Source organism: Paenibacillus sp. 01T442 (assembly GCF_056398345.1).
The window spans coordinates 1-89,002 of sequence record NZ_JBFTPF010000022.1; the positions used below are offsets into that span (position 1 = coordinate 1).

General features: G+C 43.9%; 49 protein-coding genes and 9 pseudogenes. 49 read left to right on the forward strand and 9 right to left on the reverse strand.

Annotation, left to right across the window (positions count from 1 at the left end; translation table 11 throughout):
• The first annotated feature begins 285 nt into the window (after window positions 1-285).
• From AC1DLM_RS18160 to AC1DLM_RS18315, 32 genes and pseudogenes are all read left to right on the forward strand, one after another.
• Window positions 286-618 (forward strand): hypothetical protein, encoded by a 333-nt coding sequence (locus AC1DLM_RS18160; protein WP_477570749.1) that lies wholly within the window; start codon window positions 286-288, stop codon window positions 616-618.
• Between the two features lie 19 nt (window positions 619-637).
• Window positions 638-1,582, forward strand: a complete 945-nt coding sequence (locus AC1DLM_RS18165; protein ID WP_441989129.1) for an SGNH/GDSL hydrolase family protein — start codon at window positions 638-640, stop codon at window positions 1,580-1,582.
• A gap of 91 nt (window positions 1,583-1,673) precedes the next feature.
• A complete protein-coding gene (locus AC1DLM_RS18170; RefSeq protein ID WP_477570750.1) occupies window positions 1,674-2,969 on the forward strand; it encodes a Gfo/Idh/MocA family protein in 1,296 nt (431 codons plus the stop codon).
• A gap of 169 nt (window positions 2,970-3,138) precedes the next feature.
• Window positions 3,139-4,914, forward strand: coding sequence for a sensor histidine kinase (locus AC1DLM_RS18175; RefSeq protein WP_477570751.1), 1,776 nt, complete (start codon window positions 3,139-3,141; stop codon window positions 4,912-4,914).
• The gene (locus AC1DLM_RS18180) at window positions 4,908-6,584 is read left to right on the forward strand and encodes a response regulator (RefSeq protein ID WP_441989132.1); all 1,677 of its coding nucleotides are present in this window, start codon (window positions 4,908-4,910) and stop codon (window positions 6,582-6,584) included. The genes AC1DLM_RS18175 and AC1DLM_RS18180 overlap by 7 nt, the downstream gene beginning before the upstream one ends.
• A 202-nt stretch (window positions 6,585-6,786) precedes the next feature.
• Window positions 6,787-7,683, forward strand: a complete 897-nt coding sequence (locus tag AC1DLM_RS18185; protein WP_441989133.1) for an ABC transporter permease — start codon at window positions 6,787-6,789, stop codon at window positions 7,681-7,683.
• A gap of 17 nt (window positions 7,684-7,700) precedes the next feature.
• Entirely contained in the window at window positions 7,701-8,591 is an 891-nt protein-coding gene (locus AC1DLM_RS18190; protein WP_441989134.1) for a carbohydrate ABC transporter permease, read from the forward strand.
• Between the two features lie 47 nt (window positions 8,592-8,638).
• Entirely contained in the window at window positions 8,639-10,336 is a 1,698-nt protein-coding gene (locus AC1DLM_RS18195; RefSeq protein ID WP_441989135.1) for an extracellular solute-binding protein, read from the forward strand.
• A 78-nt stretch (window positions 10,337-10,414) separates the two neighbouring features.
• Window positions 10,415-13,636 carry a golvesin C-terminal-like domain-containing protein gene (locus AC1DLM_RS18200; RefSeq protein WP_477570752.1) on the forward strand — a complete coding sequence of 1,074 codons (3,222 nt, stop codon included), beginning with the start codon at window positions 10,415-10,417 and terminating at the stop codon, window positions 13,634-13,636.
• Window positions 13,637-13,711: 75 nt separating this feature from the next.
• On the forward strand, window positions 13,712-14,959 hold the full coding sequence (locus AC1DLM_RS18205; RefSeq protein WP_477570753.1) for a carbon-nitrogen hydrolase family protein: 1,248 nt from the start codon (window positions 13,712-13,714) through the stop codon (window positions 14,957-14,959).
• Window positions 14,960-14,985: 26 nt separating this feature from the next.
• A complete protein-coding gene (locus tag AC1DLM_RS18210) occupies window positions 14,986-15,909 on the forward strand; it encodes a dienelactone hydrolase family protein (RefSeq protein ID WP_441989286.1) in 924 nt (307 codons plus the stop codon).
• A gap of 22 nt (window positions 15,910-15,931) precedes the next feature.
• The gene (locus tag AC1DLM_RS18215; RefSeq protein ID WP_441989138.1) at window positions 15,932-17,521 is read left to right on the forward strand and encodes a glycoside hydrolase family 3 protein; all 1,590 of its coding nucleotides are present in this window, start codon (window positions 15,932-15,934) and stop codon (window positions 17,519-17,521) included.
• A gap of 199 nt (window positions 17,522-17,720) precedes the next feature.
• Window positions 17,721-18,242: pseudogene (sigK, locus tag AC1DLM_RS18220) on the forward strand (RNA polymerase sporulation sigma factor SigK); the annotation flags it as partial.
• Between the two features lie 76 nt (window positions 18,243-18,318).
• A complete protein-coding gene (locus tag AC1DLM_RS18225) occupies window positions 18,319-18,993 on the forward strand; it encodes an ABC transporter ATP-binding protein (protein ID WP_477570754.1) in 675 nt (224 codons plus the stop codon).
• Between the two features lie 946 nt (window positions 18,994-19,939).
• Entirely contained in the window at window positions 19,940-21,658 is a 1,719-nt protein-coding gene (locus AC1DLM_RS18230) for a sensor histidine kinase (RefSeq protein WP_477570755.1), read from the forward strand.
• Between the two features lie 13 nt (window positions 21,659-21,671).
• On the forward strand, window positions 21,672-23,216 hold the full coding sequence (locus AC1DLM_RS18235) for a response regulator transcription factor (RefSeq protein WP_477570756.1): 1,545 nt from the start codon (window positions 21,672-21,674) through the stop codon (window positions 23,214-23,216).
• Between the two features lie 257 nt (window positions 23,217-23,473).
• Window positions 23,474-24,343 (forward strand): ABC transporter permease, encoded by an 870-nt coding sequence (locus AC1DLM_RS18240; protein WP_477570778.1) that lies wholly within the window; start codon window positions 23,474-23,476, stop codon window positions 24,341-24,343.
• A gap of 14 nt (window positions 24,344-24,357) precedes the next feature.
• Entirely contained in the window at window positions 24,358-25,236 is an 879-nt protein-coding gene (locus AC1DLM_RS18245) for a carbohydrate ABC transporter permease (RefSeq protein ID WP_477570757.1), read from the forward strand.
• Between the two features lie 56 nt (window positions 25,237-25,292).
• A complete protein-coding gene (locus tag AC1DLM_RS18250; protein WP_477570758.1) occupies window positions 25,293-26,810 on the forward strand; it encodes an ABC transporter substrate-binding protein in 1,518 nt (505 codons plus the stop codon).
• Window positions 26,811-26,893: 83 nt separating this feature from the next.
• Entirely contained in the window at window positions 26,894-29,179 is a 2,286-nt protein-coding gene (locus AC1DLM_RS18255; RefSeq protein WP_477570759.1) for a glycoside hydrolase family 2 protein, read from the forward strand.
• A 27-nt stretch (window positions 29,180-29,206) separates the two neighbouring features.
• Window positions 29,207-31,012 carry a beta-glucuronidase gene (gene uidA / locus AC1DLM_RS18260; RefSeq protein WP_477570760.1) on the forward strand — a complete coding sequence of 602 codons (1,806 nt, stop codon included), beginning with the start codon at window positions 29,207-29,209 and terminating at the stop codon, window positions 31,010-31,012.
• Window positions 31,013-31,544: 532 nt separating this feature from the next.
• Window positions 31,545-32,126 (forward strand): RNA polymerase sporulation sigma factor SigK, encoded by a 582-nt coding sequence (sigK, locus tag AC1DLM_RS18265; protein WP_477570779.1) that lies wholly within the window; start codon window positions 31,545-31,547, stop codon window positions 32,124-32,126.
• A gap of 112 nt (window positions 32,127-32,238) precedes the next feature.
• Window positions 32,239-32,913 (forward strand): annotated as a pseudogene (locus tag AC1DLM_RS18270) (ABC transporter ATP-binding protein).
• A gap of 389 nt (window positions 32,914-33,302) precedes the next feature.
• A pseudogene (locus AC1DLM_RS18275) lies at window positions 33,303-33,656 on the forward strand (IS6 family transposase); the annotation flags it as partial.
• 512 nt (window positions 33,657-34,168) lie between these two features.
• A complete protein-coding gene (locus AC1DLM_RS18280) occupies window positions 34,169-45,271 on the forward strand; it encodes an S-layer homology domain-containing protein (RefSeq protein WP_477570761.1) in 11,103 nt (3,700 codons plus the stop codon).
• Between the two features lie 535 nt (window positions 45,272-45,806).
• Entirely contained in the window at window positions 45,807-50,120 is a 4,314-nt protein-coding gene (locus AC1DLM_RS18285) for an S-layer homology domain-containing protein (protein WP_477570762.1), read from the forward strand.
• 393 nt (window positions 50,121-50,513) lie between these two features.
• Window positions 50,514-51,557, forward strand: a complete 1,044-nt coding sequence (locus AC1DLM_RS18290; RefSeq protein WP_441989149.1) for a Bug family tripartite tricarboxylate transporter substrate binding protein — start codon at window positions 50,514-50,516, stop codon at window positions 51,555-51,557.
• 27 nt (window positions 51,558-51,584) lie between these two features.
• Window positions 51,585-52,088, forward strand: coding sequence for a tripartite tricarboxylate transporter TctB family protein (locus tag AC1DLM_RS18295; protein WP_477570763.1), 504 nt, complete (start codon window positions 51,585-51,587; stop codon window positions 52,086-52,088).
• Window positions 52,089-52,106: 18 nt separating this feature from the next.
• The gene (locus AC1DLM_RS18300; protein WP_441989151.1) at window positions 52,107-53,621 is read left to right on the forward strand and encodes a tripartite tricarboxylate transporter permease; all 1,515 of its coding nucleotides are present in this window, start codon (window positions 52,107-52,109) and stop codon (window positions 53,619-53,621) included.
• A gap of 79 nt (window positions 53,622-53,700) precedes the next feature.
• Window positions 53,701-54,774, forward strand: a complete 1,074-nt coding sequence (locus tag AC1DLM_RS18305; protein WP_477570764.1) for a Gfo/Idh/MocA family protein — start codon at window positions 53,701-53,703, stop codon at window positions 54,772-54,774.
• Between the two features lie 195 nt (window positions 54,775-54,969).
• Window positions 54,970-56,661, forward strand: coding sequence for a methyl-accepting chemotaxis protein (locus tag AC1DLM_RS18310; RefSeq protein WP_477570780.1), 1,692 nt, complete (start codon window positions 54,970-54,972; stop codon window positions 56,659-56,661).
• Window positions 56,662-56,973: 312 nt separating this feature from the next.
• Complete coding sequence (locus AC1DLM_RS18315) at window positions 56,974-58,017, forward strand: LacI family DNA-binding transcriptional regulator (protein ID WP_477570765.1); 1,044 nt, start codon at window positions 56,974-56,976, stop codon at window positions 58,015-58,017.
• A gap of 152 nt (window positions 58,018-58,169) precedes the next feature.
• Here AC1DLM_RS18315 and AC1DLM_RS18320 read toward each other — a convergent pair.
• A pseudogene (locus AC1DLM_RS18320) lies at window positions 58,170-58,483 on the reverse strand (IS5/IS1182 family transposase); the annotation flags it as partial.
• A gap of 13 nt (window positions 58,484-58,496) precedes the next feature.
• On the opposite strand from AC1DLM_RS18320, the pseudogene AC1DLM_RS18325 reads away from it, so the two are divergent.
• From AC1DLM_RS18325 to AC1DLM_RS18335, 3 genes and pseudogenes are all read left to right on the forward strand, one after another.
• Window positions 58,497-58,676, forward strand: a pseudogene (locus AC1DLM_RS18325) (DDE-type integrase/transposase/recombinase); the annotation flags it as partial.
• Between the two features lie 303 nt (window positions 58,677-58,979).
• Window positions 58,980-59,558 carry an RNA polymerase sporulation sigma factor SigK gene (gene sigK / locus AC1DLM_RS18330; protein ID WP_441989154.1) on the forward strand — a complete coding sequence of 193 codons (579 nt, stop codon included), beginning with the start codon at window positions 58,980-58,982 and terminating at the stop codon, window positions 59,556-59,558.
• 86 nt (window positions 59,559-59,644) lie between these two features.
• The gene (locus tag AC1DLM_RS18335) at window positions 59,645-60,316 is read left to right on the forward strand and encodes an ABC transporter ATP-binding protein (protein ID WP_477570766.1); all 672 of its coding nucleotides are present in this window, start codon (window positions 59,645-59,647) and stop codon (window positions 60,314-60,316) included.
• A gap of 143 nt (window positions 60,317-60,459) precedes the next feature.
• On the opposite strand, the gene AC1DLM_RS18340 is transcribed toward AC1DLM_RS18335, so the two are convergent.
• From AC1DLM_RS18340 to AC1DLM_RS18350, 3 genes and pseudogenes are all read right to left on the reverse strand, one after another.
• Window positions 60,460-60,651 carry a hypothetical protein gene (locus AC1DLM_RS18340; RefSeq protein WP_441989156.1) on the reverse strand — a complete coding sequence of 64 codons (192 nt, stop codon included), beginning with the start codon at window positions 60,649-60,651 and terminating at the stop codon, window positions 60,460-60,462.
• Window positions 60,652-60,841: 190 nt separating this feature from the next.
• A pseudogene (locus tag AC1DLM_RS18345) lies at window positions 60,842-61,018 on the reverse strand (metalloregulator ArsR/SmtB family transcription factor); the annotation flags it as partial.
• A gap of 238 nt (window positions 61,019-61,256) precedes the next feature.
• The gene (locus tag AC1DLM_RS18350; protein ID WP_477570767.1) at window positions 61,257-63,629 is read right to left on the reverse strand and encodes a helix-turn-helix domain-containing protein; all 2,373 of its coding nucleotides are present in this window, start codon (window positions 63,627-63,629) and stop codon (window positions 61,257-61,259) included.
• 435 nt (window positions 63,630-64,064) lie between these two features.
• On the opposite strand from AC1DLM_RS18350, the gene AC1DLM_RS18355 reads away from it, so the two are divergent.
• The 9 genes from AC1DLM_RS18355 to AC1DLM_RS18395 all read left to right on the forward strand — a co-directional run bounded on the left by AC1DLM_RS18355 (window position 64,065) and on the right by AC1DLM_RS18395 (window position 80,144).
• Window positions 64,065-65,750 (forward strand): extracellular solute-binding protein, encoded by a 1,686-nt coding sequence (locus tag AC1DLM_RS18355; RefSeq protein WP_477570768.1) that lies wholly within the window; start codon window positions 64,065-64,067, stop codon window positions 65,748-65,750.
• A gap of 72 nt (window positions 65,751-65,822) precedes the next feature.
• A complete protein-coding gene (locus tag AC1DLM_RS18360) occupies window positions 65,823-66,764 on the forward strand; it encodes an ABC transporter permease (RefSeq protein ID WP_441989289.1) in 942 nt (313 codons plus the stop codon).
• A 12-nt stretch (window positions 66,765-66,776) separates the two neighbouring features.
• Entirely contained in the window at window positions 66,777-67,658 is an 882-nt protein-coding gene (locus tag AC1DLM_RS18365; RefSeq protein WP_477570769.1) for a carbohydrate ABC transporter permease, read from the forward strand.
• Between the two features lie 343 nt (window positions 67,659-68,001).
• A complete protein-coding gene (locus tag AC1DLM_RS18370) occupies window positions 68,002-68,913 on the forward strand; it encodes an ABC transporter permease (RefSeq protein ID WP_477570770.1) in 912 nt (303 codons plus the stop codon).
• Between the two features lie 13 nt (window positions 68,914-68,926).
• Window positions 68,927-69,814 (forward strand): carbohydrate ABC transporter permease, encoded by an 888-nt coding sequence (locus AC1DLM_RS18375; protein WP_477570771.1) that lies wholly within the window; start codon window positions 68,927-68,929, stop codon window positions 69,812-69,814.
• Between the two features lie 60 nt (window positions 69,815-69,874).
• Entirely contained in the window at window positions 69,875-71,440 is a 1,566-nt protein-coding gene (locus AC1DLM_RS18380; RefSeq protein WP_441989162.1) for an extracellular solute-binding protein, read from the forward strand.
• Between the two features lie 85 nt (window positions 71,441-71,525).
• The gene (locus tag AC1DLM_RS18385; RefSeq protein WP_441989163.1) at window positions 71,526-72,569 is read left to right on the forward strand and encodes a glycoside hydrolase family 130 protein; all 1,044 of its coding nucleotides are present in this window, start codon (window positions 71,526-71,528) and stop codon (window positions 72,567-72,569) included.
• 85 nt (window positions 72,570-72,654) lie between these two features.
• Complete coding sequence (locus AC1DLM_RS18390; RefSeq protein ID WP_441989164.1) at window positions 72,655-74,904, forward strand: AraC family transcriptional regulator; 2,250 nt, start codon at window positions 72,655-72,657, stop codon at window positions 74,902-74,904.
• 251 nt (window positions 74,905-75,155) lie between these two features.
• Window positions 75,156-80,144 (forward strand): polysaccharide lyase family 8 super-sandwich domain-containing protein, encoded by a 4,989-nt coding sequence (locus tag AC1DLM_RS18395; protein WP_477570772.1) that lies wholly within the window; start codon window positions 75,156-75,158, stop codon window positions 80,142-80,144.
• A gap of 264 nt (window positions 80,145-80,408) precedes the next feature.
• Here AC1DLM_RS18395 and AC1DLM_RS18400 read toward each other — a convergent pair whose 3' ends face one another.
• Window positions 80,409-81,227, reverse strand: a complete 819-nt coding sequence (locus AC1DLM_RS18400) for a helix-turn-helix transcriptional regulator (RefSeq protein WP_477570773.1) — start codon at window positions 81,225-81,227, stop codon at window positions 80,409-80,411.
• Window positions 81,228-81,345: 118 nt separating this feature from the next.
• On the opposite strand from AC1DLM_RS18400, the gene AC1DLM_RS18405 reads away from it, so the two are divergent.
• Window positions 81,346-83,535, forward strand: coding sequence for a glycoside hydrolase family 88/105 protein (locus AC1DLM_RS18405; protein ID WP_477570774.1), 2,190 nt, complete (start codon window positions 81,346-81,348; stop codon window positions 83,533-83,535).
• A gap of 106 nt (window positions 83,536-83,641) precedes the next feature.
• Here AC1DLM_RS18405 and AC1DLM_RS18410 read toward each other — a convergent pair.
• Both AC1DLM_RS18410 and AC1DLM_RS18415 read right to left on the reverse strand, forming a co-directional pair.
• Window positions 83,642-83,749: pseudogene (locus tag AC1DLM_RS18410) on the reverse strand (AraC family transcriptional regulator); the annotation flags it as partial.
• 653 nt (window positions 83,750-84,402) lie between these two features.
• Window positions 84,403-84,831, reverse strand: a complete 429-nt coding sequence (locus AC1DLM_RS18415; protein ID WP_477570775.1) for an IS110 family transposase — start codon at window positions 84,829-84,831, stop codon at window positions 84,403-84,405.
• Between the two features lie 15 nt (window positions 84,832-84,846).
• On the opposite strand from AC1DLM_RS18415, the gene AC1DLM_RS18420 reads away from it, so the two are divergent.
• Window positions 84,847-85,131, forward strand: coding sequence for a TetR-like C-terminal domain-containing protein (locus AC1DLM_RS18420; RefSeq protein WP_441989168.1), 285 nt, complete (start codon window positions 84,847-84,849; stop codon window positions 85,129-85,131).
• A 130-nt stretch (window positions 85,132-85,261) separates the two neighbouring features.
• Here AC1DLM_RS18420 and AC1DLM_RS18425 read toward each other — a convergent pair whose 3' ends face one another.
• On the reverse strand, window positions 85,262-85,639 hold the full coding sequence (locus AC1DLM_RS18425; RefSeq protein ID WP_477570781.1) for an SDR family NAD(P)-dependent oxidoreductase: 378 nt from the start codon (window positions 85,637-85,639) through the stop codon (window positions 85,262-85,264).
• A gap of 17 nt (window positions 85,640-85,656) precedes the next feature.
• Window positions 85,657-86,577 (reverse strand): hypothetical protein, encoded by a 921-nt coding sequence (locus AC1DLM_RS18430; protein ID WP_477570776.1) that lies wholly within the window; start codon window positions 86,575-86,577, stop codon window positions 85,657-85,659.
• Between the two features lie 241 nt (window positions 86,578-86,818).
• Here AC1DLM_RS18430 and AC1DLM_RS18435 point away from each other — a divergent pair.
• The 3 genes and pseudogenes from AC1DLM_RS18435 to AC1DLM_RS18445 all read left to right on the forward strand — a co-directional run.
• A pseudogene (locus AC1DLM_RS18435) lies at window positions 86,819-86,986 on the forward strand (macrolide ABC transporter ATP-binding protein); the annotation flags it as partial.
• Window positions 86,987-87,295: 309 nt separating this feature from the next.
• Window positions 87,296-88,738 (forward strand): cache domain-containing sensor histidine kinase, encoded by a 1,443-nt coding sequence (locus AC1DLM_RS18440; RefSeq protein ID WP_477570777.1) that lies wholly within the window; start codon window positions 87,296-87,298, stop codon window positions 88,736-88,738.
• A gap of 85 nt (window positions 88,739-88,823) precedes the next feature.
• Window positions 88,824-89,002: pseudogene (locus AC1DLM_RS18445) on the forward strand (amidohydrolase family protein); the annotation flags it as partial.

Consider the following 89,002-nt stretch of genomic DNA (forward strand, 5'->3'; position numbering starts at 1 on the left):
TTCAGGGTGAAAGTAAACTTTCTTTTCAGGAATGATTCGGTTTTTTGGTAATGGCATAGAGCAAGACCTCCGTCAAATTAGCTATTAACTAATTCGACAGAGGATTTGGAATTACCTGTTAGTCAATTGGTCAGTCGTAGTTTTTTTTTAGAAAATGATCGATCTGCTCGCAAAAAGGACAAGAGAAGATAAGAATGTTTATAGAATCTCGTAGATTTGCATGACCGCATATTTTACTCTTAAGAGAAGCAGAGCAAAAAGTAATTTTAAGGAGAGTGATAGATAATGGACGATCACGCTAGCATACACCCAGCACCGCCGGAGTCGTTTGTTTATTTAMCGACGGGTTCGACGCTAATCAGCAATCCCATGGATTTAAAAGGGTACTCTAGATGCAGAATCTATGTGCAGGCAAACGTTGCAGGCAGTATTGATGTTACGATAAGCGGCGCGCCGAATGAAAACGGAATGTATACGAATGAATTAAGCGTCAATGCGGTGAAGATCGGAATTAACGGGACAACTTCTTATGTCATGGATGACGTTTCACGATTTGTAAAGGTAACTTGTGCGAATCTAACTGGCAAATGGACAATCTGGGTAGTACCAATTTGGTGATGAGAGGGAGGCTGCTGTGATGGCGAGGATGAAGATTCAGGATATGGCTTTGAGCTACTCGGGCACATGGACACATGTCTTTACAACGAATGCAAGCATGGATAGCAGGCATGAATCAGATGGGACTGCTACAGCTAATGCGTCGGCAACATGGAATGCCTATTGTACAAGCATAGAAATTTATGCCATGAAGGCGCCAACCTTCGGTAAAGCGGACATTTATATTGATGGGTTTCTTCATGGTGAAGCGGATTATTATGCTCCCACAGCGCAGTACGGAACTTTAATCTATCCGGTAATTGAACTGCCAGCGGGTTTCCATACCCTAGAAATTCGTAAGAAAGATACGAGAAATCCCAGCTCGACAGGCAACTGCATTTCAATTGATTATTTGTATTCCGAAATGGTGCAACCGCAGCAATCTCAGTATAAAAGTATCGTTTGCATCGGTGATTCCATTACTTTCGGAGCTAATGTCATTACAAGACCAGACAACTTATACGGTAGAAAGCTGCAGCAGATGCTGTGTCGTCCTGTTAGTATCCATGGTTTATCCGGAGCGGATGTCAGCACTATTACCAATGTGATAGAGTCTGTTGTAGCATCTAGAAACCCGGACTTGGTCTTATGGCTAACAGGCATGAATAATCTGAATCCGCAGGCTTCCTTAGAAATTGGTTTAGATAAAATGAAAGCTTACCTCCCTAATGCCGATATCATCATGGCCACGATTCAATATAATACCTACTACACAGCGGCACAAAACATCGTCAAAGTAAATGAAGTGAAAGCGGCATGCGCGGTGAAAAGGGTTCCGTGTGTGGACATGTATAGCCCAACGCTAGGAATCACTTCATTTAATAAGGAAGAGAATACCGTACACCCAAGCGATGCAGGACAAGGTGTACTCGCTGCCTTGTTTTATCAGGAAATTATTAAGAAGTTCATCGTCCCAAGTATCTGATGATTGGTTGATATAAGCAGCTCAGAAGCGATGTCTAAAATCAGAAAGGTAAGATGACAAGAATATGGATATGAAATGGGGTCCATCCMGTATGTCGGAAGATCAGCCTATAAAGGCTGTTATTATCGGCGCAGGCAACCGAAGTTTGATTTATGCTTCTTATGCCTTAGAGCATCCAGATGAATTGCAAATCGTTGGTGTTGTTGAGCCTAACCTGGAACGCCGGCAATTAACGGCAGAATGTTTCGGTATTTCTCCGGACAATTGCTTTGCATCCATTGAGGAACTTGTTGTTCATCCCCAAATAGCGGATGCCGCTATTAATGGGACGATGGATCAACTCCATCTTCAAACAACGCTGCCACTTTTAAAGGCGGGGTACGATGTTCTGTTAGAGAAGCCGATCGGCGTAAGTGAAAAGGAAGTACTTGAATTGTACGAAGCAGCGAACTCCTCTAATCGGTCCGTGATGATTTGTCATGTATTGCGTTATGCTCCTTTTTATTTGGAAATTCGCAAGCAAATCGAAAGCGGAATCATCGGGGATATCATCGCCATTCAGACAGAAGAAAATGTCAGCTACCACCACATGGCGACTTCTTTCGTACGAGGGAAATGGAATAGTAAAGCGAGTTGCGATTCCTCCATGTTATTAGCCAAATGCTGCCATGACTTAGATATCATTACTTGGATGAAAGGCAGCATACGACCGAAGAAGGTGAGTAGCTTCGGAGGATTATTCCAGTTTCGAACGGACAAAGCCCCGGAAGGCGCTGGCACAAGGTGTCTTGTTGATTGTCCAATTGAAGCCACATGTACATATTCCGCGAATAAAATGTATATCGAACAAGATTTATGGGGCATTTATGCTTGGGACAATCGATATGTCAGCAGTAATCCAACCCACGAAGAAAAAATTAAATCGCTACGAATGTCCAACCCATACGGGCGGTGCGTATGGCGCTGTGATAATGATGTTGTCGATCATCAGACAGTCATCATCGAATTCGAAGACGGAAGTACTGCATCGCATAATCTAACAGGCGCCACCTCCAAGTCATGTAGGACGATTCATATCACGGGGACGAAAGGTGAAATTTCCGGTACGATGGAGGATGGTTACTTCTTGGTTAGGCAACCAGATACAAGGCCTGGTCATTTATACAAGGAAGAACGGATCGAGACGAATGTCACATCCGACATGCATGGTGGCGGCGATTTGCGGCTGGTTGCTGATTTTGTTCGTACTTTACGGGGAGATAAACCTTCTCTGTCTTCGACATCTCTGGAGAAATCGATTTATGGCCACCAAATCGGCTTTGCGGCAGAACGCTCAAGATCTGAGAATACGATTGTGGAAATTAGCTCTTTAGTCGGCAATGCATAAACGAAATAGATAGAACTAAAACGTCTGCTCGAGCAATTCGAAATGCTCGAGCGGATTTTTTTGACATTTTGACGCAAGAGGAAATTGTGAGTTTCTGTCGAATAGTTCTGTCAACTATACTGGAAATAATTAGTAGGGAATATTGAGCACGATTGGGGGTTATTCCAACATGATGCAATTAAACTGGCAGAATTGGTGGTTTTCCATTTTTACAAAGCTGTTGGCCTTATTCTTCATTATGATATTACCTGTGTATGCGATGGCCATTCATAGCAATGAGTCCGGGTCACACCTTGTCAGCAATGAAATTTCTTCCTCGCTCCAAGCACAAATCAGCTTCTACCATAATTCCCTTAACAAAGAAATCGATCGGATGATTCAACTTCAACGTCAATATGTGGTTGATGATGACTTGTTAAACCTCAGTGTAATTGGAGAAGGTCTACCTGACTACGACCGTTCACTGATGATGCGACAACTTCAACTTAAGTTGAATCTTATTAAGAGCTCCGGCATCTACGCAACTGTTGCTAAAGCTTATATCCCGTCACTTCAACGAATCATAAGCACTGATGATCTCACAACAACGCTCCCCTTAGGTCAAATTGAACAATTAAAAAAAGAAAGAGAGCTGTTTACGAACGGTACGCCTATATATGCTAGAGATGGCAAGCTGTTTATACGGGAATTTTACCCCACCAAAGCAGTAACGCCTGAACGTGATCCCGTATTTGTTCTGGAGACTGAGATTTCCGTGAATGAACTACGAAATTTCCTCCTGCAAATTTCTAGCTTCAAAAAGAGCGGATCGGCTCTCGTCAGTGATGCATGGAGGATTTCGAGCGATGAGAACAATGAAGCTATGACGCCAATTATTGAGCGTGTTCAAAGTCAGGTGGMTAAGCAATCAGTAAACGGGAGATGGATCGAAAACATCCGGGTGAACAATCAAAACTATATTACGGCCTTTGAGTACGCTTCAGATTCGAACACAACACTGCTTGTGTTCGTGCCGGAGTCAGATATACTTGGGCCGCTGCAGAAATATAAGAAGTTCATTCTTCTTATGTCCATCGCAACCATTGTACTGATTGTGCTCGTTTCTTATTGGATCTATCAGGTCATTCATAAGCCGCTTTCTAAAATGGTACGTGCCTTCCGCCATATGGAGTCAGGCAATCTGAACCTTGTCCTGCATCACAAGAGTAGGGATGAATTCAACTATCTCTATAGGCAATTCAATCAGATGGCAGACAGACTAAGAACCCTGATTTACGAGGTATATGAAAAACAGCTGCAAAAGCAGCAGGCAGAATTAAATCAGCTGCAGTCGCAGATTAAGCCCCATTTTCTCTATAACAGCTTGTACTTGTTGTATCGCATCACGAAAGATGAAGACTATGAGAACAGTTTGAGGCTTACCAAATATTTAGGTGATTATTTTCGCTATATTACGAAGAAAGCTGGGGAAGATGTACCGCTCTCCGAAGAATGGCATCACGTGAGCATGTATATGGAGATCCAGAATGTTAGATTTTCCAATCGCTTAAAAGTATCCATTGCTGAGCTGCCCGAGGATAAGCATCATCTACTCGTGCCACGATTAATTATGCAGCCGCTGGTCGAGAACGCTTACAACTATGGACTCGAGCATACTTTGGCAAATGGGGAGCTAACCATTACGGTAGAGGCGGGCGAAAAAGTTTTAAAAATCCTAATCGAAGACAACGGTATTGGCATGACGGTGGAAGACATGGCGATATGGAATCATCGGTTCACCAATCCAACTGGAAATATCGATGTCAGCGGGATGATGAATGTGAACCGGCGGTTGCAATTAAAATTCGGTGATGAATCGGGTATTCAAGTAAGACCGAAGTCAGGTGGAGGTTTATGCGTAATCTTGACGATCCGAATTGACAAGGAGGAGGGGAAACCATGCTAAATTTAATGATTGTGGACGACGAATCTGTGGCAGTCAATTTATTATCAAATGCGCTTGAAGAGTGGGGCAAGTACGAATTAACGATTAATAAAGCCTATTCAGGCAATGAAGCTTTGGAGCGGATACGAGAACGCCGACTAGATATCTTGCTAACGGATATCCGCATGCCTGGCATGAACGGTCTTGAGTTGGCAGACCATGTGCTGGATTTATGGCCTCGGTGCAAGATCATCTTTCTGTCCGGATACAATGATTTCGAGTACATTCAGAAAGCGATCCGCAAGGGGGGAATGGACTATATCCTGAAGGCAGAAGACGATGAACTCATCTTTCAAGCGATTGAAAAAGCGGCGGAGGAGATCAAAACCGAACTGCATGAGGGGAGTATTTTGAAGAAGGCCAAAGAGCTAATGCAGCAAGCAATTCCAGCCATGCGGCGCGATTACTTCATGGAAATGCTAGGCGGGGAAATGGGTTCTGAGGCTGCAAGAGTGAAACGGTTCACGGAATTAGGCATTCATTTGGATCCCATGCATGACGTTTACCTCGTAGTAGGGAGGGTCGACGACTGGGGAAAGAATCTGTCAACGTCAGATAGAACGTTGTTATCATACTCCATTCAAAACATTGCAGAGGAGTATCTGGCAGACAAGTTTCGGTTTGTATTTCTGTTGTACGATCGGTTTCGATTCGTCTGGTTCATTCAACCCAAGCTATTCCCACTCCCTCAAGGGGAAGAAGCTGAGATGGCCTGGGAGCGTGTACGGCAATTCGTAAAAGGAACATCTGAATCCATTCAAGCGACCTGCAGCCAGCTGCTAAAATTGCCGATCTCTCTCATGCTAAGTTCAACTCCAAGTTCGTGGGAGAAGGCGGCAGGTCAATTCGATTCGCTCAAGCTTAATCTTAGCAGCGGACTGATTCGAAGCGAGGAAAAGCTGGTAGTGGAGCCTAGTTCAGACGCAGCGGGGCTAGAACGTTCCAGTAAAACTTTTTTCGCAGAGATGGCGGTACGGAACCATATGCGGAAACTAGACTTGTTGGAGGCTCATTTGGATAGCGGAGATAAAGCTCAGTTCGTTCAACAATTCCATGAGTTTACTCTGCTGAGCAACATGGAATTGTCCGAGACAAAGCTGAACTATTTAACCATGGAAATGTTCGCAAATCTATCCTCCTTCTTTCTCTCCTATATGAGTCGTCGAAATCTCATTGACGAGCTTGGCGCTCCAATGAAGTTGGATAAATTTGTGCAATTCGATAACCACAGTTCTTGGGAGGCTGCATTAGCCTATTTTCGACAGCTAGGGGTCATGGCGGCTGACTACAACGGTAGACTGCAGCAAGAAAGAACCCATGAAATGATCCGTATTTTACATCAATATGTGCATGATTTTATGAGGGAGGATTTGACACTTACGCGATTGGCCGAGGTCGTCTATCTCAGTCCGCCGTATTTGTCTCGGTTGTATAAGCAGCTTACCGGCAATAACCTGACGGATTATGTTACCGAACAACGAATGGTGCGTGCAAAGCAGCTGCTCAAAAACACAACAATGAAAATCCACGAAATTGCCTGCGAGGTTGGTTTTGAATCGGCGCCTTATTTTACCCGAGTATTTAAGAAACTGATTAGTTCAACGCCAATTGAATATCGCGAAATGAATTAAATGCAGCGTGAATGAACTGCCGCCGGACATGCGAGCCCTCTCGTTGATGTTGATTCGGCGGTATTTTTGCGTGGAGGCATAGAGATTTCATTAAGTTCAAGAGAGAAGATAAGGAAGTAGGAAATGTCTCGTATTTTTACATCCCTATACCTTTTATTATAAAAGATAAGCAGGGCATAACGAAGGGGGTGAGAGAAAAGTAATGAATAATCGATGGGCTTCCAAGGCTTCCTTACATCTTATGGTATTGCCAGGCATTATCACAGTCCTGATTTTCAGCTATATTCCGTTGTTCGGTTTGGTGATGGCTTTTGAAAAGTATGTGCCCTCTAAGGGAATATTGGGTTCGAATTGGGTAGGACTTGATAATTTTCGCTATGTCATACATTTACCCGACTTTTTCCAAGTAACTCTAAATACCATCATCATCGCCGTTATGAAAATTATAGCGGGGCTCCTGGTGCCCATAGTCATTTCGCTGCTCTTAAATGAAATGCGCATTACGTTCGTCAAGAGAAGTATCCAGACACTAGTTTATTTACCGCATTTTTTGTCCTGGGTACTCTTGGGAGGCATCTTAGTGGATGTCTTGTCCCCATCGGCAGGGATTGTGAACCAGTTGCTTCAAGCGATTGGCATCGATCCGATATTTTTTCTTGGCGATAATAAGTGGTTTCCTTTTACACTGGTGTTGTCCAATGAATGGAAGGAATTTGGTTTCAGTACGATTGTCTATCTGGCCGCTATTTCGGGTATTAATCCGTCGCTCTACGAGTCGGCTGTTATCGATGGCGCGAATCGCTGGAAATGTGCGCTTCATATCACACTGCCGGGTATTGCGCCGATCATTGTCCTGATGGCTACGTTAAGCATCGGCAGCATATTGAATGCCGGCTTTGAGCAAGTGTTTAATCTCTACAGTCCAGTAGTCTATCAAAGTGGTGACATTATTGATACTTTTGTTTACCGGATTGGCTTGATCGACGCACAATACAGTGTGGCAACAGCAGTTGGCATGATGAAGTCGGTAGTCTCGCTAGTACTCATTTCCGTGTCCTACTATCTTGCCTACCGGATTGCGAACTATAGAATCTTTTAGAGAGAAGGAAGTTGAACTTGGTAGATCGTTATTCTTGGTCGAGATGGCTGTTCGTTGTGCTCAATTATACGTTTCTGATCCTGCTGGCGGTTTTATGTATCCTTCCGCTGATTCATATACTCGCGATTTCACTTAGCTCCAATCTTGCGGTTTCTGCAGGATTTGTTAAGCTCTGGCCAAAAGATTTTACATTCATATCGTACGAATTCATTCTTCGAAAGTCAGAATTTCTCTTGTCGTTGCTTGTAACCCTGAAGCGGGTTCTGCTCGGGGTGACAGTGAATATGGTACTAACTGTTTTGGCAGCGTATCCTTTGTCTAAGGAATCGTCTGAGTTTAAAGGTCGGACTGTGTATGTCTGGATATTGGTATTTACGATGCTTTTCTCGGGTGGTCTTATTCCTTTGTATATGACAGTTAAGATGCTAGGCATGCTTGATTCCATTTGGTCGCTAATTCTTCCACATGCCCTTCCGGTCTTTAATGTCGTGCTGCTCCTGAACTTTTTTAGAGGAATTCCTAAAGAGTTAGAGGAAGCCGCTTTCATCGACGGGGCAGGATATATGAGGATCTTATGGAAAGTATACGTTCCGTTATCCATGCCATCCATCGCGACTTTAACGCTATTTGCTACCGTAGGTCATTGGAACGCCTGGTTCGATGGACTTATTTTCATGAACTCACCATCAAATTATCCGCTTCAGAGCTATCTGTACACCATCGTCAATAAAGTTGATACCATAATGGGGAGCATGGATTTGGTTAATATGAAGTTATTTGAGGATGTTTCAAGTCGGACGGCAAAGTCAGCACAAATCTTTTTAGGTGCGCTTCCCATTTTGCTCTTATATCCATTTCTTCAGCGTTTCTTTATCAAAGGAATTGTTGTAGGCAGTGTAAAAGGTTAAGTTCAATGAAATCGGTAGGTAACATATTATTCCCAGGGGGATTGAAAATGAAAGTTAAACATGTCAACGTGCTGAATATGGTTCTGATTTCTGCTCTTATGACGCTTTCCGCATGCAGCAGTGATACGAATGAAAAGGGGAGTCCAAGTCCATCAGAACCATCGAAAGAAGCCAATTCGCAGTCCGCAACGCCAACCAATGGTAAGTACAATCCGCCTATTGAAGTATCGACGGTACGATTTACTGATGCCGGGTTTAAATTTAAAGACGGAGAGTCGCTGGATAAGAATATTTGGAACGGTATTTTTGAAGATGAACTTGGCATAAAAGTGAAAAATATGTGGGTTGTGGACAAGTCGCAATACAACCAGAAATTAAATGTAACGATTGCTTCGGGCAGTTTGCCTGACTTCTTTGAAGTCGACAAGGTGACCATGCAGCGACTCGTAGACGAAGGAGCGCTTGAAGACTTGACTGCTGTCTACGAAAAGTATGGGAGTCCCTTTGCGAAGAAAACGCTCACAGTCGATGGTGGGGCTGCGATCAAAGCCTCGACCGTGAACGGTAAATTGATGGCAATTCCGCATACAGCCTCAAACGGGGGCGTTGCTTCGACTGAAATGATCTGGCTTAGAACCGATTGGCTGAAAAAAGTGAACCTTTCACCGCCTAAGACGATGGATGATGTGATGAAAATTGCAGAAGCGTTTAGCAAGATGGATCCGGATGGGGACGGAAAAAACGACACATACGGTCTGGCCATTAACAAAGAGATGCTGCAGAATTTTGGTTCGGTCAGGGGCTTTTTTAACGGGTACCATGCTTATCCAGACTATTGGGTAAAAGACGCATCGGGTAAAATTGTATTCGGTTCGGTGCAGCCAGAAATGAAAGTCGCGTTGCAGAAGCTTCAGGATTTGTATAAAAACGGCGTCCTAGACAAAGAATTTTCCGTCAAGGACACGAACAAGATTCTGGAAGATGTGAATGCGGAGAAAATCGGCTTAATATACGGGCATCTGTGGGATCCACCAGGCAAAACGTATGACATTAATTATGAGAAAAACAAGGATGCCGCTTATCCGCTTTGGCAGACGTATCCAATCGTCTCCGTAGACTCAGCCCCGGCGAAGGTACAAGCGAATCCAACGGCAGAAACATTTATCGTTGTAAGAAAAGGTGTGAAGAACCCGGAAGCTGTTATCAAGCTGCTGAACACGTATTTGAAAAAATATATTGAAACCGATTATTCCGGGTCAGTTAATCCTTTTATTGCGAAAGACGGGATTTTCCCTGCCAAATTTGCGCCGGTTCAACTAGAGTCACCTAATCTTAATCTAGAAGCTTGGTATAAAGTTGTCGACGCGCTCAAGACAGGGGATGGCAGCAAACTTGATTTCCCTGCCTCTGTTCACTTTGACCGCATTACCAAGTTTAGAAATGGTGATTACAAGATGTGGTATTCAGATCGGACGTTTGGGCCAGAGGGTGCCTTTAAAGTCATTGATCAGTATGATAAGCAGAAAACATTTGTTTTTGACGAATTTATCTATTCGCCGACACCAACGATGGTCGATAAACTTGCAACGCTAACGAAAATGCAAATGGAAGTTTTTACCAAAATTATTATGAACGCAGCACCGATCTCTGATTTTGATAAGTTTGTTGAGCAATGGAAACTGTCAGGTGGAAGCAAGATCGAACAGGAGGCTAACGAGGCGTACAAAAAAAATCAAGGTAACTAACAAAATTTGCTGGAGGGCAGAATCGTTCTGTCCTCCAATCAAACAACATTCCCTTATTAAAAAGGAGGAAATGAAATAATGAGATGTAATGGATGGCTTGTAAAAAGGGTGAGAATGACCTTTATGTTGGTGGCTTTCGCGATTACGGCTATGTTTGGGGCATCTTCTGCATATGCATCTGGCTCAACAGTAACCATAGATACATCTTCTATTGTTAACAATGATTTCCTCGGATTCGGTGGCGAGTTTGATCCTACGCAGTTCATGAGCGAAGCTGTAGCCAATGGTTTCAATGATGACTGGTGGGAAGTGGAGAAACAGCGGGTAGCCAAGTTGCATCCGAGCCTTGTTCGCGTGTGGTATCAGACCGATTGGATGGAGCCTGCGAACGATAACAATGACCCTGACGTCACGAACTGGTCGAATATGCAGACGAACAGTGCTAAAATGCAGTCTGTCTACAAAGTACTTGATTTCCTAAAGTCAGAACAAATCGATGTCATGCTCGTCGCCGGTTGGAAGATGGATGCTGCCGTACAGAGTTGGCTCGCATTCAGCGGATTACCGAGTCCAGTCAATAGCGCCCCGAACGATCTGGATGAGTGGGCCGAATGGGTTTCGGCATCGCTGCACCAACTGATTACGGTAAAGGGATATGATAACATTAAGTATGTGATGTCCTACAATGAACCAAGTGGTGGTGATTTCGAGACACCAGCAGGCATTGATCCAAAGGACTATTACAAGGACATGTACCAAGCTATTCACGATCGGTTAATTGCAGACGGCATGCGCTCCGCGATAAAGTTAGTCGGGCCTGATGAATCCGGTTCGAGTTCAGAATGGACAGCGTATGCAGCGACGTATATGAATGATGTTCTCGATATTTATGATGGTCATGCTTATAACATGGATTACAGCACATTGCCGATTTGGCTTTCAACTCGCAATAGTTATATCGCGCCTACGGGGAAACCACACATTTTGACCGAATTTGCAGCTCGTGGGACCAATGAAGACCGTAGTACCTTTCAGTATGGTTTTAATCTTGCAGATTTAATGGTATCCGGAATGCGAAATGGCGTATCCAGTATGCTATATTGGCGCCTTGCCGATCAACAGCTGGTCGATCCGCTGAATTTTATCGATACTACTTTTGGAGCTTGGCCATGGCTACCGGAATCAACGATGCCTCGGTATTCGTATTATTCGCTTGGCTTGTTCTCTACTTTTACAGGTTCGCATGCGCAGGTGCTATCGACAACGTCGGATGATCCTGACTTGCATGTAACGTCAGTGAGAAGAGCCGATGGTGAGTACACGGTATATGTTGTTAACAGCAGTTCTTCAGCGAGCAAAAGTGTAGACATTCAGTTTAATTCGAGTATAAACAAAACTGTTAGTCGGCATTTGTATACCAGTACGTTGGTGCCTACACCAGGAGCTATAACGATACCTAGCGATGCCTCTTGGACGAGTGTTGGAAGCCTTTTTAGTGATACGAATCTGCCTGCTAATAGTGTAGCCGTATACACGACGGTTGGGGAACCGGAGCAGATTGAGATTACGCCTGGAGAAATTTCTGCTGTGTTTGGAAGTACAGCTACTTTCAATGATACAGTCATTGGCAGCACGTACGGAACGACATGGTCTGTGCTTGGCAATGTATCGCAAGGAGCGATCTCGACCAGCGGGACATTTACTGCGCCGAACGCCATGCCTCCTATGCCCCAGACCATTATTAAGGCAACGAGAGTCGGCGATCCAAGTGTATATGGATTAGCTGTGATTCAGTTCAAAGTGCTTGGACTCAAAGCAGTTGGCGATTATCCGAATGTGAATTTAAGTTGGCGGCCTTCCCAAGGGGCATCTAGTTATAACGTTAAACGAAGTACGACTCCAGGCGGACCTTACACGGTGATTGCTTCAAGTGTGACGGCAACTACTTATGTAGACTCTGATATATCGAATGATACGCTCTATTACTATGTCGTCTCTGCCGAAGGTGCCTACGGAGAAAACGGAAATTCGAGTGAAGTCACACCGAGCAATTATTTTATTGATAATTTTAACGGCACGGCAATTGATTTAACAAAATGGAGAGTCATCGACAAGGGATTTCGGTCGACAGCTGTGACTGGCATTGGTGCCAGCCAATCCAGTGGATTTTTGACATTTTCCGGTACGACCAGTGTAAATTACTGGGGTGGCAAAGGGGTGCAATCCATTCCATTTTTTCAGGCGACGGCAAGTTCTCCATTAACCGTGAAAGTAGATCGGGTCTCTGCGAATGGCACGGGGTCGGGGTATCGCAGCGGAATTAAGCTGTGGCGTACCTATACAGAGAATATTCATTTTAGTCAAAATAGCGATACAGGGGTATGGGCCTATAATTTAAATGACGGCAGTGATGTTACCGTGTATACGAATTCGGATCATGGTGACCATGAAATTAAGCTTGTTCATGACGGCAGCAACGTTCATTTCTTAGTTGACGATGTGGAGTATGCAAGTGTTCCGGTTACCTGGAATAATGATTTCAGCATCATGCTGACAGGTGAAGCAAGACAAAATGGGGATTCTGTCACCGCTGTATTCGATAATTTCTTTGCGTACTCTTCAACGCAGGTTGTGCCTGCGCCATCAGGTTTATTGGAGGTTGCAGGAGATTCACAAGTGAGTTTAAGTTGGGGAAGTGTACCTGGGGCCACCAGCTATGCGGTTAAGAGGCGTACTGTCGCTGGCGGGCCATATGCCCAGATCGCAGCCAATCTGGTGTCTCCCGCTTATACGGACACAGGTTTATCTAATGGAACTGCTTATGATTACGTTGTCACGGCTACAAGCAGCACGTTGACGAGTGTGCACTCCACCAGAGCGCTGGCAACGCCTACGGACGGCAGTATTATCATTGATAACCCCCAAGCTGAGAAGACAGGTAGCTGGAACTCGTCGGCCTCGCTCCCTAATTATTATGGTTCGGAATATGCGGTCAATGCAACAGGAACTGGAGCGGATTCCATTCGCTGGAGACCAACCATTACGGAGGCGGGCAATTACAAAGTGTATTATCGGTTGCCGAATGGGAATGGTGATCGGGCTTCCAATGCACCATTCACCGTGTACTACAATGGCGGCTCCCAAACGATTTTAGTCAACGAGCAGACATCACCTGGAGGTAATTGGATTTTACTTGGCATTTATGACTTTGCGTTAGGGACTACAKGGTATGTTGAGCTTACTGACAATGCGAACAGTAACTATGTGATTGCCGATGCAGTGAAGTTCACCAAAAATTAAGTTCTTAAAAGGGGGGACTGAAAAGTCCCCCTTTCGAATGCGACCATAAATAAGATTAGGAGGGAGCTTATCCCGATGCGAACAATCATGAGTATGGAAGATGGGGAATGGCAATTCTGGGCACCCCGAGAAGAAGTATCGCCTTCCTATGCGCGAATTGCGTTGGATGAAGAACTACAACTGGAGATGAGCGGTGCAGGGAAAAAAGGATGTTATGGAAGTTGGCATAGCCGAAACATCCCTATTAATGAAACGCAGAATTATACCATTCAATCGGAGTATCAGGTGAGTGATGTTCTCCATGAGCATGTGAGCGTCTATATGATTGCAACATGGATGGACRATGAAGGTACTTTACTGCAGCGGGACTATCTCGAGCTCGTTGAAGAAAGCGATGATGCGTGGAGAACTTTGCGACGGACATTGGATGCGCCTTTGCATGCCGCGCAATTGCGTCTGGAGCTTACGTTTCGTTGGAGCGCTGACGGAAGCGTCGTGTGGCGGAACGTACAAGTTAAAGCGTGCAAAAACCCGCTCAAAAAAACTGTGCGCGTCGTCACTACGTATGCCAGACCGACTGAAGACATGGATACAAATCTGAAATTAATGCTGGGCTTACTGAATAAAGCGGGGGGGCATCATCCGGATATCATTATGCTGACAGAGACCTTCTATGAAGGTTTCGTGCAGCTTCCTTTGGTTCAAAGATGTCAACACGTACCGGGTCCGCTTACTGAGATCCTATCGGAGCAAGCGAGGGCACTTAGCAGCTACATTCTCTTTACAATGTATGAACGTGACGAAGCACATATTTACAATACGGCAGTACTGCTGGACCGTGAAGGCAAGATTGCAGGGAAGTATCGAAAAATTCATCTGCCATTGTACGAGGCGGAAATGGGTGTCATGCCTGGCGATGAGCATGTCGTCATAGACACTGATTTTGGTCGAATGGGGATTTTAATTTGCCATGACCAGGAGTTTCCCGAGTCAGCGCGGGTCTTGGCGCTGCAAGGTGCGGAAGTCATTTTTATCCCAACGATAGGAAATGGCTTATTGCAGACAAGAGCCAGGGCACGGGATAATGGACTATATGTCGTCGTGGCTGGTTGCGGGTGCGGAGCTAACGCCAGTCGAGTGATTGCTCCTAACGGTGAACTGATCGGATATGTACAGGACGAGGAGATGGGTGTTTTTGCTGCAGATCTTGACTTGGATCAACGGTTGTATAAGTACTGGCTGTCGGTAGGCCCAGGAAATGGGGAAGCGCGTAGCCTTTTCAGAAAAGAAAGAAGACCTGATACTTACGCGGATATAATCTAAATCGCACTACGKGGAGGCTGTGAATGATGAGTGTCGTTGGTCGCAGAGAAGAATTGATGGGACTGCTGGGCAAGCCGCCGTCTCGAACGAAGCCGATTCAAGCGCATCTGTTGCAAGAACAAGAGAACAGTTCGTATATATTAGAGAAACTCGTATTGGAATTGAATGATCGCGAGCCAGTTCCTGCCTATTTTTTACGCGCCAAGCATGCAGGCCCGCGTTCTCCGGTTATGCTCTATAACCACTCGCATGGCGGGCGATACAAGGTTGGCAAAGAGGAGTTGCTCTCGCCAGCTCCTTATATGAACGAAGTATCCTACGGCGAGAGTCTCACACAATTGGGGATTTCTGTTTTATGTATTGACGCTTGGGCATTTGGGGAACGAAGTATGCGCAGCGAAGCGACCATTTTTAAGGAGCTGCTCTGGCAAGGGCGGACGATGTGGGGAATGATGGTTTTTGACAGCCTGCGCGCTGTAGATTATCTCGTATCTCGTTCTGATGTGGATCCTGCACGGATAGGTACGCTAGGGATGTCGATGGGGAGTACGATGGCATGGTGGCTCGCAGCGTTGGATCCGCGTATTCAAGTGACAGTTGACATCTGCTGCCTGACTGATTTTGAGGCGCTCTTGGAGGAGGGCGGGCTCGACCGACATGGCTTATATTACTATGTATCCGATTTATTGAATCATTTTACAACGGCTCAAATTAATGCTTTGATTGCCCCGCGACCCCATTTGAGCTTGGCAGGCAGTCTGGATCCCTTAACCCCGGTCAAGGGCTTAGATAAAATAGATCGCGAATTAAGAAGCGTCTATGAAGCATTAGGAGCTTCCGAGTCATGGAAGTTATCCAGGTATGACGTTGCCCATCTGGAGACGAAGGCGATGCGGGAGGAAGTTATTGCTTACTTACAAGCGTGGTTAAACAAATCAATGAACGTATGAATTTGAGTGGGGAGCTGACTAAGTGGGGAAATATCGAGTCACTGTCACGGAAGAAATACAAGCGAAGGTGCAATCGCTTAGCCATAAACAATTGTTGAAGCAAGTCTGCTGTCCGACTTTAGGACGAATCGGGGAAGAGTGTCTAGAGGAGTTCGGCGCAATGTTTTTTCATCCCATGGAGCGCAGCCGGCTGGAGGGGGTAATTGCAGAGTTCAAGAAAACCTGTACAATTCCGCCATTTATCGTCAGCGATCTGGAATGCGGACCGGGTAATATGATTTTAGGAGCTACCAAGTTTCCCTATATGATGGGCTTAAGCCAAACAAATTCGGAGACGTTGGCGTATGAGACCGGACGTATAGCAGCACAAGAAGCTGAAGTGCTTGGGTTCAATTGGACGTTTTCACCTGTAGCAGATCTGGCAGTTGATCCCGACAGCCCAGTTGTCAGTATGAGGAGTCCAGGTGTCACCCCGGAACATGTTGTGAAAATAGCCGGCGCATACATGAAGGGGTTACAAGAACATGGCATGATGGCAACAATTAAACATTTTCCAGGAGACGGATTTACTAGTTTGGATCATCATTTGACGACACCGGTCATTTCATTATCTCAGGAAAAATGGTGGCATGGGCCAGGACGAGTCTTTCAGGAATTAATTGACCGAGGTGCAATGGCCGTGATGCCGGGACATATCGCGCTGCCATGCCTAGACGAGCCAGATGAACGTGGTCTGTATCCGCCGGCGACAATTTCTCCTAATTTACTGCAGGGGGTGCTACGCAAGCGGATGGGTTTTGAAGGATTAATCGTGTCTGATGCGCTTGAAATGGGTGGTGCCGTCGGGTTTAGAAATTATTACGATGTTTGTGCTGACGCGCTGGAGAGTGGTTGTGACATGCTGCTCTTTCCCCGTATAAATGAGCGATTTTACTCAGAGATGGAGCAGCGGCTTGCATGCGGGAAGCTTTCGATCGAAACGCTACGCGATCGGGCTAGCCGCATTGTAGCCGTCAAAACGCAGATGGGGCTATTCAATCAAGAAGCAGTGGTGGCGGGAAGTACACAGTTCGATCGGGAAGCACACCAGCGAACCGCCAAGCAGGTGGCGCAGGCTTGCATTACCGTCGTACGCGATCGCGCCGAATTAATTCCTTTCCCCATTGAGCCACAGACCAGAGTACTCCATGTGGTCATAATGAACAATCATGATCAATTGATGGAACTGCATGCTCGTATGAAGCAGGAGATCAGTAAGTTCTCCGATCATGTGACGCAATGGTTGGATCCAGGACCAGATGCGCTTTTTGAAGCAGCTTCGGAGAAAGCTGCCGACCTGATTATTTGTTCAATTGGCTGTAAGCTTAGTTATGGGATAAACGTAGTTCGTCTACATGATGAAGTGGCTAGAAATATGATGGGAGGGTGGACGAAGTTACGAACGCCGATCATTTTCGTATCTCATTTCCATCCGTTCGTTCACCGAGAGTATGAAGCCTCTATTGATTCTATAATTAATATGTATGGTGATATTGAATGCTCGGCCGAGTTATTGCTGCAAGCGATGACCGGCAAAATTCCAATCAATCGAGAGTTGTTCGCTCACCAATAAAGCAACAGAAGGCTATACCGGAATAAAAAGAATTAACTATAATGGGCTAACATACATAACAAAAACTAGACTCAGTACCTACCAGGTATTGGGTTTAGTTTTATGTTCACTTGGAAGAAAAAGTAAGTAACTTCAACATAGTTGGTCATTAATCAACACGTCAGTTTGAATTAGAAATACTGTAAAGTAATTTACCTTGCTTCGTGTTCATATCGTCAAAAAATTCGACAACACCGGAGAAGATTTGGAAGACCTGATCTCCATCGGGACGATTGGACTGATCAAAGCTATCGAGTCCTTCTCCCCGAACAAAGGGACAAAACTGGCGACTTTTGCTGCGCGTTGTATTGAGAATGAGATCTTGATGCATCTGCGTTCATTGAAGAAGACACGTAAAGATGTATCTCTGCATGACCCGATCGGAACGGATAAAGAGGGGAATGAAATTACGCTGATTGACATCCTTGGCAGTGAGGCAGATGACGTAGTCGATGCTGTCCAGCTCAAGATTGAGAAGTCGAAGATTTATAAAAATTTAGAGATTTTGGATGACCGAGAAAAGGAAGTTGTTGTCGGTCGATTTGGTTTGGAGCTTGGCGGCGAAGAGCGGACGCAGCGGGAAATCGCGAAAAAGCTGGGAATTAGTCGTTCCTACGTTTCACGGATTGAAAAGCGGGCTCTGATGAAGCTGTATCACGAGTTTTATAAGGCGAAGAGGTAAAAGAACAGCATTGTTATCAGGTTGGAACATCGTATTCTTCATTTATTTGGCTTCAAATAATGGGGGGGCGAAGACAATGACAGCCTTAATACAGATTGAGCATGTGAGTAAATTTTACTATATTGGCGGGGAGATAATCCGCGCCCTAGATGACATTTCGCTAGACATTGTACAAGGCGAATTTGTCGCTATTATGGGACCTTCGGGGTCTGGGAAGTCCACGCTGATGAATATCATCGGTTGTTTGGACGTTTCGGATGAAGGCCTGTATGTGCTGGATGGGAAGCAGATTCATTCGCTGAAGGATTCACAATTGGCTGAGATTCGGAATCGGAAGATCGGGTTTGTTTTCCAGAACTTTAACTTACTGCCGAGATTAAATGCCTATGAAAATGTGGAGTTGCCGCTGATATATCGCGGCTTATTGAGGAAGCAGCGGGAGCCGCTGGTTCTCAAAGCGCTGGAAGCTGTTGATTTGTTGGATCGCAGGCGGCACTTTCCATCGGAGCTGTCTGGTGGACAGCAGCAACGTGTTGCGATTGCGCGCACGTTGGCGGGAGATCCGCCGATCATCTTGGCGGATGAGCCTACGGGGGCGCTGGATTCAAAGACAGGCGCGKAGATCATGGATATTTTCAGGCGCTTGAATGAGCAGCAGGGACGGACGATTATTGTGATTACGCATGATCGGCAGGTTGCGGAGCAGGCAAAGCGGATTGTAAGGTTTCGGGATGGCAGGTTATTTAATTGAAACGAACAATATTACTCACAAAGATCGGCCCTACGATAAAATCGTAGGGCTTTTGAGCTTTTAATAATGGTGAATGCTGCTTTGATGACCTTGAGGAACGCTTGTTTATTGAAGTGAATTCAAATGATTGTAAAAGTGAAATTTCATGAGCATAATTCATTAGGGATCTACTATATCAAAAATGGGGTGGAGGCAAGTTGAGTTGGTGGTTGGTGATCAAGTGAAATAAAGATCGTTAGTGGTAAATAGATTTCGTTAGTGAATATTTACTATTATGAACATTCACTTTTTAATTTCTAAGGGTTTGTTGATTAGTGTTGAATATATCGGGTGGATCTAGGACAGCAAGGGTACCGCTGTCCMTCTGCTTCGATTTGTATTTGATTTGCGAATATCCGAAAACACTATTTTATTCGAACAAATCTCGCTTACAGATCAATATAATCGACTTCAAAATATCCTTGATATCCAGGCATCTGCAAAGGTAAACATCATTAAGAAGAACATTGGACAAATCCAGACCTCACTTTGAGTATTAAATTAATAATCAATGTTTAAGACAAGGGACTGGATATTAGACAAGACTGATTTATCAAATAAAGAGTTATGTTGATTGACACTTCCAGCAGGGAACAGAGGATTGTGCTTCGATTAGAGCTATCCGTGAACCGAACTTATAAAACGTGGTCTAACCGCTTACTAAAAACAGTTCCTGATGATTGTACTTACCTAATTTTGGTTTCACATGACAGATATTCTTTGTAGGACCGATACATATGACTATATTTAAATACTTATGGAATAACTTGCGTTTTTTTTCTAGCCGTAGCAACATCACATATTTTACAGATACCCTTATATCAATTTAGTAGTATATAATGGACCGAGAAAATATTTCAAATTAATTGGAATCTTATCTACTACAATGTTAAAGGAGACTTCTAACATGCTGTCGTTAAATTTTAATACGATTCGGTTTAAGTTAATCTTCGGTTTATTCGTTATCATGCTGCCGATTATTACATTTCTTGTTTATAACAGCTATTATTCAATTAGCGTAGTTCGCAATCAGGTGGCACAATCTAGCAATAATTTGCTTCACTTATATACGGGATTGATCGATAAGGATTTAAATAATATTGACACTTATCTCCTTCAATTTGCTGCGCAGAATGCAGGATTATCTTATTTGGATCGTCCAGCTGAGCAGGACCTAGATACCTATAATCTCTCTAAATATCAACTATTTCGGGAATTGTATGAGAAAAGCAACTCGTATAACGCGCTGGATTTTTTCTTTGCCTATTCCGTTGTGAACCAAGATCTAATACTTGCTCCCCGAAGTACTGTTTCAGAGAGTCCAGATCTTCATGTATTTAAAAATACACTTAAGGAGGTAGCTCAAGATTCTCAGAAACTATCCCATTATAGTATGAATCGCTGGACTACAATTACAATTAATGGAACTCCTTATCTTATTCATCTATTTCAATATGGGAATGTGTATATTGGGGCACTGGTAAATTCCAAAGAAATCATGGTGCCTCTTGACCTGTTGGACCTAGGGGAAGAGGGAAGATCACTGATTGTTGATGCTGGTAATCAACCGCTAATGGACATTGATTTTTACAACTCACAGAAAATTCAACTGAACTATGAACGGGGCACTTATTTACTAACTGGCGCGAATCAAAAGTATCTAGTGATTGGTGAGCAATCAACTAAAGGAGATTTCAGTTTGCTTGCCGTAATACCGGATCGTAATATTATCGAGCAGCTTCCTTATACACAGCGTATTATATTGATAATTACAATTGGGGCGGTCYTTGTTTTAATCGGAGCTTTATATTTCTTGAGAAGGACCGTACTTCTGCCGATTAACCGCATTATTGTAGCGATGCGCAAGATCAAGGACGGCAACTTGGAGGCTCGGATTGTTAATACGCCGATATCTCAAGAATTCCGAATGATGAATGAAACCTTTAACGATATGATGGCTCAAATACAGGAGCTCAAAATCAATGTCTATGAAGAGCGTTTAAACAACCAAAAGGCGGAGTTAAAGCATCTGCAATTGCAGGTCAACCCTCATTTTTATTTGAACTCCTTAAATATTGTATACTACTTAGCAGAGGATCAAAATTTTCAATTACTAAAGGAGTTATCTTTGTCTTTAATTGGATATTTCCGTTTCATGTTTCGTAGTCATATGGATTTCGTGCTGCTTAAGGATGAAATCAAGCATGTTCAAAATTATTTGCGTATTCAAGAGTTTCGTTTTCCTGAAAACCTGACTACTCATTTTTTCATAGCGGAATCTCTAATGAACTATAAAATCCCTCCTTTAATGGTACAAACATTTATTGAAAATGTGATCAAGCATGCCGTGTCTTTAGATGAGCCAATTCATATTCGGATTGATATCGAKCAAAGTTTAGACCAATTGATTATTCGTATTGAAGATACCGGCAAAGGATTTGAACCAGGGGTTTTGCAGAAATTGGAGCAAGGTATAGCCCTCATGAACAATGACTCGGGAGAACATATCGGAATATGGAACGTGCAGCGAAGAATATGGTTGCTTTATCAAGATCAAGCGAACATCACCTTCTACAATAATCCTGGGGCGGTTGTTAAAATTGTTCTTCCACTTCAGTCAGAATAAGGAGATTATTACTATGTACACATTATTGATTGTAGATGACGAAGTATACATTGCCAACAAGGTGAAAGCTACCGTTGATTGGGAACAGCTTGGAATAACAAAAGTATTTGTTGCATATAATATCCGCCAGGCTAAAGAGTTATTCGAAAATCATTCAATTGATGTGATGATTTGTGATATTGAAATGCCACAAGGTAATGGTCTGGATCTCTTGACGTGGGTAAGAGAAAAATATTTGAAAACAGAATCCATTTTTTTAACTTGTCATGCTGATTTTGAATATTCCAAGCAAGCGCTGCGATTGGGAAGCCTAGACTATTTACTGAAGCCAGTACCGCAACAAGAATTAAAGGAAGCCGTACAGAAGGCTATATTAAAAATAAAGACGGAAAGGCCGTTAGTAATCGAACGTTTTTGGCTGGACTTACTTCAACAAAACATACCTTCACACCCGGAAGTAATAAAGAGAGTGCTCTCTGAAAAAAGTATCCMTTATTCAGAAATGGCAAGCTTTCTGCCCATACTGATAGGCGTTCAACTTTGGGAGAAAAGGCTTTCCGTGCGTGAGGAAAATATTATGGAGTATGCTCTTCGAAAGACAGCGGAAGAGCTAATCCTACAACAAGGGAATAAAKGTCAAATTATTCAGATTAAAACCGGTCTTATCTTAATTATCCTTGAATTGAGGAAAGATTCCTTTCCAACCGAAGAAATGCTGACAGATTTGTGTAGGTCTTTTATTGAAGCTAGTCATCAACATTTTTATTGCCAGCTTTCCTGTTATATGGGCGAAGTGACTCAAATTCAAAACGTACTTGTCATGTATGATAAACTAATGTATCTGCACCTTAACAATGTTTCTCAAAGTAAACAGGTAATCGCTTTCCGAGAAAAAAGCGTTAAGACAGAAGAGGTATCTTGGCCTCAAATGAACATATGGGCTGAAATGATGAAGCAGGGGGATAAAAAGAAGCTGCAAGCGGAAATCGTAAATTCACTTAACTCATGGAAGCAAATAGAAGGACTGGATGCGAAAGGTCTGAAGCTATTTTACCAGAGTTTTTTGCAAATGCTATTGTATTCTCTGCAGCAAAACGGTCTTAAAGCGGATCAAATTTTCACAGATCACTTATCTCCTGATCGAGCACTTACTGTTACGAAGTCCATCAATGATCTTCAAAACTGGGTGATGGAGGTTCTAGATATCACTTTTCTTCAAATGGAAGATGAAGGGGGAAATGAATCTTTTGTGGATCGAATTAAACAGTATATTACTTCCCATATTGATCAGCCGTTATCACGTCAATACATTGCTGACTATATCGGACTAAGTCCGGATTATCTTGTGAAATTGTTTAAGAAGGAAACAGGGATATCCATCTCGGATTACATTGTACAAGAAAGGATTCATATTGCTAAAGAGCTTCTCGCACATTCCGATTTACCCGTGAGCAGCATTGCCCAGGCTGTTGGGTATTCCAACTTTGCTTATTTCTCAACCACTTTTAAGAAAGAGATGACGATGACACCTCAGGACTATAGAAAAACGGTTCGTTAATTTTAGATAAACATCCCGATTCGGGATGTTTATTTTATTAGGACGGAAATTCAAAAATGGGAGTGCGGAATTATGGTAGTTGCTTGAAATCGTTTCGCTTAATATAAGGTTCATAAGAACTGAAGAATTTGAATAAGGKGGAGATGACATTGAACACAAGGGCATATGAAGCATCACGATCAGAAGTACAGCCCCAACAAGTTACAGCCACGAGAGCTTTATTAAAAAAGGTGGTTAAGTACCGGGCATTACTCTTAATGACGCTTCCAGGAGTTTTGTATCTGTTGATTAATAATTATTTGCCTATGTTTGGGGTAGTCATTGCATTCAAAAACATCAATTTTGCGAAAGGAATCTGGGGAAGCGACTGGGTAGGGTTCAAAAACTTTGAATATTTGTTTAAGACATCAGATGCCTATATCATCACCAGAAATACAATTCTGTATAACATTGTATTTATAATTCTAACCACAGTGTTTGCCATCGGTTTAGCAATCATGTTGAATGAAATAAAGAATCGATTTTTGTCACGGATGTTTCAAAGCTTTATCTTACTACCTTATTTAATTTCCACGGTTATTGTGGGCTACCTGGTATTATCATTTTTGGATGTTGAAAGTGGATTTATCAATACATCGATTCTTCCTATGTTGGGGATGAATTCAATCGAATGGTATGCAGAAACGAAATATTGGCCTTATATATTAACGATTGTGCACACATGGAAGGACGCAGGATATTTATGTGTGATTTATTTAGCAGCAATTATTGGGATTGATCAAGAATACTATGAGGCCGCAACGATAGATGGGGCCAACCGGTGGCAGCAGATGTGGAGTGTTACCCTACCGCTGATTACTCCTGTCATTACGATAATGTCACTATTAGCCATCGGACGTATTTTCTATTCTGACTTTGGGCTATTCTATCAAGTGCCCTTGAATACAGGGGCCTTGATGCCGGTTACCAATACCATTGATACCTATGTATACCGAGCACTTATGAATTTAGGTGATTTCGGAATGGCGTCTGCTGCTGGGCTGTACCAGTCTCTTGTCGGATTCATCCTCGTTATGATATCCAATTTTATTGTTAAAAAAGTAAACAGCGAGAATGCACTGTTTTAAGGAAGGTGACCCCCATGCTAACAAATAAAGGATATCAGTTATTTTTGAATATTATTATGTTGCTCTTTGCCATCTGCAGTGTATTTCCTTTTCTTCTTTTGGTTTCGGCATCCTTTACGGACGATATGGAGCTGATTCGTAGCGGATACTCGCTAATTCCTGAGACAATTAGTTTTGCAGCATACGAGTATCTCTGGAATGACGCTGCGACAATCATGCGAGCGTATGGGATCACGATACTAGTAACCGTTGTAGGGACACTAATAGGACTAACATTTATTTCTTTGCTTGCTTATCCGTTATCCAGGAAAGAGATGCCATTTCGCAAGTTTCTGGCTTTCTACGTTTTCTTTACCATGTTGTTTCATGGTGGACTTGTCCCTACGTATTTGGTCTATACCAATTTACTTGATTTGAAGAATACGATTTGGGCCCTAATTATTCCTGGATTACTGGTGAATGCGTTCTATGTGATTCTCATGCGTACCTTCTTCTCAACCTCCATACCGCCATCGATTATTGAGTCGGCTTATATTGATGGAGCGAAGGAGTCAAGAATTTTTATAAGTATCGTCGTCCCATTATCAACACCAGTAATTGCCACCGTTGGTCTATTCCAAACCATTCGATATTGGAACGACTGGTTCAATGGGCTAATCTATATTACCGATAGCAAATATTACAGCCTCCAAAATTTATTGAATCGCATTTTGCTGGATATCCAATTTATGCAGAACAGTGATGGACAAACGATGGAAGCGGCGGCTCATTTACCTTTGGAATCGATGCGAATGGCTATTGCTGTTATAGGGGTCCTTCCGATCATTGCTGCGTATCCATTCTTTCAAAAATTCTTTATTAAAGGGATTACTGTAGGCGCTGTAAAAGGATAATAGCTATAACTGGCCTATGCCAGTTTAGTATAAAATTACAAAAAGGGGAGTTTTGTATGGTAGCACTGAAGAAATTGAGTATAAAACTTGGTTTATTAGGGCTTGGAACGAGTGTCTTACTGGCGGGCTGCAGCTCAAATCGCAGTGAAACGCCCCAGAAAGTACAGGAGAGCGGGGCTCAGTCAAAGCCGTATGAAATTGTCATGGTGTTTCCCATCAATAACCAACCGAAAGAATTGCAGTTGGTTACGGAGGAAATCAATAAAATCACGAGAGAAAAAATTAATGCTACCGTAAAACTTGTGCCGATCAGCTTTGGAACTTGGTCACAGCAAACAACTGTTATGCTGGCGGGTAAGGAGAAAATTGATCTCATGTATAGCAGTGTACGCGGGTCATATACGCAAACTGTAGCTCAGGGACATTTCCTGCCACTGGATGAGCTTATTGCTAAACGCGGTCAAAATGCTAAGAAGGCTCTGGATGAACAAAATCCTGCCATTATAAATGCAACGAAAGTAAACGGGAAAATATATGGCTTGCCAAATATTAAAGATCTGGCGTCCGATTACGGAATCACGATGCGCAAGGACCTAGTTGAAAAATATAAGATTGATGTAAATAGCATCAAAACACTTGATGATTTGGATGCGGTGTTTAAATTAATCAAAGATAATGAGCCCGGTGTAACGCCAGCCGTAAAATATGCCTCTTCCATTATTGATTCTTACGTGGCGGCTCTTATGGACTCACTTGGAAACGGCTTCGGTGTTCTCCCTAAGCATGACAATGGGTTAAAGGTCGTGAACTGGTTTGAAACCAAGGAATACGAGAATTTGCTCAAACTTGTTAGAAGGTGGTACCTAGCGGGTTATATTGCAAAGGATGCCGCTACGGATACGGAAACGAAATATAATCTCGTCAAGGCAGGAAGAGGCTTCTCATGGTTATCCCAAATGAAGCCTGGCATTGAGCARCAGGAATCTCGAAGCACGGGCAAGGAAATGGTTTCCGTTCGTCTATCTCAGCCGATCACGACAACAGATAAAATTACAGGCAGCGCTTGGAGCATTACGCAGAGCTCGGAAAACCCGGAACGCGCAATGATGTTGTTGGACTTATTGTACACGAACAAAGACCTTCAAAATCTGTTCAGTTGGGGAGTAGAAGGAAAGCATTACGTGAAAAAAGGAGATGTTATCGATTTCCCTGCAGGGGTCGATGCATCAAACTCTGGTTACAATCTACAACAAGGCTATATGTTCGGTAACCAGTTCTTATCCTATATCTGGAACGGCGACGAGCCGCAGCTTTGGGATAAAATGTCCAAGTTCAATAAAAGTGCGGTAGTATCGAAAGCTCTCGGCTTTAGCTTTGATGCAGAGCCTGTGAAAACAGAAATTGCTGCGGTTACGAATGTACAAAATCAATTTAAAATTGCTTTAGAAACGGGTATGGTGGACCCTGAAACGAAGCTGCCTGAATTTAATAAACAGTTAAAGGCCGCGGGGCTGGATAAAATCATTGCTGAAAAGCAGAAGCAGTTGGATGAGTGGGCTAAGAGCAATAAATAAAATTTGCGGTAGATCCCTTGCATTATGCGAGCGGGTCTACCGCAATTATTTTCCAATATTGAATCATAAGTGAGGTTAGCAGGATGATACAAACCATTGAGATGAATGATGGATGGATTTTTACTAAAAACAATAGTGTTACCTATTCATTGGATGATATTCAAGGAGGGGAGGAAGTCACTCTCCCACACTGCTGGAATCACATGGATGGGCAAGAAGGAAGTCAGTACTATCGAGGACAGTGCTGGTATCAAAAAAGACTGATTCTCTCTAGCGAGGATAAAGCAAAACAATTATTCCTGGAAATCGGAGCAGCAGGGATGCTTGGTTCGGTTTATATTAACGGGCAAAGTGTCGGCGAGAGCCGGTGCGGATATTCCATGTTCAGAGTCCATCTGAATCCTTACCTTATTCTAGGAGAAAACCTTATAGCTATCATGGTGGATAATAGCTTGCACAAGGATGTATTCCCCCTAATGGCTGACTTTACGTTTTACGGAGGTTTATATAGGGATGTAAAGCTCCTGGTCATGGAGGATATACATTTTGACCTACTGGATCAAGGACGAGACGGTGTGTATTTAAATCAAAAAAAAATTGGGAGTAACACCTTTGAATTAGAAGTTTTCGGAAAAGTAATTAATCAATCTATTATTCCCACAATGGGGACTCTTATCGTCCAAGTTAGCGATCAAGAGAACAAGACAGTTCTGGAAGAAAGCCTGGAATTATCACTAATCTCTGAAACTGCCTTTAATATGAAAAGTAAGATCCATAATCCTATTCTATGGGAAGGTATTGAAAATCCATATTTATACACCGTCAATGTTTCCATAAATATAGAAGGAAAGACTTATGACCTGCGATCAATGAAGTATGGATTTAGAACGGTAGAAGTAACAGCAGAAAGAGGCTTTCTACTGAACGGTAAACCTATAAAGCTTAATGGGGTTAGTCGTCATCAAGACTATGCTGGTGTAGGTAATGCCATTACTAAGGCTCACATGGATGAAGATATGGCTTTAATTCGAGATATTGGTGCGAATAGCATTCGTCTCTCTCATTATCAGCATGACGATTACTTTTATAACCTGTGTGATCAATACGGGATGCTAGTTTGGGCAGAAATCCCTTTTATTAGTATTCCCTCTACCCTAGACCCTGAAAATCAGAATGCATTAGACCAGCTTGAAAGATTGATTATGCAAGCTTATAATCATTGCTCCATCTATTGTTGGGGAGTGCAGAATGAAATCACAATAGCTGTTGAAAATGAGAAAACATATGAAAGTGTAAACCGCCTAAAGGATCTGGCCAAACACTTGAATCCTGATCGGCTAACGGCACAGGCTAATATATATTCGGTTGAAGACGATAGCCAACTTAACACCTTTACCGATCTTGTCGGCTATAATTTGTATTATGGGTGGTACTATGGGGAAATGAAAAACTTGGGAGAAAGACTGGACCAATTCCATCGTGTACAGCCCAGTGTACCTGTCCTTGTAGCCGAGTACGGCGTAGATACGAACACTAAATTTCATTCTTACTCCCCTCAAGTGAAAGATTATACCGAGGAGTATCAGCTGCTCTTCCATCAAAATGCGTTACAGACAATCAACGATAGGCCATATGTCTTGGGCGGCTATGTATGGAATATGTTCGACTTCGGCAGTGCGAATAGAAACGAAGGCGGCGAGTCTGGTAAGAACTTGAAAGGGCTCGTAACGATTGACCGGAAAATAAAGAAAGATGCCTATTATCTATGTAAAGCCTTTTGGTCTAAGACTCCTTTTGTTCACATTGCCGGGCGTCGATTTGCTAATAGGCATAGGGAGTTGAATGATATTGTTATTCTTTCCAATATTTCTAGTATCAAAGTTTATAAAGATCAACTCCTGCTCAAAGAAATAAATAGTGAAAAACCAGTAAAGTTGGTGCAGGATCTTTCGCTAACCGCAGGGGAGAATCATCTGAAGGTTGTGGGCGTGGATGAACATGGTACCATCTATACCGATGAGATTGTGCTTCATTATACGATGGAATTAGATAACAGCTATGTTTATATAAAGAAGGAAGAGGCTAGGCTTGTTGTGAACTGGTTCGAAAAGTTCGATTTAACCGACGTTAAAGAGATTGAACTGAAAGAGGGCTGTTATTCGACTTTTGACACGATAGAAGATCTATATACGAATGAGAAAGCTAAAGAAGTGTTTCTTAAATATTTTGAGCATACAACTCACAATCCTAGGTTTGAATTGACCAAAGGAGTCATGTCCATTGAGAAAATGACGAAGCTCTCATTCTTCAATATTCCTAAAGAACTGCTTACTGTGATTAACAAAGAACTAAATGTGATTAAAAAATAAGCTTCAGGATAAGGGTGATTTTTCGAAATGTTATATCCTCAAAGCAACACGAAAAGAGAATTAATAGAGTTAAATGGAATCTGGAGCTTCAAGTTGGATGATGGAACAGGGGTAGCTAATCGAATATATGAACAAAAGCTGCAGGGGACAATCCCTATGCCTGTGCCGGCCAGCTATAACGATTTGGCGGAAGACGCTCGAGTTAGGGACCATGTAGGTGACGTATGGTATGAAAGAGAGTTTTATGTACCCGAAGCTTGGAGAGGGAAGAGGATCATTCTCCGATTCGGCAGCGTTACACATTACGGCAAAGTGTGGATTAATGGACAAGAGGTAATGGAGCATCACGGAGGTTACACGCCATTTGAAGCAGACATTGCACCTTTCGTATTTTTCGATCGAAAAAATCGKGTTACAGTTCTCGTAAATAATGTGCTCGACTACACTACAGTCCCCATCGGTGAGGTGAATGTCAGACGTGATGCTGCGGGGAATGAGATTAGAAAGCAGGACTATTTCCATGATTTCTTCAATTACAGCGGTATTCACAGACCTGTTCGGATATATACAACGGCACAACAGTATGTCAATGACATTACTATTCGCACAGACCTTCGCGGCCAAACAGGCGTAGTTTATTATGAAGTGGAAACCGAAGGGTCCACCAATGTTAAGGTAACGATTCTGGATGAACAGGAGAATGTTGTTGCTGAATCATCAGGTTTGCATGGAGATATGAAAATCGAGAATCCGACGCTTTGGGAGCCTGGAGCTGCCTATTTGTATACGCTAAGAGTAGAAGTTATTAGCAACGATGGCAGTGTTGTGGACACATATCACGAACTCTTTGGTATTCGTACGGTTAAAGTGGAAGGAAAAGAGTTTCTGATTAATGGCAAGCCCTTTTACTTTAAAGGATTTGGTAAGCACGAGGATGCGGAAGTCCATGGCAAAGGTTTGGATGAAGCGTTGAATATCAAGGATTTTAGCTTAATGAAGTGGATTGGGGCTAATTCATTCCGTACTTCCCACTATCCGTATTCAGAAGAAATCATGCGATTGGCTGATCGTGAAGGAATAGTTGTTGTTGACGAGGTTGCTGCGGTAGGGCTTCATCTCTCATTAGGAGCTTACGCTTCATCTAATAAACGTAATACCTGGCAAACCATTCAATGCCAAGAGAGCCATCAACTTGCTATTAAAGAGTTAATAAAGAGAGATAAGAATCACGCATGTGTTGTAATGTGGGCTATTGCTAACGAACCTGCCGGTGAGGAAGAAGGAGCATATGAATATTTTAAACCACTTGCGGATTTGACCAGGAAGCTTGATCCTACAAGACCCATTACTATTGTGAATTATTTTGCCGCCTCACCAACTACCTGCAAAATTCATTCGTTAAGTGATGTGCTGTGCTTAAACCGATACGTAGGCTGGTATGCGTTTGGCAATGACTTGGAGATGGCTGGCAGAGTACTACATCAGGAACTGTTAGCATGGTGGAATCTTACTGCTAAACCTGTCTTTCTAACGGAGTTTGGTGCGGATACCATCCAAGGGCTGACTTCAACGGTGCCTCTCATGTGGTCGGAAGAGTATCAATGTGACTTTCTACAAACATATCATCAAGTTATGGACAAACTCGACTTCGTGGTTGGTGAGCATGTCTGGAATTTTGCGGATTTTGCTACAAAGCAAGGCATTGTAAGGGTGGATGGAAACAAGAAGGGCGTATTCACCAGAGACCGACGGCCCAAGAAAGCCGCGCACTTCCTGCGGGAACGTTATCGAAATATCAAGGATTACTACTATAAGACTGAAGAAAATAAATAAAACAATGACAATTTGGAAGTCTTGAAATGTTAGAGCATTTTCAAATTGGAGGCATAAGCTTGCCTTAGCATTGGATGAGKGAGGGGTTGTTGAGAGACAAATAAGTTTTAAAGCGACAAATTAAGCTTTGAAATTAAAAAGGCGCCACTCCTAGAGTGAACGCCTATTTAATTTATTGTATGGAGATAATTCTTATTCGTATGGAAGTAAACAAATCAGTCAACTCGAGATGGCGATTGAACTAAATGAGCAGATATGATTAAATTTAAGCTACATTTGGARCAAAGAGGCGTTTCTTGAACTGAAAGAATTGCTTCGAGGGTCACAGCGATTCAGCTACAAAGGAATGTAACTGTGATTTAGACGCAGTCCCTTACGGATACTCTAGGATTTCTTCTTAATAAGCGCTTTCCTTGTTGCTTAAAGCATCAGAGGATTTGTATGTTGATCTGCTTGGTAAAATAAAATGCGGGCTTCACCTATTAATTGGAAAAAAAGTACTGAGTGAGAAAGTGTTGAAACTCGCGTGCAACTGAAACTGAATGGATCCAATGGTGTTCTCTCTCTGGAGCTGAACGCCTATTTTACGTTGCTTCGTGTCCACAACCTCAAAAAATTCGACAATACAGGAGAAGATTTGGAAGATTTGATCTCCATTGGAACGATCGGGCTGATCAAAGCTATCGAGTCGTTCTCGCCGAATAAGGGCACGAAACTGGCTACATTTGCGGCGCGTTGTATTGAGAATGAGATCCTGATGCATCTTCGCTCATTGAAGAAAACGCGGAAAGATGTGTCCTTGCATGATCCMATTGGGACGGACAAAGAGGGGAACGAAATTACGCTCATTGACATCCTGGGTAGCGAGGCTGACGATGTGGTGGATGCGGTGCAGCTGAAGATTGAGAAGAGCAAGATTTATCGCAATCTGGAGATATTGGATGACCGCGAGAAGGAAGTAGTGGTTGGTCGGTTCGGATTGGAGCTTGGCGGCGAAGAGCGGACGCAGCGGGAGATCGCGAAGGAGCTGGGGATTAGCCGCTCCTATGTATCACGGATTGAAAAGCGGGCGCTGATGAAGCTGTATCATGAGTTTTATAAGGCGAAGAGGTAGAACAGGGTAACGCCTGATAAGGCAAAGCAGTACAAAGACGGGTAACAGATTTAGAATGAATCGCATTCTTCATTGTTAGGGATCGTGGGATCGCAAAATGGAGGCGAAGGATATGAGCTTGATTCAAATCGATCATGTCTGTAAGCAATATGTGATGGGCGGGGAAACTGTTCATGCCTTGGATGATGTATCCTTGGTGATTGAAGAAGGCGAATTTGTCGCCATTATGGGTCCATCATGATCGGGTAAGTCTACGCTAATGAATATCATCGGGTGTTTGGATGTGTCTGACACTGGAACGTATGTTCTAGATGGGAGATCTATTAACCAAATGAAAGATTCGCAACTAGCGGAGATTCGAAATCGGAAGATCGGATTCGTGTTCCAGAACTTTAATTTGCTTCCGAGATTAAGCGCGTACGAGAATGTTGAGCTACCATTGATTTATCGAGGATTGACGAGGAAAGAACGAGAGCCGCATGTCATGAAGGCGCTAGAAGCGGTGGATTTAATAGATCGAAGGAAACATATGCCCTCGGAACTATCCGGCGGCAAGCAGCAGCGTGTGGCAATCGCACGGACTTTTGCTGGAGATCCGTCGATCATTTTGGCGGATGAGCCCACGGGAGCGCTGGACTCGAAGACGGGTGCGGAGATCATGGATATTTTCGCAAGGTTGAATGACCAGGGCAGGACGATCATTCTCATCACACATGATCATGCGATTGCGCAGCAGGCGAAGCGAGTTGTGAGGTTTCGGGATGGTCGGTTGTTGGAGAGTCTTTAGTTGAGGAATGATGAGGCCGGAACTCCATGGGAAATAAGGGGGTTCTTGTTTCTTTTTCGTTGGATACATAGGCTTCATTTTTCTCTAGTTAGTGTAGGAGAAATATTCCAATAGTGTGAAGGGAATGGCGTTATCGTCCAACAGGAGACGATTGTGACAGCTAACATTGGATTAGCTGGTTGGATAGAAGGGGATTCCACTGGCTGACGAACTTATAAAAAAGCCGATAAATCGATGTATATTACAAAGAAATCGGGGGAAAATCGAGTGATTTCATACTCTATTTGATTAAGGAAAATAAAGATCATCTGATCATGGGAAATAAAGATTGTATTGGGAAATAAAGGGTTTTGGTGCAAAGGATCCAAAGCGTGATAACATAGGGGGAAATGAAATCATGGGATGGGCCGAATCAGTATGGAATCAAAGATAATGTATTCAAATGGAAACCTTACGAAACTGATATGATCCTATTAACCGTTAGATGGTATTTAAAATATTGTTTGAGTTATAAAAATGTCGCAGAAATGATGAAAGAGCAAGGATTGAATATTCCTCATACTACGATCATGAGATGGGTTCATGAGTTCGAACCTGAAATAGTCAAACGAATTCGCCCCTACTTGAAACCGACTATCGATTCATATAGGGTCGATGAAACCTACATCAAAGTCAAAGGGAAGTGGAAGTATTTATATCGGGCAGTCGATTCTGAGGGAAGCTCGATAGATTTCATGTTGTCCTAAAATCGTGATATTCATGCGGCGAAGTGCTTATCATTGCAAATTATTGGTTGGTTACCCTCGTCGCATTAAACGAAAACAAAGCAGGCCAAGTACAGGTCTGCTTTTCGATCATGTAAAGTCTATTCGTCACCTGACTTGACTTGCAACTGGGAGATTAAAAGCCTTCTGATTCTTTGACTTTGGTATTATTGACTTTATGGATAAAGATGCTATAATTTCAAGTAAACGTTTACATAATACGTTTTTCAGATTATTTGGTTTGGAGGTAATGAAATGGGGAAATGTTAATGAAGGTTGCAGTGAGAACACCAATTAAAAAGAAAGAGAATAAACAATTCAAACCCAATGTATTATGTGTAATTGTATATGTTAAATAATTTATCTAAACGTTTACTTGTTTTGCGTATTTCCTCAAGCACATACATAAGTCTTTTCATATCGGCCGTGCAGCATTATTACTTTTTATCCATATGTAAACGTTTACCTATTAGCTTGTAAGGAGTGAGATCATGAATAAACAAGTACATCGCGTGCTGAGTATTATATTAGCAGTCCTTATCATAGTAAACTCATTTCAATTTACTATGGGTTCAAAGGTTCAGGCTGCCGGCGTTGACACCTTTGATTCGGTGACAGGTACGCTGACGCTAAACAGCTCATTTGTCGCAGGTGGATTAAAGGCTCGGATTGATGCCGTTATTACCCCCTTAAGTAAAACTTACGCTGATATTAAAGTTTTAATTGTGACTGCTGGCATAGTCGGCGTTGGCAAAATAGCTGATGGCGGTAGTGATATAGCTACAGGAGGCATCATTCAGTCGCTATCAGGTCTTATAGATTTCCAACTAATTGGTACGTCTACCGTACAAAGCTCATCAACCGCACCTAGCGATAACATTATTGCGAAAAACTTTTTTGTCCCTGCTCAAAATCCTCTGCTCAAATCGGTTACATTCCTCAACGCAACGACAATCAATGCACAAGCTTTCCAAAATATGAGTAGTCTGACAACACTCACGATTCCTAAAATAGCAACGATATCAAGTACAAACGCCTTTTCGGGCTGTACAGGTCTTTCGTCTATTACCTTTGGAACAACCACGCCAACCTTAACATCCGGCACCATAACTACGATTTATAATGCCTTAGCTCCGGGTGCTACTTTCTATGTCCCAGCTGCTAGTCTAGCCGCATACCAGAGTACATGGAGCGCTATTTCAACCCATATCAGTGCCATCTCAACCGGTGGCGGAACTGGCGGAGGCGATGCAGGCACATTTGATGCGAACACAGGCACAATGACACTGACGGGTACTTTTGCCGTGAGTACGTTAAAAGCTCAAATTGATGCCGTTATGCCTACTGGCAAAACGTATACAGATATCAAAGTCTTAAAGATTACTTCAGGCATAGTCGGAGCTGACGATACAAGTAATATCATCCCGCTATTAACGAATCTTCAGGATTTCCAACTGACAGGCACAGCTAACACACAGAGTACGGCGAGCAGCAGCGATGTTGGTATGGTCCAATCAAACTTTTTTACAGCGGCAAATTCTCAACTCATCTCTGTGACGCTTCAAAACGCAACGACGATCAATGCGCAGGCGTTCCAAAATATGAGCAGTATTTCGACACTTGTCGTTCCCAGTCTAACAACCGTCGTAGATGCAAGCGCTTTCGTGGGCATGACACATCTCGCCTCCATAACGCTTGGTGCTACGATTCCGACGGGCGGCCCAACTGTGTTCCCAGCAAGTACGATATTCTTTGTTCCAACGGGAAGCGTCGCTGGATATAAGGCGGCATGGAGCAGTGTAGCAAGCCGCATAAAAGCGATTGGTGAAACATTAGATTACATCCAGGGCTTTAACACAACCACAGGGACGTTAACGTTAACAGGTGCATTTGGCGTGAATACGCTAATGGCTGAAATTGACGCTATTATGAGCCCTCTAGCGAAAGCTTATACGGATATTAAAGTCTTAATTATCACCAATGGAATCGTTGGCCCTACGGATGCCACAAGCACAATTCCGCTATTAACCAATCTGCAGGATTTACAAATTGTGGGGAATGCCACAACCCAAAGTAGTAGCAACAGCAGCACGAAGAACATCACGCCCAAAAACCTTGCTAGCGGAACAGCCAACACCAAATTAACATCAATTACACTGAACAATGTAACAACATTAGGTACGACCACGTTTAGCGCGTTGGATAGTTTAACAAATTTAACTATTCCTGCAGTGGGAACCGTATCCGATGCTAAAGTTTTTCAAAATGTCACTAATCTTACATCGATTACGTTAGGCACTACGCCGCCAAGTTCCGGAGTTGGATTCTTCCCTGTAAACACGACATTTTTCGTTCCAGCTGACAAAGTCGCGACATATAAAGCGGATCCTGTTTGGGGCATAATAGACAACCCCATAAAGGCGATTGGTCAAGCGCTAGACTACACCCAAGGCTTTGACGCAACGACAGGAACGCTGACATTGACGCGGATATTTGCTGTTAACACGTTAAAAGCTGAAATTGATGCGATTATTAACCCTCTTAACAAAACTTATGCTGATATTAAGGCTTTAAGGATCACTGCAGGAATTGTTGGCGCCACGGATGCAGGAAGCACTGGCATCATAGCGCAGTTAACGAATCTGGAGGATGTTCAACTCATCGGCAGCGCTACAACACAGAGCAGCTCCAACAGTGCTACGGTGGGTACCACGCCGAAGAACCTGGTTAGCTCAGCAAACGCTAAATTAAAATCAGTCACGCTTAGTAATGTTACGACGATAGGTACAAGTACATTCAGCGGTTCAGGCAGCTTGACAGCATTAGTCATTCCCAGTGTGACTACTGTTGCAAATGCAGACGCTTTTACTGACTGTACCAATCTAACATCGATCACATTCGGCGCAGCACTGCCGCCAGCCGCAGCGGGTCCAATTTTGTTCCCTGCGAATGCGATATTCTACGTACCAGCGGACAAAGTCGCGATCTATAAGGCGGATGACGTTTGGAGCAGCGTGGCACTTCGTATCAAAGCCATCGGCGATACGTCGGGCGACGGAGCGGGATCAACGGATGACATCACCTTATCACTGAAGCCTGCTCATCCGAACATTGTGAGTGTCAATGAGAGTGTGCGTTCCATACAGGTTATCGAGAAAACAAGCCTCGAACAGCTTGATGCGCAGACCACGAACGGTGCCGGTACGATATTGAGGATTTTGGATGCAAAAGGCATTCCCAAAAGTGAAATAACGGAGCTCGTCGCCGACGACAAGTTTGTCGTTATTTCGGGGGAAATAAAAAAGGAATACACGATTCAAGTGATTCATTATACGCTGGAAAATCTGGCATTGAATCCGAATGCAAACAACATTAAGGTCAGCTCTTTTAGAAGCGGCAATGATCCTACGAATGCTTTTAACGGCGCTTCTACCGGCAACGCTGGCAGCGGATATCAGGTTGACGGCTCACAAAGCACTGCAGCTAACATTAGTGTAGGGAAAAATACGTTCTGGCTTGCCCTAGACTTAGGCCAAATGAAGAAAATCGACCAGTTTAGCGTGGCATGGGGCACGACCGTGGGTGATTTAACAACGAGGCTAAAAAACTCGACGTATTATGTTGAATACACCAATGACCCTGCGAAATGGGCCTCACTTTCGAACGCAACCGTTGCGGGTTCCAGCGGCATTGCGACTGGCTATAGTAAACCATCTGGCTGGGACGTAGCCTATGCGCAAGATGTGACGCAATTGCCGGATGCGAACGGAAACAAGGTGTTCATGAGCAATCTTGCGTCACCTATCAATGCCAGGTATGTGATGGTGACAGGCGAGCTTGCAAGCAATTGGATTGAAATTTATAATTTCTATGTTTTTCAAAAAGAAGTTACCAATGTTGTGCCAACGCAACCTGCGTACGCTACAGGAGATTTGGCAAGAATCATGCCCGATTATGAGGGAATGAGCCTAACCATCGGCCGGCCTGCTATTGTAAAGAAAGATACAGCGGTTCCGAAATTCGATATCACGGCGACAACTGACATTACAGTCACCGGTGTATTAAAGGATCCAACTGGAACCGTCGTTTATACCCTTCCAAGTCAGAATATAGCAAGCGGCGCAACAAGTGTCATCACGCCTAATGTAACAGCTTCTAAGCTTGGAACGTATATCTTTGAGTACACGATTGCAGGAAGCAAAACGATCTATGATAAGGTATATTTTACGGCTGTAGATGATGATATTACCAAATATAGCTATACCAAGCCGTATCCTGCGCTTTCTGTCAGCGCCGGTAAACTTGTCTATGTGCCAGATTATCGCGGCAATACCGTGATGGATTACTCCAATGTCGGCTATAAGGGCGGCGGGGTTGAAATTCCAAATATTCCTGTGAAAATTATCCTTGAACCATCGGGAGACAACAACTCTGACGATACCGAGCGGATTCAAAACGCAATCAACATGCTTGGACGTATTGACCCGGATTCGAATGGATTTAGAGGCTCAATCTTGTTAAAGGCAGGTACGTATAGGGTAAGCAGCAGCATTAGAATTGCTACTAGTGGAATCGTCATAAAGGGTGAGGGTGATGATCACGAAGGCATTGAGACGCATAATACGCCTCTTAGCCCCACCAACTGGAAGGATTATACGCACTCTGAGGCACCGCAGCCCAACGTGACAAAGGTTGTTGCGACATGGATCGCCAGTTCATACGACAAAAATACCGCTATATTTAACTTTGCCGGCGCAGCAACGTCCACAAGCGGAAGCGCAATCAAAGTTGTCGATCAGTATGTCCCAGCAGGTGGACATAAGATAAGACTTGAGAGCGTTAGCGGGCTTAATGTTGGAGACACGGTGAATGTTCGCAAAGCTGTTAACGCGGCTTGGGCGCAGGATCTTAGAATGGATGCCATTACAGATGCGCCTGGCATACCTTCGGCCAATCAATGGGCGGTAAATGGCGTAGTAGACAGCGGTTATGTTACGACGGACGAAGAGCGGACGATTCAATCCATCAATCCTCTCACAAATGAGATTACGCTTGTAGAGCCATTGGCGGATGCACTGGATATGAAGTATGGCGTTTCAACGGTTACCAAGTATAACCCTACTGGCAGAATTAGCAATGTTGGTATCGAGAATATGCTGATTATGTCGAGGTTTGATTCCTCGACGACAGCCATTAATACCGCATTTGGTGTGGACTATCAGTCCTTTGACGACGAGCTTCATGCTGAGTTGGCCATTCGCTTCGGCAATGCGCAAAATGCATGGGCAAGAACGATAACCACCTACCACATCGATAGTGCGGTGGCGATTGCAACAGGTGTTAGTAAGATTACAATTCAAGATGTCAACTGCCTTGAACCTGTCAGCGGAACAGGGGGAGAGCGCCGATACAATTTTTCAAACGCTGGCGGCACGTTAGTGCTCAATCAACGAAACTACTCGCGATACACCCGTCATGGATTCATTGTGATGGGCAATGTTGTCGGACAAAACGTATTTTACAACGACAGGACGGATTATCAATTTGACGCGAATGAGCCCCATTTGCGGTGGTCCACCGGCGGATTGTATGACAATATCAACGGACGAATTTATCTGCAAGACAGATGGAACAACGGAACGGCACATGGTTGGTCGGGAGCAAACTATACGCTCTATAACAACACCGGTTCCTATATCATTAGTCAGAACCAGCTTGCTGCCAACTATCTGTTCGGCCAGTCAGGAGACCGATTGCCGTTTGTCATGGATGCGGTTGATCCAGGAAATGTTCCGAATTTCCGCGCCTATGAGTACAGCAATGGAAGCAGAATGACACCTGCCAGCTTATTTATTCAACAGTTGAAGGATCGGATGGGGCAAGGGGCGGTCGATACGACTAATAGCAGTGTGATTCCTGCTTATATGGATCAATCTGGCGATTTTGCATCCCAGTTTGCCGTTCTCACAGGAATCTTCGTTGACGGCGCACCGATAGCAAACTTCAACAATGAAGTCCTTTCGTACACGGTACCTGTCCCATTAGACTATACGGCGCTGCCTGTCATTACTTACACAGCAGGTATTGGAGTAACTGTCACACCATCTGTAGGCGGTAATAATGCGGTTGTCCTTACAGCTACCATGCCAGGCAAAAAGGATAGCGTTTATACCGTTAATTATGGGATTATCAACAAGAGCGTTCCTGTCACTTCAAGTGTAGGCGGGTCAAACGTTAATAATCTGATTGATGGCCTTTTATCGACCTCTTGGTCGGCGTCAGGTACCCCTTGGGTTCAGTTCTACCTTGGTGATAAACCAACGTTTATTAGTAGTGTATCACTTGGATATTCGAGAGATACCCAAATCAGAAGGTCGTATTACTTTGAGTTTCAGGTTTCGAACGATGGTTATACGTGGACGAAAGTGATGGCGAGTAACTGGCAGCAGGATAACCTCGGTAACGGGCATATCATGGGTAAGGAAGTTGCGCCAGGTTCAGACGGCGATTCGGCGTCCGATTATGAAACGTTTACTTTCCCAGCGGATATTTCCGGAAGATTGCTACGCGTAGCTATGTTTGGAGCGAGAGCAGGCTCGGGTACAGGCACATCCAACTCTAATAAGTATTGGGCCATTGATGTCGGAGCAGTAGTCAGCGGCGGGCCGCTCACTGTCTCCAAACAGCCCCAAAACGTAGCAAAACGAGCAGGCTTTACGGCGTCTTATACGGTAACGATGTCCGGTGGAACAAGGCCATACAACTATCAGTGGCAAATGTCAAAGGACGGTGCGTCATGGAATAACGTCACGAATGGGACCGGCGCGAATACCGCAATTTATACGACAGGCGCAATAACGGCAGATATGGATGGAACTCAATTTAGATCCAAAGTAACCGATGCGGATACGAGCAGCCCTCAAACGGCCTACTCAAATGTTGCTACGCTCACCGTCAAGCAGGATACGGGCATCATTGTAACACCGGTCGATACAAGTGTTTCTGTTTTTGACAATGTCATTTACAGCAGAACGGCTACCATTAGGAACACCTCCTTTGTATACGGCTTATTAGGGTATCTCGATATTAAACCGGCGGGGTCTACGGTATTTATTATTCCTTCAAATATATCACCCAAGACGGAGTCGGTGGCTGCATTTACTGATGCTATGGCAACATTCTGGCCACCGGATGATGATAGTTTAAGAGACAGTAATAAAAGCTATATCCGAAAATCCGGCGAACAAATCAGAGATGGCGATCATCTGCTCATCATTAACCCAGCTGGGACTGGTGTTGAGCGATACATCATCAACTATGCCAAAATGGATGACACAACCGTGGTGAGCGCGGATAAGTCTGTCCTTACGTTTGACAAGATCAAAGGTCAAAATACAGCACCGGATGCAATCATTGGGAATCTAAATTTGCCTACGACTTCAAACTACGGCTCAACAATCAGTTGGAAGGTCGACAATAATACAAACTTATCAGCAACTGGAGTCGTGAAAAGACCGCTTTTTGTGGCTGGAGATGCGAGTGTAACATTAACAGCAACCTTAACAAGTGGAACCGTCATCGACACAGTCGTATTTAACCTCATTATCTTAAAAAAAAATGCAGAGGAACTCCCAAGTAACCTCGCAACCGTCACGGCAAAAGGAAGCACGGAGACGGGCTATCTTTGGGGACTGGCGGTCGATAATTCCTTGAAGACGATCATAGGATTGGCGGCTTCGACCAGTGTTGATGTGTTTAAAAATGGACTTATTCTTGCTCCGTCTGCGAGCTGGAAAGTAGTCACAAGTGCGGTTGYAAGCACTGTAACGGCGGCTACATTTGCGAGCGCAATCGAAACTACGAAAAACGTAGCAAACGGCAATGTACTAATCGTTCTGGCGGAGGATGGTGCAACGTTAAATAAATACCCAATAACGTTAAAACCGACTGCAGCAACGCCATCAGCCGTAGCCGTGCCCGGCAAAAAGTTCAATACAACAAAACTAACAGGATTAGTGGCCGGTACAACGTATGAGTATGTGATTAGAACTACTGTAGGTATGCCTTCGGGGTCTACTTGGGCATCTTCCTCCGTGCAGTTTACAACAGGCGCAGGTGAAACGGAAAGAGATAATCTGTTTGTTACTCAAGGCAGCTATTTGTATATTCGGGCAGCGGAAACAGCAACGATGTCTGCCTCAAGTCCCATGTATATACTTATAGATATTAGTCAAATCAACAAGACAGTGGATGCCTCAGCCCCAACTGTAACGCTTCAACCGGGTTCAAATCACTTAACAACCAAGCTAACAGGCTTGCTTCCAGGAACAGCATATGAGTATATCGTTAACACAAGCGCACAAGAACTCGTAAACTGGGATGCCGCATTACTGTTCACAACAGCCTCCAGTGACACGACGAAGGACAATATACCGGTACTAACTGGGCAATATCTTCATATCAGATTTTCAGTTACTGACATCAAAGAAGCTTCCTCTGAAAAAAATATCTATGTAACGGCAGATCTGGTAAAAGTAAAGCCTGCGAATGCAACGCCACAGTCCAGTGCGCTGCCAGGCACACTAGGAGGAACAACCAAGCTGACAGGTTTATTGCCGAACACAACGTATCTGTATATTATCAACACGAATACTGACAACCCAGCGACAGATGCGTGGGATCATAAAGGGCAATCGATTACAACAGGGAATGGCCAAACCGTGTATGACAATATTGTTTCGTCCCCTGAGCTTTACATGCACGTAATGGCGGTTGAAAATAGCAGCAATGCCAATTCGCTTCCACAGAATTATTTAGTAGGAGCGGGAGGCGTCAAAAGCTTGCCGCAGGGCGTTATTCCAACCGCATCAGCCGAGCCTGGAACAGTTGGCGGTACGATGAAATTGACAGGTTTACTTCCTGAAACCGCGTATGAATTCGTGGTTACGGATGCCCTCTCTTCGCCTAAAAACACCACTTGGGGCGAGGGTATCGTTATAAGAACAAAGACAAGCGTAGGTGAAACGACGATCGACAATATTGAAGTGCCCGCTGACCTTGGAAACATACACGTCAGAACTGGCGGAACTACAACCAATTCGCCGTCCGAGGCGCAAAACTTTATTATTCTGGGTTCGTATGTGAATAACGCAGCTGGAGCACTCAGCAATAATGCCTATGTAACAGCCGCAACCAGTGGTCCCGGCTACATTCCTGGCATCATCGTAAGCGGCAAGGCGCCGAACTTCACTATACGCAATGTGCCAGCAGGCACGACAAAGGAGGCGCTGAAAGCAACGCTTCTAAAAAACAGCAAGGCTGGTTGGAAAGTCGTCGCAAACGCTTCTGTGTCTGCAACTGTAAAAGACGCGGCATCGTTTAATAGTGCAAGGGAGATTTCTACAAACGTATCCATTGACAATGTCCTTACTGTGCTTGCCGAAGACGGAAAGACGGTTCAGCGTTATACAATAACAAACAACGTGACAACCATCAGTCTAACTGGCATTACGGTAAAAACGCCGCCTACGAAAGCAAGCTACACAGTCGGCGATGCGCTTGATCTCACTGGCTTAGAGATTGAAGCTGCCTACAGCGATAGCACGAAAGCCAACGTGATCGGCTATATGGTTACGCCAGCGAGTGGTACGCCGCTTAACACACCGGGTATTACTATGGTTACCATCAGCTATACAGAGGACAGCGTAACCAAGACGACGAACTTTACCGTCTCTGTTAACAGCGTTACGGTCACCCTGACTGGCATTATAGTAAAAACACCTCCTACCAAAACAAGCTACACTGTCGGCGACGCGCTTGACTTCACTGGTTTGGAGATTGAAGCAGCCTACAGCGATAGCACGAAAGCTAAAGTGAGTAGCTACACGGTTACGCCGGTGAATGGAACGTTGCTTAACACAACGGGGACCAGTACAATTACCGTCAGTTATACGGAGAACGGTGTAACCAAGACGACGAACTTTGTCGTTTCTGCTCATGTAGCAGCGGTCACGCTAACTGGCATTGCGATAAAACCGCAGCCTACGAAAACAAGCTACACAGTCGGCGATGCGCTTGATTTCACTGGTATGGAGATTGAAGCAGCCTATAGCGATAGCACGAAAGCCAATGTGAGCGGCTACACGGTTACGCCGGCGAATGGAACGTTGCTTCACACAAGTGGTACGACTATGGTTGCCGTCAGCTATTCAGAGGGCAGCGTGACCAAGACGACGAACTTTGTTGTCATTGTAAATGCGGCAAGCTCGAACGCGAAACTGAGCGGCATTAGTTTATCAACAGGCGCGTTGAACGAGACGTTTACTACCGTAAAGACGAGCTATACGCAGAATGTAGCGAATACCGTTGTAAGTCTGACGCTTATACCGACGGCAGAGGATGCACCAGCGAGTGTGAAGGTAAACGGAACGACCGTTATTTCTGGACAGCCGAGCGAAAAGATTGCGCTTAACGTAGGGGAGAACATCATTACTGTTGATGTAACAGCAGCGGATGGCTCACCCAAAACCTATACGGTTACAGTAACTCGTGCATCTGCACCTTTAACGCAGCCTAGCAATGGCGACGGCGGAGGAGGAGACACAAGTGACACAGTGATGTCAACGAATGGGAATTTAACACTGCCAAAAGGTAAAATAGGTGAGGTTAGTTTGGGTGATGTAGTCAAGATCTCAATTCCTGCTGATGCCTCAGGTAAAGAACTGAAATTATCGATAGAAAAAGTGTTAGACACGCAAGGGCTTCTCACAGAAAAAGAAGTTCTAGCCAGTCCAATCTATGAGATTTTGAAAAACTTCTCGGAGAACTTTAGCAAAACTGTAACACTGAGCTTTGCTTTCGATTTGGCAAGCTTGAAGAGCAATCAGAAAGCAGCAGTCTTTTACTACGATGAAGTGAAGAAGGAATGGGTGGAAGTGGCTGGAAGTAAAGTGAACGGTAATCATATTACGGTAGAGGTCAATCATTTTACCAAATATGCCGTATTTGCCATTGATCATGTTGTGGAGAAACCAACAACAGAGAACCCTACAGATACTATACCGCATATTCAATTTAGCGATATTACTGGACACTGGGCAGAAGTTAGCATCAAGCAAGCGGTGAGCAAAGGAATCGTCAGTGGATATCTGAACAGCACATTTAAGCCGAATGCTACGGTAACACGTGCGGAATTTGCTGTGATGCTGATGAATACGATGAAGCCGCAGGGAGAAGGAGCGGCACTGACTTTCACAGATACAGCTAAGATTGGAAGCTGGGCGTTGAAGGCTGTCGCACAGGCAGTTCAAGCTGGTATTATTCAAGGCTATGAGGACGGTAGCTTCCGTCCAGACGCGGAAATTACACGCGCAGAAATGGCAGTGATGCTCGCCAATGCTATGGGTCTGGCCGTTGATGTCGAAACGGCAACCGGCTTCACTGACGACAAGGATGTTCCGGTATGGTCCAAGGGAGCAGTAACAGCGATGAAGAAACAAGGATTGATAGAAGGCAAAGGCAACAACGAGTTCGGTCCTACAGCTCGAACAACGAGAGCTGAGGCTGTCACAGTTCTTCTGAGGATGCTCGCTTAATAGAACTAATAACGTAAACAATTTTCTCAAAATTAGGTTATTCCTCAGGTAGTCGAACAGACTGCTTGATGGATAACCTTTTTTCATTGGCGAATTTTCTGTAAATAATTAATTCTCAGACCAAGAGAAGTTCTTGACTTTATGGACAAAGATGATATAGTCATAAAGTGAGCGTAAACGTTTACCTATACTATTTCAGAATATCCTCATGATGAATCACGCAACAAGAAATAGTCGGATTTACTGAGTATTTTTTATTTCCATTCTATATGTAAACGTATACTCAAACTTTTGTTCAACTATCAGCATAAAGCTGTTCTTTGCTTTCTCAAAAGCAAAACTGTTGAACTTTGGTATTTAATTTCCAAGTAAACGTTTACCTATATTTGGAATAAGCATGGAACTGTTTTCTCGCTCTCAACACTGAAATTTAGGAGAGACCAATTGAAAACAGTGTGCAACCGTTTACATAAGGGTGGTTGTACAAAATGCTTGACATCTTGTAAGTGAAATTATTTTTAGGAGGAGTGAGAACGTGGTTAGAAAAATGAATAAAGGAAAAACGAATAAAGTGTTGAGCCTTATTCTAGCAATTCTGATGATATTTACATCAGTTCAATTCACCATGGGCACAAAGGCTGAGGCCGCCGCCCCCGATAGCTTTGACACGGCGACAGGTACGTTGACATTAAATGGTACTTTTGTCGCAGGTGTGTTAAAGACTCAAATTGACAACCTTTTTAACACTCTAACACCTAAGCCTGCATATTCCGACATTAAAGTCTTAATTATCACGGCAGGCGTCGTCGGTGTTGGGAAATCAGCTGATGGCAATGACACAACGGCACCGGGAATCATTCCAAGTTTGACAGGTCTTGTGGATTTTCAACTTATTGGTACTGCAACAACTCAAAGTGGTCAAAATGTCAACACGAAGAATACCACACCAACTAACCTTTTTACCTCAGTCAACAACAATTTAAAATCTGTTAAGCTTGATAACGTAACGACGTTAAGCTCAAGTACTTTCACAGGTATTGCCAGCTTAACAACATTAGTCATTCCTAAAGTTACATCCCTGAGTCCCTCAGCGTATCCGAATTGTCCCAATCTTACATCTATTACATCAGGCGTCGTGGTAGCACCACCTCCAACTGGCGATGCTGTCATCACATTTGATGGTACGAACAACAGTAAGGCTCTTCTGGATCTTTTGGCCGAAGCTGGATATGACTCCACGGATCCCGCTAAGGCTGCTCTTCTGAAGACACTTGTAATAAAATCAAGCAGCGGCGCAAAGAAAGTGTTTGCAAATAGCGACTTTAACCCTACTACGGGTAAATCTTTCAGCAATTATAAGAACCTTACTTCGTTCACAATAGAAAAACCCATTGATCCTACTTTCCTAACATGGAGCGGCAACAAATTACCGAATAACGCCTTTAAAGGGCTTACAAGCCTAAAGACAGTGAAAATAGGCATTGATACTTCCTACATCGGTTCATCCGCGTTTCAGGGTGATATCTTACTTGAAACAGCCGAGTTTGGCTTGACTCGCACGCTGGGTCCGCTAGCTTTTAGTGGCGATATCAGCCTTAAATCCATCACTTTTAATAAAACTTATCTTCCGATTGGGCTTGATGATCTTGTTGGTCCACCACCTGCACCGGGCGACTGGTTTTATGGGGTCGATACCGACCATCTCATCATTCGTGTGCCCACTGTTTCCGTAGACCTTTTTATTAACGATGGAGACTGGAGCGGTATTGGTGACAATGGTGTAATCGTGATGTCAAATGGCGACGATGCTGAGCAGGATGCTGGCAGCGGACCAGCCGCAACCCAAACAGTTACCATAAATACGTACTTTGCTCCTAAATCTCTGAAGAGTGCGATTGACAGCTCTAATTTTACGGGTACTAACTATGGAGATATCCGAGTTCTTACCATCAATGCCGGCGAATTAGACCCTACTGACTGTGCTTTTATTGCTTCCAACCTTACAAAGCTTGAAGAACTCTATGTCGTTGGCACAGCTAATTTCGTAGCTGCGACCATTCCCAAGAACGCATTTGAAGGTAATCGATATTTGAAAAAAGTCCAAGCGGATAACGTAACGACAATCGGAGTAAAAGCATTTAATCTATTTGAAAATTTAACTGAAGTCAACTTTCCAAATGTAACAACGATAAGTTCCCAAGCGTTCGCCCAAACAAAGGGTTCTAGTGCCAGCAAGCTTACGACGGCAAGATTTCCCAAAGTAAAAAAAATCGAACAAAGAGCTTTCTACTTTTGTATGAATTTGACGGATTTATACTTAGGAGACGTACCGCCTGAGCTTAATGTACCTGATGGCAAACAAGGCTTATGGTTCAATTTTGTGACACACATGACTATTCATGTGCCTAGTTTAGCTGTATACAATGAGTATATTAAGCTGGAAAATAGTGATCAAATTGACTGGAGCGCGATGACATTTGTTGCTGATAATGGTGACTCTTTACCCGTAATAACACCGGCGGCACCTTATATTGATGCAGATTATAACTTCCTCCGTGTGGATCAAACGGTGCCGTATTATAACGGTGACTATAAGTTAAGTCTCAATATGTACACCTTTAACTCGAATATCAACTCATTCTTGCAAGGTCGTACATCACCGACTCCAATGACAGCACTTGAGGCTATTCAATGGGCACATGATCATGGATTTGATGCTGTCGACGTCACTTGCTATTACATTCCAGGGTACAGCAATACGGCTATGCCTACAGAAGCTMAGATACCAGCAATCCTTGCCTATGCCAAACAAATTAAAGATCTGGCCAGCAGTTTGGGTATTGCGATAAGCGGGACGGGTATTCAAAATAACTTTGCGGACCCCAATCAAACGAGACGTGATTTGGATATTATGCGCATTAATTTTTGGACGCAGGTTGCGTCTGAAATGGGTGCGCCTGTGATCCGTGTGTTTTCTGGACCTCCTCCTGTTGACATTGCGCGCACAGGCTGGGCGACAATCACACATGATCGTATTGTGCCTGCCATTCAGCAAGTTGCCGATTATGCAGCAGCAAATTATCCAGATGTTCAAATTGGTGTTCAGAACCACGGCGATATGTTAGCAACGGCCAACCAGGTTCTACAGCTTGTGCAATGGATCAACAGATCTAATGTTGGCATTGTGAACGATACAGGGTACTACAGAGATTTTCTAAATGTCGACGCGTCACAATACGATTGGTATAAGGATATTTCACTTGTCCTTCCCTACTCCAACAACTTTCAGGTTAAGAAAAAGCCTGGTGGTGCCGAAACAACGGAGCTTATGGATTTGAATAAATTGTTCGGGGTCATCCGAAATAGTCCGTATCGTGGTTATATCCCAGTTGAACTATTATGGCTTCCCGGTGATGACGGCTATCCGAACGTTCTAAGTACACCACCTTACGATGAAACATCAAGGTTCCTTCAGTCGATGAAAACGGCTATGGCCGATACTAAGCATGCGCCTGTCCCTGATTTGAGCAATATTAGTTTGTCATCGGGCGCGTTGAACGAGACATTTGCTCGGGCAAAACAAAGCTATACACAAAATGTAGCCAACAATATTCTGAGCTTGACGCTTACCCCAACGGTAGTTGATGCAGAAGAGAGTGTCACAGTAAATGGAACGACCGTTATAAGTGGTCAGCCAAGTAAAGCTATCGCGCTGAACGTAGGGGAGAATATCATTACTGTGGTTGTGACAGCTCAGAATGGTACCCCGAAAACCTACACGGTTACAGTGACTCGTGCATCTGCACCTACAACGCCGCCTAGTAATGGCAATGGCGGAGGAGGAGATACAAGTGACACAGTAATCTCAACGGATGGTAATTTAACGCTACCAACAGGTAAAATCGGTGAGGTTAGTTTGGGTGATGGGATCAAAATCTCCATTCCTGCCGATGCCTCAGGTAAGGAACTGAAACTAACAATTGAAAAAGTGTTAGACACGCAAAAGCTTCTAACGGAGAAAGATGTTCTAGCCAGTCCAATCTATGAGATTTTGAAAAACTTCTCAGAGAACTTTAGCAAACCTGTAACGCTGAGCTTCGCTTTTGATCCAGCCAGCTTGAAGAGTAATAAAAAAGTGGCGGTATTCTACTACGACGAAGTGAAGAAGACATGGGTAGAAGTGGCCGGAAGTAAAGTGAACGGTAATCATGTTACGGTAGAGGTCAATCACTTTACCAAATATGCTGTATTCGCCATTGATCAAGCAGCGGAGAAACCAACTACAGATAACCCTTCGGATACGAAACCACCTATTCAATTAAGTGATATCGTTGGGCACTGGGCAGAGGTTAACATCAAGCAAGCAGTGAGCAAAGGAATCGTCAGTGGTTATCCAGACGGCACATTTAAGCCGAATCATACGGTGACACGTGCGGAATTTGCTGTGATGCTGATGAATACGTTGAAGCCGCAGGGAGAAGGAGTGGCGTTGAGTTTCACAGATACAGCGAAGATCGGAAGCTGGGCGCGAAAAGCTATTACGCAAGCTGTTCAAGCAGGTATTATTCATGGCTATGAGGACGGCAGCTTCCGTCCGGACGCGGAAATTACACGCGCAGAAGTGGCAACGATGCTCGCCAATGCTATGGGTCTGGCCGTTGATGCCGAATCGACAACCGACTTCACAGACGACAACGATGTTCCTGCGTGGTCCAAGGGTGCAGTAGCGGCGATGAAGAAACAAGGACTGATAGAAGGCAAAGGCGCTAACCAATTCGCTCCTACAGACTCAACAACGAGGGCTGAGGCTGTAACGGTCTTGCTCAGACTGGCCAACAAGAGCAACTAATCAAAATCAGTTGGAAGGCGGAAAAAAGGGTTACTCTGCGGCAGTCAAATAGACTGCCTGAAGAGTAACCTAAATTCTTTTAGGAATTTTAAATAGCAAATTCCAACAGTTTCTGTAAGTCAATTCAAATGATTCGCATTAGACAAAAAACGACAAAAAATACCTTGACAGCAATTGGGATATGGGATTAAGATATAATTCAGGAAACGCTTACAGTGATCAAGTAAACGTTTACCTTAAATAAGTAAACGTTTAACTAAAAAGAGGAGGTATTTTCATCAGAGAGATATTAAACATGAAATACACGATCACATTAGAAGTAATTAAGCCGAGTTTTCAAGTGAGCTTTGTCGTGTTAAACGCTAATAAACTAATCCATTAGGAGGAAGTAAAATGAAAAAACAACAGATCATTATCGGTGTTGCCGCAGTAGCCATTATCGGATTAGCAGTAGGTTGGCCGAAGATTTCACCTATGTTCAAGGGTGCGCAAGCCCAGTTCCCATCTAAAGATATTACTTTAATTGTTCCTTATGCTCCCGGGGGCGGAACGGATCTTACAACTAGAGCCGTAGCAAATGAAATGTCCAAAGCACTAGGTAAAAATATTAGCGTTGTCAATACACCAGGAGCCAGTGGTTCTGTAGGAACGATTAACGTCTGGAACGCTCCGCATGACGGTTATACCATTATGGGTAACGGCTTTATGTCATTTTCAAGCTATCCGGTTATGGGCTATACAGAGCAAACGTATCGCGATTGGAACATTTGGATTGCAGCCTTCTCTCCTAACATTATTGCTGTGAAGCCAGATTCTAAGTACCAGGATATCAATCAGTTGATTAAAGGTTTGAAAGACAATCCTGGGAACGTATCCATAGGAACAGCAGGTGTTGGTACAGGTGGGCATATCGCCAGTGAAGTACTTAAATCAAACCTTGGGTTCACATACAAGCATGTCCCTTATGCAGGAGGCAACCCTGCTATCGTAGCTACAATTTCTGGTGAAGTCGAAGTGGTGCCTCAATTGTCTATGGAAATGGTTGATATGATTCGTGGCAAAAAATTAAAAGGGCTTGCTGCTTTGACAGATAAACCACTTGCTATCGAAGGTGCTGATCCCATCCCTTCCATAACGCAAGTTGCACCAGAATTGAAATCCGTTGTCCCACTTGGTGAAGCGTTTGGTATTGGTGTACCGAAAGATACGCCGGCTGACGTAGTGAAGAAAATTGATGAAGCCTTCAAAAAAGCAGTGGAAAGTGATAGTGTCAAGAAGTTTGCTGCAGAAAAAGGTGTAGAGATCCTAGGTCTCAGTGGTGATAAGGCTCAGCAATATGTAGAGAAGCTCGCTTCGACTGTGGACTGGGCATTATATGATGGCGGAGTTGCCAAAATCTCTCCTGAGAAATTTAACATTAAAAAGCCAACAAAATAAATTTGATAGAAATAAGGTGAGCAACAGATGGAGAATAACTCAGGCACAACGGCAGGAACGCCTAAWCATCTGGATTTCATAACGTCAATCTGTTTGTTTCTAGTTTCGGTTTATATTGTAGTGGATAGCTGGATGATGATAAATTCGGTCGGAGGGCCAGTATACTCATCACCAGGACTGCTGCCGATTATTATTGGAAGCATGTTGATGCTGTGCACGATTGTGTTATTTATTAAAAGTGTGAAAAACGTGGGTTTTAGTGGCAACTTACGAGCGATAAGTGAATGGTTTGGACCATTTTTCAAGGATGCAGATGTACGTAGTATGTTTACAGGGATCCTTATTATTGCTGTGTATTGTTTTGTCTTAGTGCCGAGGTTGCCTTTTTTGTTGTCATCGGTGATCTTCATGGTGTTTCTGATGAAAGTATTAAATGCGGGATCGTATTTGAAAATCATTTTGACTGCGGTTTCCGTAAGCATTTCGTTATACGTACTTTTTGAAATATTATTTAAAGTTCCTTTATTCTAAGGAGAGAAGGCAAACAAAATGACACTGCATTATACACTTGAGGCTTTATACTCTCTGATGTCTCCTGTTAATTTAATTACACTCGTTCTATCTGTATTTTTTGGATTGATTGTGGGTGTACTACCGGGATTGACCTCAACGATGGCTATTGCTCTTTTGACTGGTTTAACGTATAGCGTTTCCGCGGAAACAGCTATTTTGTCCCTTGTAGGTGTGTATGTCGGCGCGATATCGGGTGGCGTTCAAACCGCCATCTTGCTGAATATACCGGGCACACCTGCTTCAGCGGCAACAGCGCTTGACGGTTATAAGATCGGACAGAGAGGTGAAGCTGGCTTAGGTATTTTCCTCGGGAATTTCTCCGCTTTCCTTGGGACACTATTCGGCGCTGTTTGCGTCTTGGTGCTAAGCCCCATGCTTTCGAAGATCTCCTTGAAGTTCGGTTCGTGGGAATTTTTCTTGCTGGGCTTGTTCGGAGTTATCATTTGCGGTAGTTTGACTTCTGGCGGAAATGCAATCAAAGGATGGATTGCCGGTGCGCTGGGTTTGTTCGTATCACAAATCGGGTTAGACGGTATAAATTCATACCCGCGTTTTTCATTCGGCAGCGTGGAACTGATGGCAGGGCTTTCATTGGTTCCCATCATGATTGGCTTGTTCGGATTCCCTGAAATTGTGAATTCCTTTAAGAAGCAGCAGATTAAGGTTCCTACGGAAGTCCTTGATCTGCGAGTCAAAAAGGGGTTAGGCATCATTAAGGGAAATACGCCAACGATATTTCGTTCGGGTGTGATCGGAGTTCTTATCGGGCTTGTCCCCGGAGTTGGCGAGGACGTGGCAGGCTGGTTATCGTACTGGGCGGCAAAAGTTCGCAGTAAAAAGAAAGAATTATTCGGCACAGGTTCTTATGAGGGCGTTATCGCTGCAGAAACAGGAATTAATTCCACCATCGGCGGCCATATTATTCCCTTATTGACCTTGGCCATTCCCGGAAGTACTTCTTCGGCCGTATTGCTTGCAGCTATGTGGCTTCATGGTTTAAGACCAGGACCATTAATGATGACCGAATCGCCAGGGTTTATATACTCCATGAGCTTGTACTTGACAGCAAGTGCCTTTGTTATGTTGTTCTTAGGACTCCTAATCTCCAGATATACGGTAAAGGTACTTCGAATTGATAAGCGCATCCTGATGCCAGTTATCTTTGTTATTTGTGCCGTAGGTTCGTATGTTATCGATAACAAGATTTCAAGTATTTATATCATGTTTATTTTCGGTATTATTGGGCTACTGATGTCCAAGATGAAATTTCCAGCTTCCCCGTTTTTGCTTGGGGTCGTTCTCGGACCTATGGTGGATACGAACTTAAGACGTGCAATGGTTCTGTCTGGTGGCAGTCTAGAGCCGTTGTTTACAAGACCTTTATGTTTAGTTTTAGTCATCTTCATTTTGCTTTTAGTTTTATCGCAGTTTAATGCATTTAATAAGGTAAAAGGAATGTTCACAAACAAGAAGGACATTGCAGCGAAATAATAGAGAGAGAATAGAGATTCTGCCCACTTCCTGGTCAGGAGACGGCAGAGTCGATTATTCTTCTAGGAGGAGTAGAGAGATGAGCAAAGAAAAGTATGGGTTTGCAATCATTGGAGCGGGCGTAATTGGGCATATTCATGCACAGCGATTGTTAGATGTTGATAAAGGGAAATTGGTTGTTATTTGTGATCTGAGCGAAGAAAAAGCCCGTGAGTTCGGTGAAAAATACGGCTGTGAGTGGTCCTGCAACTTAGATGAAGTGCTCGCTCGTCCTGATGTAGATATCGTAAATATTTGCTTGCCAAGCGGCATGCATGCAAAGTTTACTATCGCTGCTGCACGTGCAGGAAAACATATTATTACGGAGAAGCCAATCGATATTACGGCAGAGAATGCTTTGAAAATGATTAAAGAATGTCGTCAAGCGGGAGTTAAGTTAGCCGTTATTTCACAGCATCGTTTACAACCTTCAACCCAGCAAGTGAAGCAGGACATTGAGAGCGGTAGGTTTGGGAAATTAGTATTGGGATCTGTAGCGATCAACTGGTACCGTTCGCAAGAGTACTATGATAGTGGAGCTTGGCGTGGGACCTKGGCATTTGACGGGGGTGGGGCATTAATGAACCAAGGAGTTCACTCGATTGACGTCTTGCAGTATTTAATGGGGCCAGTCGAGAGCGTGTATGCGCATTGTGAAACATTGGGTCATGATCGAATCGAAGTTGAAGACGCTGCTGTAGCCACTCTACGTTTTCGCAACGGAGCTATTGGTACAATAGTAGCCACCACTTGCGCTTATCCGGGTCTAACAGCGCGTATTGAAATATTTGGAAAAGACGGAAGTGCCGTTATTGATGGCGATGAGCTTGTATTTAGAGTATTAAAGTCTGAAGTGGGAGAAGCGGATTCTCATGAGAAACCTGCCATTTCAATGATTAAAGGTGGAGTAACAACCGCTGGTGACCCTGGTGCAATTGAAGGAACAGGTCATATTAAACAAATGAATGACATGATTGCAGCGATTGAAGAAAACCGCGAGCCTGTCATTAATGGTGAAGAGGGGTATAAACCGCTGGAAATTATCTTGGCGATTTACGAGTCAGCTCGTACAGGTCAGTCGGTTACACTTTCAAACCAAGTTACCGTGTGTTAATAAAATGTTAAACTTCAAGTAAACGTTTACCTACTAAAAGACTAAGGCCGACAACACACTATGTATTGTAGTGAGTTATCGGCTATTTTTTAAAGCAACGATCCCAATGCCTCGATGATAAGATGACCTAGATGTGATTGCATTGCTCATTTTTACATTCAATAACTTTGATATTAAGGGGGGATTAACTTGAGAATGACCATTCGATTAAAGCTTATGTCAGGATTTCTAGCACTTTTATTTTTATTTCTAATTGCCATCACATGTAATATGTGGATTCAAGAAAGAGTAAATACCTTAACGAACGAAATCATGGGTAGCAAAAATGAACAATCTATTTTACAAAAAATTAATTATTTAGTCCGCACGACGAATGATGATGGTGGCAGGTATTTAATGAGTTCAACAAAGGAGAACAAAGAGAGATATAAGTCCTTAATGGATAAGGACATCGAAAACGTTTCTGAACAATTAAAGCTAATAATCAAAGGCCATTTCCATGATAACGAGCAGTTAAAATCAATTACAACCTTTGATAATGAATGGAATACATATATTCGAGGAATTGATGCTTCTTTCAGTGCTGTCCAAAGCAAGGGGGCCCAAGCGGCTCAATCTATGTATACAGAGGTTCCTTTTGATCCTGTAATAAACTCATTAATTACCTATAATGATGGCTTATCGGAATTAATTTTAACGCAAGATGCGGCTATTGTTACTTTCAAGTCTTTTGTCAGAAAATTCAATATTACCATAATCATTGTTACTTTTTTAATTGGGATAGGGCTTGCATTATTGATATCTGGAAAAATAGTTAAACCTGTTCTTCAAGTGAATAGGCAATTAAAGGAAATTGCTGAGGGAGGTGGAGATCTAACAAAGCAAATTATCGTGAAGTCCAAAGATGAGATCGGTGATTTAGCTCTTCATTTTAATCAAATGATCCATAATCTCCGGATGATGGTGCAACAGGTAGGTACTACTGCACATCAAATAGCTTACTCTTCTGAGCATTTAAACGCTTGTTCTCAACAAACAGGTCAAGCAACGGAACATATTGCTTTTAATATGCAGGAAATGGCTGTTAGATCTGAAAAGCAAGTACTAAGCTTGAGCGAAAGCGTAACAAGGATAACCAAAATGTCGGTGGGCATTCAGCAGATTGCTACCAACATTCAGGAAGTATCGAAAACGTCCACGGTATCATCTGCATTCGCACTCTCAGGTAATGAAGCTATACAATCGGTAGTCGATCAAATGAATTTTATTAAGCTATCCATTCATGGTTTAGCAGGAATCATTCATAATCTTGGAAAACAATTATCAGAAATTGATCAAATTGCCGTAGTGATTACGGATATAGCTTCACAAACCAATTTATTAGCACTTAATGCGGCAATTGAATCCGCGCGTGCTGGCGAACAAGGTAAGGGATTTGCGGTAGTCGCAAATGAGGTGAAAAAACTTTCGAAGCAATCAGACAGCTCGGCCAAAAAAATTACTGAACTTATTCACGATCTTCACATTGAAACGGATAAAGCGGTTTTATCTATGGAAAAGACGCTTATTGAGGTAAATGAAGGAACATCTGTTATTAATCAAGCAGGCGAATCTTTTGAGAAGATCCAACGATCAGTCAATGGTGTGTCAAGGCAAGTTGAGGGAGTTTCTACAGCCATTGAACAAGTGTCGGCTAGCGCACAAGAAGTAGTCAATTTGATAAACATCGTTTCACAGCAATCAGAAGAAACTGCATCAGGTACACAAAGCGTCTCAAGTGCATCTGAGGAACAGTTAGCCTCTATGGAAGAACTCTCATCTTCAGCAACGTATCTTGCTCAAATGGCGGAAGAACTACAAACGTTAGTAAGGAAATTTAAAGTGTAACTTTTTTGAAAGTAAGTGAGTCAAGTCGAAGACTTAAACTATTCGTATAGTGAGAATTCGGCTTTTTGCTCTGTATTTCTACGGGGAACAAAGGCATAACTTTATGGAGTATGAGGCCTTATGCTTATAATGTTGATAGGTGTATGTCCGAGCCATGACAATTTTCCGTTAACGTAAAGAATTGTGTGTATAGACCTTGACTTCAACTGGAAATATACCTAGAATTAGTCGAAAAGGGTTGTGTTTTTTTATTAATTCTAGGGAGAATTTTATATTAGAAAGTAAACGTTTACCTTATGTTGAGGAGGGGAAATGGTGGTTTTAATCGATAAACCGAAAAAAAAGAAATATGCAACACTTAACGATGTAGCCAAGTTGGCAGAAACTTCAATTGCCACTGTATCATATATTCTCAATGATTCCAATAAACGTTATGTAAGCTCAGAGTTAAAGGAACKGGTGATTCAAGCGGCTAAAGAGCTCAATTATATGAAGAGTGCCGTAGCTAGCAGCTTAAAAGGCAAAGAACGTGGCATACTTTCCGTTCTGATTCCGCAGTTCGATAATCCTTTCTTTACTCGAATCGTCGTTGTTATTGAGGAAGTAGCTCGAAGCAGAGGATACTTTGTTTCAATCAGTACAACTGTAGATGATATGGAGAGAGAACGGGAAATTATTAAAAAAATGATCGAACAGCGCGTGGATGGAATAATTATTAGCCCAACCATTCAAGGGACTGAAAATACGGATCATCTACGCAGCTTAGGTATACCATACGTTATTTTGGAGAGACCATTAATTGGCGTTGATCAATATGATTTTGTTGGTTGCGATAACTGGAACTGTGGTTATACCGCGGCAAAACATTTGATTGAAAATGGACATACCAATATCGGATTTATTGGATGGGACACGTTTATTAATGTCCAAGAGAGGAAATTGGGGTTTCTAGCTGCCATGAAAGAGCATGGTATTGAGGTCAAACCGAAGTGGATTCAATTAGGCGGTCTTGGTGCGGAGTGGGGTTACCGGTTAATGCCAAATCTGCTGGATTCTCAAGTAACCGCAGTTGTGTTCGGCCACCATACATTAGCTGAGGGGGGAGTTCAATTACTAAGAGAACGCGGGGTAGGAATACCTGATGATCTGTCTACCGTCATTATTGGTACCCCAAGTTGGACGCAGTTGAATGTACCTAAATTTACATGTATTGACCAGTCAGAACGACTCATTGGAGAAATGGCCGCTGACGTCTTGCTTAGTAATGTTTTAGAAGAAAACGAAAGTAAGCCTTGGCAAACACTAAAAATTGCTTGTGAACTTCTACCCGGAGAATCGGTAAAAAAAATAAATTAATAAGGAAAGCTCTTGGAAGACGAAGGCCACTGAAGAAGGGAGGCATTTTCTAACGCTAGATATTTGAAACGAAAAAAAACGGCACTTACTCCCTGTTTTTGGGAGCAGGTGCCGTTTTTTTACACAGTAATGCCCTGTTGGTTTATTAGTTTTTAGTCATTCAGTTTCAATATTCGCTTCAGATTCACTGCAAAAATCCCCATCGCTCCTTGAAGCTCCATCCCTCCAATCTTGTAGCGTTCTTTGGATTTCTCCTTGAAATGCTCACTTTCCTGAGATGCAATTTGCTCAGTATGCTCTTCGGATTAATACTTACCGAATACGATTTACTTTTCGCGTCTGCCTTGTAGCAGCCTTCTTGAAAAGGGCATCGCTTGCATTTCTCTACGTCAAAATAGTAGGTATCGGTTTGGTTTGTCCCAACACCTTTTTTTCCTTGCTGCGCTTTTCGGATTGCCATATGACCACATACTCAAATCCCACATGTAATCACCTTGGATAAAAATCCAGTATATCCACCAGCCATACAAGAATTAATAAATGAGGAATCCTTAACAAAAGAAACCTTGATTAGACAGACAAAGTATCTTAACAACATTGTGGAGCAAGATCACGGGTTTATAAAGAAAATCACAAAACCAATGCTTGGCTTCACATCGTTAGTGGGGTAACTGGCAGATTTTTGTGAATCTTTGCACCATAACCCAATGCGTTATATTGATGGTAAGGGCTGGCGCATCGATGAGCGGATTGAGATAATTCATTAAGTTAAATCTATCTAAATATAGTCATTATTTTTATCTAATAACTATTATCCTGAATTACGAAAGTCAGTTTTAGCTTGGAGTATCCTAAAAAGGGCAGATGAATGATGACTGACGGTTGGTCGGTTCGAAAAGATGGATTAAATATTTTTGAGTTGACAACGAGTATGAAAAAGGAGCTGGTCCATTTCGACGTGGGTGCAGTCTTTATCATTACTCGTTTTTTTCTTGATACGAAAGAAGGAACTTACCTTGCTTCGTGTACACAACCTCAAAAAATTCGACAATACGGGGGAAGATTTGGAAGATTTGATCTCCATCGGGACGATTGGACTGATCAAAGCTATCGAGTCCTTCTCCCCGAACAAAGGGACAAAACTGGCGACATTTGCGGCGCGTTGTATTGAGAACGAGATCCTGATGCATCTGCGCTCCTTGAAGAAAACACGGAAAGATGTATCCTTGCATGATCCGATCGGAACAGACAAAGAGGGGAATGAAATTACGCTGATTGACATTCTCGGCAGTGAAGCGGATGACGTGGTGGACGCGGTGCAGCTGAAGATTGAGAAGTCGAAGATATATAAAAATTTAGAGATTTTGGATGACCGTGAGAAGGAAGTCGTAGTMGGTCGGTTTGGGTTAGAGCTTGGCGGCGAGGAGCGGACGCAGCGGGAGATCGCCAAGGAGCTGGGGATTTCGCGTTCGTATGTGTCGCGGATCGAGAAGCGGGCGCTGATGAAGCTGTATCATGAATTTTATAAGGCGAAGCGGTAAAAGTATAGAATTCATTGGAATTATAATAGATTGGAATTGAATCGCATTCTTCATTTATTTGATTTCAGATAATGGAGGCGAAGACAATGACAGCCTTAATTCAAATTGAGCATGTTAGTAAATTCTATTATATGGGCGGGGAGACAATCCGCGCCCTAGACGACATTTCATTAGACATCGCACAAGGTGAGTTTGTTGCTATTATGGGGCCGTCGGGGTCTGGAAAGTCCACGCTGATGAATATCATCGGCTGTTTGGACGTTTCGGACGAAGGTCTGTATGTGCTCGATGGGAAGCAGATTCATTCGCTGAAGGATTCACAATTGGCTGAGATTCGGAATCGAAAGATTGGGTTTGTTTTTCAGAACTTCAACTTGCTGCCGAGATTAAGTGCTTATGAAAATGTAKAGCTACCATTGATTTATCGGGGATTATCGAGGAAACAGAGGGAGCCGCTTGTTTTGCAAGCGTTGGAATCGGTCGACTTGCTGGATCGCCGGAAGCACTTTCCTTCGGAGCTTTCTGGTGGGCAGCAGCAACGGGTTGCTATTGCCCGGACGTTGGCTGGTGACCCACCGATCATCTTGGCAGATGAGCCTACGGGAGCGCTGGATTCGAAGACGGGTGTGGAGATCATGGATATTTTCAGGCGGTTAAATGAGGAGGGGCGGACGATTATTGTGATTACGCATGATCGACAGGTTGCGGAGCAGACGAAACGGATTGTGCAGTTTAGGGATGGGCGGTTGGTGCATTGAGTACGGAATGTATTAGTGAAATTTAAACATCAGAATTGATATTACTTACACTGTAAACCCGTTCAAATTGCGCGGGTTTATTCTTGATGTATAAATGTATCATACGAAAAAGTCAGATAAAAATAGTGTGATGATGATCTTTATTAATCAAGGAAAATTATCAACAAGTTCTCTTTCAGCCTTGCTGTAAGCTTCTCGTAGTCCTCAAGGAGGTACTTCAGGTTTTGCCTTTCTTCCTGCTCGCAAGTGGTACGTCCAATGGAACGATGGGATACAGCAAGTAGTAGAGCCGCTTTCTGTAGACTGCTGGAACCGCCGGCACGTTTCATATGCATCCGCCAACCTACTCCTCGCCGGTCTCGACGTTGACCATTGTGTAGCGGTAGGGTCCGCCTTCGCGGACGTCGAAGGAGATGGACTCCAGAGGTGTCGAAGGCACAGGGTGCGGGTGATGGTGAACTCCGGTGCGGATGTGGACATGTTCATGTTCATTGTTCGAGTGGCTCGGTGCGCATCGACAGGGTCCGCCACTGTGCGTTCGATCAGCCCTGCTCGCTCCAGCACATTGAGGTGCTGGGAGATCGCGGGTGCGCAAATCTCGAAGGGCTCGGCGATCTCCCCGACTGTCGCGGGCCTCTGTGACAGCCTGGTCAGGATGTTTCGGCGTGTCGGATCGGCGAGCGCAATATCCTGCTGCTTCATCACTTAGTCCCCGATGAAACGCCGGTACTCCCGTTTGCTCGGCACGGAGCCCACCTACTCCAGAATCATGTTGTCCGCATCGAATTGCCCGGAGTTTTTGATATAGTATTTATCCTCCATTTCATTGTAAAACATCATTTTATCTTTTGACATGCAAATTGTTTATAGAAACCATATCCTTTATTTCATATCCTCACAAAAACAGACCTCTTCCGGGTCCGCTGGAATAAAAGGAGCATCACTCTTTATATTTTCCCGGAGTAACTCCCTCATATTTTTTAAAACTGCGTATCAACGCATTGCTGTTTAAATACCCTACTTTGACAGCCACGTCGGAGATATTGAGTTTTTCGTCCCTTAATAACACTTTCGCTTTTTCTAACCTTACCTTATTGATATAATCCGGCAAGGTTTCTCCGGTTTGTTCTTTGAAGAGCTTGGACATATAACTGGGAGTAATTCCTAGATTTTCTGCAATCATCGCTACATTTAAAGTAACTTCTCCATAGTGGGTGTTAACAGACTCGATGATACTCCTGCTCAATTCGTAGGAACGATTACCGGTTTTTGACTGTATGCGTTTACATACTGATGATAGTGTATTGGTAATTTCCGCCTGCAGTTCAGCTAGGGTTTCACATACAAACAATTTTTCCACCGGTTCAGCAGCAGATATTTCTTTTACTGTTTTTACGACTGTACTTGCAAGGTCAAACATAAAATACCTTGTCATTTCAGCAGTGGGAGTGCCGTCAATAAAGTTGGAGCGAATAATGTCATCAAGTAATTGCTTTCCTTTTTCAAACTCTCCGGATTTGATGCAATTCACTAATTTTTGCTCTTTTTCACGAGGGTAGAAATAATCTCTGACATTATATTTCAGACTTTGGAAGCTGATGATCTTTCCGTTACCGGCAATCAATTTGTATTCCAGGGCTTCTACGGCTTCCTGATAGGCTTCCTGCATACCATGGATACCCGTGTGGGCATCGCTGATGGAAACTGTAAAGATCATATTGTAATATTTTCCAAAAAAGTTTTGCAGCTCTTCTGTAATGTTTACCAATTCCTGCACATGATCTACCGCTTCAGGATCCTGCAGGTTCACTAGGAATACTATTTTCTCATCAATCTCTGTAACAAAATTCTTATACCTTTGTCCCAAGAGCTCCTCGAAAACATTGGTGATCACAAAGCTGGGGAGCTTTGACTTCGCTTCAAAATCATCTCCAATCCCTAAGGAAATAAGCTTGCCCTTATCTTCTATGGAGAGGAGCACTACTATAAAATCACCGGATATAAACTGCATGTCAAGAGCGTAAAATGCATTATGATGTACAGATATATTGCCAAACTTCCCCTTTAAAAGCTTATGCAGAAAATCCGCTCTCACAACACTGCTTTGCTGTTTAAGTTTCAGGTTTATTTTTTCCTTTTCTTGAAGAGCATCCTGGATTGCCTCATAAATAAACTGATATTCATTACCGGATCTGTCATAAGAGTTCTTTATTTTCCCATTTTGGACGATACGGATGAGATTACGAACCGGATTATAATTACGCCAGGTAAGTAATACCGATACTGCTCCTCCAAAAATTAAACATAGTATAATGCTTGCAATCATTAATTTTTCTGTAAACTCACTTTTTTCCATCACAATCTCTCGCCGAACAATGGAAACATACTTTAGCTTGGATACATCGGATTTCGTATAGGATATGATTAACGAATCCTTTCCTTGTCCTTTCACCAGCATATTATTGCTATCGTTCAGCTCTTCCACCTGTAAGATGTCCGATAAATGAAAAGAAGCAGTCGACGCAAGAATGTTGTTATCCTTGTCTAAAATAAAGATACTTCCATACTGCGCCGATTGTATATTTTGAATCATTTCAGTAAATCGTTCTTTATTTAACAGGATGACGATTGTGGCAAGAGACTTCTCCGAATTTGATATTGGGATTGAACGCATGTAAGCGAGCGCTCCGGAATTCTCACTTGAGTTTGTCTTATTGTCTATTGATATATATCTGCCGCTGTACGTATTTTGAAGAGTATCTATCCATTGTTCATACCTTATGTCTTTATTGACAAGAAAAGAGTACATATAATTACTCCTTGAAGCTGCTGTTGAAGAAATCACAGCATCCAAGTTTTTAAGGTACACATAAAAATTATCAATGTAGCCATTCGTTATATTCATCCTTTTGAAATCTTTTACGATCTCAGAAACCTCATACTGTTTGTTATTCCAGTTCGTTTCCTGCGAAGTGGCCAGCAATTGAATATCCGGGTTAAAGGCAATATCAAAACTTAAGCGCTCGGCATCCTTTAAGATGTTGTCCATATTCAGCTGAACTTGTTTCAGCATAGCAAGATTTGCCCTGTTTGTTTCTTGCTCAATGGTCCTTACAGTAACAAAATAAACGATTCCAGTGAAAATGGTAGGAATTAACAGAATCAAAATATAAGATAAAATTTGGGTGAAAATGATACTATTTCTAGTGTTCAAAACTCTCTTTACGTTCATGAGATCCCCCTCATTATTATGATTAGTGAGTTCGGGTAACAAAATTCCGCACAGAAGGAGGGTACCCGGATCTTCAGCCACATTCGAAGGTTCGTCTCCATGCTCCGCAAGCAGGGATTACCAGTCTTGGAGAGTTTACGTTCCTAAATAGTATACTACAATACATTATAAATGAAATTCCATAATTTTCCCGCAGGCTTTATAAGACCATCTATGGCCTACAACTTGGAGCATGCCCTTCCTGTGCTGCCTGACTGGCGGCACTCCGGCAGTGCCGTAGGAAGCAGACATCGTTAGGCGTTGCACCGTTTTTTGTTTTTTGATGATGATTTGCTCAAATTTGATATTGGTTTTGGGGATTTTGAATACGCATTCTGTTGGATGGAGATTGATTTACGGTTGATAGAAATACTACACTTGCCCTAGCAATTGTAATTGTTGATGTAGAGTGAATGCTTGCAGTCAGGTTACAATTGCGTGTGGCAAAAACATGAAATTTATGGGGAGGAAAAAGTGTTGAAAAGTAAAAAGGTTTTTAACAAGATGACGACCGGTTCCCTCTTGATAGCGCTTTTAACATCTGTGATGATGACAGGATGTGGAGAGGCGGAAAAAGGGGCTGAAACAACGAATTCGACTTCGACGGATACCGCAATAAAATTACCTTTTGAGAAAACGGTAACATTCCGCGTCTGGGATCCCCTGATGAGTACTTCTCTTTCGGTGATGAAGAATTATGCCGAATCCGCACTGAACAAAGAGCTGGAGAAGAGGCTAAATGTTAAGATTGAATATATCCATCCTACAGAGGGCTCGGCGAAAGAACAGTTTAATCTTATGCTTGCGTCCGGCGATATACCGGATTTTATTGTGGGTACCTTTGGAGACTATCCTGGAGGAAGGACAAAAGCCTACGAAGACGGGATACTGGTTGACATCAAGAATGAAATCCCTAAATATGCACCAGATCTTGCCAAAATCTATAAAGCCTATCCTAATTTATTAATGGATGTAGAGACAGAGGATGGAAAGCAGTTTTATGTCCCTTTCCTCAAGGGTGATGAGAGTATCTACACTTTCTTTGGAGGCTTTATGCGTAAAGACTGGTTGAATGATCTGGGACTGCAAGTGCCGGAAACCATCGACGAAATGTATACCGTATTGAAAGCCTTCAAAGAAAAGAAGGGGGCAACCGCGCCTTTTACCGGAAGTGTCGGAAATATTAAAGGGACCTACTTTACCGGAGCATGGGGGATTAGCCAGGATCACTTTATTGAGAATGGCAAGGTCGTATACGGAGCGATTGACCCAAGGTTCAAGGAATATACCAAGACCATGGTAAAATGGTATAAGGACGGTCTATTAGACCCCGAATTGGCTACGAATAATTCCAAGACGATCGATGCCAAAATTACTGGAAATCAAGCTGGTGCAACCGTTGGAAACACGGGTTCAGGTCTGGGCAAATACTTGCCGTTGATGGCGAAGAAAGATCCGAAATTTGACCAGGTCGCCATGCCGTATCCCGTACTTAAGAAAGGTGACTTCAATCCCTTTATGCCGAAGGACGGCCCCACCGTCAGCAACGGTGCATGGAACATTACCAGCACAGCTAAGAAAAATCTGAAGGAAGCACTCGCATTCTTGAATTATGGCTATACGAAGGAAGGATCCATGCTCTATAACTTCGGCATTGAGGGCGTCAGCTATAAGATGGATAATGGGTATCCCAAATATACGGAGCTGGTTACGAATAATCCCAACGGACAGCCTATCGCAACCATGGGAACATTTTATACCCGCGCCTTTAAAGACGGACCCTTTGTACAGGATAGGAGGTATTTTGAACAGTACATGGCGTTGCCACAGCAACAAGAGTCACTTAAAACCTGGACCAAATATGCGGAGCAGGTCACCAAGGCCAATAAAAACTATAGAGGGAATTTGACTCCAGATGAAGTCTCTCAAACCACTACCAAACAAAATGAAATTAATACGTATAAGGATGAAATGTTCCTGAAGTGGCTTATGGGGAAAGAAGATGTGGATGCTACTTGGGATAAATATGTGGAGCAAATCAAAAAGCTAGGTATTGAGGATATCAACAAAGTTAGACAGGGCGCCTATGATCGGTTCATTAAAAAATTCCCGCAGGCATTAAATCCGCATTCGTTTAATATCAGCGACATCTTTGCTAAATAGCATGATTGAAATGGGGGAAGAAATTCCCCCATTTCACCATACAGGGAGGTTCCAATAGTGCCAGAAGTAAAGATGCAGCCGCAACATTTGATATACAACAAGCCAAGCCTCATTCAGGCAATAAAAAAAGATTATAAAAAAAATAAATGGTTGATATTGATGGCCCTGCCCGTAGTAGCCTGGTATATCTTGTTTCACTACGTTCCAATGTACGGGGTCATCATCGCGTTTAAACAATTTAGCCCCGTAAAAGGAATCTGGGACAGTAACTGGGTAGGACTAAAACATTTTCATGATTTCTTTAACAGTATCTCCGCATGGAGAGTCATCCGAAATACCTTATTAATCAATTCCTATCAGCTTATCTTTTCTTTTCCGGCACCTATTATTTTGGCGTTATTGCTTAATGAAATCAAAAGTAAATATTTTAAAAAGACGATCCAAACCGTTACCTATTTACCACACTTTGTTTCAACGGTGGTTATCTGTGGCATGATTATTGATTTTTTCGCAAAAGGCGGCCTGATCAATGATATTATTGCTTATTTTGGAGGCTCTCGAACGATCTTTCTTGTTGAAGCAGGATGGTTTAGGACAATTTATGTAGGTACAGGCATCTGGCAGGGCGTAGGTTGGGGGTCGATTATCTATCTCGCTGCCCTCACCGCTATTGACACGGAGTTATATGATGCGGTAACCATTGACGGAGCCGGAAGGTGGAAACAGTTTGTCCATATCACTCTACCGGGAATTGCTCCCACAATCGTGATCCTGTTGATCATGAATTTTGGCCATATGATGAGTGAAGGATATGAAAAAGTCATATTGCTTTATAATCCCAGTACTTATGAAACAGCGGATATCATTTCATCCTATGTGTACCGACGTGGATTGGTGGAGGCAAATTACAGCTTCAGTGCAGCGGTGGGGCTATTTAACTCTGTAGTGAACCTGATTCTAATCGTAGCAGCAAACTATACAAGCCGTAAGGTTAATGAAACCAGTCTGTGGTAAGGAGTGGAAGGCATGGTTGTCAAAAAGACAGTTGGGGATTACATTTTTGATTCGGTGAATGTTATTTTATTAGCAGCTCTAGCTGTGATAACGGCCTATCCGTTTGTTTATGTTATTTTTGCATCTTTGAGCAGTGCAGATGAGCTTACAGCCCATAGCGGCTTACTTCTGAAGCCATTGGGCTTGAGTCTAAATGCTTATAAAGCTGTGTTAAAAAATCCAATCATTTATACCGGGTATATGAATACCCTCTTTATTGTAGTGGTGGGCACGGCTTACAATATTATGATGACATCCATGGGAGCTTTTGTTCTCTCCAGGAAAGATTTCTTCTGGAGAAAGCCGATTACCATCATGATTGTTTTCACCATGTTTTTCGGTGGTGGGCTGATTCCCAATTTCTTGTTAGTCAAGAATCTCGGTTTAATGGATTCATTATGGGCTTTGATCATTCCCGGAGCAATCGGAACCTGGAATCTGATTATCATGAGAACGGCGTTCCAGGGAATTCCGGACAGTTTGGTAGAATCTGCCCATATCGATGGCGCACATGATTTCACCATCCTATTCAAAATCATTTTGCCACTGGCTTTGCCAACCATTGCCGTTATGGTGCTGTATTATGGGGTAGGCCACTGGAATGCGTGGTTTGGCGCCATGATTTACTTGAGAAATCGGGATTTATGGCCGTTACAGTTGGCGCTGAGGGAAATTCTGATTTCCAACAGTACGGATGAAATGATGTCCGGAACAGTAGCACAGGACAGACAGTCAATTGGAGAAACGATCAAATATGCAACTATTATGGTTGCTACACTCMCTATCCTGGCAGCATATCCATTCTTGCAGAAGTATTTTGTTAAGGGAGTAATGGTTGGAGCGCTCAAAGGTTAAACCTGACAATTATGGCAAGAAGCGAATATATAATGTGGCTGCCATAAGATCAAATACCATCGGATTTTTATCCGATGGTATTTGATCTGGGCAGAGAAAAGTCTTGTCGAAAAATGGCTCAATCTCAACAAAACTCGAGAGTTATTCATCATTCCATGACTTGCCGCCGCCAACAACTAATGTTGAACAGACGCGTTCCGGTTGATGTCAGTAATGGCACGTGTACTTTTAGTTAAGATCAGAACTTCCTTGCGCACCTGTTTAATGGCCGTTTATTAAAACAAGAACTTTACAGAACCAATCGGCTAAACCTAAAATGTGTGCATGGAAGGGAGAGAACATCATGGGGTTGCTGAGAGATATTGTACGAAATCGTAGTCTTTATGTGATGGCATTGCCGGGTATACTTTTTCTCATTTTATTTGCCTACTTGCCGATGGCCGGTCACATTATTGCCTTCAAACAGTTCAGAATTACGGAAGGGATCTGGGGGAGCTCTTGGAACGGTTTCGAGAACTTTAAGTTTCTCTTCGGGGGTACGGAGTGGATCCGGATTACCTTAAACACACTGGGTCTTAACGCGCTTTTTATTTTTTTTGGATTGGGGACAGCATTGATCATCTCAATTCTATTAAATGAAATTCGATCGCGGATCTATAAGAAGCTAGCACAGACGTTCATCTTCTTACCGTACTTCGTATCTTGGCTGGTTGTCAGCCTGATGGTGTTCGGATTGCTGAATTCCACGAACGGCCTGGTCAATCTGCAGCTGGAGAAATGGGGTGTGACCGGCGTCGATTGGTACAGCTCGCCTTCGTATTGGCCAGCTATATTAACAATAGTTTCCATATGGAAGTTCGCCGGATACAATTCGGTCATCTTTCTGGCTGCAATCTCCGGGATACCCGATGAGTTGTATGAGAGCTCGACGATCGACGGAGCAAGTCGGTTCAAGCAAATTCTGCATATTACTCTTCCGATGATGCGCCCGACCATCATCATCCTGACATTGCTTGCCATCGGTCGGATCTTTTACGGCGATTTCGGGATGATTTACGGAATTGTCGGGGAGAATAGCCTGCTGTTTCCGACAACAGACGTTATCGATACCTATTCCTACAGGGCTTTGCGCGGGCTTGGCGACTTCGGGATGGCTTCCTCCGTATCGCTCTATCAATCCGTGATGGGCTTGATCACGATCCTCTTTTTTAATTGGATCATCAAATTATACGACCCTGATTCCAAACTGTTCTAGGAGGTGATCTGATTTGAGACGAAAGGTTTATGGACTGAACGATCGCATCCTGAGCATGTCATCGTATCTGATTACAACCATTTTCATGTTATTCTGTTTGATTCCTTTTTGGATGGTCCTTATCGGATCATTTACTGATGAGAATGCGCTTCGCGTTAATGGCTTCCAGATTATTCCGGAAAAACTGAGTTTATTCGCATACCACTTTCTGCTCAATGGAGGACAGGTTTACCGCAGCTATGGCGTTACTATTTCGGTTACGATCCTGGGAACGCTGATTGCGGTACTCATAACTTCTATGTACGCATACGTCCTTTCGCATCGCAAGGTTCGATTTCGCAACACTCTGGCTTTTCTTACTTATTTTACTATGCTGTTCGGATCAGGTTTAGTAGGGTTCTACCTGATGATCGCGAACTGGTATCACCTGAAGGACACGATCTGGGCACTCATCTTGCCTTATGTGCTAAATCCATTTAATACCTTCGTTATGGTCGCGTTCTTCCGGACAACGCCGTACGAGTTGAATGAGGCGGCTACCGTAGACGGAGCTGGKGAATACCGAACCTTTTTCCGGATTATTCTCCCCATCTCCACACCGGTGCTGGCAACCGTTACGCTTTTGTATGCGCTGCAATACTGGAATGATTGGTGGCTGGCTTTGTTATTTATCGACGATGAAACCCTGCACCCATTACAAATTATGATTCGCCAATTGATCTCCAATATTAACGCCGCATCGTACATCCAAGGTTCAGGCACAAGCTATACGCAGGCTATTCCGTCCTATGGTGTACAGCTGGCGACTGTATGTCTGACAATCGGCCCCATCGTTTTATTGTATCCATTCCTTCAACGATATTTTGTAAAGGGATTGACGGTTGGTTCGGTCAAAGGGTAAAACGGCGTTAACCGAATTCGGTTGAGCATACATGTGTGAACAAAAAAGGGAGGAAAAGCAATGAGTTACTTCAAGTCTAAAGAAAAGAGCAGGCTGCTCATGTTCGTTGTCCTGATTCTTGTTTTATCGAGTATCCTATCCGCCTGCAGCGGGAACAACAACGAAGGAAAATCAACAACGAACGGCGGAAATGCCGGAGAAACGGCGGCTAAAGGGAACGGCAGCGGGTCGAAAGCGCTAGACCCTGTTACGCTCAAAATCTATATTCCTGGCGACCGTCCGAAGAAGATGAACGCTGTCATTGCGGAAGTTGAGAAACGGATGGCTTCGACGATCAACGCTAAGCTGGATATTACTTTCATTCCTTGGTCTGATTTAGACAGCAAGACTTCGGTGGCGCTCGCCTCCGGCGAGAGTATTGACCTCATTTTCGACGCGCCATGGCTCCACATGAACAAAATGGTTTCTTCGAACGCTTATGAGCCGCTGGACGAATTGTTGAAGCAGTACGGGCCCAATATCATTAGCACTCGCCCCCAAGACATGTGGGATGCCAACAAGTTTGAAGGCAAGGTGTACGGAATTCCGCTAGGTATCTCGCATTACCAAATCCGTGGCATTTATATTCGCAAAGATTTACGTGAGAAATATGGGTTAGGAAAGATCAAAACCTTCGAGGATTTCAATGCTTATTTGTATAAAGTGAAAGAGAACGAGAAGGGCATGAGTCCTCTTACTACGATGGTAGATACGGACCGGATTACGAATGCTTATAAGTTCAACTACGATCCCGTCTATGACTATAAACAAGAAATCGCACAGCTGTTCCCGTTCCTATACAAGAAAAATAACAACGGCAAAATCTACAACATGCTCGAAGAGAAAGACGCCGGAATTTGGGCAGGCATCCAGAATATGCGCAAGTGGTATGAGGATGGCATCATCAACAAAGATAATTTGGCTGTAAAAAACGAACAGGATCTGTTCATGAACGGTAAAACTGCAGCGATCACCATTGCGGACGTAGGCGTTAAGCAAAATATGCAAGACGCGGTGAAGAAGCTCGGCGGCGAAGTAGAGTGGCTGACGCTGCTAGACCCGTCTCAGAAATACGTTTCCGATTTCAAACAATGGAACTTTATCAGTATTCCAAAGACAAGCAAGAATAAAGAACGGTCCATCAAGTTCCTTGACTGGGCGAATCAGAAGGAAAATTATGATCTGCTTAGTTATGGCATCGAGGGACAAGATTGGGAAGCGGTAGGCAAGGATGGCTATAAGCCGCTTAGTGCGGATTACCCGCTCTTCGGCTACGACTGGATATGGAATCCGACATTGGAACGCTATAATTCTACATTATCAGAAGAAGATTTGAAGTGGTGGAGATGGACGAAAGATTCAAAAAATTTCATCAAATCTGTGGATGCAGGTTTTACATTCAATCCTGATCCGGTCGCCCAGGAAGTGGCGACGCTGAAAGCCAATTCATTCGTCTATCCGATTCTGCTCGGCGGGCTTGATCCCAACAAAGGGATGGAGGAATTCAAATCTAAGTTAGGCAACACGCTTAAAAAAGTTCAAGACGAGTATCAAAAACAACTAGACGCTTATATTTCCCGTCATTAAGCTAACTGCAGGCTGCTATCGCGCCCGAAGCTGTAACTGCTTCGGCGCGATGCGGCTATCCGTATAAACGATGAAGGAGAACAAGATGAGAATAGGCAGACTAGAAGAGAATCCGATTATTTCGACTAACCATGTGAAGCCCAGTAGACCCGATTTTAAAGTCGTCGGCGTGTTCAATGCCGGGGTGGCTGCCATCAATGACGAGATCGTCTTGCTGCTCCGAGTTGCGGAGATGCCCGTCCATGTGCCGGGAAACTATATAGCCGTACCCGTATTGAACGAGCAGGATGGGACGCTCGAGATCAAATATCTGAACAAGAACGATCCTAGATATAACTATGAAGATTCGCGTGTCGTGAAAGAACAAGGACGGTACGCTTATTTAACCTCGATATCGCATCTGCGGGTTGCGCGAAGCAAAGACGGAGTCCGGTTCGTTATCGACGAGCATCCGTCGTTGTTTCCGATTGATGCCGAGGAGACTTGGGGTATCGAGGATCCGAGGATCACTCAGCTGGGCAATCGTTATTACATCACTTATAGTGCCGTATCTCCCAAGGGCGTAGCGGTAAGATTGGCGGTAACGGACGATTTTCATAACTTTGAGAGACTTGGATTAATTCTGCCGCCGGAAAATAAAGACGTTGCGATCTTTCCTGGTAAAATTGAAGGCAAGTACTTTATGCTGCATCGTCCTGTCCCGAAATCAATCGGTTCGCCGGAGATGTGGATTGCGGAATCTCCGGATCTGATGCACTGGGGAAATCATCGGTTCCTGATCGGCTTAAGTGAGCAAAGCTGGGATAACGGGAGAATCGGCGGAGGCGCGGTACCCTTTCTAACGAATGATGGGTGGCTTGAGCTGTATCATGGAGCCGATGTGAACGATCGATACTGTATGGGAGCAGTACTGCTGGATAGGAAGGATCCTGGGAAGGTGCTTGCCAGGTCCCGTGTTCCGGTCTTGATGCCCGAAACGGATTATGAGATGAACGGATTCTTCGGCGGTGTCGTGTTTTCCTGCGGCGTGTTGCTGATGGATCAAACCGTACGCATGTATTACGGTGCGGCGGATGAGGTGATGGCTTGCGCGGATCTTTCTCTCGAGGATATTTATCGTACGTTCTGAATTTCATCATTGTAAAAACCAGAACTATCGAAAACCGAGCCTGCTGGGTACAATAGAGTTATTCCAACAGGTGTGAGGGACTATTATGCGTAGAATAAAAAGACTGAAATGGTCTCTTCATAAAACATATCTCCGAGTGTTTGCCACATTCGCGATCCTCTTTACGATTATCGTAACTGTCTTTTCATTGTACCTTGTCCAAATTTTTTCTATGTCTGCGCGTGAGGAAATCGACCAGGCTGCCCAAACCCAGCTCGGCCAAATCATTGAAAACACGAAGTTTACCCTCTATAAGCTGCGCCTCTATGGAATGAGGATGTATGAGGACGAGACTGTACAAGGATGGTTCACGGATTACGATGATCCTCAACTGCTTGTCAGGTTGAACAATAATATCAAGAAATATATCTCTTCAGAACCCTTTATCTATAATATCGATTTGATCAGCACTTCCGGAAAGCGCGTGTTGACCTCGCGCGAAGCCATGTTCGATTATAGTGAATTCTATGATCAGCCACTGCTGCAGGAAATAGTTGAAGGTTCCGAACCGTATCTTCGATTTAGCAGACATGATTATCTTTCGGAATCCTTCATTAAACTGGCTGTCCGCGCGATAGGTTTAAAGAAGCCTGAAGGTTATTTGATTATGCTGCTTGATCAGAAGTTGTTTGAACGCTATGTCATGCAGTCAAACGATCAAAGCTTAGTGAAAATCATCATAACCGATCCTTCTAGCAATCCGATCATCGGTGAAGTGCCGGAGAATTTGGCGCAAGCGATTCCAGATAAATCGCAAGCCGAGACGGGAACGTTCGGATGGGAGAACGGCAAGCAAAAATGGACCGTTCGGTACAGCAAAATTGATCCGGAGGGCTGGACGGTCTACCAATTCATGCCTTGGGAGATGTGGAAGAGCAAAGTATCCCATTTGAGGAATGTGATTCTGCTTTCTGCGGGCGGAATGTTTTTACTGACTTTGTTTTTTGTGTTCTGGATCTCAAGAAGAAATTACTTGCCATTCAGCGACCTGGTCGGCTTGCTTCATAAGAATGAGGGCCGACATGACGACGCGATTCGCGATAAAGCCGAATATGAATTGATCCGAAGCGGCATTCGCAAGCTGGTCGTTCAAGTCGAACAAATGGATCAGTCGATTAAGTCCAGCCAACACATTATTCGGGAAGATCTGCTTAGGCAATGGGTGCAGAACGGAAACTTGCCGGAATTGACGCTCGTTTCCCTCCGGCAATTGACCCCGATCGCCGGCGCCCGAAGATTGAGACTTGCGGTCGTAAGGATCGAATCGTACCCTTCCTTCGAAGAGGAATATACGTATTATTCTCGCAGGCTGCTTAAATACGCAATGGGTAATATCGTAGAAGAGACGATGCGGAATCGCCGAATTACAGCAGCATCGATAGACTTTAAAGACGACCATCTCGTCGTTCTTATGGCGGATCCGACGGATGATGGCGAGTCTCGCGCCGCTTTGGCGGAAGCGAAAGAGAATGTGAGCCGCTATCTCAACATCAATTGCGTATGCGCGTTTTCAACAACCTTCAAGGATTCCTTTGATCTGAACGCGCTATACCGTGATGTGCTCGAGATTTCTTACATCAAGTTTTTAACCGGAGAAGAGAAGATTTATGATCATTCGGACCGTCAGTCTTTGCTGGGAAAATCATCGGAGGATATTCCGAACGACTTAATCAAAACCTTGATCCAGACAGTCAATAAAGGCAATGAAGCTGAGACGGCGAAAGTGATGGATGATATTTTTCAATGGCTTCGGCAATTGCCTTTCGAGGAGTGCAAATTCCATCTAGCCCGTCTTATGTATGAAATCGCGAAAACTTTCCTTCAAACGGATACTCTTCAGAATTGGCAAGGGATTAATCTGAAGCTTGAACAGTATGGCAGTTTAAATGAAGTGAACGAGTGGCTGAGGAAAGAAATCCAAGTCGTGCAAGAGAAGGTAAAGAAACCTGGCCGGGAGAAGCGCAAAGAGGATGTAGCTGCAGCTGTCGTCAATTTCGTCAACCAAAATTTGCACAATCCTATCCTCTCGATCGAAGACATCAGTTTGCACATCGGGCTTTCGCCGAACTATGTGCGGACCATATTCAGGGATACATTGCAGGTGAGCTTGTCGGATTTCATTCTTGTACAGCGCATTGAAAAGGCGAAACAGCTGCTCCATTCCACCGAATGGCCGGTATCGCAAATAGTTGAGGCAGCCGGGTTTCAAGCGAAAAGCCATTTCTTTACGGCATTTAAGAAAGCGACAGGCATGACGCCCAAGCAATTCCGCGAAACAACGGAAGAGTTGAATTAAACCACTTGCGAGATCTTCATTAGAACAAAAGTATCTACACCATGGGCTTCTTCAATCCATTAAATAGAAATCGTTAACTACTACTTTTGAGCTTGAAAAAGGAGAGCCATAGAATGGATAACCAAATACAAAGGTTTAAGAGGTGGATATGTCTTACTACTGTTTGTTTATTGATATCATCGATATTCGTATACTCGCCCGTATCGGCGAGCACTCCCGAAGAGACGAATGCTTCCCAAGAGGTCGATGATATGAAAATGATGAAAAAGCGTATGGTTGATTTTTACATCTCCAAAGATATCATAAACGATGGAACGAACGGTCGAGTCGAATGGACCTTCAAATCACAGGCTGGCACTTACTTATCCAATCAAAACCCGGATGGAAGCTGGGGGGATGTCGATTACACGAGTACAACTTCCGCCGCCAATGGGAGAGGTTGGTCACCCTACCTTGCATTAGATCGGATGCAATCGATGGCTCAGGCGTTTGCTGACCCCAATGATCCAAACTATCATAGTGAAGCGCTGCTAGGTGGTATTAAAAAGGCGCTGAACTATTGGTTTACGGTAAAGCCGACTTCAACCAACTGGTGGGAGACCGGAATCGGTAAACAATTAAGGTTGGGAAAAATTGCACTTTTATGCGAAGGCTATTTAACTGCAGAGCAAGTTTCCAATATTATAGGCACGTTAGACAGCAACCCTCACACTGTCGATGGAGCCAACTCGTCTTGGTACAATCAAAATTATATGTACCGCGGCTTATTGCTGGAGGATGCTCAGATCGTTCGGAACGCCGTGAATGCATTTAACGTGCTGTCGAATGTGACGACGACTGTGACGGGAATCCAGTCGGACATGTCTTTTTTCATGCATGGCAAAACGAATTATACGACGGGCTACGGAAGAAGCTTTGCCAGAGATATGTCATTCTGGGCGTACATTACTTCGGGTACCGTGTTCTCGTACAGCAAGGCAGCGATTGATTCGTTATCTTCATACTTGTTGGACGGCACCAGGTATCTCGTGAGAGGTGATGTTGCCGATCTGGGCATGGGGATGAATGGACCTGATTGGCCGGGTTATCCGAGCGCGGCTTTGACCTTCTATGAAGATCCGCTCTTGTGGATGCAGATGGCCAATCCAATGAGGGCTGGGGAGTTTGCGAGTTTCCTAGACAATATTCGCAACTTCGGCACGAGCACGAGCAACGGACAGAACTCCAACAATATGACGCAATGGCAGACGCTTGTTTCCTCACATATGCGAAATGGCTACGGAATTACGGTCAAGATGTCTTCCAGCACGGTTAAAGGAGGCGAATGGAGAACGATTAATCCAGGCGGATTTAACCTTCTGTACTGGACGCCGCAAGGAGCCACCGCCATTCAGAGAACCGGCGACGAATACAGACCCATATATCCGCTGATGGATTGGGCCCATGTTCCCGGTACGACGGCCCCCTACGCACTCACGAAAGACGGGAACTTCAACAACCCCAAAACGTATGTAGGCGGAGTGACTAATGAGCGTTATGGGGCCACCGCGTATGATTTTAACAAGCTGAATACAAGCGGAAAGAAAGGCTACTTCTTTTTCGATAATGAAATGGTGGCGCTTGGTGCAGGAATCGCTTCGACGAACAACGCTCCTATCCACACGACATTGAACCAAAGTCAAGCGATAGGCGATATTCTCGTAGATGGCAATCCGATAGCAGACGGAACGATGCAATCAAACGGACGCTGGGCATATAACGATAATATCGGCTATATATTCCCGAATCCTACGGATTTTCAAGTAAAACGGGAGACGAAAACCGGAAGCTGGAGCGACGTGATTTCGGGAAGTTCACCGGAACCGATCACCAAATCGATTTTTTCCATTTGGCTTGATCATGGCGTGAAACCCACAAACGCCTCCTATCAGTACATTGTATTGCCAAACAAAACTTCTGAAGAGGTCGGCAGCTACGCGAGCGACAACCCGATAAGTATTCTTTCGAATACCTCATCCGTCCAGGCTGTCCGGCATCAGACTCTGAGAATTGCGGAATTGCTGTTTTATCAACCCGATACGGTGACGGTGAGAGGCGGTTTGACTGTCACGGTAGATAAACCCGCCATGGTAATCATTGACGAATCCGCAGAGCCTGTTCGTATCTCAGTTGCCAATCCCGAAACACCGGGGATTACAGTGAAAGTGACGCTGGATCGAAACGGAGAAAAATCCACGACAAGCTATAGACTCGGCAAGGATACGTTTACCGGTCGAAGCATTACTATAAACGAGGGAACCTCCATCGACGACAGCGGATTCGATCTCGCTTACGATAAAGGCTCGACCGCTTCATCCAGCAAAGGCAAACAATTCGCCTCGAATGCTACGGATATTTACAGAACTTCGTATTGGGGTTCAAACGCTTCGAATAATGAATGGATTTATGTTGATTTGCAAAATCAATATACGATCAATAAAGTTAGGTTAAATTGGGAGAAGGCGTACGGGAAAAGTTATAAAATTCAAGTATCGAACGATGCTGTCACCTGGACGGACGTTTACACAACGGTGATGGGAGACGGCGGAATCGACGACATTTCTTTTGGCAAGGTTAGTAGCAGGTATGTTCGGATGCAGGGAGTTCGGCAGGGTACCGGAGATGGCTACTCACTTAATGAATTTAAGGTGTATGAAGCAGTAGCCCCCAATCTTGCGGAAGGCATGCCGGTCGTGGCAAGCTCGTCTAGAGCCGCGGACGTGAAGCCCGGTAATGCAGTCGATGGCTCATTGACGACCCGTTGGGGATCTAACTATTCCGATTCGCAGTGGATCTACGTCGATCTTGGCTCAAGCCAATCCATCCAGAAGGTCAGTCTGAGTTGGGAATCCGCGTATGGAAAGGAGTACCAAATTCAAGTTTCGGACAACGAGACGAATTGGACTACGGTTTACAGCACCACAGCCGGAGATGGCGGAATCGATGATATCTCCTTTGAACCTGTGAATGCAAGATATGTTCGGATGTATGGCACGAAAAGAGCGACCACATACGGCTACTCGTTCTGGGAATTTAAAGTGTACGGTACCGAGACCGTACAAATGGTTCCCGCTCGGATCGAACTTCAAGCAACGCCGTCTTCCGTGACGGTCGGAGGCGAAGTGTCTGTTACGGGAGTCGTCTACGACGGCGACGATCTTCCGGTCCCCGGCGTGGAGGTCGAATTAGCGGATTCGTCGGACAGCTTCGACGCTAAAGCTGTAACGGATGCGGACGGCCGATTCGGCACTGTCTTTACGGCGCCGCCCGTTGCGGGAGACGTGACGATTACGGCCGCCTTGCCCGCAAGCCCGTCCGTGACGGGGGCGATTACGTACACAGCCTACTTTATTCCGGATGTTCCCGGAGTGCCGAACATTGTCACCGTGGAAGAGGGCGACGCTAAAGTCGGTCTTGGTTGGAGCCCGGTGGGCGGCGCGACGGCTTATAAAATCTATCAAAGCGTAACGTCCAGCACCTACGGAACCGAGGCCGTTACCGTTACCGGATCGATATACGGTGTCGATGTGACAGGGTTGGCCAATGGGACGACATATTACTTCGTCGTTACAGCGATGAACGAAGACGGCGAGAGCGCTGCTTCCAACCAGATCAGCGCAACGCCCAAATCGGTACCGGCAGCGCCGACGGATCTCAATGCGACAGCAGGGGACGGGCAAGTCATCATCGCGTTTAACCCTCCGGCGTCTAACGGCGGAAGCGCCGTGACCGGCTACCAGGTGATGACTTCTCCTGGAAATATACTAACATCGGGGACATCAAGCCCGATTACGGTAACGGGATTGTCGAACGGAACGACATATACATTTACGGTAAGAGCGATTAACAGCGTGGGAAGCAGTCAAGCTTCCGTTGCCTCCAATGCCGTCACGCCTAGTGCGCCGTCGTCGAGCACGACTGAAACTACCAGTTCGACTGAGAGCCAGAATCAAGGGGTGGAGATTCTGGTGAATGGTAAGGTGGAGAGTGCAGGAATTGCAACGACTACGACAAGAGATGATCAGACCGTCACGACCGTCGCGGTCGACCAGCAGAAAGTGGAGGAGAAGCTGGCGGCTGAAGGCCTGGGTGTGGTGATCACGATTCCGGTCAATACGCAATCCGACGTTATCGTTGCCGAATTGAACGGCCAGATGGTCAAAACCATGGAACAGAAACAAGCGGTCGTAGAGATCAAGACGAAGAACGCAACATATACTTTGCCGGCCAAGCAGATCAATATCAGTGCGATATCCGATCAATTTGGCCAGGACGTCACCCTGCAGGATATCAAGGTACAGATCGAAATCGGCGAGCCTGTCGCTGATATGATGAAGGTCGTGGAAAATACCGCTGCTTCCGGAAAGTTCACGCTCGTTGTGCCTCCATTGGACTTCACGGTAAAAGCGACCTCCGACAAAACGACGGTTGAGATCTCGAAGTTTAACGCATTTATTGAACGAACTATTGCCATACCGGATGGAATAGATCCCAATAAGATCACCACCGGGGCCGTGGTCGAACCTGATGGAACCGTACGTCATGTGCCGACGAAGGTCATCAACGTGGACAGCAAATACGTTGCCAAAATCAACAGCTTGACAAACAGTACGTATTCCCTTTTATGGCATCCGAAAGAATTTAAGGATGTTGCCCGGCATTGGGCGAAGGAAGCCGTCAACGACCTGGGTTCCCGAATGGTGATTAACGGGATAACGGAGGATCTCTTCCATCCGGATCAAGACATTACCCGAGCGGAATTTACGGCGATTATGGTTCGGAGCTTGGGATTGAAGCTCGAAAGCGGTAATGCCTTATTTGCAGACGTGAAGCCTTCGGATTGGTTCAGCAGTGCGGTATTGACCGCTCACTCTTATAACCTGATCAGCGGATTCGAAGACGGAACGTTCCGCCCGTCAGAGAAAATAACGAGAGAACAGGCCATGATCATCGTGGCGAAAGCAATGGCTTTAACGAATCTGGCAGAGAAGCCTCCGAACCGTTCGGCAGATGAAATGCTGAGGCCATACAATGATTCGCAAAATGTATCGGCATGGGCAAAGAATGGGGTCGCCGACAGCTTGAAAGCCGGACTTGTTTCTGGACGAACCGAGAGCCTGCTGGCTCCGAGAGCATACATTTCGAGAGCGGAAGTTGCGGCGCTTATCCAGCGCTTGCTTCAAAAATCGGAATTGATCTGATCGCATGAGCGGCAGCCGGACAGAGGATCCGGCTGCCATGTTTTGTATTTACGATTAACTCGCCTCTATTCATAAACTAGTATTTTCGTTACGGATAATTGCGGATTCGAGCAAACAGGTGAAAAATCGTTGTGCGCAAATAAGCCATCACTGTGGCCTCGGAAACAACCGTCTTGGAAGGCGGTCATGGGATCGCTTGATGGGGTTATTTTTCTATCCAACTATTTTTCGACACGGTTACCATTCGTAAGTTGGATGACTCCACTACAATCCAATATATTTAGTCGGGGAGATCCCCTCTATTTTCTTAAAGTACTTACTGAAATAAAACATGTCGCCAAAACCAACTAATCTTGCAGTATCCGTTACGGAGCAGCCGGTTTCCAGAAATTCTTTTGCACGGGCGATCCGATATTTGATAATAAACTCAAAGGGAGTTTCTCCTGTTGTTTCCTTGAAGATATGCCMTAGATGGGAGGGGCTGATTTGTATACTGCCGGCCAGCTCATTTAGGGTTAACTTTCGGGTATAGTTTGCTGCAATATAGTTGATTACTTTCTCCACTTTATGAATAGAGCTGTAATTTATGGTGTTATTATCTATGTATTTAGAAATAAGAAGAAGGATTTCCATGAAGTCGGCGCGGCATCTGAACGTCCGATTCTCGTGTCCCGATGACCAATGTCGCATGAACTCTTCAAATAATTCTTTCAAACGACGGAATAGATACCGGTCCTGAATATGGCTGTGAGGCGGAAAAGGAAGTGCAACATCAAGATTGACCCAATTGCCGTTCTCCATAATAGGACAGGCATATTGAAAGTCAATGGTATAACATTTCACAAGACTATTTGGATTCGTATCGCCCCTTCTCATGTCGCCGGGTTTAAAATAAACAATATCTCCGCTTGTGGCTTTAAACTCAGCATCATTACAAAGGAGATTGGCTTCACCATCAATGATCAACATTAGATTATGATGATGAAAAACAGCATGAGGAATTTTCCAGGAAGGGGTAGCGTACCGTTTAATAGCCAGGTAAAAATGTGGAACCATGGCGTTTAAAACATCGGTAGTCTTCAAGCCATCACACCACCAAATAATCAGTATATATTACAAATCGAATCATATCATACATGCCTTGAACACTCAATATGTGCTACGATGAAATCGTAGAATAATTCATAAGGGAGTTGCGAAGATGAAGCCATATTTTGATGAACAGGAAAGTATTTATTCGAAGTTGTATGACCGTACAGATGAGATTCTTGAAACCGTTGCCAATGCTTACATTGGAAGGAATCCTGCGCTTCCTTTTGAGTTCCGGAGTTTTTCACGGGAAGGTTTTCTTAAGGAGAATAATGGAAGATATAACATGAATTTAGAGGAGAAGCTGCCAGAAGCCAAACTGGGCCAGTATGCTTATGTCTTTGGTCTGCTCTGGAGCAACCATGACGGGTGGACGGACTTTGGAATGAGCTGCTATGGTCCTGCTACTGTTTATTTGAACCGAGAATTTCTGTATAGAGCCGATATTAATGAAGAAGTAAATCCCAAGATGAATAAAGGCATTCGTGCCAAATTGCAAAAGGGTTGGAATTCTATATGCGTGAAGTTTGTGAAGACAGCAGCAGGTTTTGGCGGGATCTTTGGTACGCTGCATACAAAATGGAATCCCATGGAGTTTATGTCTCCCTTTCAGGAAAGAAAAGGACAGGCAGGCTGGATCTATTCTGATGCCATGAATGCGGACTGTTTCAGCGAAGAGCATATTCCGGAATACACAGGCCTGGAAGAGCAATCCGGCATGGTCTGGTACCCCGCTCTTTCCTGGGATGCAGAAAAAATGAAGTTGAATTCGTGCACGCGGATTTTCGGTAATAGGCCCCACAAGGTGGCTTACCTCTGGTCGGAGCTTAGCCATTCCAGCGCTAGCCCAAAAGTGTGCAGCCTGATGGGGAGTTCCACCGGGAAGTTGAGGATGTGGATTGATGGCAATGAGGTGTTTTCAGGAGCGCTGAAGACATCGGATATGGCGGAATTCAAGCTGGATCCGGGGAAGCATGAGGTGCTGGTGGAGCTGTGTTCCTCGGAACATGGATGGGAGTACGGCTTTAACTTTATCATGGATGGGGAAAACGTTGCGTTATCGATTCCCAGGGGTGTAAAAGGGAGCTCTGAACCATGGCTGTATCTGGGGCCTTTTGACAATCAGCTGGAGGAACCCGCAGATAGCATTTGTTCCCTATACCGTTTGTTTGAGCAGGGGGATAGTCAATTCTTCTGGCAGCAGGATCGGCCGAATACATGGGTAAGACCTTACTTGGACAATGCGCTGTTCGCCAAGTGGAATTATCCCCTGGGGGTTACGCTTTACGGGTTGCTGCAGACCGGTAGGTTCTTACAGAAGCAGGGAATCCGCGATTATACGGTGAACCATATTACTGAATGCACTCGGATCTATAAATATGCGAGATGGGATGCGGTGCAGTATGGCTATCCCTCGGTAAACAATCAACTGGTGGAAATGGATATGCTGGACGACTGCGGTTCTTTCGGATCCGTTGTGCTCGAAGCGTATAGTGACTCGCAAGATCCTCATACACCTTATTTGGTTGAACAAATCGCGAATCACATGGAATATAAACAGGAACGGCTTGGAGATGGAACCTTCTACCGCATCTGCTTGAACAGTTTCCAGGAATATACGCTATGGGCTGACGACCTGTATATGAGCACTCCGTTCTTAATCCGCTATTATCGGCTGACGGGGAATGCCAAATATTTGGATGACGCGGCAAGGCAATTTAACCAGTTTAAGAAGTATCTGTTTATTCCTGAATTCAAGATCATGTCCCATGTGTACGACTTTAAGCACAACAAGCCGACCAATGTCCCATGGGGCCGGGGTAACGGCTGGGTGTTCTTCTCCTTGTCGGAGTTGCTGGAGGTTATGCCGGAAAACCACGTGGAGCGGGAGGACTTGCTGACATTCTACAATGAGCTTGCCGAAGGATATATGGCTTTGCAGGGAACCAGTGGGCTGTGGCATCAGGTGTTGACTGATCCGGATTCCTACGAGGAAACCTCCTGCACTAGTATGTTTGTTTACGGTTTATCCAGAGGAGTCCGCCATGGCTGGATTAGGGATGATAGGGTGTCAAAAGCGGTAAATGCGGTGAACAGAGGCTGGGAAGCCCTGACGAAATATGGCATCGACCGGTTCGGGAATGTACACGGGGTATGCAGGGGTTCCCGGTATTCCTTCACACCGGAATATTATAAGATTGAACTGAACGCGGTGACGAATGATACCCATGGTATAGGGATTGTGTTGCTGGCGGGCATCGAAACAGGCAAATTGTCGAAGTGGCTGAAACAAAAGAATTAATTGCGGTAATGCTTCTCCTCCACCCGTTGGAAGGAGCGGCGGGAGCGGTGGGGCTAATACCTACATGCTTTTTGAACATCTGGCATAAATAAGAGGTGTTCTGCAGCCCCACGACTCGGCCGATCTCTTCCACACTTTTKCCCCCTGTCCGTAGCAGGAGACAGGCTTGGCGCACACGGACTGCCGTCAGGTAGTCCGTGATGGTGCTGCCCACCGCCTGGCGGAAGGTGGCGGATATGTGGCTGGGCGTCAGGTGGACGGACTGGGCCAGCAGCTCAGCTGGAAGGGGGCGGCGTAGTGGGCCTCCAGCCAGTCCATCACCTGCGATCCCAGGGGTGGCGGCAGCCGGTGCAGCATGTCCTGAACACCTGCTGCTGCAGGGGCTCCTTCCACAGCCGAAGCAAAAATTGGCGCAGAGAGGGAACGCCGCCAAATGCTCCCACAACTCTCCCGGCTCAAAGTCCAGAAGGATCCGGATATACGAACAGCCCGGTTCTGTCCTACGGTCATCGCTATTGCTTATTCAATGCGTTATTTGATTATTCAGATGAAAGTTATCATGTTAATTATCAAGAAGAAAAGAATTACATAAAAAATATGTTTATAATCTAAATGCTCCAGTAAAATTCTCAACGTTTCCCAAACAAAAAAGTCACGTCATTCGTGACTTTTTTGTTTGGAAATCAATCGATCAGTGKGGAATCGGACAATGTACTTGTCAATAATCGGATAATGTTCTTGACATCCGTGTCGGGTGACAAGAACATAGTCCCATTTAATAGAGCCTTGAGATCTATCGGCAAGGGAAAAGACTTGAGTGTTGCAATCGAACGCGGAATTGTCCAATCCTTAATTATTTTTCCATATTCAGGGAAATTGGTATCTATCCAGCGAAACATTCGATTTTTTATGTGGGCAAGGTCCTTCGACCAGGACTTCCGATTCGTTCATGATTGTGCGTAAACGCTGATATATCACTTCATTTGGGGAGTAGAGAGAGTAAAAGCCGCGACATACGGCATCTATCAACAGAGCGTCTTTCACATCATTTTTGGACTTGGAATTATCTCGATTTTCCTTGTTTCGCTTCGTTGTTAGTGAGTTCACCAGCACCAGTTCGATTTGCCTGGCAGTCAGCCAATCCGCTAAGCTAAACCAATAGTGACCTGTTGGTTCAAGTCCAATAAGCACGGAAGTGTAACCGTGACTTTCTTGGAGTTTCTGATACCTGTAGCAGTTTCGTAAAGCCGTCATCGGAATTTCTAAAAGAAGTGTATCGTCCAATCTCAATTCCACGAAAATTTACCGCACGTGCAACATTTCTCGCAGAATCCAGAAGCGGTTGCTGTAGAATTTTTCGAGCCGTGGGCGGCAGTGAATCGTGAACTTATGCTTCGAGCCGTCGAGCGCGGGGAGAGCACCGTCTATGCAGACATTGAATTGGCCTGCCAAGTCATTAATTCAATAGCTTCATATCGTGGACTGGTTCAACGCAAAACGTTCGACGTAAACTTTTATCGTATGATCATTGATGGCATTCTGCTTCCTGCCTTTAAAAAAACCGCAAGCATCTCCGGAATATTCTACTGCCACTGAATTCATTCGGAAAGTAGAGGAGGATTTATCTAGATAAAGGTGTTTCTAGATGACCGACCAATCGTCGAGTTGAACTGAATACTCAAAGAAAAACGAGCCTTAGAAGCGATTCTAAGGCTCGTTTTTAATATCAATTCTGATTTTTCGCCCATTCCTCCGCATCAGCACCAGCTGGTAGGTCGTGAACTTCTTTTGAAGGATCAGTGACTGAATGCCATACTACATTTGCAACATCTATTGCATGTTTATAGGATGCCTTTGAATGTTGGAATGATTGGAAATACTCTTGAAGCGCTAAGATATAAGCCTCGGGTGCTTTTTCCTTTAAGGCCTGTGCATTTTTTTCGAATGACGTTTCAGGCGAAGCCCCGGGTCTTACGATTCGAATACGAATGTTAAAGGGCTCAACTTCAAGTGCCAATGATTTTGAAAATGCATTTACGGCAGCTTTACTGGCGGAATAGACTGAAAGAAATTTAACAGGTTCGTAAGTCACTGAAGAAGAGATGGTTTAAAGGAGATTTGCTACCTGTTCCATTTCGCATACCTGAAATTCTTTTTGTTGGTGCCATCATATAGTTTATCCAAAATATAGATTTGCAACCATGTTCCCAAAATCCATGTAGTAGAAAAAACACCAAACCCCCACCAATACTTAAAGACGTTAAAATTAAGTATATATAAAAGATAATGTTGCAAGAAGAGAAAACCTGATACAATAATATAMCACCACCACTTAGGCTTTAAAAAATATATGGTCATTGCAATACTTCCCTGTATAAATGTTAAACCGGCATACATAGAAGCTGCATTGGCGGAAGGGGTCGAAAACAAATTGGCTGTTAACGTCTGAACTCCAAACAAATACATGAACCAGCCAGGTGATGTGAACCAATTTAAACCCAATAATCCAAACAAAATATAAATAAAATTCAAAACTCGGCCGTTTCCTTTTAGGCTTTTCATATATATTAATTTTGTTACACCAAAAAGAATTATAAGACCAACAAATGTCATCCATGTCCGGTACCAATTATGACTATAAATACCTAAATATAAAAATAACTCTTCTACAAGGCAGTATAGAATGATACTAATTACATACCAATAAAATTTTAGATTACGAGCTGCTAGCAAGATAGCTGTTGCTGATACAGACACCTGTGAAAAATAATTACCAATAATCGATTCATTGTGCCAATAATATTCAGCATGAGGAAGCTTAAAATGTTGCCATGATTCTGGTAAAATCTTGGGGTAGTATGAATAAGACTTAAAATCAGCCATGATAATAATTTCACACATAACAGTTACTCCCACAATACTAATAAACAAACCCAAAATAAGCTTTTTTCTTTTGTTGTTAATTATCCCAAAAGTTAGTTCTATAATAGAGGCAACTCCTAAAATTATATACCAAATTGTATTGGTCCAGAAATATTTCATTCTATGCTCCTTCTTTTTTGATTTCAATATCAACTTAATAGTATAGTATTCAACCAAAAAATACATTTCATACTGAAATGACATTTGTCATAATCCTGAGCCCCTGATAAGCAAGGATTTTCAGGCACAAAAAAGGGACTTCACCCCAATTTTGAACTGTGACCCGTTTGATAAACACTTTGAAGAAAGTGACCCTCTTACKGGTCATTTGTGTTTTAATCAAGTTTTATGGGCACCACCGGATGAGCCCACAGGTGGGCTTGACTCGAAGACGGGTGTGGAGATTATGGATATATTCAGGCGGCTGAATGAGCAGGGGCGGACAATTATTGTGATTACACATGATCGGCAGGTTGCGCAGCAAGCGAAGCGGGTTGTGAGGTTTCGGGATGGACGGTTGGTTTATTGAAACAAACAATATGTAACAAAGATCTGCCTTACGATAAAATCGTAGGGCTTTTGAACTTTTAAAATTCAAGATAAACCCATAAGTTTGCCGTTTTGGAACGTTATGCAGCTGTTGCTGAGCCTGAAAGCTGAATGAGTCTCGCCAGTTTCCTAGTTGGTGGTATTTTTAGTGAAAGGAGTAAGTCTGAAAAGTATATAATTTAGCACGAATTTTTTTATGGGCATGGCACTCAGAATAGGATAATCTAGAAAGAGGCACTGACGAAGCGGTCAGTGTCTCTTCTTACTATTTCTTGAAGGAGTTGACACCTTGTTTACCGACCGATTTCGCCGTATATCCTTCAAGGAAATGAAGATCAAACATAAGCTGATKGGCGTCATGATGTTGTTGATTATAATTTTTTGTATAGTCGTCATTGCTTGTCTGCAATTCATTTTTCATGCTTATGATGAAATGCTATATGGGCAATCTGCTCAAACCATCAATAATTCGATTGGTGATATCGAGAATGAAATTAGCAATATTGAAAAGCTGTCACTGACAATCGCTGCTGATACGCGGATTCAAGAACAACTTTCCAAAGTAAAGGAAATGACCAATGAATATGACAGGGCGCTAGCATTAACAGAATTCAAGAATAAAATATTTGTCTATATGTTGACTGAAAAGCATATTTCATCCATCCAATTTATGAATGATTCGGGGTATAGTTTGCTGGTTGGTCAGAGTGCACAGATGCCAGATGAAAGTAAGAAAGAAGAAGTTTTCATTAAAGCGAGGCATGCCAAGGGAGGCAATGTGTGGGTTGAACCCGATGCCACGCATCCATACTTACTAGCTGCTAGAGAGATACGTTCGACAGGAGCAGATTTATTGGAGCCGCTAGGTACACTTTTATTTCAAGTGAATTTAGACTCTGTTGTGCAGCAGCATCAAACTGTCACCAAAGAAAGCGGATTGCTATACATCTGGAAAGACAATCAGCCCATTTATACGCATGATAAGGGTTTTGAGCCTCCAGCCGATATTCGCGAGACCAAACAAGGCTTTACCATACAGAAGATAGATGGGATGAGCTCTTTCATCGCTTATACGACTTCTCGAGAAACGGGATGGACCTATTACAGTGTCTTATCCTATAACAATATATTTAAGAAGAAAAATGATTTGCGCTTTGCTCTTCTTGTAGTCGTAATACTCTTATTCATAACTGTCATTGCGATTAGTTACCGATTTGCAAGAKGGATCACGAAACCAATTGAACTCTTGACGCAGCAAATGAGGTATGCCGAGAAAGGTGATTTCGGATTGATTGTTACCAATTCCCGGGAATTCGACCGATCCGATGAAGTCGGCTATTTGCAGAAAAGGTTTTTCATTATGATTCAGAGAATTGACGCGCTGATCGAAGAGAATTATACCCGGCAACTGATGTTGAAGGATACGGAATATAGGGCATTACAAGCGCAAATTAACCCTCATTTCTTGTACAACACACTGACCTCAATCAATTGGATGGCAAGGGTAAGCGGGCAAGCAGCTATATCCAGTATGGTAGAAGCTCTGAGCAGACTGCTACGGAACGCTATCAGCAATAATGTACAAGACATTACCATTGGTGAGGAAATGGCTTCGAACCCATTCTTGGCAGCTCCGATCAAATGTAAGCCATGCTCTTTCCAATTAATTAGAGCAGCAATACTGTCTCTGGATAACTTCTCGTCGTCAACCAATAAAACCTTATACAACTGACTCACTCTCCTTCGGAAGTTTAATCGTAACCTGAGTACCATTCCCCGCTTTACTATTGAAATAAAGTCCAGCCGATTCCCCGAGCGGGCACTTGAATCATATTGTGCGCAAAGCTATCGGCATGGGTATGAAGCCCGAGCAGGCCATTTATGCCAGCACACTCTCTCCAGCCAAGCGGATGCGGATGTATGACCGCGGGGTAATCGCCCCTGGCAAGATAGGCGATTTCCTGCTGCTTTCCAATCTAGAACAGCTAACGATTGA

Coding starts and splice junctions, on each gene's coding strand:
- AC1DLM_RS18165 (WP_441989129.1), top strand. CDS start 638: ATGGCGAGGATGAAGATTCAGGATATGGCTTTGAGCTACTCGGGCACA.
- AC1DLM_RS18170 (WP_477570750.1), top strand. CDS start 1,674: ATGTCGGAAGATCAGCCTATAAAGGCTGTTATTATCGGCGCAGGCAAC.
- AC1DLM_RS18180 (WP_441989132.1), top strand. CDS start 4,908: ATGCTAAATTTAATGATTGTGGACGACGAATCTGTGGCAGTCAATTTA.
- AC1DLM_RS18185 (WP_441989133.1), top strand. CDS start 6,787: ATGAATAATCGATGGGCTTCCAAGGCTTCCTTACATCTTATGGTATTG.
- AC1DLM_RS18195 (WP_441989135.1), top strand. CDS start 8,639: ATGAAAGTTAAACATGTCAACGTGCTGAATATGGTTCTGATTTCTGCT.
- AC1DLM_RS18210 (WP_441989286.1), top strand. CDS start 14,986: ATGAGTGTCGTTGGTCGCAGAGAAGAATTGATGGGACTGCTGGGCAAG.
- AC1DLM_RS18240 (WP_477570778.1), top strand. CDS start 23,474: ATGACGCTTCCAGGAGTTTTGTATCTGTTGATTAATAATTATTTGCCT.
- AC1DLM_RS18245 (WP_477570757.1), top strand. CDS start 24,358: ATGCTAACAAATAAAGGATATCAGTTATTTTTGAATATTATTATGTTG.
- AC1DLM_RS18255 (WP_477570759.1), top strand. CDS start 26,894: ATGATACAAACCATTGAGATGAATGATGGATGGATTTTTACTAAAAAC.
- AC1DLM_RS18290 (WP_441989149.1), top strand. CDS start 50,514: ATGAAAAAACAACAGATCATTATCGGTGTTGCCGCAGTAGCCATTATC.
- AC1DLM_RS18300 (WP_441989151.1), top strand. CDS start 52,107: ATGACACTGCATTATACACTTGAGGCTTTATACTCTCTGATGTCTCCT.
- AC1DLM_RS18310 (WP_477570780.1), top strand. CDS start 54,970: ATGACCATTCGATTAAAGCTTATGTCAGGATTTCTAGCACTTTTATTT.
- AC1DLM_RS18340 (WP_441989156.1), bottom strand. CDS start 60,651: ATGCATATGAAACGTGCCGGCGGTTCCAGCAGTCTACAGAAAGCGGCT.
- AC1DLM_RS18360 (WP_441989289.1), top strand. CDS start 65,823: ATGCAGCCGCAACATTTGATATACAACAAGCCAAGCCTCATTCAGGCA.
- AC1DLM_RS18370 (WP_477570770.1), top strand. CDS start 68,002: ATGGGGTTGCTGAGAGATATTGTACGAAATCGTAGTCTTTATGTGATG.
- AC1DLM_RS18380 (WP_441989162.1), top strand. CDS start 69,875: ATGAGTTACTTCAAGTCTAAAGAAAAGAGCAGGCTGCTCATGTTCGTT.
- AC1DLM_RS18385 (WP_441989163.1), top strand. CDS start 71,526: ATGAGAATAGGCAGACTAGAAGAGAATCCGATTATTTCGACTAACCAT.
- AC1DLM_RS18390 (WP_441989164.1), top strand. CDS start 72,655: ATGCGTAGAATAAAAAGACTGAAATGGTCTCTTCATAAAACATATCTC.
- AC1DLM_RS18395 (WP_477570772.1), top strand. CDS start 75,156: ATGAAAATGATGAAAAAGCGTATGGTTGATTTTTACATCTCCAAAGAT.
- AC1DLM_RS18405 (WP_477570774.1), top strand. CDS start 81,346: ATGAAGCCATATTTTGATGAACAGGAAAGTATTTATTCGAAGTTGTAT.